Genomic DNA, 111,452 nt, shown 5'->3' with positions numbered 1-111,452 from the left:
GGGGGGGCCAGCGGGTATAGCTCCTGCGAGCCCCCCCCCCCCCCCCCCCCCCCCCCCCCCCCCCCCCCAAGTTCACGCGGACGAGGTGTCAGACCTCCACCACGACCGGCAGGATCATCGGCCTGCGGCGATACGTGTCGGAGACCCACTTGCCGAGGGTGCGCCGAATGAGTTGCTGCAGCTGGTGGGGCTCCACCACGCCGTCCTGGGCCGAGCGCTCCAAGGTCTCCGTGATCTTCGGGATCACGTCGGCGAAGGCCGCGTCCTCGATCCCGGAACCGCGGGCCTGGACGTACGGGCCACCGGTGATCTTGCCGGTGGACGAGTCCACGACCACGAAGACCGAGATGATGCCCTCGTCACCGAGGATCTTGCGGTCCTTCAGGGCCGGCTCGCCCACATCACCGACGGAGAGGCCGTCGACGTAGACGTAACCCGCCTGGACCTTGCCCGAGATCTTCGCCTTGCCCTCGATCAGGTCGACCGCCACGCCGTCCTCGGCGATGACGATCCGGTCGTGCGGGACTCCCGTCAGCGCGCCCAGTTCGGCGTTGGCGCGCAGATGGCGCCATTCGCCGTGGACCGGCATCAGGTTCCGCGGGCGGCAGATGTTGTAGAAGTACAGCAGCTCGCCGGCGGAGGCGTGGCCGGAAACATGCACCTTGGCGTTGCCCTTGTGGACGACGTTGGCGCCCCAGCGGGTCAGGCCGTTGATCACGCGGTAGACCGCGTTCTCGTTTCCGGGGATGAGGGACGAGGCCAGGATGACCGTGTCGCCGTCGACGATGCGGATCTGGTGGTCACGGTTGGCCATGCGGGACAGGGCCGCCATCGGCTCGCCCTGGGAGCCCGTGCAGACCAGGACCACCTCGTCGTCCGGCAGGTCGTCCAGCGTCTTGACGTCGACCACCAGGCCCGGCGGGACCTTCAGATAGCCGAGGTCACGGGCGATGCCCATGTTGCGGACCATCGAGCGGCCGACGAAGGCGACCCGGCGGCCGTACTCGTGCGCCGCGTCCAGAATCTGCTGGATGCGGTGGACGTGGCTGGCGAAGCTCGCCACGATGATCCGCTTGCGGGCGCTCGCGAAGACCTGGCGCAGGACGTTGGAGATGTCCCGCTCGTGCGGGGTGAAGCCCGGGACCTCGGCGTTCGTGGAGTCGGTGAGGAGGAGGTCGATGCCCTCCTCGCTCAGCCGCGCGAACGCGTGCAGGTCGGTGAGGCGGTTGTCCAGCGGGAGCTGGTCCATCTTGAAGTCGCCGGTGTGCACCGCCATGCCGGCGGGGGTGCGGATGGCGACCGCCAGGGCGTCCGGGATGGAGTGGTTGACCGCGATGAACTCGCAGTCGAAGGGGCCGATGCGCTCGCGGTTCCCCTCCGCCACCTCCAGGGTGTACGGGCGGATCCGGTGCTCCTGGAGCTTGGCCTCGATGAGGGCGAGGGTCAGCTTGGAGCCGATCAGCGGGATGTCCGGCTTCTCGCGGAGCAGGAACGGGACGCCACCGATGTGGTCCTCGTGGCCGTGCGTGAGGACGATGCCCTCGATGTCGTCGAGACGGTCCCGGATGGACGAGAAGTCCGGCAGGATCAGGTCGATTCCGGGCTGCTCCTCCTCCGGGAAGAGCACTCCGCAGTCGACGATCAGCAGGCGGCCGCCGTACTCGAAGACCGTCATGTTCCGGCCGATCTCGCCGAGACCGCCGAGCGGGGTGACCCGCAGGCCGCCCTCGGGGAGCGGCGGGGGCGGGCCGAGTTCAGGATGCGGATGACTCAAAAGACTCTCCTCACCACGCGCGCCACGTACCGGTCGGGCACGTGGCGCGCATGACGTTCGTGCAGAAGCAGTTGTCGTTGTGTGGTGCGGGCACCGGTGGCCCGCGTATGCGGTTGTCGATTCAGTTGTGAAGCTCGGGTGGTGCCAAGTCTGTTGTCAGAGCTGTACCCCGCCGGCGGCAAGATCGATCTTGAGCTGGGCGATCTCCTCGGGCGAGCACTCGACCATGGGGGCGCGCAGGGGGCCTGCGGGCAGGCCCTGGAGGGCGAGCGCGGCCTTGGTGGTCATGACGCCCTGGGTGCGGAACATGCCGGTGTAGACCGGGAGCAGCTTCTGGTGGATCTCGGTGGCCTTGACGACGTCGCCCGAGGTGTACGCCTCGACGAGGGCGCGCAGGTCGGGGGTGACGACGTGACCGACGACCGAGACGAAGCCGACCGCGCCCACGGAGAGCAGGGGCAGGTTCAGCATGTCGTCGCCGGAGTACCAGGCGAGGCCGGACCGGGCGATGGCCCAGCTGGCGCGGCCGAGGTCGCCCTTGGCGTCCTTGTTGGCGACGATCCGGGGGTGCTCGGCGAGGCGGACGAGCGTCTCGGTGCTGATCGGGACGCCGCTGCGGCCGGGGATGTCGTAGAGCATGACCGGCAGGCCGGTGGTGTCCGCGACGGCCGTGAAGTGCCGGTAGAGGCCCTCCTGCGGGGGCTTGTTGTAGTACGGCGTGACGACCAGCAGGCCGTGTGCGCCGATGCGCTCGGCTTCGCGGGCCAGCTCGATGCTGTGGTGGGTGTCGTTGGTGCCGACGCCGGCCACGATGTGGGCACGGTCGCCGACCGCCTCCAGTACGGCTCGTACGAGGTCCGATTTCTCCGCGTCGGTGGTGGTGGGGGACTCGCCGGTGGTGCCGTTGATGATCAGGCCGTCGTTGCCTGCGTCCACCAGGTGGGTGGCGAGCCGCTGCGCGCCGTCGAGGTCGAGTGCGCCGTCCGCCGTGAAGGGCGTGACCATGGCGGTAAGGACCCGCCCGAAGGGGGTCTGCGGAGTCGAGGTCGGAGCCATGGGTAACACGCTACTCGGTGCTCCAAGCGTGGTCTGCCCTTGGGGTGCCGGGAAAGTCAGGACAAATGTGGAGCCCGGCACTGCCTGCTCGGGGGTTCAAGCAGTGCCGGGTCCGTTTGATCAGGCTAGATGAACTTCTCCAAATGCCGCAATACGGACACTTCGCCCGGCTGATGCGTACATCCGTTCCGCGCGGGGAACAGGGCTTCGTTACGGGGCCACACGGCCGTTCGCATTGAAGGCGGCATAGGTCAGCGGCATGAGCCGGGCCCACTCCGCCTCCATCTTCTCGCCGACCATCTCGATCTCCCGCTGCGGGAAGGACGGCACCTTGGCCAGCTCGTGCTGGGTGCGCAGGCCGAGGAAGTGCATCAGGGAGCGGGCGTTGCAGGTGGCGTACATGGAGGAGAAGAGACCGACCGGGAGGACCGAGCGGGCGACCTCGCGGGCGACGCCCTCGGCGAGCAGCTTCTGGTAGGCCGCGTACGCCTGCTCGTAGGACTCCTCCAGGGTGCTACGCACCGTCTCGTGCTGGGCCGGGGTGCCCTCGACGAAGACGTACTTGCCCGGGCGGCCCTCCTGCACGAGCTTGCGGGACGCGTCGGGGACGTAGAAGACCGGCTCGAGCTCCCGGTAGCGACCCGACTCCTCGTTGTACGACCAGCCGACCCGGTGCCGCATGAACTCGCGGAACACGAAGATCGGGGCGCTGATGAAGAAGGTCATCGAGTTGTGCTCGAACGGGCTGCCGTGCCGGTCGCGCATCAGGTAGTTGATCAGGCCCTTGGAGCGCTCGGGGTCCTTCTTCAGCTCGTCCAGGGACTGCTCGCCGAGCGTGGAGACGCGGGCGGCGAAGAGGACGTCGGCATCCGAAGCGCTGGACTTCACGAGCTCGACGGTGACGTCACTGCGCAGGGTGAGCGACTCGGGGGTGGTCACGGGGGTCCTTCCCATCACTTCTTCAGGTTCGCGCCCACTGTACGGGGGACCACTGACAGACCCCGAACCGTGACCTTGCCGTGGATTTTTTCGGACATGGGCACCTTTTGTGTCACTCGAGCGTCTGTACCGGTGAGACCCACACGTTCGGCCCCGAGAGGAGACGTACCCCCATGTTCCGTCGGCGTGAGCCCGTGCCCTTCGCCTTCCTGGCCGAGGCCGACAGGTTCCGCAGCAATGTCACTCCCCCGCCCCGGCAGCGCTCGTCCGCCGGTCAGATAGCGGGGCGCTGGCTGCTCGGCCTCACCGTGGTCGCCGGGCTGGTCGGCTCGGTGATCCTCGGCACGCCCGCCCTGTCCACGCCGTCCAGCACGCCGGCCCAGCAGTCCCAGGCCTCACAGGGGCGCTGACCCTTCCGGCCGCCCAAGGGTGGTGGGCGGGAACACGGCCGGATAGCCTCACCGGGCACAGCCCATGCAAGGAATGAGTGAGGACCAGCCGTGCCCCTGCCCTTCCTGACGGCCGACCGCACTTTCGAGGCGGCATCCGAGAGCCCGCTGCCGTACGACGACCGGGACCGCTGGCGGCGCCCCTACCGGCCCGGGCCCGGGCGTGTGGGCGGGGCGGCGCTGGGGCTGCTGCTCTCCTCGTTCGTGCTGTTCGCGGCCGTCCTCATCGCTCTGACCGGCACGATGTCCTCGGCCGGCGTCGTCTTCGGCGTGGCGCTGGTGGTCATCGCGGGCGCGCTGCGGATGCTGCGCATGGGCGTGTGGGTGAGCACGCACGGGCTGCGCCAGGTGGGCCTCCTGCTCACGCGCACGACGCCGTGGACGCGGGTGCTCTCGGTGCGCACGGCACAGCAGCCGGTGCGCTGGCTGGGCCTGCCGCGCACGGTGCAGGGGCAGGCCCTGGTGCTCGTACGCGGGGACCGGGCCCCCGGGGACACTCCGCCGCTGCTGACCACGCACGGCCTGGACTTCCTGAACCGCCCCGCGGCCTTCGACCGGGCGGCGGACACGGTGGAGGCGTGGGCCGCGGAGTACGGGCGCGGCTGACCGCCGTAGGCATGGCGAAGGGGCCGGTCCGCGGCGATGCGGACCGGCCCCTTCGTCTTTTCGCGAGTGCGGTGGCATCCGAGCCGCGCCGCGGACCCGCCGCATGACCGTCAGTCGTTGACAAACTTCACGAGCTTGCGCACGAGCTTGACGACGACCCAGACGACGAGGCATCCCACGACGAGCAGGACCAGGATCGCCTGCCACAGGGGCATCTTCTTCTTTCCGGTGGACGAGCTGCCGTCGTTGCCGGTGCGGGAGTAACCGCCGCCACTCGACTTGCTGTAGCTGCCGCCCTTGCTGACGCCACCACGGCTCTTGCTGATGCCACCACCGCCGCTGCTGCCACCGCCTCGCTGCGCCGACAGCGCGACGTACGAGACGGCGTCATGCGCCGGCGCCGCCTGGGCCGTGGCGGGTGCCACCCCGAAGAGGGCGCCGATCAGGAGGAGTGCGGTTGCCGGGCGCCTGAGAGATCCCCGTGAAGGTGAGTCGGAACGATGATCGCGCCAGGGCGCAGCGTTGCACCCTAGGGCATGGATCGGTGCTGTCGAAACTCGTCGTACCGACTGCCTGCGGCTCTCAGGCCTGGACCGGCTTGCCGTCGTGCAGGGTGATGGCGCGCTGCATCGCCTTGCGGGCGCGCGGGGTGTCCCGGGCGTCGTGGTAGGCGACGGCGAGCCGGAACCAGCTGCGCCAGTCGTCCGGGGCCGCCTCCGTCTCGGCCTTGCGCTTGGCGAACACCTCGTCGGCCGAGTCGCGGTCGATACGGCCGCCGGGGGTGCGCTTCAGCTCGTCGACGGGCAGGCCGCCCTCGGCGTCGAGTTCGGCGGCGAGCTGGTTGGCCTTGCGGACGAACTGGGTGTTCTTCCACAGGAACCACAGCCCGATGACCGGCAGGATCAGCACGGCGACCCCGAAGGTGACGGTGAGGACCGTGCCGGACTGGATGAGCATGACGCCGCGGCTGCCGACCAGGACGAAGTAGAAGACCAGGACGGCGGCCGTGACGAGGTAGGAGATCTTCGCGCGCATGACGTCTTCGGGCTCAGCTCAGATCCAGGAAGTGCTCCAGGCCGAAGGTCAGGCCCGGAGTCGAGACCACGCGGCGGGCGCCGAGCAGGATGCCCGGCATGAAGCTGCTGTGGTGCAGGGAGTCGTGGCGGATGGTGAGGGTCTCGCCCTCGCCGCCGAGCAGCACCTCCTGGTGGGCCAGGAGGCCGCGCAGGCGCACGGCGTGGACCGGGACGCCGTCCACGTCCGCCCCGCGGGCGCCGTCCAGGGCGGTGACCGTGGCGTCCGGCGCCGGGGCCGTACCGGCCTGGCGGCGGGCCTCGGCGATGAGCTGGGCGGTGCGCGTGGCGGTCCCCGAGGGGGCGTCCACCTTGTTCGGGTGGTGCAGCTCGACGACCTCCACCGACTCGAAGTACGGCGCGGCGATCTGCGCGAACTTCATGGTCAGCACCGCACCGATGGAGAAGTTCGGGGCGATGAGCACACCCGTCTCCGGGGACTGGGCGAGCCAGCCCTTGAGCTGTGCGAGGCGCTCGTCGGTCCAGCCCGTCGTACCGACGACCGCGTGGATGCCGTGGCGCACGCAGAAGTCCAGGTTGCCCATCACGGAGGCCGGGGTGGTCAGTTCGACGGCGACCTGGGCACCGGTCTCCGCCAGCGTCTCCAGCTTGTCGCCCCGGCCGAGGGCGGCGACCAGTTCCATGTCCTCGGCGGCCTCGACCGCCCGTGCCGCCTCGGACCCGATCCGGCCCTTGGCACCGAGGACCGCCACGCGCAGCTTGCTCATGTTCCTGCTTCCTAACCGGTGGTGTTTCAGGCGACGGCGTCGTGCAGCCGGGCGGCCTGCTTGTCCTTGAGCGGGCCGATGACCGACAGCGACGGGCGCTGTCCCAGGATCTCGCGGGCGACCGACCGGACCTCGTCCGGGGTGACCGCCGCTATCCGGGCCAGCATGTCGTCGACGGACATCTGCTCGCCCCAGCACAGCTCGCTCTTGCCGATACGGTTCATCAGCGCGCCCGTGTCCTCCAGACCCAGGACGGTGGAGCCCTGGAGCTGGCCGATGGCGCGGCCGATCTCGTCGTCGGAGAGCCCGTTGGCCGCGACGTGGTCGAGTTCGTCCCGGCAGATCTTCAGCACGTCGTGCACCTGGCTCGGGCGGCAGCCGGCGTAGACGCCGAACAGGCCGCAGTCCGCGAAGCCGGAGGTGTACGAGTACACGCTGTAGGCGAGGCCGCGCTTCTCCCGGACCTCCTGGAAGAGGCGGGAGGACATGCCGCCGCCGAGGGCGGTGTTGAGCACGCCCATGGCCCAGCGGCGGTCGTCGGTGCGGGCGAGCCCCGGCATGCCCAGGACCACATGCGCCTGCTCGGTCTTGCGGCCGAGCAGCTCGACCTTGCCGGCCGTGCGGATCGTACGGCGTCCGTCGCGCGGGGCGATGGGCTGGGCGTCGAGGTTCTTGAAGGCGCCCGCCTTCTCGAAGGCCGCGCGGACCTGTCGTACGACCTTGTTGTGGTCGATGTTGCCGGCGCAGGCGACCACGAGGTGGGTCGGGTCGTAGTGCTTCTTGTAGAAGCGGCGAATGCGGTCGGCGGTGAGGGCGTTGACCGTGTCGACCGTGCCGAGAACGGGGCGGCCGAGGGCGTTGTCGCCGAACATCGTGTGCGCGAACAGGTCGTGCACGCAGTCGCCCGGGTCGTCCTCGGTCATCGCGATCTCTTCGAGGATCGCGCCGCGCTCGACGTTGACGTCCTCTTCGAGGATGAGCGAGCCGGTCAGCATGTCGCAGACGACGTCGATGGCGAGCGGCAGGTCGGTGTCGAGCACGCGCGCGTAGTAGCACGTGTACTCCTTGGCCGTGAACGCGTTCATCTCGCCGCCGACCGCGTCGACGGCCGAGGAGATGTCCAGCGCGGACCTGCGGTCGGTGCCCTTGAAGAGCAGGTGCTCCAGGTAGTGCGTGGCGCCGTTCAGGGCCCGTGTCTCGTCGCGCGAGCCGACGTGCGCCCAGATGCCGAAGGTCGCCGAGCGCACGGAGGGCAGGGTCTCGGTGACGATGCGCAGGCCGCCCGGGAGGGTGGTCTTGCGGACCGTACCGATGCCGTTCGTGCCCTGGATGAGGGTTTGGGTACGGGCGACGGCCCGCGCCTCCGAAGAGGTGCGGGCCGTCGCCTTGGAGCTACGGGACGTCACTGCTCGGCGTCGTCCTTGTCCTGCTCGTTGCCTTCCTCGCCCTCGATCACGGGGATGAGGGAGAGCTTGCCGCGGGAGTCGATCTCGGCGATCTCGACCTGGACCTTCTGGCCCACGCCGACGACGTCCTCGACGTTCTCCACGCGCTTGCCGCCGGCGAGCTTGCGGATCTGCGAGATGTGCAGCAGACCGTCCTTGCCGGGCAGCAGGGAGACGAACGCACCGAAGGTGGTCGTCTTCACGACCGTACCGAGGTATCGCTCGCCGACCTCGGGCATCGTCGGGTTGGCGATGCCGTTGATCGTGGCGCGGGCGGCCTCGGCGGACGGGCCGTCGGCGGCACCGATGTAGATCGTGCCGTCGTCCTCGATGGTGATCTCGGCGCCCGTGTCCTCCTGGATCTGGTTGATCATCTTGCCCTTGGGGCCGATGACCTCACCGATCTTGTCGACCGGGATCTTGACGGTGATGATCCGCGGGGCGTGCGGGGACATCTCGTCGGGCCGGTCGATGGCCTCCATCATCACGTCGAGGATGTGGAGACGGGCGTCGCGGGCCTGCTTGAGGGCCGCGGCCAGGACGGAGGCCGGGATGCCGTCCAGCTTGGTGTCGAGCTGGAGGGCGGTCACGAACTCCTTGGTGCCGGCGACCTTGAAGTCCATGTCGCCGAAGGCGTCCTCCGCACCGAGGATGTCGGTGAGGGTGACGTAGTGCGTCTCGCCGTCGATCTCCTGGGAGATCAGACCCATGGCGATACCGGCGACCGGGGCCTTCAGCGGCACACCGGCGTTCAGCAGCGACATGGTGGAGGCGCAGACCGAGCCCATGGACGTCGAACCGTTGGAGCCGAGGGCCTCGGACACCTGACGGATCGCGTACGGGAACTCCTCGCGCGTGGGCAGCACCGGCACGAGCGCACGCTCGGCGAGGGCGCCGTGACCGATCTCGCGGCGCTTCGGGGAGCCGACGCGGCCGGTCTCACCGGTGGAGTACGGCGGGAAGTTGTAGTTGTGCATGTAGCGCTTGCGGGTCACCGGCGAGAGGGTGTCCAGCTGCTGCTCCATGCGGAGCATGTTGAGGGTGGTGACGCCCAGGATCTGGGTCTCGCCACGCTCGAACAGGGCCGAACCGTGGACCCGCGGGATGGCCTCGACCTCGGCGGCCAGCGTACGGATGTCCGTCACGCCACGGCCGTCGATGCGCTTCTTCTCCTTGATGACGCGCTCGCGGACCAGGGTCTTGGTCAGCGAGCGGTACGCGGCGGAGATCTCCTTCTCGCGGCCCTCGAACTCCGGCAGGAGCTTCTCGGCGGCCAGGCCCTTGACGCGGTCCAGCTCGGCCTCGCGCTCCTGCTTGCCGGCGATGGTGAGCGCCTGCGCCAGCTCGGGGCGGACGGCGGCCGTCAGCGCCTCGAGGACGTCGTCCTGGTAGTCCAGGAAGATCGGGAACTCGGCGGTCGGCTTGGCGGCCTTCGACGCGAGGTCGGCCTGGGCCTTGCACAGGACCTTGATGAAGGGCTTCGCGGCGTCCAGACCGGCGGCGACGACCTCCTCGGTCGGCGCCTCGGCGCCGCCCTCGATCAGCTTGATGGTCCCGTCGGTGGCCTCGGCCTCGACCATCATGATCGCGACGTCGCCGTCCTCCAGGGCGCGGCCGGCGACCACCATGTCGAAGACGGCGTCCTCGAGCTCGGTGTGCGTCGGGAACGCAACCCACTGGCCGCGGATCAGCGCGACGCGGACGCCGCCGATCGGGCCGGAGAAGGGCAGACCGGCCAGCTGCGTGGACGCGGACGCGGCGTTGATCGCGACGACGTCGTACAGGTGGTCGGGGTTGAGCGCCATGACCGTGGCGACAACCTGGATTTCATTGCGCAGGCCCTTCTTGAAGGACGGGCGCAGCGGGCGGTCGATGAGGCGGCAGGTGAGGATCGCGTCCTCGGAGGGACGGCCCTCACGGCGGAAGAAGCTGCCGGGGATCTTGCCGGCGGCGTACATCCGCTCCTCGACGTCCACCGTCAGCGGGAAGAAGTCGAGCTGGTCCTTGGGCTGCTTGGAGGCGGTGGTGGCCGACAGCACCATGGTGTCGTCGTCCAGGTACGCCACGGCGGAACCGGCGGCCTGCTTGGCCAGGCGGCCCGTCTCGAAGCGGATGGTACGGGTGCCGAAGGCGCCGTTGTCGATGACGGCCTCGGCGTAGTGGGTCTCGTTCTCCACTAGCGTTTTCTCCTCGTCTTCGTCCCTCGGCTGCCCGTGTGACAGGGGGACGGTTACGGAGAAGCGCGCCGTGCGGTGCGGGCCGGTCTTCGATCGAAGCACCCGGGGCTCGCTTCCCCCGGGGGCCACTACCGAGGACCGGCGGCGGCGAGGTGCGCTTCTCCTCATTTCTTGTCGTGCTGTGTCGTCCGTAATGCGTTGTGCTACCACACTACAAAGCGTGAGTGACACTCCGCACGTTTCCGCCCTGACGACGAGGGCTTCCTGCATACGGCAAAGGGAGCGGCCCCGGAGTCCTTCCGGGAACCGCTCCCCTCACGGCGTCTTACTTGGCGCCCGCCGCACCGCGGCGGATGCCCAGGCGGTCGACCAGCGTACGGAAGCGCTGGATGTCCTTCTTCGCCAGGTACTGCAGCAGGCGACGGCGCTGACCGACCAGGATCAGCAGACCACGGCGGGAGTGGTGGTCGTGCTTGTGGGTCTTGAGGTGCTCCGTCAGGTCGGAGATCCGACGGGAGAGCAGAGCGACCTGGACCTCGGGGGAGCCGGTGTCACCCTCCTTGGTACCGAACTCGGCGATGATCTGCTTCTTCGTAGCGGCGTCGAGCGACACGCGTTCTCCTCATAGTCTTCTGATGGCCACCGAGTGCCCCCGGTCTACGTCTCGGGGGAGCTTCCACAACTCGGGAGGCGGGGATCCGCTGGGCGCGGCCTCCAGAGCCCTGTCAGGGGGTTCCGGGGGTGCGTACACGAACGGTCGTCACTCAGGGTACCAGTGCCTGCGGGCAGCTCCCGCTCCGCACTAGCCGACCATTGAACGTACGTCCTCCAGGACGCCCAGCACCGCGAGGCAGAGCGGTACCAGAGCGAGCAGGACGGCGCCCTCGGCCAGGTCGAGGAAACGGCCCCAGAAGGGGGACAGGCCCTTGCGCGGGACGATCAGGCCGATCGCGGTGATCAGTACGGCCCCTGCGGCGACGGCTGCCGTGAGCCAGGCGGTGCGCAGGTCGAGAGCGCCGCGGTCGTGATGCAGGACGAAGTCGGCGAGGGCGTCGGAGGGCGGGTTCAGAGCGAGGCCGAGCAGCAGCAGTGCGACAGCCGCGAGACCGGCGAGCAGGACGCAGGACACCTGGGAGGTGTAGCGGAAGAGGCGCGCGCGGATCAGCATGGCCAAGCCCGTGGCGAGGGCGAGCAGCTGCCCCCAGACGTTGTCGGAGAAGCCGAGGACGGCGACAGAGGCGACCACCAGTGCCGCCGTGCCGCCGACCAGGCCCAGCAGCATCTCGTGGCCCCGCCGAGCCTGTGCGGCGATGCGCTCGGCGTCGAGCGGATCGGTGCCCGCAGCCTGCGTCGGGTCGGGGTCGAAGTCGTCGTCGTTGGCGGAGCGCGGGGAGGCGTAGCCGATGGGCAGCCGGGCGAAGCGGGCGGAGAGGCCGGGCAGGAACGCGACCAGGCCGATCGCCACCGGGGCACACACCGACGCGGCGCCCGTGGCGGAGGCGTTGGTGAGGATGGCCACGAAGGTGGCCAGGGTGCCGGCCGTCGCCAAGAAGGAAGCGGCCACGAAAGGCGCGTCCCCGCCGGGCGTGAGCGCCACGAGGACGACCGAGGCGACCAGGACGGCTACACAGCCCAGCATGAACTGGAGCTTCCCCGGTCCCTGGCCGACCGAGGGGCCGATGATCCCGGAGCCCGCGATCATCAACAGCGGCAGCGCGCCGAGCCCCACGGCGACGGCGGCGGCCCGGTCGCCGTACACCCGCGCGCGTACGCCGGCGAATGCGGTCAGGAGCACACCGAGGCCACCGGCGATGATCCCGGGCAGCCCGTGCATGTCATGACGGACGGGGTCGGCGTACCAGACGACGAAACCGCACAGCAGCAACAGCAGCGCGCCGCCGATGAGGCCCGCGACACGCAGCAGATCGTCACTCCACAGGTGCCGGTCGCGTACGACGGCGGAGGCGACGGCGTCCGAGACATCGTCGTAGACCGCGGGCGGGAGGGACTCGGCGAAGGGTCGCAGGCTGAGAACCTCGCCATCGAGAACCCGTTCGTCGCCAAGGGTCCGGGCGCTGTCGAGGACCCGGCCGTCACGACGCACGAGGTGGTACCCGGTCGGGGTGCCAACGGCCTGGGCCTGTCCCGTCAGGCGCAGGATCTCCGGATAGATGTCGGCCACGGCGATGTCCACCGGGAGCGCCACGTCGATACGGCTGTCGGGCGCCACGACAGTGACTCTGCAGAATCCCGTCGTCGCTGTCGTACTCACCTTCACAGACCCCCTGTTCGCGGATGCGCACGCTGCGGGCGTCACCCTACCGGGAGCCGGTGTCGGTGGTGACCAGTAGGATCCCGGACAAGCGGAGGACAGCCGTCGCCACGGGGGTGCCGGTGATCAACCGATCGTCCGTACAAGAGGATTGATGCTCCGGTGAGCCAGATCGTCATCAAGCGCCCGCCACGCGCACTGCCGCCCGAAGTGTCCTCGGATGAGGTGCAATTGGAGGCTCCTCCCGAGCTGCCACGCGGGCAGCAGGAGGGCATGCTGATGCAGGTCCTGCCGACCCTCGGCATGGGCTCCTCCGTGGTGTTCTACTTCGCTTCGCCGAACGCCCATCCCTTCATGCGGATCATGGGTGTCGTGATGCTCGTGTCGACAGCCGCGATGGTGGTCTCGCAGATCATCCGCCACCGACGCGGTACGCAAGGGCAAATGGCCGACGTCCGCAGGGACTACCTCCGCTACCTGGCCCAGACGCGGCGCACGGTCCGCAAGACAGCACTGCGCCAGCGCGATGCACAGCTGTATCTGCACCCGGCCCCGGACCAGCTGTGGTCGCTGGCCGCCGAGGGAAGCCGGGTGTGGGAGAGGCGCATCGGCGACGAGGACTTCGGCCAGGTGCGCATCGGTCTGGGCCCGCAGCAGTTGGCCACTCCCCTGGTGGCACCGCAGACCGCGCCCGTGGACGAGCTGGAACCGCTGTGCGCCGGAGCCATGCAGCAATTCTTGGCGGTGCACGGCCAGCTGGACGGACTGCCGGTGGCGCTGTCGCTGCGCGCCTTCTACCACCTGACGGTCTCCGGCGACCCGGAAGGCGCCCAGTCGGCGGCCCGGGCGCTGGTCGCGCAGGCGACCACCCTGCACTCCCCTGACGATCTGATCGTGGTCGTGGTGGCCGCGAGGGGCGCCGTGGCCCGCTGGGACTGGACCAAGTGGCTGCCGCACTGCCAGCTGGCGGGTCAGTTCGACGGCGCGGGCACACGGCGGCTGTTCAGCGACGACCTGGGTGAACTCGAGCAGTTGCTCGCCGGCCGCCTCGATGGCCGCCCTCGGTTCAGCCGCGGCGGTCAGCAGCTGCTGGACCAGCCGCACATCCTCGTGGTCCTGGACGGCGGTGTGGTTCCGCCCACATCCGCGTTCGCGGCGACGGAGGGGCTCCAGGGAGTGACGATCGTGGAGGTCGTCCCCGGTGAGCTCGACCAGCCACGAGGCGACCTGTCGATCGTCGTACGGCCGGAGAGGCTGCGCCTGGACTCCGGCGGGGGCGTCGCCTTCGAGGGTGTGCCCGACAGCCTGTCCCTGCCGGCCGCCGAGGCACTGGCTCGGCAGCTCGCCCCCCTGCGCATGGGCGGCGGGGACGACGACGAACCACTGCTGGCGAACCTGGACTTCACCGACCTGCTGAGCCTCGGCGACGCCGCCTCCGTGGACGTCCAGCGCACCTGGCGGCCGCGTTCCATGCCCGAGCGGCTGCGCGTGCCGATCGGCGTCGGGGAGGACGGCCAGCCCGTGATGCTCGACCTCAAGGAGGCCGCGCAGGACGGCATGGGTCCGCACGGCCTGTGCGTGGGCGCGACCGGCTCCGGAAAGTCGGAGCTGCTGCGCACCCTGGTGCTGGGTCTCGCGGTGACGCACTCCTCGGAGACGCTGAATTTCGTCCTCGCCGACTTCAAGGGCGGCGCCACCTTCGCCGGCATGTCGCAGATGCCGCACGTCGCCGCCGTGATCACCAACCTCTCCGACGACCTCACCCTGGTCGACCGCATGGGGGACGCGATCCGGGGCGAGCTGCAGCGGCGCCAGGAGCTGCTGCGCTCGGCAGGCAACTACGCCAACATCCACGACTACGAGAAGGCGCGCGCCGCGGGCGCTCCTCTGGAGCCGCTCGCGTCGCTCGTCCTGGTGATCGACGAGTTCAGCGAACTCCTCACAGCCAAGCCGGACTTCATCGACATGTTCATCCAGATCGGTCGCATCGGCCGCTCGCTGGGTGTGCATCTGCTGCTCGCTTCGCAGCGCCTGGAGGAGGGCCGCCTGCGCGGTCTCGACACCTACCTGTCGTACCGCATCGGTCTGCGGACATTCTCGGCTGCCGAGTCCCGGGCAGCCCTGGGCGTTCCGGACGCCTATCACCTTCCCTCCGTCCCCGGTTCCGGGTACCTGAAGTTCGGCACGGACGAGATGGTGCGTTTCAAGGCGGCCTACGTCTCGGGGACGTACCGCGCGGGCGGTCCCGAAGTCACGCAGGGCAGCCTGCCCATCGACCGCCGGCCCGCGCACTTCACGGCACTTCCCGTGCCGATGGCCTACGTGGCGCCAGACCCGGCGCAGATGCAGGCCCAGGCCGTCCGTCCGGAGGACGACGCGCTGGCCGACACCGTGCTGGACGTGATCGTGCAGCGCCTGGAGGGCCAGGGTGTTCCCGCGCACCAGGTATGGCTGCCTCCGCTCGACGAGGCGCCCACACTGGACCAGCTGCTACCGGCACTCTCCGTCTCGCCGGACCGCGGCCTGCAGGCACCCGAATACACGCGCCTGGGCGCACTGACGGTCCCCATCGGCCTGATCGACAAGCCCTTCGAGCAGAAGCGCGAGGTGTTGTACCGGGACTTTTCCGGCGCAGCCGGCCACATGATGGTCGTGGGTGGCCCGCAATCCGGAAAGTCGACGCTCCTGCGCACACTGATCGGATCGTTCGCCCTCACGCACACCCCGCACGAGGTGCAGTTCTACTGCCTCGACTTCGGTGGCGGAGGTCTCGCGGCCCTCTCGGACCTGCCTCACATGGGCGGTGTGGCGTCCAGGCTCGACCCTGAGAAGGTCCGCCGCACGGTCGCCGAGGTGGCGGGCATCCTCAACCGCCGCGAGCAGTTCTTCCGCTCCAACGGAATCGACTCCGTCGCGACATACCGCAGGCGTCGCGCGGCCGGCGAGCTGCCGGGCGAGGCCTGGGGGGACGTCTTCCTGGTCATCGACGGCTGGGGCAACTTCAAGACCGACTACGAGGGCCTTGAAGGCGTCGTCAACGACATCGCCGGCCGAGGCCTTGGCTACGGCGTCCACGTCGTCGTCTCGGCGTCGCGCTACATGGAGGTCCGGGCGGCTCTGAAGGACCAGATCCTGGGCCGACTGGAGCTGCGCCTCGGTGACCCGATGGACTCCGAGTTCGACCGCAAGGTCGCCGTGAACGTCCCGGCAGGCGTGCCCGGTCGCGGGCAAGTGGCAGAGAAGCTGCACTTCATGACGGCGCTGCCGCGCATCGACTCCTCACCGTCGCCGGACAACCTCGCCGAGGCGACGACCCAGTTCGTCCAGGCGGTCGGGGCCAACTGGCAGGGCCCCGCAGCACCCGGGGTGCGACTGCTGCCCCGCAAGCTGCCCGCCGACCAGTTGCCCAAGGGGTTCGAGTTCCCGCAGCACGGCATTGCGATCGGCATCGACGAGGCGAATCTGGAGCCTGTCTTCGTCGATCTCGACACGGATCCGTTCTTCCTCGTCTTCGGCGAGAGCGAATCCGGCAAGACCAACCTTCTGCGGCTGATCGCCAAGCAGATCGCGGAGCGGTACACGCCCGCCGAGGCCCGCATCGTGGTCGGTGACTACCGGCGCACGATGTTGGAGGCAATCTCCGAGGAGCACCTGCTCGAGTACGCACCCATGTCGTCGGCGATGCAGGTCCACATGGACGCGATCCGCCAGTTCATGGAGATGCGGACGCCGAAGCCGGACATCACACCCCAGCAGCTTCGCGACCGCAGCTGGTGGACCGGCCCACAGTTGTTCGTCATCATCGACGACTACGAGTTGGTGGCCACCAACTCGGGCAATCCGCTGGCCCAGTTGGTGGATCACCTTCCCTACGCCCGTGATGTCGGCGTCAAGTTCATCATCGCCCGCAGCGCAGCCGGCGCCTCGCGCGCCATGTACGAGTCGTTCATGCAGCGGGTGAAGGAGCTGGGCGCGCAGGGTGTGGTCCTGTCGGGTGATCCGAGCGAGGGTGACATCCTGGGCACCGTCCGGGCACGTCCGATGCCCCCGGGCCGTGGCGTGTTCGTGTCCCGCAAGCGCGGAACGGCGCTGATTCAGCTGGGATTGCTTCCGCAACGCCACTAGAGTGATTGATCGAGTATTTCTTCCGTTCGAGCGAACGGAGTGAACGGGGAGAACGGGGAGGCGGCAGAGGTGAGTTCGTACGGGGGCGACGGCGGTGCGGGCAGCGCGAGCGGCGCGCCCGACACCGGCAAGTCCTTCGACACCTTGTCGGGGGTAAATCCGCAGATGGCGTTGGACATCCAGCACAACGCCATGAAGAACTTCAAGAAGCGCGTCGACGAACTGCTCATCGAGCTGGAGAAGTCGGAGGCGGCTCCGGGCAAGGTGGGCGACGACCGTCTGCCGCGCACCCAGCTGGGCTCCTCCGACTTCAAGGAAGCACAGTTTCTCTACGACTCGTACACCATCGTCCACGACGAGTTGGAGAACCTCTCGAAGGCGCTGAGCGCCCAGATCGAGGGGATGGGGCTGGCTGTGCACGCCTCGCGGGTCGGCTACCAGAGCCTGGATGAGGACATCAAGGCGCGGATGAGGGCGGTCAACGCGGAGGCGGAGAGGTACTACGACGCTGACCGGGATCCGTACGCGGACCAGCGCACCACGTCGGCGAAGTCGTCCGCCCCTGCGGCCGGTAGCGAGGAGGGCCTGTAATGGGTGATCAGCCCAAGCGGCGGGAACCGAAGCTCGCCCGTACCGATTTTGAGTCCATGACTCACGAGCAGCTAGCAGCCATGCTCGGTGAGGCGAGCTCTGCCGGCGCATCTCACCTGGCGGGCAAGCTCTCCAAGGCAGCGTCCACCATTTCCAAGATCGGCGACGACTTGATGAAGCACGTCAAGGATCTGGAGTGGCAGGGTCAGGCCGGTGACGCCTTCCGGGACTGGGGCGGACAGACGGCGAGCGCGACGCTTCGACTGGGGCAGTATGCCGAGGTGGCATCGCGCTGGATGGGCACAGTCTCCCAATCCATCGCCGAGGCCAAGGCAGCCATGCCAGCTACCTCCGAGACAACCCAGGCAAAGGCCAACCTGGCCGATGCCCGCGAGGCGATCGCCGCGGCAAGACAGCCAGGTGCCCACAACGACCCGGACGCTCGGCAGCTAGCCCAGACCGCGCAGACCGACGCGACGGCTGCCCAGAAGCAGATCGATGCGGCTCGCTTCGAAGCGGTCCAGCAGATGCGGAAGCTGGCACAGTCGTACGAGTACTCGGCGCAGCAGGTGAACAGTGTTACGCCGCCTACGTTTTCGCCGCCGGCGGGGCGGACGGGGACGGAAGATTGGTGGCATGACGATTCTGAACACATCTCCGTAGGCTCGGGGGGGTCCTCGACAGCCAGCCAGGTGGGCGCAGGCTCAGCCATGGGTGGCGGCGGTTCTGTGCACCACAGCGCTCAGCCGATTCACACAGGCCCGCAGACCGTCATCGGCCATGCTGCACCCGAACACACAAGCCGAGAAAACCGGCCTACTCAGCCTGTTGACATGGGAATCGACAGCGCGGACACACTGCCCCGTACGTCGCCGCCTCCGGTCTCCCCGACGCCGACGAGCATCCCTCACCGCGAGGTACCGCTGCCTCATCAGCCGACCCCGCTGCCTCCGACCTTCAACGGTGGAGGGCGTGAAATCGGCTCGCCTCCCCCCGCACGTGTTCCGGCCTCTGGTCGTCTTCCGCAGGTTCCTGGGCCGTTGAAGCCGACCGGAAGCATGCCGCGCATGCCTCGCGAGACGGGAATCGTCGGCGGTCGCCCTGTCACGAACACGGGACGCCCGGCGAACGGCATTCCACGGGGAACGGTCATCGGCAAGGAGAACGTCCAGGGCCGGTCCCCCATGGGGCGAGGTATGTCTCCAGGCATGCCGGCCGGCGGCGCCGCTCGTTCCGCCGGCGGGTTGAGCGGAGGGCGTCGCCTTGCGTCGGAAACGGGCGGAGTCGTCGGCAACCGCACTGGAGTGCCCGGCCGTAGCAGCGGACGTCCGTTCACCGCTGGCGGTTCGGGACTCGTCCGACCGTCGTCCAATGCCAACGAATCAACGCATGGCTCGGCGGTCGGCCGCACAGGAGTTTCGGGCCAGACACCAGGTTCACGCAGTGGTCAGCAGCGGGATGGAGAACGGCCCGACTACCTGGTCGAGGACGAAGAGACCTGGACGCGGGACAGTCGCCGAACTCTTCCTCCAGTAGTCGATTGAGTCCGAGCCCATATCTCCCAGGAAGACATATGCGTACCAGAGGCAAGTGGACGCCGCGCCCCCTGTCGACCGCATCAGCCGTTCTCGGCCTGTTGCTCGTCGGCGTCGCTGCAACCCCCGCCCACGCGGACTCTATCCGTTCACAGCAATGGCATCTCGATGCCATGCATGCCCAAGAGATGTGGAAGACCAGCACGGGCCGTGGCGTCACGGTGGCGGTCATCGACTCCGGTGTCGACGATTCTCTTGCCGATCTCAAAGGCCAGGTTTTGAACGGCAAGGACTACTCCAGCCAACGCGGTGATGAGCACACCGATCTCGCCGGCCATGGAACTGGTATTGCCGCGCTCATAGCAGCCACAGGGGCGCGAGGGCCGCTGAACGGATCATACGGTCTCGCGCCGGGAGCGAAGATCCTCCCCATCCGCATGCGTTACGCCACGGAGGACTACGGGCAGGTCGACAACAAGGCGGAATTCTCCCGCATTCTGACCCAGGCAATTCGCTACGCAGCAGACAGTCCAGCACAGATCATCAACATGTCGCTGGGCAGTTCCAACGCACCAGGCACGGACAACGTCGGGACCCCTGAACTGGCGTCAGCCGTCAGGTACGCCCTCTCCAAGGGCAAGCTTCTGTTCGCCAGCGTGGGGAACAGTGGAGACACGTCCAACTTGTTGGCATATCCGGGGGCGACTCCCGGCGTTGTAGGCGTCGGCGCGATCACAGAGAGCGTCAAACGAGCCCCGTTTTCCGAGCATGGAGCGCAAGTCGATATCACGGCACCTGGTACCAATATGGTTCACGCATGCCCTGGCAGCACAGAGGTATGCAAATCCAAAGGCACCAGTGACGCCACGGCCATCGCCTCCGCCTCTGCCGCCCTCATCTGGTCCAAGCACCCAGACTGGACAAACAATCAAGTCCTGCGCGTGCTCATCAACACGATGAAGGGCAACGAGAAGAAATGGACGCGTAACGACGACTTCGGATACGGCATCGTCCGCCCGCGTGTCGCCCTCCAGACCCCCGGTGATCCGGGCCCCGCCGACGAATACCCGCTTCCCGACTTGGCCGCAGCGGCGTCCAAGTCTCCGTCTCCCAAGGCGTCGGAGTCTGCTGGCTCAGCAAGTGCTGGCAAGACCAATGACAAGCCTGAAGCTGCGGCCTCGCAGACAAACGACAGCGGGAACACCCCGCTGTGGATCGGCCTGGGCATCGCAGCCGCCGCGCTCCTCGGAGCCGCCATCACGGTCCAGGTCCTCCGCGCCCGTCGCCACTCGCCATCCACGCCGGCGTCAAACGTCCCGCCAATGCCACCGGGATACTCGCCCTACGCACCTCAGGCCCCGCACCAGCCATCTGCACCGCAGCCCCCATACCAACCGCCTCACACCCCCGGACAGTCCGGTTGATCGCGCAATCAACCGTTATACACCGTTCCGGAACGACCATTAGGAAAATGAGGTCTCCTGTGTCCTTTGAAGAGCAATGGGCGTCTGCGCGCGAGCAGGCCGCGACTGGGGCACAGGGCTCCGATAGCTCCGCGATGACGCTGGCGTCCGCCGACGCAGGCACGAGCGGGGGCGGTCGGCTGGTGTATCTCAAGTACCCGTGGACCAATGGAGCCAGAATTCTCGGTGAGCTGAGAACCACTACGAACACCTCTGTGACACAGCTTGCCGACGCGAAGAGCGGGACAGCGACAGGCACCGATGGCCTCACGTCCGTCCTGGCCCTCGATGCGGTCCGCGACAGCTGGCACCGTCGGCTCAAGGCCGTTCGCGACGAATGCGAGAACCTGGAGCAGCCCATGCGACAGGCTGCCAAGGATCATGGCGAGAACGAAGCCAGGATCAAAGCTGCTGTAGCTGCGGAACGCATGGCCGGCAAGCGCTTCGAGAGGGGCCAGTAGCCGTGGTCACCCTCGCTCAGCTCCGCAATCTCAAGCTGTCCGAGCTCACGGACGAGGCCCACGACTGGTCCGCCATCAGCAACCGTTCCTTCTCGTCCCGTGACCGGGTCACCAACGAGATCGCAGCCGACCTGGACGTGACTCAGGTTGGTGAGGCGTCCACTTGGGCGATCGCAGGACTCAACCGTCTTAGCAAGAACTACCAGTACATTTACACCGAGTGTGGACTGATCAGCGCCGCACTCACCGGTCTGGCCGAGGAACTGGCACCGTTGCAACGCCAGTTGCTCAACGCGTTGGAAGACGCCAAGCATTCGGGCTTCGAAGTGTACGACGACGGCTCCGTGCGCTATCCGGAGGGGAGTTCCGGTGACACCCAAATACCCGGTGACACCGTCGCCGGCAACAGCGGGTTCTTCGGCAAGGCAATGGGCAGCGCCGCCGCGATGGCCAATCAGAATCCCCATGCGATCGCGGCTCAAGGCATCGCGGACACGATCGCAAGTGCTCTGGCACAGGCAACCGAGATCGATGAGCAGTACACAAAGGCTCTACGTCGCTTGAAGGCAGCGGAAGGGCTTGATGTCACCGATTCGACCTGGGCAGACGTCAGCGGTGACGCGGCGGCCGTGCACAGTGCAGCGGACGACGTTCTCAAGGACGACATCCCGACCGATCAGTCCCCGGCCGAACGCAAGAAGTGGTGGGACGGTCTCAGCAAAGAGCAACAGACGGAGTATCTGGCCGTCTACCCAGACACCATCGGAAACCTGGACGGTATCCCCGCCGTTGCTCGCGACGAGGCGAACCGCCTGTACCTTCCACAGCTCATGGGGAAGTTGGCAGCTCAGGGAGATGAGACTTCCCTGGCCAAGCTGGACGCTTTGCGAAGCATCGATGAGCAGCTCAATGCCGGAGGCCAGCCCCCGATGTTCCTGCTGGGTGTCGGAGATGAAGGGAACGGGCGCGCAATCGTATCCTTCGGCAATCCGGACCTCTCGAAGAATGTTTCAGCCTACGTCCCTGGACTGGGTACAAAGCTCGACGGAGGCTTCGCGGACGGCACTGTGAAGCGAGCCAGGGACACGGCTATCGGCGCCCGGGAAATCGACCCGTCCAGCGCCTCGATCGTCTGGCTTGGCTATGACGCACCACAAGGTGCGGACGTCGGCACCCCAGCGGATGCACAAAGGGGCGCACCCGCCTACCAGAGGTTCATGAGCGGCCTTGCTACCACCCACGAGAACCCCGACCTGCACCTCACCGCCATCGGGCATTCCTACGGTTCCCTGACGGTCGGAACGGCGAGCAAACAGCCAGGCGGCATGCCGGATGTGGACGACTACATCCTTCTGGGCAGCCCCGGCGTGGGCGTGGACCACGCCGAAGATCTGGGCGTCGGCAAGCAGCATGTCTTTGTCGGAGCTGCAGAGAACGACCTTGTCACCAAGGCACCCTCGGCAGGGGAAGTCGTCCACGGAGCCGTCCGAGGCGCGCAAGGCTACGTCGTGGGAGGGCCGATCGGTGGCCTTCTGGGCGCCGCATGGGGCGCGCATGAGGCCGATCCTGGTAGCAACCAGAACTGGTTCGGGACCGATCCCGCCAGTGAAGAATTCGGCGCGACGCGCTTCCGGACGGAAACGGGGCCGAACGCGTTCACACACTTCACGTTCGAAGCCCACTCCAATTACTTCAACCCTGAGAAGGATCAGATGTCTGCCGACAGCATTGCCAACATCGTCGCGGGCAATCCGGGCGGCATTACCCCGGAGGTGCGCCGATGAAAATTCGACTCATCGTGGCCTCAGCACTCATAGCGTTGGCGACGGGTTGCGGTCTGATCGGTAGCGAAGAAGGCAAGACGCCAGACATGAACATGCAGGAAGCAGCGGATCGAGCCGACACCCTCCTTGCGGACACCATGGACTCGATCAACCCCGAGGTGAAGTGGGCACACGGGGTCTCCACGGACCTCAGCTGCTCGGTCTCCAGGCGGGTATCCGTGACAACTGTTATTTCCGCCGAACGAAGGGGGAGCTTCCTTGGTGTTGTGGAGCACTACTGGGAGAAAAAGGGGTTCACTCACCGCGGCTCAAATAAGAGCGAAAAGACTCCGGCCACCTACTTCCTGACGCCGGACAACTTCCAGATCCGATTGGCATTTGGGTATCAGGGACAGGCTCATTTTGAGGTGACAACTCCCTGTGTCGAAAAATCGGCTGTCGCTCCGCCGAAGTCAAGGCCCGGAGCGCCTGAATACGATGGTTCTGAGCCGCCATTGCCGAGCGAGCATTCTGACTTCTGGTCCGTGAAGGCTCCTGCGCCGGCAACTCCTTCACCCGAGTGAACCCGTAACGGCCTGCCCACTGCCATATCGGGTCCCTCGCCGGACTGGAAGATTCTTCGGTACCTGCCCTTCGATCCACCCCAAAGTCACGTCACTGGCACCTGATCACCCGAGGGAGTGCCGACCCGCCCGGGACACGACCAGTGGTCGGTGACAGCCGAGAGGACCACCATGTCGTTCGATGAGATGTGGGGACAGGCGCGCAGCACTGCCGCAGCCCGCCAGCACAGCAGCATGCAGTTGAATCAGCTTCCTGCAGATCCCGGGGGATCTGCTCCGGGGAAGACGCTCGTCGCGGATTCCGGATTTCTTAGGCATCGGGCTAAGAACGCGGAGACCGTACGCGACGACTTCTCCAAAGTAGATAATGATGCTGTCAAGGAAACCGATCAGGTTGGCGGCAGCTTGAAGGGTTTCAAATCCGGACCGGCCTTCTCCACCTTCCTGACACGGTGGCGCGGACAGATGAAATACGTGGAGGGGCTGCTCCAGAGCGACATCGCCGTCGCCTTGCGTTCCAGCGCGAACGATTACGCGGCACGTGAGCAGAAGGAAAAGGCTCGCCACGGCAGCGAGAAGCTCAAGTGACAAGAATGGACGGGAAGACATGCTGGACTACCAGACACTCCTCCACGCTAATTTCACTGAACTGTCCGAGGCCGTGACCAAGTGGCAGAAGGTTCCCGAGGGATTCAAGAAGGTTCACACACAGTATTCGAACACCGTTGAAAAGGACCTTGAGGGATCGGACTGGAAGGGTGAGGCCGCCACTGCTGCTCTCGACAAGGTCAAGATTGTCGGCACACAAATCACAGCGGCAGCAGAAGAGGCGGAGGATGTACACAAGCTGCTTGACAATGCCCATGAAATTTTCACCAGTTCACAGGCGAAGCTGAAAAGACTCAAGCACGACATCGAGTCGGATAAGTATCTTTCTATCAAGCCCGACGGGGAAGTCTATTTTGACCCTCCTGAGGACACACCCACCGAAAACATTGCGTCGCTGAACAAGGGCTACCAGGAAACTCTGCAGTATTATCGAAGCGGCATTCGGTCGGCCCTTGATACGGCACAGGAAGCCGACGACACACTGTTCTGGGCCTTGAGTCAGGACCAAAACGGCCGCAGCAAGGGATTCAACCCGAAATCGTACAGCAGTATCGCAGACGCCAAGAAGGGGCGCGAAGAGGCGGACAAGGACCTCAGGGAACTTGAGAAGCTCACCGGAAAGCAGAGTAAACTCGGCTTGGCAGCAGCGGACGAATCTCTGGATCCCGCAACGCTTCGCCGCATCAACACTCTTCTGTCTCGGCACGAAGGCGACCCGTACTTCGCAGAGAAGTTCGCGACTCACCTGGGCGGCAAGGGGACTCTGGAACTGTGGACCCGGATCGCCGACCGGGTGCAGACCGGCGGGGACCAGACGAAGGCCTCGGCTGCGATCCAGAAATCGCTGAGTTTCACCCTCGCCACAGCATCACACTCCCATAGCAAGGCCATGGAGAGCTGGAAGCACGAGGTCATCGCCCAGGGCGGAAAGCAGATCGACTACCTGGACATGGCACGAGGCACCGTACAAAAGGGACCGTACGGATTCCAGGTCATGAGCAGTCTGATGCGTTACGGAAATTATGACAGAGATTTCCTTGACGACTACGGCCAGAAGCTCATCGGGTTTGAGAAGTCCCACAAGGACGAAAAGCCCAATGACCTTTGGCGGGCCGACGGAGATCCCTCACCTTTCCTGAACTTTGGATCCGGAAACGACCAGGGCATGGATCCCATGGCTGGCTATATGGAGGCGTTGGGTCATAACCCCGATGCGGCCAAGGACTTGTTCTACTCCAAGGACTGGGACGACGACAACAAGCTCGACTCCGATCTGAAGTACCTACTGAAGGATCGTGAATGGCCAAACGCCAACCCCTTCGCAAAGGAGCACCGAGGATTCGGTTATGACGAGCTGGGGCATGCTCTTGAAGCCGCAACGTTGGGGAAGCCGTTCGACGCCACCGATGAGCCACTGCACCGTGACGACAGAACAGCGAATATCATGGAGCAGGTAGCCGTCACTGTCTCCCAGGACAGCGGTTTCGTCGACCATAAGCCTGGCGTTGGCGACAGCCTGGCCCGAATGGGGGCCGGTTATATGGACGATCTCAATTGGTCCACTATTGATGAAGGTGGGCGCGGTTCCATTGAGGGCCGTGACGCCTTGTACAACCACGACGGCAAGGGACACATCAACCTCAAGCAGTCGACGGCGAGTCATTTTCTGTACAACGTCGCCCAAGGTGACAGCGGCTACAAGATCCTCTCGTCTGCACAGCAAGCCTTCACCCTCGGCGCCCTGGAAGCGCACGGCGATACTCCGGAAGCCGCGCACAAAATCCTCAATAACGGCGGCTACGTGCACGGCATCCTGGATGAGGCTCGCATTTCCTATGTGGACAAGCAGTATGGAGACGAAACCGACAAAATCAACGAGAAGCTCGCGCAGTCGGCTGAATGGAAGAAGTTCGGCATCGGCCAGGGGATGGGTGTGGCAACCGGTCTTGTGCTACTGCCGGTAGGCGGACCCGCCGTATCCGCCGCTGCCGCGTTCATCGTTCCCACTCTCGTCGAGGGAGCCGCGGATGCGGCAGAGACGCAGTGGGGTTTCGACATCGACAAGGAGACGAAGGAGAAGGAAGCCGATCTCTCCGACAAGAATCGCATGACCGTTACTCGTTTCAGTGATCTCGGTCAGCTTCGGGCAACGACGCCGGCTCTTCTCTACATCAAGGAACACGGCGGTCAGGACTACACTGACGATGTCTTGAATGCATACGACCGTGGCGCGAATACTTCGGACCGAACGGACGGAGGACGCCGGTGACTCGATATCGACTTGCCCCGGTTGGGATAGCACTACTTGTCTTCGCCTCTACTGCATGCGGCGACCAAAAGCCGCCGCACGGTGCCGACGCACTCAAGGAGGCATGCGACGGCATCCTGGACTCTGCGGTCGTCAAGGAAGCACGAGCCAGCGAGAATTTCAGTCGCCTGTACGACAACTCCAAGTCGCAGTCACATGCTGCTGCGGCGAAAACTCTCCTTGATGACGAGCGTGCCGCCTACGTGTGCAGGGTTGGCGTTGAAGGAGCCCCCGCCTCCGAAGCTGATGGCCTGTCGATCAAGTTTACCCCTGATCTGGAAAGCCTGTTTCCGGAAGGGGAGAATAGAAGCTTCAGCTCCTACAAGGCTTACAAGCTTGGAGCCGGCATGCAAGCAACCACCGAGGCAGGAAGCGCCGACGTCTATTTCCCGTGCAAGCTGCAGGGTGAGGAAGCTCCGGTGTCCGTGACCGGGAGCCTGTACAACGACCTGGATCTTTCCGTGGAAGCACGACTCAAGGTCCTGTTCCGATCCTCACTGAAGATGGCGAAACTCCTCAAATGCAAGAACACGATCAGCTTTCCGTCACCGGAGGCGGTGAAACCACTGCCCCTGGACAAGGACTGACGGCGTAATCATCCGCGGTCGTATTTCCGGAGATCAAAATGGCCGTCTTCTTCTTCCTGTTCGCCGCAGTCGTAACGGCCCTAGGCCTAGCCAACCAACGCAAACTCTACTGGAGTTTCGCCGCCTGGCGTTTTCGGAATCCTGAGGCCAATGAGCCGTCGGATGCGGCCTTCGCCTGGCAGCGTGGGCTGTTGTTCGTCGGAGCCGGGGTGTTGGTGTTCCAGGGGTGCAGCGCGATGAGCGATGCCGACAAGGACTCCTGGGATGCGGCGGAGTTGCGGCAGGCGGTGACCCACGCAGCCTCCGCTCTCGAGGGTGAGCCGCAGGTCAGCGCTCCGTCCGAGGACTACTCCCAACTGATCGAGGACGAGGTCGCCGGCGCGGGGGAGGGCATGGGGCCCCGTTACGCCGTGGATGTCGAAGCCTCCGACGTCGGCTCCGATTCGAAGGCAGGCGACTACGTCGTGACAGCGGACGGTACCGACGCCGTCTTCTGCATGACCATCACTCGGTCGCTTTCCGACGACGGTGGATTCAGCGTGCCCGGGGTCGGTGACCAGTCGGATAGCTATGTCCCTGCGTACGACCTGAAGGCAAGTGTGGGCGAGGGACGGTGCTGAGCCTCAGGCGGGATCGCCAGCTTCGGGGTCTTCACGTCCTGGTGCTCGGGGCCGTACTAGCCCTGCTGGGAGGTGGCTATGCCTGGTATCAGCACTTCACTCCGGCCGCGAGGCTGAGCAAGGCGTGCGGTGGCATGCTGCCCGTGGACGACATGCTCGCCGCGACCGGAGCTACTGCTCGTTTCGGAGGACAGGATCTCCACCTGAGCAGCAGGCGTTTGGAGGGGTCCGCTTCGGTGAGCGAGCCCGATGGGCTGCCTGTGGCCTGTCAGGCGAATGGGATCGGCATCACCATAGAGACCTCCGCCGGCAGCGAAGATCCGCTCGGCGGCAGCGTGGGCTCCGCCGAGGAGGACAGCGCCATACCCGTCCCGCTCGGCCAGGGCTGGTCGGGCTACCTGGTGGGTGATGACGAGAGACTCGGCGTCTTCGTTCTGCTGGACTGTGCGAACTGGAAGCCCAGCCAGGGCAGCGGCATTCTGGTGAGCCTGGACGCGTCCACTGAGGGCATCGGCGATGCCGAGCGGGCGCGGCTCGCGCGTATCACCGCCGGCACTGCCGAGAACGCGGCCGAGAAGGCTGGGTGCCACGCGACACCTGGCACGGCGATCAGGCAGGTCGACAAGCCTTCTGCTATCGCCCGAGTCGGCGCCGGGCAGGCCCGCGGTACCTGTGCCGGCACGCGGTCGCAGCCCTCCGTCACGGAGACACCGGCCCGGACCTCCCCCGTGGAGTACTGCCTCCTCGGGGACAGCCTGCGGCTCACCGCCGCCTACGGTCCCTTCGTCAATCCCGAGGATGTCAATGGCAACGGGCCGTACGCCGGTTTCGACAAGCCCGCGGGTGCCAAGGGCCTTGTCACCTGGGCGACGGCCACCTGTTCCGGGGCTCAGGCCACCGCCTTGTACACCGCTGTTCCGGCACAGAAGTCCGACCGCAATTCCGTTTCCCAGCCGCTCAACTCTCAAGAGCTCAGCGACCTGAAGCAGTTCGCCGCACAGTCGGCGGCGCGACATCACTGCAGTACACCGGTCGTCCCCTGAAGCACCGCCACCCTCACTCCCCGTCCTGCGCCCGGTACTTCACAAGAATGACGATCAGGATGATCACGGCCGCGACCAGGATCATCCATCCCCACCACGCCAAGCCGAGGGCCCCCGAACCGCCGCCGTAATGGTGGTGATATCGCCCTGCCGTGGTGGTGAGAAGAGTGGGAGCGGAAGGAAAAGTCGCCATTGCTTCAACCTGGAGTCGTGGAAGGGGCAGGAAAGGGAAGGGAGGCAGCGCCGTGGGCGCTGCCTCCCTCAAGTCTCACCGGTGCTCAGCGGGCCGTTCAGCCCATCAGCATCCGGAAGCGAGCCGCGTTGCCCTTGTCGGTGTCCTGGTAGCCGATGACGGAGTCGTCGAGGAGCTTGGCGATGCGGGCGAGCTTCTGGGACATCTGGTCCATCTGCTCGCCGCTGTCCCGCTGGATCTGGATGTAGGCCGTCTTCGCCTCGCCCTCCCAGGTCTCGGCCACGGCCTTGACTCGGCGCATGAGGCTCTCGAGCTGCTCCGACAGGCTCTTGGCCGTGTTGCGGACGTCGCTGGCGGCCTGGGTGACGGTGTCGTAGTTTACGGCGGTGCGATCGGCGTTGAAGCTCATGATGCGTGTCTCCCTCGTGGATGCGGCGTGAGGATCAGGCGAGGTTGGTGATGCTGCTGGTGACCTGGTAGGAGTTGTCCACCTTCCGAATGTCGGAGATGCGCTCCTGCTCCTGGTCGGTGAAGCCGCCGATGCTCGCCCGCATTGCTTCCTCGAGGTCGACGAGGTCGTCCTGGAGCTTCTTGAGGTTCTGGTTGACGCCCTGCTGAACGGTGTCGAACTCCTTGCCCGCTGCGCCCTTCCAGCCGGCCTGGATCATGTCCACGACCCGGTTGAGCGAGGTCACACGCTCGCTCACCTGGTGGTGGAAGTCTCGGATGTCGTTTGCCAGACCGGTGAGCGCGTGTGCGCTGAGGTCAACGCCCGAAGCCATACGTTCCTGCCCCTCCTCTTGCAGCGACGGTGACCTTCACCACCGCGACGGGTCCGCCTGGACTCGTGTCCCGGCTCTCCTGGCGGGCAAGACCTGCTGCGCTTTCCACGCGACGCGTGGCCGCAGCGTCGCACCGCCCCCGTGACGTACCACAGACGTGGTACGCGGAGCCACTCTAGTCACTCGACGTTGTCCTTCCAACTGCAAAGACAGGATAGGGGAGTTCCGTCGGCCAGTACGGTGGTCAGTACTGTGACCGGCACAACGTTCGTACAGCGGAAAGGGGTCGCTACGGCATGACGGAGACGGCTGAGGAGATCAAAGCGCGTAAGGAGCGCGAACGGGATGAGCTGTACGCCCTCGACATCTCCGGTGTCGAATGGCACTGCGCCCCTGGCACCGAAGAGCACGAAGAGCGGGTCGAGATCGCCTACCTTCCCCAGGGTGCCGTGGCCATGCGGTCGTCCCTCGATCCCGACACCGTGCTGCGGTACACCGAGGCGGAGTGGCGGGCCTTTGTACTCGGTGCACGGGACGGCGAGTTCGATCTGAAGCCCATGGCGCACAACGGCGGCCTCACGGCTGCCGCGACGGGCGAGGACGAGGCAACCGGTCAGTGAGATCGGAGAGAGGGGCGGTACGTGTGAGTGCCGCCCCGCTGCCGTGTCAGTGCTTCAGTCCCGCGCTTCCCACTCCGATCACCGACAGGACCGGGGACTTGGGATGGGTGTCGTCGCGTTCCAACTGGCGGCGAGCGAAGAACGCATGGCCCTGTTCGTAGAGGATTTCCGACTGCTCCGGGTCGCTGAGTTCGTACTCGTCGTCCTCCGGAAGGTGGAAGAAGAGGTACGGGGTCTCCTTGTCGGTGATGGGGTTCCAGCCGACCACTGCCGCGGGCTGGACCTCGTCCATGCTGCTGCGGTAAATGAGCAAGTCGTCGCCGCTCATGCGGAGGGGGACGACCGACTGCAAGGGGCGTCCATCGAACTTGCCGGCGGTGTGACCGGTCTTGATGTCGAAGGCGACGATCCAGTCAGGGGACTGTTTCGGGTCGAAGTTCTCCTTGCTCATGGCGAACAGCCGGCTGCGGCCGACGACTATGCCGTCGCACTTGTCGACGACGCCGAAGAAACCGCCGGCGTAGACGCTCCTGCCGCACTTGGGCTCGTAGCCGCTCATCGAGATGGTGGCCAGCCGATCGCCGTTCTTCGCGTCGAGGGTGATCAGGTCGGTCACTTCGGAGTCTCCGGCCTCCACGGCCAGCACGGGCGGGTCGGAGGACGGCAGGTAGACGCCCTGGACGCCGGACGCGACCCGGTAGGTCCACAGGACCTTGCCGGTACGCGCGTTCAGCTTCTCCACTCGGTAGGTGGTGTCGGACGACCCTCCGCAGGTAACAAGGGTCAGCAGAGCGCGGCCGCCGGCGTAGCCCGTGTCATGGCAGTCGGACGTGGTGGTGGTGTTCCACAGCCGCTTGCCGCTGTCCAGGTCGTACGCCACCGAGCCGTGCCCCCAGGCGACGGCCACGACGCCCTTGGCCAGGGCGAGGTTGGTGTTGGTGACATAGGCGAAGTCGGCCGCCGGCATCTTCTTCTGCCAGAGTTTCCTGCCGGTGTTCAGGTCGACGACCAGCACCTCGTCGCAGACGCCCTTCTTGGCGGAGCCCTTGGCGTGCGCAGGCTGGACGACTACTGCGGTGCGGCCGTCGGCGGTGACCTCATCACCGGTGGCGCAGACATGGCCGTCCAGCTTGAGGGTCCAGGCGGTCTCGTCGTAACCGGGCTCGATCTTGTAGCCCTCGATTCGGTTCGCGACTGCGCGCGCGAGGATCTTGGGTGTGGCCCAGGTGCCGGGCGCGTATCGCGGCGCGGCGGAGAGGTTCTTCTCATCGTGCTGGACCACGATCTGGCCCTCCGGCGAACGGGGGAGCTTCTCGACGGTCTCGCGTACCTCGCCCGGAGCCTGCTTGACCACCGTGTCCGGTGTGGCCTTCCCCTTGTCGCCCGACTGGTACCAGATCGCTCCCGCGCCCACACACAGGACGGCGGCGGCTACGGCGGCGGCGATGCCCAGGACGCGTCTGTGGCGTCTGGTCCGCCGCTTGTCTCCCGCGCGCACGGACTCGGTGTACATCGACGGCGGTGGGCCGAAGCTCACGATGACATGCCCTTCTGGTGGCGGCGACGCAGGTCGCGGGTGACGACAGCCGTGCCGGCGATGACCGCCACCAGGACGACGGCGATGCCGAGCGCGTAGACGGCGTACCGCTGGTTGCGCTCCCGCGGGGTCTCCGCGAGGGAGAACGGCGCAACGGCCGGGGCGGGCGCCTTGGACAGGCCTGGGTCAGGAGTCGGCGACGAAGGCGGGTCACCCAGGTCCGATTCCTGGACAGCGCGGACGGGGTCGACGACACCCCAGCCGACGAACAGGTCGTGGCCGTTGATGGACCGTTCGGCAGTCTGCTCGATCTGGGTGACGATCTGGGCCGTGGTCCAGTCGGGGTGCTTCTCCTTGAGCAGAGCCGCGACGCCGGCGACGAACGGGGCGGAGAAGCTGGTGCCGTCGTCCGTGCACTGGCCCCCGCCGGGGACGGTGGACACGATGTCCACGCCGGGCGCGGCCACCCCGACGAAGGAACCCGCTTGGGAGAACGACGCACGTTCGTTGTTGCGGTCGGAGGAAGCCACGGCCAGGACGCCTTTGAAGGCGGCGGGGTAGGTGTTCTTGACCTTGCCGTCCAGGCCGTCGTTGCCCGCGGAGGCGACCACGACGACCTTCCGGTCGATCGCCTTGCGCACGGCTTGGGCTAGGTTGGAGGTGCCCGACAGCGGCTTGGTGGTGTCCTGGGAGATGTTGATGACGCCGGCGCCCTTGTCGACGGCGTAGGTGATCGCCTGCGCCATCGAATCCGAGTCTCCGCTGTTGTCGGCATCGTTCTGCCGGATGGGGATGATGGTGGCATTCGGAGCGAGGCCCACGAAGCCCGTTCCCTTGCGGGGACGGGCAGCGATGATGCCTGCGACCTTGGTGCCGTGCCCCACCTGGTCGTTCGTCGGATCGCCGCCCTTGCCCTTGGTCAGGTAGTCACGGCCGGCGGCCTTGTCGACGACCGGGGCGAGCTGCGGGTTCTTGTCGTCGACTCCCGTGTCGATGACCGCGACCCGCACACCCTTGCCCTTGTTGGTCCCCTGCCACAGCTGGTCGAGCAGGACGCGCTGCAACGACCAGGGCGTCCCCTTGACCTGTTTGGCGGGGAAGGTGCATTCGCCGCTGCCGTCCAGGTCGAGAGCGGGTGCGGGCGGGGCGGTGCCAAGGGTGGTCAGCAGTACGGCGGCGGTCAGCAGGGTCGCCTTCGTCGGCAGCACTCGCGCGACGCTCCTCTTCGTCGTGTCCATGGAAACAGGCCTGTTACGAGCCCTGCGGCTGCCGGGCGCTGTTGGTGTCGAGCCGAGGTCCCTTGGCGAGGAACTCGGACCAGACGGCAGGGACCTTGGCGGACCGTACGTTCTGGTAGCCGAGCTTGACCTGGGCCTCGCTGGGCTCGGGGGTGCCGTCGGAGGTCTTCTTGCCGTCCGCGCCGATGTCCGACTTGCGGCTGTCGCTGTCTCCGTTGGCCTGGACGGCGTACCGCAGGCCTGTGTCGGTGACGAGGAAGAGCCCTCCGGCCCCGGTCGCCGTGCCCTGGATCTGTGTGTAGAGGAGGCCTGTTCCGGGAGTCACGTAGGTACCGGTGCCGTCGGCAGTGATCTCGGCCGGATAGTCGGTGCCCGCCCAGGTGCTCAGCGTCGTGGCGCTGTCGGCGTCCGTGCTCACATCGCGCAGCACACTGCACACCGTGTCGCGAGCGGATCCGGAGGCGATCGAGTTGACCTGGCGGGCCCGCTGCTGGGGCCACTTGGCCGCCTGACCGGCGAAAGACTCGGGATCGGCGGTGAAGTCCTGCAGTCCGACCGTGCGCGCCTCGCCGTTCATGTTCAGCGAGGCCGTCTGGGGTGAGGAGATGAGCAGCCAGGCGGTGAACTCGCTGATCGGCTGCACCTTGCCCGGTAGGACGACGTAGTACTTGGTGCCGTCACCGGTCTCGGTCCTGAGGACCATGCCGACCTTGTTCTCCGCCTCCGACAACTGGCCCGGCACCTGCGCCGGCGAGCCGACTCCCGAGGGCAACCGGGGGAACTTGATCGGGTCGCCCTGGTGAAGGGTGGCGAGCCACTCCTTCGTGACGAGCTGAGGCTTGCGGGTGCCGACGAGGGCCGTGGTCAGCGCGTCGGACTCGGTTCCGATGACGGCGTACGACGTTCCGCGCGCATCGACGAGGTAGCGCTCACCGGTGCGGGTCTTGACGTACAGCACATCGCCGCCGCTGAGGCGGCCGGAGCCGTCCGTCTTTGCCGCGTCCCGCTGGGCCAGGACGAAGGTGGCCTGCTGAACGGTCTCGCCCTTGCCGCCGGGCTGTTCGCACACGGCCCACCGCTTGGCCTTCCCGGCCTCATCGGCCGAGGGCAGCCGATCGGGGGCGTAGGGAATGCCGAGGATGGGGCCGCGCGGCAGCTTTCCGGAGTCCAGGATCTTGTCGCTCACCTGGATGACCTGGTAGTCGGCACCGTTCATCAGCAGGCGCGCGGAAGCGAGGTTGAGGACCGGATGCAGCCGGGTGGTCTTGTCCGTCTTCAGGACGACGTACCGGGTGGTCGACTGCTTGCCGACGATGACACGGGTACCGGGGTTGTCCCAGCCGGAGGGAGCGGTGGGCTGGAACATGCCCCAGGCGCCGAACACGGCCAGAGTCAGCGCCCCCGCGACCAAGCTGGGAACGACCGCCCGCAGCGGTTTGGGGGCACCCTCCTCCGTTCCGGAAGCCGTTGGTTGGAGAAAGGCCGCAAGGGTGCGCCTCTTCGCGAACGTGTAGGCGTTGAGTTCGTCCCGCTGTGATGCCATTAGTGCCTGCTTCTCCCCGTCCTCGCATCGGCGGACACCCGTCCCGCGCTGCGATGTCAGACCGGCCCCCTACTATGCATGGTGTCCGTGGGTGCTGGTGGAGCGGGTAGGGTACCCGGACCTTGGAGAGGCCCAAGTGCGATGCCTGGACCAGTGAGTTGTGAGCAAAACGGGGGGATTCAGTGATGGCTTCCGGTACACGGTCGCGATCGCGCGGCCGGACGAGGGTGGAGACCCCTCGGACGCCCGGTCCCGAATCGGGCCCGCGACCGGAGGGGACCACACCCCGAGCGCCGGGTACCGAGGCGCCCCATTTCAGAATGTGGCCGGGACAGGGTGGTTCGTTCCGGCTGCAACGCCTCGTGCTCCTGGAGCTGGCGGCCGCGGCGCTGGTCGTCGGATGGGCGATCGACCCGATGGCGCTGGCGGTCACGGCTCCCATCGCGGTGGCCCTTGTCCTGCTCGCGGTGGTACGTCGCAGGGGACGATCTCTACCCGAATGGATCACCACGGCACGCCAGTTGAAGGCACGTCAACGGCGTGCCGCCGGCACTCCCATACCGCCCGGCACGGAACCGGCCCTGGTGCCCGCCCTGGAGTGCGAGCCCGCACTGCGGACCTATTCCTACGGGGCTCGTGACCGGCGGCCGGTCGGGATCGTCGGGGACGGGACCTTCGTCACCGCCGTGCTGCAGGTGGAGGCCGACGCGACCGCGCTGCGGGCCGAGCGGAGCCGGCAGCCGCTGCCGCTGGGGCTGGTGCGGGACGCGCTCGAGGTGGACGGGATCCGGCTGGAGTCGGCGCAGATCGTGCTGCACACGCAGCCGGCGCCCGCGCTGCATCTGCCCCAGCAGTCCGTGGCCGTCGCCAACTACCTGCCGCTGCAGGAGCAGACGGGCGCCCCGGCGGTGCGCATCACTTGGATCGCGCTGAAGCTCGACCCCGAGCTGTGCACGGAGGCGGTGACCGCGCGCGGGGGTGAGCTTCTCGGGGCGCAGAAGTGCGTCGTGCGAGCCGCGGACCATCTCGCGAGCCGGCTGACCGGGGCCGGCTTCCGGGCCCGACTGCTCGACGAGGAGGAGCTGATCGCCGCGCTCGCCACCTCGGCCTGCGCCAATCCGCTGGTCACCGCCGAGGCGGGGCGCAGCGAGACCCGGGAGCGGCGCACGGAGGAGTCCGGGCGCAGCTGGCGGTGCGACAACCGGCGGCATACGACGTACTGGGTCCGGCGGTGGCCCCAACTGGGCGGTGGCCGGGGCGAGTCACTGCCCCAGTTCGTCGCCCGGGTGACGGCCATACCGGCGCTGGCCACCACCTTCAGCCTCACGCTCACGCGCGGCGAGCGGCAGGAGGTGTCGCTGTGCGGGCATCTGCGGGTGACCGGACGCAGTGACGACGAACTCGTGGCGGCGCGGCGCGCCTTGGAGGGCGCCGCACGGCAGGCCGGGGCCGGGCTCGCCCGGCTCGACCGTGAGCAGCTGCCCGGCATGCTGGCCACGCTGCCCCTGGGAGGTGCACGGTGACGACGATTCCGACGATGACGGCGAGTTCCGCGGCCCCGGATGCGGCCTCGGCCTCCGGGCTTCGACGCACGGGTGAGCGGCTGCGGCACGGGCTCGGGCTGATCGGGCCCAGGCACGGCCGGCACGCGCTGCCCGTCCAGCAACTGGACGCGCTCGCTCTGCCCATCGGGGACGACGGCGTGGTGGCCGGAGTTGACGCCGAAGGGCAGCCGGCCGTGTTGGGTATCAACCGGCCCACGCCGTACGACGTCGTGCTGATCGGCGGGCTGTGGACCGCGCAGGTGCTGGCGCTGCGTACGGCGGCCACGGGGGCGCGGGTTGCCGTGGAGACCGGTCGGCCGCAGGCCTGGATGCAGATGGTGCACGCCATGGGCGGCGGGCAGAACGGGCTCGCCGTGTACGACGTGGGGCGGGTCCCGCCGCAGGGCGCCTCGGCCGGTACGCCCGTGCTCGTGGTACGGGACTGCGGTATGCGGCCGCCGCGCGGGCGTACGGTGTCGGGGCCCTGGCAGTCGGTGCTGACCCTGCTGCCGTATCTCAGCCCGGTCGCTCCGCGGCTGCTGCGGCAGGCCCGGCTCGCCGGCATCCAGCGGGTCTCACCGGACGAGGCCGCCGAACTGGGCCGCACCATGGGGCTGACCCGGACCGAGGTGGAGTCGTTGCCCGCGCTGCCCGACGGTGTGACGCTGTGGTGCACCGACCGTGACCGGCAGTACGTGATGACCCAACCCACCGATGCCGAGATCGGATTGTTGGGTACGCCGCGACGGATGGACTGAACTGACCTGTCTCGTCCTCTTTGTTCGACGCTTTCGCGTTACTCCTGCGTGGTTTGTTCGGTGTTTGTTCACGCCTGGCGCCGTTCGGCGTGAGCCGAGTGGTGGGCGGGCCTGCCGAGGTGTGCCTCGTGGTGATTAGGCTGGGAGCGGGCGCGATGCCAGACCCGTGGACCAGGCGTCGTCGTCCCAGGGGGAGAGCCGGTGGATCGGACTGCCTCGAACGACTACGGACGACGTGAACGACACGACATGGTCGCCCCGGTACGGCAACAGGGTGCTCGACCACACCAGGAGGAACTGTGAGCAGCGATCGGGACGGTATGCGCGGGGGCTGGGCCACACCCGACGATGACCAGCCCGACGCGGAGTCGGCCTTCGAGACCACCGGCGAGTTCACCATCGACTACGCCCCGCCCGCCTGGTACACGCAGAACGCGTCCGGGACGTCCGGGGGTTCCGGCACCGCGGGCGGTGCGGCTCCGGCCGCCTCCGGCCCCGGTGGTGCGAGCGGCCCCGGTGGTGCGAGCGGCGCCGGTGACACAAGCGGTTCCGGCATGCCGAGTGGTCCGGGGGGTGCCGGTGCCGCGCCGCTTCCGCCGTTCCCTCAGGGCGCGCCCGTTCCGGGGGCTCCTGTTCCGGGGGCTCCTGTTCCGGGGCCCACCCCGCCGCCGCACGGGACTCCGGCGAGCGGTACGGCCGTGCCCGGGGGTCCGTACGCCCCGCCGGTTCCGCCTGCTCCGGCTGCTCCGGCCTCGGGGGCGCCGTTTGCCCCGCCGCCTCCCGGTCCGGGGGCGCCGTTCTCTCAGCCTGCTCCCGCTGCCGGGGCACCCTACGCCCCGCCCCCGCCCCCGCCCCCGCCCGCTCCGGCTGCCGGTCCCGGGACGCCGTACGCTGCGCCCAACCCGCCGACCGGGAGCCCGGTTCCGATGCCGAGGCTGCCCGATGGGTTCGAGCCGCAGCAGGCGCAGCCGGCGCAGGTCTCCGAGCCGTCCCAGCCGGAGGCCCCGGCTCCGGTCGCTCCGGTAGCTTCCTCCCCCGCGGCCGTCCCGCAGCCCGAGTCGGGCAGCGGTGACCTGGAGAGCGGGGCGACCATGAAGTTCTCCGCCGTTGCCCTGAAGCGTGAGATGGCCGAGATCGCCGAGATGGCGGAGCGCGCGGCTGCCGAGGAGAAGCCGGCCGAGGCCGGGAGCGGGGCTTCCGCAGAGGGCTCCGCCGACGGTGCCGGATCCGCCGGCGGCGACGACAGGAGTGCTGCCGCCGATGCCGAGGGCACCCAGGCCGATGCGGAGTCGGCCTCGCCGGACAACTCCGGTACGAACGGCTCCGGTACGGACGGCTCCGAGCAGAGCGCCGAGGCCGCCACGGCTTCCGATGCCGAGGAGACCGACGTCGATACGGCGGTGACCTCCGAGTCTCCCGACAACGAGGCCGTGGCCCAAGCCGAGACCGCCGCAGACCTCGACGCCGAGAGCAAGGCCGAGGGCGACAACGCCCCCGAGGCCGCGACCGCAGGCACCGCCCAGGACAGCGCGGCCGCCGACGCCGAGTCCGACGCAGCCAAGTCCACGGAAGCGCACGCCGTACCGCAGGACGGCGCGCCCGAGAGCGGTGCTGCCCAGGGCACCGGCCCGCAGAGCGCGGCGCCGGCAGCCCCCGCGGGCCCCCAGGATGCGCCGCCTGCCTGGGGTCCCCCGCCGGCGCCGCAGAACGGGGTGCCCCCGCTGCCGCCGTCGTACCAGCCCGCCGCGCCCGCCCCGGCGGCCCAGTGGCCTGCGCAGGGCGCGGCGCAGCAGCCGGGCCCGATGCCCGGTCAGCCGCAGCCGACCGCCGCGCAAGGACCCGTCGACGCTCCCGGACAGCAGCCGCCGTTCCAGCCGCAGGCGCCGCAGCCCGCGCCCGCCGCCTGGAACCAGCCCGGTGCTCCCGCCCCCACGGCCGAACAGAACGCGGCTCCCGCCCCGGCCCCGGGACAGCAGCCGACCCACACCGGCCCCACGCCGCCCGGCGGTTACGGCTTCCCGCAGCCTCCGGCGCCCCAGCCGAACCCCGCCGGTCCCACCCCGCAACCGGGCGGATACGGCTTCCCGCAGCCGGGACAGCAAGCCGCCCCGACCGGCCCCACGCCGCCGAGCGGGTATGGCTTCCCCCAACCCGGCACCCCCAACCCCCAGGCCCAGCCCGGCGGTTACGGATTCCCTCAGCAGGGACAGCAGCCAACCCCCACCGGCCCCACCCCCACCGGCCCCACCCCACCGAGCGGCTACGGCTTCCCCCAACCCGGCACCCCCAACCCCCAGGCCCAGCCCGGCGGTTACGGGTTCCCGCAGCCCGGACAGCAGCCGCCGCCCCCGCAGAACCCCGAGTCCGCGCACGCTGCCCAGGCCGGGCAGCCCGGGCAGCCCACCGGCGACCCCCGTGCCGGTGCCGCCTGGCCGCAGCCGATGCAGCACGACCAGCGGCAGCCGACCAACCCGGGTGCCGCGCCTCTGGGTTACACCGCGGCGGTGGAGTTGTCGTCCGACCGGCTGCTCAACAACAAGCGGCAGAAGGCGAAGAGCGGACGGCCCGCGGCTGCCTCGTCCCGCTTCAAGCTGGGCGGCAAGAAGGAGGAGGCGGAGCGGCAGCGGAAGCTGGATTTGATCCGCACGCCGGTGTTGTCCTGCTACCGGATCGCGGTCATCAGCCTCAAGGGCGGCGTGGGCAAGACCACCACGACCACCGCGCTCGGCTCCACGCTCGCCACCGAGCGGCAGGACAAGATCCTCGCGATCGACGCGAACCCGGACGCCGGTACGCTCGGCCGACGGGTGCGCCGGGAGACCGGGGCCACCATCCGTGACCTCGTCCAGGCGATCCCGTACCTCAACTCGTACATGGACATCCGGCGGTTCACCTCCCAGGCGCCCTCCGGTCTGGAGATCATCGCCAACGACGTGGACCCGGCCGTCTCGACCACGTTCAACGACGAGGACTACCGGCGCGCCATCGACGTGCTCGGCAAGCAGTACCCGGTCATCCTCACCGACTCGGGTACGGGCCTGCTGTACAGCGCGATGCGCGGGGTGCTCGACCTCGCCGACCAGCTGATCATCATCTCGACGCCGTCGGTGGACGGGGCGAGCAGCGCGAGTACGACCCTGGACTGGCTGTCCGCGCACGGGTACGCCGACCTCGTCTCGCGGTCGATCACCGTCATCTCCGGGGTCCGCGAGACCGGCAAGATGATCAAGGTCGAGGACATCGTGGCGCACTTCGAGACCCGCTGCCGCGGCGTCATCGTGGTGCCCTTCGACGAGCATCTTGCCGCCGGTGCCGAGGTCGACCTGGACATGATGCGGCCCAAGGTGCGGGAGGCGTACTTCAACCTCGCCGCCATGGTCGCCGAGGACCTCGTACGGCACCAGCAGTCGCACGGGCTGTGGACCAGCGACGGCAACCCGCCGCCGGTGGCCGCCCCGCCGATGCCTGGTCAGCCCATGCCGGGCCAGCCCTACCAGCAGGGCCAGCCCTACCAGCAGGGCCAGCCCTACCCGCCCCAGCAGGGCCAGCCGTATCCGCCGCAGGCCCCCGGCCCGGAGCTGTACACCGGGCCGCCGCAGCCCTATCCGCCGCAGCAGGCACAGCCGCAGCACCCGTACCCGCAGGCCCCGGGTCAGCCCTACCCGCCGCAGGACCCCGGGCAGCCGTACCAGCCCCAGCAGGGCCACCCGCAGCCTCCGCAGGGACAGCAGCAGCCGCAGCCGCCGCAGGCTCCGCCCCAGCAGTAGGACGGCATGAAGAAGGGCGGCCGGTGCGTCTTCCGCACCGGCCGCCCTTTCGCTGCGCGAACAGGATTCACGCAGAAGACTCGTGAAGAAGGCTCGCGAAGAAGACCTACTCCTCCGCCGCCACGATCTCCCGGCACCGCTTCACGTCCTCGCCCATCTGCTCCAGCAGGGCCTCCAGCGAGTCGAACTTCGCCTGGCCGCGCACATAGGCGAGGAAGTCGACGGCGACGTGCAGGCCGTACAGGTCGAGGCCGACGCGGTCGATGGCGTACGCCTCCACCGTGCGCTCGGTGCCGTCGAACTGCGGGTTCGTGCCGACGGAGATCGCGGCCGGCATGACCTCGCCCTGCGCGTGCAGATAGCCGGCGTACACACCGTCTGCGGGGATCGCGGTGTGCGGGAGCGTCTCCACGTTGGCCGTGGGGAAGCCCAGCTCGCGGCCGCGCTGGGCGCCGCGGACGACCACGCCCTCCACCCGGTGCGGGCGGCCCAGGATCTCGCGGGCACCGGCCACGTCGCCCTCGGCGACCAGGCGCCGGGTCAGGGTCGAGGAGAACGGCTGACCGCCGCCTGCCGAGCCCGTGACGTACAGGTCCACGACCTCCACCTCGAAGTCGTAGATCTTGCCCTGCTCGGCGAGGAACTCCACGTTGCCGGCCGCCCTGTGGCCGAAGCGGAAGTTCGGGCCCTCGACGACCGCCTTGGCGTGCAGCTTGTCGACCAGCACCTTGACGACGAACTCGGCGGGCGACAGCTTCGAGAACTCGGTGGTGAAGGGGAGGATGAGGCACGCGTCGACACCGAGCTCCGCCATCAGCTCGGCGCGCCGGTGGTGCGGGGCGAGCAGGGGCGGGTGGCTGCCGGGGCGGACGACCTCGCTGGGGTGCGGGTCGAAGGTGACGACGACGGCCGGTACGCCCAGCTCGCGGGCGCGGTCCACGGCATGCCTGATGATCAGCTGGTGGCCGCGGTGGACGCCGTCGTAGGAACCGATGGTGACGACGCTGCGCCCCCAGTCCTGGGGGATGTCCTCCAAGCCACGCCAGCGCTGCACTGTGACCGCTCCTCGAACCCGTGTCCGTGTCTACCGTTTGACCTCTGGTGCAGGTCTAAGGGTGCCATGCCTGGTGCCCCGGGCCCGCATCGGCATCGAGGCTGTGACCGGGCGCACGTTCGGGGGGCGGCTCAGGCCGGGACGCGCACCCCCGCCAGGTTCTCGATCATGCGGCGGGCGCTGGGGCCCACCACAGCCGCCCAGTCCTGCGGGGTCTCGCCGAGCCAGCGGGCCAGCCGGGCGGCGAAGCCGGGCACGTGCCGGGACAGGACGACCAGGCTCCAGTCGAAGCGGGTGGCGCCGTCGGGGGTGCGGACGAGGAGCAGGCCCGTGCGGTGGACCAGTGCGCGCAGCTCCGCGTCCCGGTCCGCGCCGTGCGGGGCCGCCGCGTGCAGGACGGCGTCCAGGACGTCCGGGTCGTGCTCGCGGGCGAGCAGGAAGTCCAGCAGCTCGCGGCGCAGGGAGTGGGAGGCCGGGGCGCCGGGGGCGGCGAGGACGGTGGCGAGGGCCGCCCGGACCCTTTCGGGGCCGCCCTCGAGCAGGCCGGTGACCAGGGGCAGCAGGACGAAGCGGGCGCCGGGGCCCTGGTCGAGGCGGCGGTCGACGTACCCGGCCACGTGCCCGGCCGTCTCCGGGCGCACGCCCACCGCCTCCCGGACCAGGGCCGCGACCCGGAGGGCCAGGGCCGGGGTCGTGACGTCGGCGAGCGCGTGGAGCGTCTCCCCCGGGTCCGGGCCGCCGTGCAGTCGGGTGCGGAAGGCATCCAGGACGGGTTCGGTGTGGGTGGTCAGGGCCGGGACCAGGGCGCCGGGCGGGACCTGCGGGTCGCCGTCGGCGAAGTGGGCCAGCGCCTCGGCGAGGTACCGGTCGCGGGTGTCCGGGTCGCGGACCAGGACGGCGAGGGCTCCGCCGTGCAGGCCGCAGTCGGCGGGGCGGGCGAGCAGGGCGAGGGCGGCGTAGCGCAGCAGTTCGCGGTCCGCCGCCGAACGGACGTGGGGAGCCGCGCGCAGCCCGTACGCCACCGCCGCCACCCGGCGGGCGGGGCGCTCGTCGTGCGCCCAGCGGTCCACGGCCCGGCACACGGCCGAGGGCTCGTCCTCGGCGAGGACGGCGAGCAGTTCGTGGGCCCTGGGGTGCGCGCTCTCCACGAGCACCTCGGTGAGGTCGTCCAGGGCCCCGTGCCGGTGCGTGTGCAGCAGCGCCTGCGCGGCGGTCGCCACGGTGGCGTGCGGGGTCGCGGGCAGCGGCCGCTCGTCGTCGAACCAGGAGGTGAGGTGCGGCTGTACGGCACCGGGCTCGGCCGCGAGCAGGCGGGCCACGGCGTCCAGGTAGCGCTCACCCGCGGCGACGCAGCCCGGCTCCGAGGGCGCCCCGTCCGCCAGGACCAGCCGCTGGAGCAGGGCGAGGCGCTCGGAGCCCGGGACGGGCAGGGTGGTCCAGAAGGCGGGGCCGAACTCGGGCGGGACGGGGCGCCCGCCGAGGCGCCAGCCGACGATGCGGTCGGCGAGGAGGCGGAGCACCTCGGTGTACGGCGTCGCGTCCGGGACCTGGAGAAGCGTGCGGGTGATCAGCCGGGCGGCCCACCAGGAGGTGGGGTCCAGATCCAGGGCGTCCATCAACTCCCTCAACCGAAGGGAGAGTTGGCGGTGGCCTCGCTGGCGGGCGAGGAGGAGCAGGGCCTGGACGACCGGGCCGACGCGGTGGTGCGGGACGGGGACCGGGTGGGCTCCCTCGGGGGTGCGCGGGCGGTGGACCAGGGCGTGCAGGGCCTCGTCCAGGTCGAGGTGCATGCCCTGGATCCAGTCGGCCAGCTCCTCGTGGGCGAAGCGGTACCCGCCGCCGGCCGGGACCAGGAGGCCTTCGGTGAGGACGGCGGAGGCCCAGCCGGAGCCGCCGCCGAGCCGGGCCGGGGCGGGTCCCCAGGGGAACACGGCCTCGAAGGCGGCGCGGTCCAGCTCGCCCTGGCCGGGGCCGAGGCTGCGCCGGGCGGCCTCGTGCACCTGCCCGGCCACCCGCGCCGCGAGCCGCCGTACGGCCGTACCGCGCAGCCCGTTCTCGGCGGCCAGGCGGACGGCGATGCGCAGGCACATCAGGTCGAGGTGGGCGGCGAAGACCTCATGCCGGTCGGCGGGCCCGGCGGGCGGGGCGTCCGGGAGGGCGGCGCGGACCTCGGAGAGCAGGCGCAGGGTGAGCGGGTGCCGGGCGTCGTGGTCGGCGAGGGCGCCCTCGGGGATGCCGTAGCGGTCGCGGGCGCGTCGGGCCTCCTCCTCGGTGAGGTCGGCGAGCCGCACGCACGGCGGGAGGTCGCCTGTGCCGCCCGCCGGCACGTGGCGCAGGTCCGCCGGGAACCCGGCCCCGGCACGCTCCCAGTACTCCTCCCGGCAGGCCACCACCAGCCGCGCCCCGGTCTCCCGCAGCCACTCGGCCGTCCCCCCGGTCCACTCGGGCAGCCGGTGGGCGAGGACGGGCGGCATCTCCTCTGGGCCGTCGAGCAGGAGCAGCAGCGGGCGGCCGGCCCCTGCCGCGAGGCGGGCCACGCGCTGCGGTGTCACGTCGCCGAGGTCGACGGGTTGCAGCGAGCGGGAGGCGGCGACGATCCGGGCGGCCCGCTGCAGGGCGCGGCGGGCCGCGTCGGCCACGGAGTCGTCGGCGTCCCTCAGGTCGGCGCCGCGCAGCCACAGCGTGGGCGCCGGCCGCCCGGCCCGGCCCCGGCGGGCGGCGAGGGCCGCGAGTTCCGTCGTACGACCGCTGCCCGGGGCGCCGACGACGCCGAGCACGGCGCGGTTGCCGTCCACGAAGGCGGCCAACTCCCCCACCACGTCGGCGCGTTCGACCGGCTGCACCGGACGGGGACCGGCGGCACCGAGGGCGCCCTCCGGGCCGTCCTGGCCGACCGAGGTGGCGGTCAGCTCCAGGATGCCGGCCAGGTTGAGGTCGGCGCCGTAGGCGGGCACGGTGGCCGCGTTGCGGGCGAGCAGCGCGGCCAGCGGGCCGTCGGCCGGCCTGAGCGGCACCGCGAAGCCGGCGTCGCGCTGGGCGGAGTGCAGGGCGGTGCCGAGGACGCCGAGGACCGCGCCGGTGTGCGCATCCAGCACCGGTCCTCCGGTGGCGCCGCCGCCGAGCCGGAGGGCGTCGCGGCCCGCCGTGCCGATGGCCAGCTCCAGGACGTCCTCGAGGAGGTGGAAGCGGTCGGTGGCCGTGTACGTCGCCTGGGTGGTGGCGAGCACCCGCGCCTCGCGCCAGCAGCCCGCGGCGACCCGGACGTACGTCCCCGCCTCGACGCGTTCCCGGACCATCAGCGGGAGGGGATCCACGGCCAGGCCCTCGGTGCGGACCAGGGCCAGGTCGAGCTCGGGCAGCGGGGTGACCTCGTCGGTGCCGACCACGCAGGTGCGGCCCTCGGCGGTCTGCAGGACCAGCCGGGCGAGCCCGTCGACGGCCTCGTGGCTGGTGAGGAGGGTGCCGTCGTGGTCGGCCAGGAAGCCGACTCCGCGGGGGCGGCCGGCCAGGTCGCGGATGCGGACGAGGACGTCCGTGCGCGTCGGGCCGTCGGTACCGTCCGTACCGTTCGTGTGGTCCGTGCCGGCCGTGCGGTGCTCGTGCCGGGCGCGGCCGAAGACGCCGGTACGGATTCCATCGCTGCCGCGTCCCGCCATGGCCGTACCTCCCCGCCCGTACACACGTGCCCTCGATCTCGACGGTAGGGGCGTGGTGATCAGCAGGACAGCTCGCGGGGCGAAAGCGCCCCCTTCCGCTCCCCCGCTTCACTCCGAGCGCCTGCCCGGTCGGGTGAATAGGCGGGGGCGGCTGGATACACCCTAGGGGTGGGGGAACCGAGGGGGGGACCGTGGAGCGGCGGCAGTGGCACTACCCCGTGGCCGCCGCTCCACGGGCAGGAACCCGTGGGGCAGTTGGCTGATCCCGGTCAGCCGAAGACGGCCAGGCTCTTCGCCTTGCCCTTGTGCTCCTCGACCAGGGCGAGCAAGCGGCCCTCGGGATCGAACACGGCGACGGGACCGGCGCCCGCGTACTCCTCGGGCATCTCCAGCCGGACCCCGTTCAGGAGCAGCCGGGCGCGCTTGGCGTCCACGTCCCAGCGAGCGAACGCGGCCGAGGCGGCCTCGGCGATCGGCATCACGGTCAGCTCCTCCTGGAGCTGGTCCAGCGTCCTCGCGGAGTCGATCTTGTACGGCCCGACGCGGGTGCGGCGCAGCGCGGTGAGATGGCCGCCGACGCCCAGGTCGGCGCCCAGGTCGCGGGCGAGGGCCCGGATGTAGGTGCCGGAGGAGCAGACCACCGAGACCACCAGGTCGAGCACGGCGGTGCCGTCCTCGGCGACCGCGTCCCGGACGTCGTACACCGCGAAGGAGGAGACCTTCACCGGCCGGGCGGGGATCTCGAAGTCCTCGCCCTCACGGGCCCGCTTGTACGACCGTACGCCGTCGATCTTGATGGCGCTGACCTTGGACGGGACCTGCATGATGTCGCCGGTCAGCCGGGCGATGCCGGCGTCGATGGCGTCGCGGGTCACCTGGGACGCGTCGGTGGAGGTGGTGATCTCCCCCTCGGCGTCGTCGGTGACGGTGTTCTGGCCGAGCCGGATGGTGCCCAGGTACTCCTTCTCGGTCAGGGCGAGGTGCCCGAGGAGCTTGGTGGCGCGCTCCACACCGAGGACGAGGACGCCGGTGGCCATCGGGTCGAGGGTGCCGGCGTGGCCGACGCGGCGCGTGCGCGCGATGCCGCGCATCTTGGCGACCACGTCGTGCGAAGTGAAGCCCGACGGCTTGTCGACGATGACGAGGCCGTCGGGCGTGGTGTGCTTCTGGGTCATTCGGCGGTGTCGTCCTCGTCACCAGGCTTCTTGTACGGGTCGGCTTCACCGGCGTACCTGGCGCCCGCGGAGGCCTCGCGCACCTTCTGGTCGGACTGCCGTGCCTTGTCGAGGAGGTCCTCGATGGTCCGGGCGGTGTCCGGAAGGGCGTCCGCGACGAAGGTGAGGGTCGGCGTGAACTTCACGCCGGCCGCGCGGCCGACCTCGGAGCGCAGGATGCCCTTGGCGCTCTCCAGGCCGGCGGCAGCGGCCTTCCGCTCCTCCTCGTCCCCGTAGACCGTGTAGAAGACGGTCGCCTCCCGCAGGTCACCCGTGACCCGGGTGTCCGTGATGGTGACGTGCGAGCCGAGCCGCGGGTCCTTGATCCCGCGCTGCAGCTTCTGGGCCACCACCTCCCGGATGAGGTCCGCCAGCCTTTTCGCCCGCGCGTTGTCGGCCACTGGTCCGTCTCCCGTTCTTTCTTCTTCTCGTTCTGTGGTCAGTCGTCGTCACCGTGGAAGCGCCGTCGCACGGACAGCAGCTCCACTTCGGGGCGGCCGGCGACCAGCCGTTCGCACCGGTCCAGTACGTCGGTGAGGTGGCTCGCGTCTCCGGAGACCACGGCGAGGCCGATGATCGCCCGCCGGTGGAGGTCCATGTGGTCCACCTCGGCCGCGCTCACGGAGTACTTCCGCTGGAGTTCGGCGACGATGGGGCGGACGACGGAGCGCTTCTCCTTCAGCGAGTGGACGTCGCCGAGGAGGAGGTCGAAGGACAGAGTCCCCACGTACATGTGTGTAGCCGGTTCACCCGCCGGTACGGGATCGATGGCCCCGGGTCCGTGTGGGCCGGGGACATCAAGAAGGTTACGCGAACCCGCGTGGTGGCTCGACGGGGTTTTACCGCACCCTGGGATGCAGCGGGAGCCTGGGGGCTGAGCCCCCGGGAACGGCGTGCTGGCCGACAGGACCGAAGTCCCGTCGGCCAGCACGAACCGTAGGCGTTACGCCCGCGGCTTCTCCCGCATCTCGTACGTCGCGATGACGTCGTCGACCTTGATGTCGTTGAAGTTGCCGAGGTTGATACCGCCCTCGTAGCCTTCGCGGATCTCGGTGACGTCGTCCTTGAAGCGACGCAGGCCCTCGATGGTGAGGTTCTCCGCGACCACCTTGCCGTCGCGGATGAGGCGCGCCTTGGTGTTGCGCTTGACCTCGCCCGAGCGGATGAGGACACCGGCGATGTTGCCCAGCTTGGACGACTTGAAGACCTCGCGGATCTCCGCCGTACCGAGCTCGACCTCTTCGTACTCCGGCTTGAGCATGCCCTTGAGGGCCGCCTCGATCTCCTCGATCGCCTGGTAGATGACCGAGTAGTACCGGACGTCCACACCCTCGCGCTCGGCCATCTGCGCCGCGCGGCCGGCCGCGCGGACGTTGAAGCCGATCACGATGGCGTCGGAGCCCATCGCCAGGTCGATGTCGGACTCCGTGACCGCACCGACGCCGCGGTGCAGGACGCGGATGTCGACCTCTTCGCCGACGTCCAGCTGGAGCAGGGAGGACTCCAGAGCCTCGACCGATCCGGACGCGTCGCCCTTGATGATCAGGTTCAGCTGCTGGACCTCGCCGGCCTTCAGCACCTTGTCCAGGTCCTCCAGCGACACGCGGCGCGTGCGCTTGGCGAACGCGGCGTTGCGCTCACGGGCGGCGCGCTTCTCGGCGATCTGACGGGCCGTACGGTCCTCGTCCACCACCAGGAAGTTGTCGCCCGCACCCGGGACGTTGGTCAGGCCCAGGACCTGGACCGGCGTCGACGGGCCGGCCTCGGCGACGTTGTTGCCGTTGTCGTCGAGCATGGCGCGGACTCGGCCGTAGGCGTCGCCCACGACCATCGTGTCGCCGACCCGCAGCGTGCCTCGCTGGACGAGGACCGTCGCCACGGCACCACGGCCGCGGTCGAGGCGGGACTCGATCGAGATGCCCTGCGCGTCCTGGCTCGGGTTGGCCCGCAGGTCGAGCGAGGCATCGGCGGTGAGGACGACGGCCTCGAGGAGGCTGTCGATGTGCAGACCCTGCTTGGCGGAGATGTCGACGAACATCGTGTCGCCGCCGTACTCCTCGGCCACCAGGCCGTACTCGGTCAGCTGACCGCGCACCTTGGTCGGGTCCGCACCCTCGACGTCGATCTTGTTGACCGCGACCACGATCGGCACGTCGGCCGCCTTGGCGTGGTTCAGCGCCTCGACCGTCTGCGGCATGACGCCGTCGTTGGCCGCGACGACCAGGATCGCGATGTCGGTCGACTTCGCACCACGGGCACGCATGGCGGTGAACGCCTCGTGACCCGGGGTGTCGATGAAGGTGATCTTGCGCTCTTCGTCGTTGACCTCGGTCGCGACCTGGTAGGCACCGATGTGCTGGGTGATGCCGCCGGCCTCGCCCGCGATGACGTTCGTCTTGCGGATGGCGTCGAGCAGTCGGGTCTTACCGTGGTCGACGTGACCCATGACGGTGACGACCGGCGGACGGACGACCAGGTCCTCCTCGGCGCCCTCGTCCTCGCCGAACTCGATGTCGAAGGACTCGAGCAGCTCGCGGTCCTCCTCCTCGGGGCTGACGATCTGAACCGTGTAGTTCATCTCGTCGGCGAGGAGCTGCAGCGTCTCGTCGGAGACGGACTGCGTGGCCGTGACCATCTCGCCGAGGTTCATCATGACCGCGACGAGGGACGCCGGGTTGGCGTTGATCTTCTCCGCGAAGTCGGTGAGCGACGCGCCGCGGGAGAGACGGATGGTCTCGCCGTTGCCGCGCGGCAGCATCACGCCGCCGACGCTCGGGGCCTGCATGGCCTCGTACTCCTGGCGACGCTGCCGCTTCGACTTGCGACCGCGACGCGCGGGACCGCCGGGACGGCCGAAGGCGCCCTGCGTGCCACCGCGGCCACCGGGACCGCCGGGACGGCCACCGAAGCCGGGACGGCCACCGCCGCCACCACCGGGACCGCCGCCGAAGCCGCCGCCACCACCGGGACCGGCGGGACGGCCGGCGAAGCCGCCGCCACCGCCCGGACGAGCGCCGCCGCCGGGACGACTGGCGAAGCCGCCGCCGGGACGACCGGCACCGCCGGGACGACCCGCACCACCGGGACCGCGACCGCCGCCACCGGGGCCGGGACGCGGGCCGGCAGCGGGACGCTGCGGCATCATGCCGGGGTTCGGACGCGGACCGGCCGGGCCGGGACGCGGGCCGCCCTGCGGGCGGGGCATGCCGGACGGCGACGGACGCTGACCGCCCGGAGCCTGCGGACGAGGACCGCCGCCCTGGGCACCGGGCCCCTGCGGACGGGGACCGCCGCCGGGGGCACCGGGGCCGCCCGGACGCGGGCCGCCCTGCGGACGGGGCGCCTGCGGGCGCGCCATGCCGGTGGAGCCACCGGACGTGAAGGGGTTGTTGCCCGGGCGCGGACCGGCCGGACGGGCACCCGGACGCGGGGCCTGGCCACCGGGGCGCGGAGCACCCTGACCCGGACGGGCCTGACCCTGGCCGGAAGCCGGACGGCCACCGGGCTTCGGGGCACCCGGACGGGCACCGGGACGCGGGCCCGAGGTGGCCGGAGCCTGCGAGGCCTGCGCGGCCGGAGCGGCCGGCGGAGCGGTGAACTCCGGGGCGGCCGGAGCCGGACGCGGCGCGGGCTTGGGGCCCGGAACCGGACGCGGGCCGGGGGCCGGCGAGGGGGTCAGCGGGGCCGACGGCGTCGTGGCCGCCGCCGGAGCGGCGGGCTGCGGAGCCGTCGGAGGCTTGGGGGCCGCCGGCTTCGGGGCAGCCGGACGGGCCGCCTGCGCCGGAGAGGGCGCGGCGGGCTTGGGGGCGGCCTTACGGGGGGCGGGCTTGCCACTGCCACCCTGGAAGGCGTCGGTCAGCTTGCGTACTACGGGCGCTTCGATGGTCGAAGACGCCGAACGGACGAATTCACCGAGCTCCTGGAGCTTGGCCATGACGACCTTGCTCTCCACACCGAACTCCTTGGCGAGTTCGTAGACCCGGACCTTAGCCACTTCGCTCCTTTGAGGTCCGGGGAAGCCGGACCGTCGCTAGTTCATGGGCGTACTCATCGCGTACTCATCGAGTGCTCATCGCAATCTCGACCTGCTTTCGACTCGCGAGGTACCAGGCCGTACGGCGGGTTCCGTACGGCGCGCTTTCTTACTGTGTCGCCTGTTCGCAACTGTCTGTCTGCTCGACGTACTGACGCAACGCCTTTATGTCGAGCGGACCCGGGACGCGCAGCGCCCGTGGGAACGCCCGGCGGCGTACCGCCTGGTCGAGACAGACCGGGTCGGGGTGTACATAGGCACCCCGGCCGGGCAGCGTACCGCGAGGATCGGGAACGCACTGTTCCTGGTCCGCCACGGCCCGCAGCAGATCGTCTTTGGCCGCTCGCTGCCTGCACCCCACACAGGTGCGCTCAGGGCATGCGCGGGCATGCGTCCGGCCAGACACCCTTTAGTCTACCTCCCCGTACCGACCTCACCCCTTTGGGGCAAAAGTCGAACAGCTGCTCACTACAGGCTGACGTGATCTCAGCGACTCCCGGCCGAGATCTATTCCCCGGCGCGCTCCCCGGCCTGCTCGGTGTCCGGACGGATGTCGATCCGCCAGCCGGTGAGCCGGGCCGCGAGCCGGGCGTTCTGTCCTTCCTTGCCGATCGCCAGCGACAGCTGGTAGTCCGGCACGGTCACCCGGGCGGAGCGGGAGGCCATGTCCACGACCTCCACCTTGCTCACCCGAGCGGGTGACAGCGCGTTCGCCACCATCTCGGCCGGGTCGTCCGACCAGTCGACGATGTCGATCTTCTCGCCGTTCAGTTCGCCCATCACGTTGCGCACCCGGCCGCCCATGGGGCCGATGCAGGCACCCTTGGCGTTCAGGCCCGCACGGGTGGACCGTACGGCGATCTTGGTGCGGTGGCCGGCCTCGCGGGCGATGGCCGCGATCTCCACCGACCCGTCGGCGATCTCCGGCACCTCCAGGGCGAAGAGCTTCTTCACCAGGTTGGGGTGCGTACGGGAGAGGGTCACCGAGGGGCCGCGCACGCCCTTGGCCACCCGGACGACGTACGACCGCAGCCGCATGCCGTGCGGGTACGACTCGCCGGGGACCTGCTCCTGCACCGGCAGGATGGCCTCCAGCTTGCCGATGTCCACGAGCACGTTCTTCGGGTCGCGGCCCTGCTGGACCACGCCGGTGACGATGTCGCCCTCGCGGCCGGCGTACTCGCCGAGCGTGGCGTCGTCCTCGGCGTCGCGCAGCCGCTGCAGGATCACCTGCTTGGCGGTGGTCGCGGCGATGCGGCCGAAGCCGGAGGGGGTGTCGTCGAACTCGCGGGGCTCCTGGCCCTCCTCGAGGTCCTCGGGGTCCTCCTTCGCCCACACGGTCACATGGCCGGTCTCCCGGTTGAGCTCCACGCGCGCGTGCCGGCGGCTTCCCTCGGTGCGGTGGTACGCGATGAGGAGGGCCGACTCGATCGCCTCGACCAGCAGGTCGAAGGAGATCTCCTTCTCCCGAACCAAGCCCCGCAGGGCGCTCATGTCGATGTCCACGGCTACGCCTCCTCCTCTTCCTTCATGTCCTTCTTGTCCGTCTTGTCTTTGCGGCTGAACTCGACCTGCACGCGCGCCTTGGCGATCTCCGCGAAGCCGAGCCGTCGGGTGGTGGCCTTACGGCCCTTCACACCGGGCACCTCGACGTCGATGCCTTCGTCGTCGACGGTCAGGATGCGTGCGACCAGCTCGCCGTCCTCGGTCAGCTGGAACTTCACCAGGCGGTCGACGGCGCGCACGAAGTGGCGGTACTCGCTGAGGAGTCGCTCCGCGCCGGGGGTCCCGACCTCCAGGTCGTAGGCGGCGTCACCCATCGCGTTGGTCTCGTCGAGCTTCGCCGAGAGCGCGCGGCTCACATCGGCGATCCGGTCCAGGTCCGCTCCGGTGTCGGAGTCGACGGTCACACGCAGCACCCGCTTGCGGCCGACGGAGTCCACGGCGATCTCTTCGAGATCCAGCCCCTGGGAGGTGACGAGCGGTTCCAGCAGCTCTCGCAGCCTCTCGCTCTGGGTGGTGCTCATCCGGGTGACTCCTCGGCCGCGTGTGCTGTTGTGGGATGGGTCGCGTGTCTGGTCAAAGGGTATCCGGTCGCGGGGAGTGTTGCCGTCCACCTGTGTCCGGGCGGTGCCGGTGAGTGGTGTGCGCGGGGCGCGCGGGTACGGTGATCACGGGCGTGCCGCCCGCCCCCGCTGTGCTTCCTGTGTTGTTCCTTTCGTACGAGTGCCCCGAGGACGTCTGCAGTGCCGTACCCGCCGTCGCCGCGTACCCCCTCGGGGCCGCGCAGAAGAACCCTGCTCGCCTCGGCCGCCGGGGCCGCCCTGCTGGTGGGCTGCTCGGCCGATCCGGACTCCGGCGGCAGCGCCGCCACCCCCTCGGTGACCGCCCGGGCACGCGCGCGTGCGGCGCGGGACAGCGCGGGGCTCCTGGAGCGTTACGACGCCGTGCTCGCCGTCCATCCGGCGCTCGCGGAGCGACTGCGGCCGCTGCGGGCGCAGGTGGCGGCGCACGTGGAGGCGTTCGGCGGCGACAAGGCCACCAAGTCCCCCTCCCCGACGGCCTCCACGACGGCCACGGCGTCTCCGCCGGCCGTGCCGGCGGCCGAGACGGACGCCCTCGCCGATCTCGCCTCCGCCGAGCGCGGCGTCGCCGACCGGCGGGCCAGGGACCTGATGGACGTACCCGGAGAGCTGGCCCGGCTGCTGGCGTCGGTGGCGGCGGCCGGGGTGGCGCACGCATACCTGCTGACCGAGGGGGCCAAGTGAGCGACGAGGCGAAGCAGGCCGAGCTGACGGCGCTTCAGGCAGCGCTGGCGGCGGAGCACGCGGCGGTGTACGGGTACGGCGTCGTCGGCGGGCGGATCGACGCGCGGCGGCGGACCGAGGCGCGGGCGGCGTACGACGCGCACCGGGCCCGGCGGGACGCGCTGGTGCGCGAGGTGCGCGACCTGGGCGGTGTGCCGATGGCCGCGAGCGCCGCGTACGCGCTGCCGTTCCCGGTGGCCGACGCGGCCTCCGCGGTGCGGCTGGCCGCGCGGTTGGAGGAGCGGGTGGCCGGGGTCTACTCGGACCTGGTGCGGGCGGTGACCGGTGAGCGGCGCGGCTCGGCGGCCGGGGCGCTGCGCGAGGCGGCGGTCCGGGCCGTGCGCTGGAGCGGGGAGAGCGTAGCCTTCCCTGGGCTCGCCGAGCGGGCCGGTGACGAAGCAGGTGCGGCCGGACCGCGTACGTCGGCGTCCCCGACGGCGTGACCGCGTAGCCACCCCCACGGCAGGCCCAGGAGGAAGGGAACAACTCGCGCATGGCTTTCGAACCGCCCCAGCGGCTGGTGCGGGCGCTCGGTGAGACGGCACCGGCCGGGGACGACTGGCTGGCGCGGTTGCCCCGGGCGGCCGAGCGGGCGGTCGCCCGGCGCGAGTTGACCGTGGAGCGGGTCCAGGTGCCGGGCGGGCGCAGCAGCCTGGTGGTGCTGGTCCGGCGCGTGGACGGCACCCCGGCGGTCCTGAAGCTGGCCCCGGCGCGGGCTCGCCCCGAGAGCGAGCGGGCGGCGCTGGCGCACTGGGCCGGCCTGGGCGCCGTACTGCTGCTTCAGGCGGATGCCGAGGACGCCGCCGAGGGGGTGCTGCTGCTGGAGCGGCTGCACCCGGACGTGTCGGTGCGGTCGCTGCCGGAGGCGAAGGCGCTGCTGGAGGCCGCGGGGACGCTGCGGCGGCTGTGGGTCGAGCCGCCCGCTGACCATGTGTTCGAGACGGTGGCCGAGCGGACCGGGCGGCAGGCGGAGGCGATGCGGGCGAGCGCTCTGGCCGAGCCCGACGCGGCGCCGTTGGTGGATGCGGCGCTCGCGGCGCGCGAGGAGTTGTTGGCTGCGCCGCCCGAGCATCGGCTGCTGCACGGCACCTTCCGGCAGAGCAAGGTGCTGGCCGGGGAACGGATGCCGTGGCTTGCGGTGGGGCCGGACCCGGTGGTCGGTGAGTGTGCGTTCGATCTGGCACGGCTGGTGCGGGACCGGGTGGAGGATCTGATCGCCGCACCGTCGGGAGCGGCGACGACGCGGCGGCGGATCAAGCGGCTCGCGGAGTCCTTGGACGTGGATCTGGAGCGGCTGCGGGGGTGGACGCTGTTCCGGGCCGTGGAGTCGGGGGTACGGGCGCTGCGCGTGGGGCGGCCGAAGGACGGGGAGTTGTTGCTGGAGTTCGCCGGGTGGCTGTGAGGGCACGGGGAGAAGCCCCCTGAGCCTCAGCAGGTCTCAGGGGGCTTCTCTCTTGGCCGAGGGCTGCCGGGGGCTTCCCTTACTGCGCCGTCAGGCGGGCGATCGCGTCCTCGACGGACAGCTCCTCGCGCTCACCGGTCTTGCGGTCCTTCAGCTCCAGCACGCCCTCGCCGGAGCGGCGGCCGGCCACCAGGATCTGCGGGACGCCGATCAGCTCGGCGTCGGTGAACTTCACGCCCGGGGAGACCCCGGCCCGGTCGTCCACCAGGACGCGGACGCCGGCGGCGGCCAGCTTCTCGGCGACGTCGAGCGCCAGCTCGGTCTGCAGGGCCTTGCCGGCGGCGACGACGTGCACGTCGGCCGGGGCGACCTCCTTGGGCCAGCACAGGCCCTGCTCGTCGGCGGTCTGCTCGGCGAGCGCGGCGACGGCGCGGGAGACGCCGATGCCGTAGGAGCCCATGGTGACGCGGACGGGCTTGCCGTTCTGGCCGAGGACGTCGAGCTTGAGGGCGTCGGCGTACTTGCGGCCCAGCTGGAAGATGTGGCCGATCTCGATGGCGCGGTCCAGCTTCAGGCCGGTGCCGCACTTGGGGCAGGGGTCGCCCTCCTGCACCACGACGACGTCCACGTACTCGTCGACCTCGAAGTCACGGCCGGCGACGACGTTCTTGGCGTGCGTGTGCTCCTTGTTGGCACCGGTGATCCAGGCGGTCCCGGGGGCCACGCGCGGGTCTGCGAGGTACTTCACCTTCTCGCCCAGGCCCTGCGGGCCGACGTAGCCGCGCACCAGGTCGGGCCGGCCCGCGAAGTCCCCCTCGGTGACCATCTCGACGACCGCCGGGGCGAAGTGCGCCTCGACCTTGCCCAGGTCGACCTCGCGGTCGCCGGGCACGCCCACGGCGACGATCTCGCCGTCCACCTTGACCAGCAGGTTCTTCAGCGTGGCGGAGGCCGGGACGCCGAGGGAGGCGGCCAGGGTCTCGATGGTCGGGGTGTCGGGGGTGGGGATCTCCTCGAGCGCGGGGACGGCCGAGCCGTCCACCGGCTTGAGCTCGTAGGAGACCGCTTCGGTGTTCGCGGCGAAGTCGCAGTTCGGGCAGTCCGCGAAGGTGTCCTCGCCGGCCTCGGCCGGGGCGAGGAACTCCTCGGACTTGGAGCCGCCCATCGCGCCGGCGGTGGCGGCGACGATGCGGTAGTCGAGGCCGAGGCGCTCGAACGTGCGCCGGTAGGCCTCGCGGTGCAGGGCGTAGGAGGTGCCGAGGCCCTCGTCGTCCAGGTCGAAGGAGTACGAGTCCTTCATCAGGAACTCACGGCCGCGCAGGATCCCGGCGCGCGGGCGGGCCTCGTCCCGGAACTTGGTCTGGATCTGGTAGAGGATCACCGGCAGGTCCTTGTAGGACGTGCACTGGTCCTTGACCAGGAGGGTGAAGATCTCCTCGTGGGTGGGGCCGAGGAGGTAGTCGCCGCCCTTGCGGTCCTTCAGCCGGAACAGCTCCTGGCCGTACTCGTCCCAGCGGCCGGTGGCCTCGTAGGGCTCACGCGGCAGCAGGGCGGGGAGCGAGACCTCCTGGGCGCCGATGGCGTCCATCTCCTCGCGGACGATCCGCTCCACGTTGGCGAGGACCTTCTTGCCGAGGGGCAGCCAGCTCCAGATGCCGGCGGCGGTGCGGCGGACGTAGCCGGCGCGGACGAGGAGCTTGTGGCTGAGGACCTCGGCGTCCGCCGGGTCGTCGCGCAGCGTCTTCGCCATCAACTGGGACATGCGCTGGACCGGTGCGTTCGCCATGGTTCTCGTACTCCTGCCGGGAAAACGGTGATGGCAAGGAGGTTAGCCGGGCTTGCTGTGCCGGTGGAAATCGGTTATCTCCGGGCGGTTATTTCCGACGCAGCGGCAGGGGGGCGCCCATCACGGCGTACGGCTTGGGGGCGCTCGGGAAGTGGACCTGGCGGGCGAGGTCGACGTAGCCGAGGGAGTGGTAGAGGCCTCGGGCCGGGCTGTCGGTGTCGATCGCGGAGAGGATCGAGCGGGGTTCGGCGGCGCCGTCGGTGATCGTGGTGATCAGCCGGCGGCCGATGCCACGGTTCTGGTGGCGGGGGTGGACGTGCAGCTCGGTGATGACGAAGGAGTCGTCCAGCCAGTAGTCGTTGTGCTGGGCGCGGAGGTAGGGCTCCACGACCGTGGACCACCAGTGGGTGCGGGAGTTGGGCATGCCGTAGACGAAGCCGACGAGGTGTCCGCCGACGGTTGCGCCGAGGGCCCTTGCACCCGGGTACTGCATGTGGCGCTGGACGATGTGACGGCGTACGGCGACTTCGTCCGGGCCGAGTCCGAAGGCGACGGCTTGGACTGCGAGGGCCTCGTCGACGTGGGCTGCGAGGTCCAGGGGGCCGATCACGAGGTCCATGCGGGGAGCGTACAGGGGCCTCAGAAGAGAACGCTCATGAAGGCTCCCACCTCGTGGAAGCCCACCCTGCGGTACGTCCTTCTCGCCGCCGTGTTGAAGTCGTTGACGTAGAGGCTGACGACCGGGGCCACGTCGGCCAGCGCATAGCGCAGAACCGCGGCCATTCCGGGCGCAGCCAGTCCCCTGCCCCGGTACTCCGGCGCGACCCACACGCCCTGGATCTGGCAGGCCTGGGGCGTCGCCGCGCCGATCTCCGCCTTGAACACGACCTTGCCGTGCTCGTCGAGGCGGGCGAAGGAGCGGCCGGAGCCGACCAGTTCGGCGACGCGGGCCTGGTAGAGCAGGCCGCCGTCGCCGGCCATGGGCGATACGCCGACCTCCTCGGTGAACATGGCCACGCACGCCGGCATGATCGTCTCCATCTCGTCCTTGCGGATGCGGCGGACGTAGGGATCCGGGGCGATGTCGGCGGGCATGCGGTCGGTGACCATGAGGGGCTGGTGGGCGCGGACCTCGCGGGCCGGGCCCCACTGGGGTTCCAGCAGGCGCCACAGCTGGGCGGTGGGCCCGGCGGGCCCGACGATGGAGGAGCAGCGGCGGCCGGCCCTGCGGGCGCGGTCCGCGAAGGCGCGGACGGCGCGCGGGGAGGCACAGATGGGGACCAGGTTGGCGCCCGCATAGCACAGGGACGTGAGCATGCCGTCCTCGTACCAGCCCCACATCTCGCCGCCGAGCCGCCACGGGTCGAGGCCCGCGATCTGCACCCGGGAGGTCACGAAGGCGTTCACGACCGGCTCGCGGTCGAGGACGGCGAGCGCGGCATCCAGGTCGCTCGGATCGAGCACCCGTGAGGTGGTCTGGGTCAACACGTGCGGGGCCCTCACGCTGGGGTTCTGCTGGTCCCCGCACTATAGCTGCGCTGCTTTGGCGGCGCCTGTGAGCTCGGGGGCTCTGGTCTCCGGGCGGCTGCGGACCGTCTGTGGCCGGTCGCGCCCACGCGGCGGAGCCGCATATCGATACAGCCCCGCGCCCCTTTCGGGGCGCGCCCCCACCGGCACTGAAATCAGCCCGCCACCGAGATCGACGGCTCGCCCGACGCGATGCCGTCCGCCTCCATCTGCTCGGCCAGCTTCATGGCCTCCTCGATGAGGGTTTCCACGATCTTGGACTCGGGGACGGTCTTGATGACCTCGCCCTTGACGAAGATCTGGCCCTTGCCGTTGCCGGAGGCGACGCCGAGGTCGGCCTCGCGGGCCTCGCCGGGGCCGTTGACGACGCAGCCCATGACGGCGACGCGCAGCGGGACCTCCATGCCGGTCAGGCCGGCGGTGACCTCTTCGGCCAGCTTGTAGACATCGACCTGGGCGCGGCCGCAGGACGGGCAGGAGACGATCTCCAGGCCGCGCTGGCGCAGGTTCAGGGACTCCAGGATCTGGGTGCCGACCTTGACCTCCTCGACCGGCGGGGCCGACAGGGAGACGCGGATGGTGTCGCCGATGCCCTGGGAGAGCAGGGAGCCGAAGGCGACCGCCGACTTGATCGTGCCCTGGAAGGCCGGGCCGGCCTCGGTGACGCCGAGGTGGAGGGGGTAGTCGCACTGGGCGGCGAGCTGGCGGTAGGCCTCGATCATCACGACCGGGTCGTTGTGCTTGACCGAGATCTTGATGTCGCGGAAGTCGTGCTCCTCGAAGAGGGAGGCCTCCCACAGGGCGCTCTCGACGAGGGCCTCGGGGGTCGCCTTGCCGTACTTCTGGAGCAGGCGGCGGTCCAGGGAGCCGGCGTTGACACCGATGCGGATCGGGGTGCCGTGGTCCTTGGCGGCCTTGGCGATCTCCTTGACCTTGTCGTCGAACTGCTTGATGTTGCCCGGGTTGACGCGCACGGCGGCGCAGCCGGCCTCGATGGCCGCGAAGACGTACTTGGGCTGGAAGTGGATGTCCGCGATGACCGGGATCTGCGACTTGCGGGCGATGGTCGCAAGCGCGTCGGCGTCGTCCTGGGTGGGGCAGGCGACACGGACGATCTGGCAGCCGGACGCGGTCAGCTCGGCGATCTGCTGGAGGGTGGCGCCGATGTCGGACGTACGGGTCGTCGTCATCGACTGGACCGAGACGGGTGCGTCTCCGCCGACCGCCACGGATCCGACCTGGATCTGCCGGCTCTTCCGGCGCTCGGCGAGCTTGGTCGGAACGGACGGCATGCCGAGAGAAATCGCAGTCATCTGCTGTGCAACCCCAAGTCGTGGATCAGGATCCGGTCCCGTGAACGGCGGGCTCCAGGCTTCGAGATTACGGCACCGGCCCTGGCGGGGGCACATCCCACCCCGTCAAACCCACCCGATGGAAGACGGCCCGGAACACATGGTCCCGGGCCGCCTCGAACGTCGGATGGCTACGAGATTTTCACCGGGTTAACCACGTCCGCGATCAGCACCAGGACGGTGAAGCAGACGAAGATCCCGGCCACCACGTAGGCCACCGGCATCAGCTTGGCCACGTCGAACGGGCCGGGGTCGGGCCGGCGCAGCACGCGTGCCACGTTCCGCCGCAGCGACTCCCACAGGGCGCCCGCGATGTGCCCGCCGTCGAGCGGGAGCAGCGGGAGCATGTTGAACAGGAACAGGGAGAGGTTGAAGCCGGCCACCACGAAGACGGCCATGGCCAGCTGCTGCGAGGCCGGGATGTCCAGCGTGGCGATCTCCCCGGTGACCCGGGCCGCGCCGACGATGCCCATCGGGGAGTCCGGCTCGCGCGGGGCGTCGCCGAACGTGGCGTCCCACAGGGCCGGAATCTTGCCGGGCAGGGCGATGAGGGAGTCGACGGCGTCGCCGACCCGGTCGGTCATCCAGGTCACGGAGTCGCCGAAGCCCAGGTGGACGACGCCCCTGGCGGGGCTGAAGCCGAGGAAGCCGGCCTGGACGTACTTGCCCTGGACGTAGGCGCCGTGGGAGTCCTTCTTGGCGACCGTGTTGGTGGCGATCTTCGCGTGCAGGGTCAGTTCCCGGCCGCCCCGGTCGACGACGATGGCCACGTCCTTGCCCGCGCTGTCGCGGATGAGGTCGGACAGCGTGTTCCAGTCCTTGGTCGGCTTGCCGCCGAACGAGACGATCTTGTCGCGTTTCTTCACACCGGCGGCCTGGGCCGGGGAGGCCTCGTCGGACTTCTTGCAGCTGTCACGGTGCTCGCTCTGCGCGATGACGCACGGAGAGACCGAGGCGACGGTGGTGGTCTCCTGCTGGATGCCGAAGCCCATCAGCACGGTGAGGAACAGGCCGATCGCGAGGATCAGGTTCATGAACGGGCCCGCGAACATGACGATGACGCGCTTCCACGGCTTGCGCGTGTAGAACATCCGCGTCTCGTCGCCCGGCTTCAGCTCCTCGAAGGCCGCCGAACGGGCGTCCTCGATCATGCCCCGCCACGGCGACGTGGAGCGGGCGGAGACCCGGCCGGCCTCGTCCGGCGGGAACATGCCGATCATGCGGATGTAGCCGCCGAGCGGGATGGCCTTGATGCCGTACTCGGTCTCGCCCTTGTGCCGCGACCAGATGGTCGGGCCGAAGCCGACCATGTACTGCGGGACGCGGATGCCGAAGAGCTTGGCCGTGGACAGGTGCCCCAGCTCGTGCCAGGCGATCGAGACGAGCAGGCCGACCACGAAGACCACTATGCCGAGGATGAACATCAAGGTCGTCATGCACGCGCCTCCGCGGTCCGGTCTGTCAGTTCGCGCGCCCGGGCCCTCGCCCAGGTCTCCGCTTCGAGGACGTCCGACACGGTGAGTGAAGTTCCCGCGACCGGGGTGCCGTGCTCCTCGACCACCCGGGTGACGGTCTCCATGATGCCGTTGAAGGGCAGGGCGCCGGTGCGGAAGGCCTCGACGCACTCCTCGTTGGCCGCATTGAACACCGCCGGGGCCGTGCCCGCGAGCCGCCCCACGTGCCGGGCGAGGTTCACCGAGGGGAAGGCCTCGTTGTCCAGCGGGAAGAACTCCCACGTGGAAGCCCTGCTCCAGTCGAAGGCGGGTGCCGCGTCCGGGACGCGCTCGGGCCAGCCCAGACCGATGGCGATGGGCCCGCGCATGTCGGGGGGCGTCGCCTGGGCGATCGTGGATCCGTCGGTGAACTCGACCATCGAGTGAACATACGACTGGGGATGCACGACGACCTCAATGCGGTCGAAGGGAATGTCGTAGAGGAGATGTGCCTCGATGACTTCCAGGCCCTTGTTGACGAGGGTCGCCGAGTTGATCGTGATCACCGGGCCCATCGCCCAGGTGGGGTGCGCGAGGGCGTCCTCGACGGTGACGTCCGCCAGCTGTGCCCTGGTCCGGCCGCGGAAGGGGCCGCCGGAGGCGGTGACGACCAGTTTGCGCACGTCGGCGCGGGTGCCGCAGGCGAGCGCCTGGAAGAGCGCGGCGTGCTCGGAGTCGACCGGGATGATCTGCCCGGGCTTGGCGAGCGCCTTGACCAGCGGGCCGCCGACGATCAGCGACTCCTTGTTGGCGAGCGCGAGGGTGCGGCCCGCCTCCAGGGCGGCCAGGGTGGGCGCGAGGCCGATGGACCCGGTGATGCCGTTGAGGACGGTGTGGCAGTCGGAGGCGGCGACCTGGGTGGCCGCGTCCGGTCCGGCGAGGATCTCGGGGAGCGGCTCCCCGGAGCCGTACTGCTCGGTCAGTGCCTCGCGCAGGGCCGGTACGGCGTCCTCGCGGGCGACCGCCACGGTCCGCACCCGCAGGCGGTGCGCCTGCTCGGCGAGCAGCGCCGTGCGGGCGCCGTTCGCGGAGAGGGCGGTGACCCGGAAGCGGTCGGGGTTGCGGAGCACGAGGTCGATGGCCTGGGTTCCGATGGACCCGGTGGAGCCGAGGATCACCACGTCCTTGGGGCCGTCGCCCGCGAGGGGGTCGTAGACGAGGTGCGGGTCGGCGAGGGGTGCCGGACTGGCGGGACTGTCGGTCATCCCTCCATTGTGGCCGCAAGCCGATGCCGCCTGGACAGGGCATCCCTCGGGCGGGTGCGTTAACAGCTTTCGTCGCCGGATGGAGTGGTTTTCCCGTTGTGAAGCCATGGTGAAGATCATGTGATAACACTTCAGTCCCGGGCCGGTGGAGGACCGGCCCGGGCTGACTTCGCGGACGACATCCTTGGGGGGATCTCTCCATGCGTACTGTGCGCATACGCGCCGCCCTGCCCGCCCTCGCGGGCGCGGCCCTGCTCACCGGCACCCTGCTCAGCACCCCGGCCCAGGCGGCCGGCGGGGTGCACATCCACCACGTCTGGTTCGACAGCCCGGGCAAGGACGACCGCTCCAACAAGAGCCTCAACGGCGAGTGGGTGCAGATCAAGAACTCCGGCAGCTCGGCCGTCTCGCTCAGGGGCTGGGTCCTGAAGGACGCCTCGAACCACAGGTACGTCTTCCCGAACGTCAAGATCGGCGCCGGGAAGTACCTGAAGATCCACACCGGCAGCGGCTCGGACACCGCGTCGGACAAGTACCAGGACCGCCGCGCCTACGTCTGGAACAACGACAGGGACACGGCCACGCTGACCAAGGCGAGCGGCACCAAGGTCGATTCCTGCTCCTGGACCACGCGGGATCCGAGCGACAAGTACTGCTGAGCACCCAGGCGTGTGACCACCCCGGTCGGCCGCGGCACGCGGAAGCGGCAGCCCAACGTTCCCGTAAATAGCGTGCTTTCGGTCGCCCGGGGTGGCATATCCTTCCGATTCGGCCCGTCAAGCAGGGCCCCACGGGGAGGAACCACCATGATGAACCGCACACGTACGACCGCCGCCGTCCTGGCCACGGCAGGGCTCGTCACCGCCGCCCAACTCGGTTTCGCCGGAGCCTCGTCGGCCGCGACGCCGGCGGCGACGAGCAGCAGCTGCCCGATCGACCTGGTCTACCCGAGCCGCTTCTACATCGACTCGCACGGCTGGGTGACCAACGGCGGCCTCTACTTCGGGATCAAGAACAAGAGCACCACCAAGAGCTTCTCGAAGGTCACGTTCACCGTCACGAACGTCAAGAACCTCCGCTTCGGCAAGGCGAAGCCCACGGGCGGCAAGGTCACCAAGAACACGACGAAGACGGTGTCCGTGTACACCACGACGCTCAAGAAGAAGGCGAGCCTCGGGATGAGGATCCCCACGCACCTGCTCAACACCCGCTCCTACAAGGTGAAGTTCACCCTGAAGGGCTCGGGCTGGAACTGCGCCTCGGATCAGGGCACCTGGGGCGTCTGAGCCCCAGCTGCCCTGCCCGTCGAGCGATGAGGACTACGCGCCGTAGGGGCGCCGCTGGTTCTCCCGTGCGGACGGTCCGGGGGTCGCGTCGGCGATCCACGGGCCGTCCTCGGACGGGTCGACGATCCCCTGCTCCAGCCATTCGTAGGCCCCGCCGAGGACGCCCTTGACCACCTTGCGGTCGAGGTCGTCGGTGTTGCTCCACAGCCGGTTGAAGAGTTCCTCGACGCGGATGCGGGACTGGCGGCAGAAGGCGTCGGCGAGCTGGTAGGCCTCGCGGCCGTGCTCGCCCTCGCCGCGCAGCCGCTCGGCGCGCACACAGGCCGCGCTCATCGCGAACAGCTCCGCGCCGATGTCCACGATCCGGCCGAGGAAGCCCTGCTTGGTCTCCATCCGGCCCTGCCAGCGGGACATGGCGTAGAAGGTGGAGCGGGCCAGCTTGCGGGCGTGCCGCTCCACATAGCGCAGATGACCGGAGAGGTCCGTCTCGCGCTTGAACTCGTGGTACGAGGACGGAAGTTGGCCGGGGCCTGCGACCAGCTTCGGCAGCCACTTGGCGTAGAAGACACCCGCGTTCGCGCCCGCCTTCGCCTTGTCCGACAGGGACTTGTCGGGGTCGATGAGGTCGCCGGCGACCGAGAGGTGGGCGTCGACGGCCTCGCGGGCGATCAGCAGGTGCATGATCTCCGTCGAGCCCTCGAAGATACGGTTGATGCGCAGGTCGCGCAGGATCTGCTCGGCCGGGACGGACCGCTCGCCGCGCGCCTTCAGGGACTCGGCCGTCTCGTAGCCGCGGCCGCCGCGGATCTGGACCAGTTCGTCGGCCATCAGCCAGGCCATCTCGGAGCCGTAGAGCTTGGCGAGGGCGGCCTCGATGCGGATGTCGTTACGGTCCTCGTCGGCCATCTGCGAGGACAGGTCGAGGACGGCCTCCAGCGCGAAGGTGGTGGCCGCGATGAAGCTGATCTTGGAGCCGACGGCCTCGTGCAGCGCGACCGGCTTGCCCCACTGTTCCCGCTCCGCCGCCCACTCCCGGGCGATCTTCAGACACCACTTGCCGGCGCCGGCGCACATCGCGGGCAGCGAGAGCCGGCCGGTGTTGAGGGTGGTGAGCGCGATCTTCAGGCCCGCACCCTCGGGGCCGATGCGGTTCGCGGCCGGGACCCGGACCTGGTGGAAGCGGGTGACGCCGTTCTCGATGCCGCGCAGGCCCATGAAGGCGTTGCGGTTCTCGACGGTGATGCCCTCGGAGCCGGCCTCCACCACGAACGCGGTGATGCCGCCCTTGTGCCCCTCGGACTTCGGCACGCGTGCCATGACGACGAGCAGGTCGGCGACCACCCCGTTGGTGGTCCACAGCTTCACCCCGTCAAGCACATAGTGGTCGCCGTCCGGGACTGCGGTCGTCGCGAGGCGGGCCGGGTCGGAGCCGACGTCCGGCTCGGTGAGGAGGAAGGCGGAGATGTCGGTGCGGGCGCAGCGGGGCAGGAAGGCGTCCTTCTGCTCCTGGGTGCCGAAGAGCTTGAGTGGCTGCGGTACGCCGATCGACTGGTGGGCGGAGAGCAGGGCACCGACCGCGGGGCTCACCGAGCCGACCAGGGCGAGGGCCTTGTTGTAGTACAGCTGGGTGAGGCCGAGGCCGCCGTACTTGGGGTCGATCTTCATGCCGAGGGCGCCGAGTTCCTTCAGGCCGGCGACGACCTCGTCGGGGATGCGGGCCTCGCGCTCGATGCGGGCCGAGTCGATCGTCGTCTCGCAGAAGACGCGCAGCTTGGCCAGGAACTCCTCGCCGCGCCGCACGCTCTCGGCGTCCGGGAGCGGGTGGGGGTGGATGAGGTCGAGCCGGAAGCGCCCGAGGAACAGTTCCTTGGCGAAGCTGGGCTTGCGCCAGTCCTGTTCCCGGGCGGCCTCCGCCACCTGACGGGCCTCGCGCTCGGTGACGTTGGTGCGTTGGGTGGTGGGGGCGGACATTGAGGCTCACCTCGCCGCGAAGAGGATGATGGGGGCTGTTCGTTACCGAACAGTGCTACTGGATCGTTGGTACCCGAAACGGGGCGACCCCACCACCCCTCGCGCGTCCGTTCAGCGGATCCTCAGCCGATCGAGACCGAGTAGGACTCGGTGTCGAGGCGGCCGGAGCCCTTGAAGACCTCGGTTCCGGACTCGATCCCGGAGACGTACCTGTGGTTGCTCAGCAGCTTGCGCCTGACGAGTGCCTGGGTGCCGGTGCCCAGCCGTCCGTGCTGATCGGCCTGCCCGCTGACACCACCGACCTGACCTGCGTCGACCTGGACTGGACGGCGACCGGCGCGCTGTGCGTGGAGCACCTTGCGGGGCTCGGGCACCGCGACATCGCTGTCATCGGCGAGGCCCCGGCCGTCTACGAGCGGCACACCGGCTTCGCCGAGCGCACCCTCGACGGGCTCCGCTCCCGCGCCAGCGAGGCGGGCGTGCGGGTGCTGCACCGCCCGTGCGGGGGCGGGTACGACGCGATGGCCGTGACCCTGGCCCGGATCCTCGACGAGCGCCCGGGCACCACCGCCTTCGTCGAGCAGAACGAATCCGCGGTGGAGCCGCTGCTCGCGCTGCTGCGCCAGCAGGGCCGGGCCGTGCCCGAGGACGTGTCCGTGGTCGCGATCTGCCCGGACCAGGTCGCCGTCCAGGCCTCCGTGCGGCTCACCTCGGTCGCCGTCCCCGCGCAGGAGATGGGCCGGCACGCCGTGGAGCACCTGGTGGCCAAGCTGGAGGGGCGGGGCAGCGACGAGGTCGTGCTGCTCCCGCCCGAACTGACGGTACGGGCGAGTACGGGACCGGCGCCCACGACGCCCTGACGCGCGCCTTGCCCGATTCCCGGGCACCCTGCGCGCTCCCGACGGCCGCTACCTCTCCGTGGCCGAAGACGGCTACGTCCGCGCCTCCGCGGACCAGCCGGGCAGCTGGGTCGTCCAGGAGACCTTCCGCCTGGAACCCCACCACAGCGGTCACCTCCTGAAGCACCTCGGCACGGGTCGCCACGTCCGAGTCGCCGCCGACGGCGTGAAGGTTGCCGACACCGGCGACGTCTTCGAGGTGATCACGGTCGAACGCGGCGAGGAGGCCGTGGCCCGCGCGGCCGAGGAGGCGGACGTCGTCCTGGTGGTGGCGGGCAACGACCCGCACATCAACGGCCGCGAGACCGAGGACCGTACGACCCTGGCCCTCCCCGCCCACCAGCAGCGCCTCCTGCGCGCCGCCCGCGCGGCCAACCCGCACACGGCACTGGTCCTGGTGTCGGCGTACCCCTACGCGGTGGACGTGTCCCGGCTGCCGGCCGTCCTCTGGACCGCACACGGCGGCCAGGCGGCGGGCACGGCCCTGGCCCGGGTGCTGTCCGGCGACGTCTCCCCCGCGGGCCGCCTCCCGCAGACCTGGTACGAGTCCGACGCCGACCTGCCGGACCTGCTTGATTACGACGTCATAGGCAGCGCCGCGTGACGCTCAGCCCCGGCGAGCGCACCGGGCTGGCCTTCGAAGTCCCGCTGAGCGCCTTCGAGTTCTGGGACGTGGCACGCGGCGGGTGGCGCCTGGAGCAGGGCGCGTACGGCTTCCTGCTCGGCGCGTCCAGCGAGGACATCCGCCTCCGTACGACCCTCACCCTGGACGGCGAACCCCCAGCCCCCCCGGGCGGCGGCGCGACGAGGCCTCGACGCGGCGGACTTCGACGAGCAGTCGGGCATCGCGATCGTCGACCTCACGAAAACGGCGGGCGACGCGGTGACTCCGGCGGAGGGTGTCTCGGCCGAACTGGTCTACCGCTCCTGCGACTTCCGCGACGGCGTGAGCGAGGTGGCCGCTCAGCCGGCGGGCGAGGGCGTACTGGAGGTGTCCCTGGACGGCGGCCCTTCGCTCGCGGCCCTGTCGCTCGCCACACCCACCAGGGACCCGTACACCTACACCACCCTGGGCGCCGGAATCATCGCCGCGGGCGTGCACGACGTCCGTCTCAGGCTGCGCGGGCCCCTGCGGCTCGCGCACGTCGGCTTCTCCGGTTGAGGGTCCGGAGAAGCCCGACACCAGGAAGGGGCCCGGCACCGGAAGGCAGCGGTGACGGGCCCCTTCGGGGCAGGGGTGGCCGTCAGGGAGGAAACCCCTGCGGCGCCGGTGCCGTATCAGCCGTGGCGGCTCGCCCTGACGAGGGCGGGCACGAAGTGGAGGGCGTCCACGGTGCCCACGCCGGTGGCCATGTCGTAGCCCTTGACGGCCTTGTAGCCGGTGACACCTTCGTAGCTGTTGTCGGTGCCGTCGTTGACGTCGACGATGCCGGTGTTCCGCTGCTTCGAGAGCTTGTACAGCGCCTCGTTGATGTTGCCCAGCCGGTGGCCGGCCGCCTGGTCGGCGAGGGCGACGATGCCGGAGAAGAGCGGGCTGGCCTCGCTGGTGCCGCCGGTGACGTCCCAGCCGGTGGCGGTCGGGTCGTAGCTGGAGTAGATCCAGGCGCCGCCGTTGACCGCGGCGGCCATCGACACGTCCGGGGTGCCTCGGCGGGCGCCGACGATGTTCTTCACGCCGTTCTGGAAGGCCGGCCGGGAGAACACGTGGGACTGGCCGCCGCCACCCGCGCCGTAGTCGTTGTAGACGCTGTCCGGCTTGACGCGCCTGCCCTGGTCGTTCAGGTGGAGCTGGGTGCCGCCGATGGAGGTGACCAGCGGGTCCGAGGAGGGCCAGGAGTTGACGCGCTTGTCGTAGTAGTGCTTGCCGTCCGCCTTGAGGTCGGTGGCGCCGCCGTCGCCGGAGGATGCGAGGACGGTGACGTGCTTGCGGTTCGCGGCCTGGAAGGCGTAGCGCAGGTTCTTGATGCTGGAGAAGTCGCCCCTGCCGAAGCCGGGGAAGGTGTCCTCGGTGGCACCGAAGCTCTGGGTGATGACGTCGCCGACCCCGTGGTCGATCAGGTACTTCTCGGCGGACATCATCTCCGGGAGACCGGTGGTGCCCTCGGTCTCCGAGACCGCCGTCTCCACCAGGACGATCTTGGCGTCGGGTGCCACGGCGTGGGCCATCTCGACGTCCAGGGTGGTCTCGCCCGCCCAGCCGGTCATGTCGGAGTTCTTGGGGTCGAAGGCGGGGACGTGCCCCCACTTGACCACCTTGACCTTGGTGCTGGGCAGGCCGAACTGCCTGCTGTAGACGTCGAGGTCGTGCTGCACCGTCGGGGAGCCGAACGAGTCGACGATGACGATGGTGCGTCCCTTGCCCGTGATGCCCTGCCGGTACAGCGCGTTGAGGTTGTACGCGGTGCGGTACTGGAGCGGGTTGTAGCAGGCGATGTGCCACTTGGCCTGGCACTGCTCGCTGGAGAGCGGGCTGGCCACACCGTGGACCAGGGTGTGACCGACGACGGCCGGAACCGCCTTGGTGTGCGGTACGGCGGCGGACGCGGCGCTGGTGACGCCGGCCTGCGAGGTGGTCGCCAGTGCAGCGGCGACGAGGGCGGCGGTGGCGGCGGCGGAAGCCGCGACGCCACGCCCGGTGCGGGCTATGTGCATGAAGTCCCCTGAGTTGCCCCGAGACGTCCGAGTCGGACGCAGTGGTCGACTCGCATCCCATCGGGTGGGTCATGCACAGAACAAGCCAATTGAAGCGACGATGCCGAATCCTTTACCCGGCAATAGGAACGGCCGCACCAGAAAGGGGCCCGGCACCGGAAGGCAACGGTGCCGGGCCCCTTCGGGGCGGCGGGGGTGCGCCACCATCAGGCTACATGAAAATGGTTCCCATTAGCCAGTGGCGGCAGACAGGTACGGCCGCTAGCGGACCACGATGATCACGACGACTCCGTTGAAGAACCGGTGATCGAAGCGGTGGTCGAAGCGGTGGTCGAAGCGGAACCCATGGTGGTCGAAGCAGCGCCAGCCGTGGTCGCCCCAGCACCAGTCCGTGGTCACCCGGGTGTGTTCGGCAGGGGCTGCAGCTGCGGCTGTGCCTGCTGCGCCGATCGTGGCGCCGCCGGCCATCAGCAGGCCGGCCGCGGACGCCGCGACGAAGCGCCTCGCGCTTGGTGCTCGCATGATGGCACTCCTCCTTGCTCGTCCTTCCTCGTCTCGCGCGACTCCCAGCGGCACGAGAGGGAGGGCCGCAGCCGCACTGCGGCCTTACTCACAGTACGTCCGCTGCGCCCGTTTGGATTGGCCCGAAGGAGCTCGGATCGGCCCGGTGGAGCGCAAAGGGAAACGGCCGCAGCCCCCGCACAGTGGGCTGCGGCCGTTTCCGGCTGACCTGTCCGTGGCAGGTCAGAGCGCGAGGCCGGTCAGGACCAGCACGCGCTCGTATGTGTAGTCGTCCATCGCGAACTTGACGCCCTCACGGCCCACACCGGACTGCTTGGCACCGCCGTACGGCATCTGGTCGGCGCGGTAGGAGGGGACGTCCCCGATGACGACGCCGCCGACCTCGAGGGCGCGGTGGGCGCGGAAGGCGACCTGGAGGTCGCGGGTGAACACGCCCGCCTGGAGGCCGTACTTGGAGGAGTTGACGGCGGCGAAGGCCTCCGCCTCCCCGTCCACCTTCTGCACGGTGAGGACCGGTCCGAAGACCTCCTCGCAGGCGAGCGTCGTGTCGGCCGGTACGTCCGTGAGGACGGTCGGCGCGTAGGAGGCGCCGTCGCGGTCGCCACCCGTCAGGAGCGTGGCGCCGGCCTCGACGGCCTCCTTCACCCACGACTCGACGCGCTTGGCGGCGTCCTCGCTGACCAGCGGGCCGACGTCCGTCTTGGCGTCGGACGGGTCACCGGTGACCTGGGCCTCGACGGCGGCGACGATGCGCGGCAGCAGGCGGTCGTAGACGGAGGCGTCCACGATCACGCGCTGCACGGAGATGCAGGACTGGCCGCCCTGGTAGTTGGAGAAGGTCGCGATGCGGGTCGCGGCCCAGTCGAGGTCGGCGTCGGAGGCGTAGTCACCGAGCACGACCGCGGCACCGTTGCCGCCCAGCTCCAGGGTGCAGTGCTTGCGCGGCACCGAGTCCATGATCGCGTAGCCGACCTTCTCGGAACCGGTGAAGGAGATGACCGGCAGGCGCTCGTCCTGGACCAGGGCGGGCATCTTGTCGTTGGCGACCGGGAGGATCGACCAGGAGCCGGCCGGCAGGTCGGTCTCGGCGAGCAGGTCGCCGATGATCAGGCCGGAGAGCGGGGTGGCGGGCGCCGGCTTCAGGATGATCGGGGCGCCGGCCGCGATCGCCGGGGCGACCTTGTGGGCGCACAGGTTCAGCGGGAAGTTGAACGGCGCGATACCGAGGACGACACCCTTCGGGAAGCGGCGGGTGAGGGCGAGACGGCCCTGGCCGCCGAGGTCGGTGTCGAGGCGCTGGGCCTCGCCGCCGTTGAAGCGGCGGGCTTCCTCGGCCGCGAACCGGAACACGGACACGGCACGGCCGACCTCGCCGCGGGCCCACTTGATCGGCTTGCCGTTCTCGGCGGAGATCAGCTGGGCGATCTCCTCGGTGCGCTCGACCAGGCGCTTGCTGACGTGGTCGAGGGCGGCGGCGCGTACGTGCGCCGGGGTGGCGGCGAACTCGTCCCGCACGGCGTACGCGGCGGCCACGGCCTCCTCGACCTGGGCATCCGTCGGCACGCTGGCCTTGCCGACGAGACGGCCGTCCCACGGCGAGGTGACGTCGAAGGTGTCCTCGCCGGTGACCTGGCGGCCGGCGAGCCAGAAGGCGTGGGTGGAAGTCATGTGCGAGTCCCGGCCTTTCCGCGTTTGGGAGTGTGCGTGTTCTTTCGTGGTCCACGGTAGGGCGGAGGCGAGCGGGGGTCGCTTGTCCGAGTCGTAGTGGTGGGGGTGGGCGTTGCTCCGGTTTGGCGTGGTGGGTGTCCTCCAAGGGCCACCTCAGCCCGCCGAGCTACTCCGGTGACGTCGCCTTCAAAGCGAGCCACAGCTCCATCCGGACGTCAGGGTCATCGAGGCTGCGCCCCAGAATCTCCTCCACCCTCCGCATCCGGTACCGCAACGTATGCCGATGCACCCCGAGATCCGCCGCGGCCGCGTCCCACTGCCCGTGCCGGGAGAGCCACGCCCGCAGCGAGGCGACCAGGTCACCCCGCCCCGTCGCATCGTGCTCGTGCAGCGCCCGCAGCAACCCGTCGGCAAACGCCTTCACCGCATCGTCGGCCAGCAACGGCAGCACGGACCCCGCCGCCAGCTGCTCGTGCTCCACCAGCACCCGCCCCCGCCGCCGCGCCACCGACAACGCCTGCTCGGCCTGCTTGTAGGCCGCGGCCGCGGCGATCGGGCCGACCGGGGCCGACAGCCCGACGACCAGTTCGTCCTCGTCCCCGGCCGTCTGCTCGGGCACGGCACGCCCCGCCTCCCGCTCCGCCGCGTACTGGACGCACGCGGCCACCGCCGCACCCCCGTCCGCGGCCAGCACCACCAGCCGCTCCCCCTCGGGCACGACCAGTACGGCCTCCCCGGCACGGGCGGCCGCCGACTCCACGGCCTCCGCGACCCCGCCCAGCGCGTCGCCGTCCGCCCCCGTGACCGCCCGCGCGGCCGAGCCGGACGCCGACTCGGCGACGATCACCCGGAAGGGCGCGTCGAGCAGCCCGCCGTACAGGCCCCCGGCGACGGCCCGGGCGTGGTCCGGCTCCGCGGCCAGCAGCATGCGCAGCACGGCCGCGCCGACCCGCTGCTCCGCCGCGTGCAGCGAACGGGAGCGTTCGGTGGTGAGGGTGAGCAGGGCGATCGCGGAGTGGACGGCGTACCGCTCGGCGGTGCCGAGGGCGGCGGCCGTACCGACGGCGAGGGCGGCGCGCGGGCGGCGGCCCGTGCCCAGGGAGTGCAGCTCCACCCGGTCCTCGTTGTCCGGTCCGCCGACGACCGAGGAGGCGGGTGCGGGTCGCTCCCGCAGCCGTTCGACCTCCGCGGTGAGCCGGGCGGCCCGGCGGCCGGCCCACTCGGGTGCGGTGGCGACGACGGCGCCCGAGGCGTCGTACAGCGCCGTCCACCCGTCGACCTGTGCGGCGAGCGCGGCGAGCAGCCCCTCGGGGCCGGCGCTCAGGGCCTGCTTGGTCAGCTCGCGCTGAGCGGCGAAGCCCGCCGTCACGGCCCGGTACTGGTCGGCGGCGATCGCCGCGGAGACGGCCTTGCTGATGGCGATGAACGGGGTGCGGCGGGGCACCTCCAGCAGCGGCAGCCCCTCCTCCTCGGCGGCGTCGACGAGGGCCTTCGGGATCTCCTCGTAGTTGACCCCGACGGCGAAGCCGAGCCCGACGACACCCGCCCCGACCAGCCGCTTCACATACCGCCGCATGGCCTCCGGATCCTCCGCGTCCAGCTTGAGCGCTGTGATCAGCAGCAGCTCGCCGCCCTCCATGTAGGGCACGGGGTCGGCCAGCTCGCTCACGTGCGCCCAGCGGACGGGCACATCGAGACGGTCCTCGCCCGCGCGCACGGTCAGCTTGAGCGCGGAATGGTGGACGAGCGAGGCGAGTGTCGGGGGCATGAGGCCTTCAGATCGAAGAGAACCAGGTGATCCATTGGCCGCTACGTATGAACAGCCTATGCCGATTCTGCCTCACCGTACGGTCCCGGGGTCCCTCTGCTCAGCCCCGCAGATCCACCAGCAACGGCGGAGCGTGCTCCCCCTGCACGGTGGTCAGCGACAGCACCGCATGCCCCGGCGGCACCCCGTGCGCCAGCTCGGAGGCCGACCAGCGCTCGCGCTCGACCTGGCGGACGGTGACGGCCCGGGCGGTGGGCGCCTGGCCGGTGATGACCCGGCGCAGCATGTGCACGGCCTTGCCCGCCGGGGTCTCTGCGATGATCTGCCGGTCGGTGACGTCCCGGGTCTCCGTCCACTCCTTGCCCCACACCTCGGCGAAGTCCTGCCCGTCCCAGGGGGTGAGCCCGGACAGTGCCATCCGGCAGCCGGTGGCGCCGAGCAGCGGTCCGCGCAGCGGCCGGGGTACGTCGTCCAGGGTGCGCAGCGTCAGCACGGTGCCCGCGTGGGCGGACCGCAGCCGCTGGATGCCGCGCACGGCCTCCGGGGTGATCACTCCGGAGGCGTCGTCCAGCAGCAGGCAGGCGAACAGGGACCGGTCCTCCCGTACGGTCACGCCGGCCGTGAACTGGGCGAGGACCAGCCGGGCGAGGATCCGGGAGGCGTCGGCGTGCCCGCGCTGGGGCAGGTCGATGCGGACGCGGACCGGGTGGTCGAGGGCCCTGAGCGAGAACGGCCGGGACTGCCCGGAGGTGTCGAAGAAGGCGGCGAAGGCGGGCCGGTCGAGCAGCGCGATCCGGTCGGCGAGCACCGCGCCGACATCGCCCGGATGCGCCATCTGCCGTTCCCGCGCGTCCAGTTCCCTGAGCAGCGACTCCTGACCGGTGTCGGTGAGCGCCTTGCGGAGCGCGGCCAGCGGGCCGGGCGCGCCGTCGAGCAGCTGCCGCAGCTCGGGCACGGAGGGGAAGCGGCCGTGGACGGCACGGAAGGGGCCGAGCAGCTGGGCGAGGACGGTGGTGGAGCGGCGGCTGTCCCCGCCGGGGTGCGGGTCGGCGAGGTCGCCGACGAGGGCCTCGGCGAGTATGGCGGCGCCCTCGTCCGGGTCGGTGGTACCGCCGTACAGGTCGAGGTCGTAGGCGGATTCGGGGTGCCCGATCCGTACGACGACGTCGTACGACTCGGCCGGGCCGAGCCCCGTGCCCGCCGCGCCGACGACCACGACGGTGGCGCGTCCGGCGAGGGCGTGCAGGCCGAGCGACTCGGCGAGCGGCCGGATGACCGCTCCGGTCTTGCCGGAGCCGGCCGGGCCGACGGCGAGCAGCGAGGTGCCGAGCAGGTCGGGGCCGAGGGCGAGTCCGGCGTCGCGGTAGTGGTACGGGTTGCGCGGGTCGTCGGCCGTGGTGCCGAGCCGGACCTGCCCGGTGAGCAGGTCGTGCCGGGCGTGCCGGGCGGGCAGGTCGCGCTCGCCGGAGGGGTGCAGGCAGGCGGCCGAGCCGTCCTTCAGTACGGCGCCGGTGAAGGAGGCGAGGCTGTGCGTGCCGGACCGTACGCCCTGCCAGGCCTGGCTGATCCGGGCGTGGTCGACGTCCCGCATGAGCCCGGCCTTGGCCTCGGCGGCCAGCCGCTCGGCGGCCTCATGGGCGCCGGCCCGCCGCAGCTGGGGCCACTCGGCGGGATCCTGCTCGGGAGCGGGCGCCGGCTGGACGGCGGGCGCGGCGGGGCGCCAGGCGGGGGGGCCGTAGCGGCGCCAGACCTCGCCCCAGCGGCCGAGACGGCCGACGACGAGCATGATGACGAGGGCGATGAGCGTGTAGTACGAGTACCAGAGGACGGCGTTGCCGACGCGGTCGTTGCTCTGGCGCCAGGAGTCCGGGGTGAACAGCTCCAGGGGCAGCACCCACCAGCCACCGAGGTAGCCGTTCCACAGCAGGGACCACACCAGCCAGCCCACGAGGAACGCGATCAGCGCGCCGCTCAGCAGCTGGCGGGCCGGGATCCGCTCGGGCTCCTGCTCGGGCCGGGGCCGGTGCCCGAACCGCCACACGCCGGGGGCCGCCTCCGGCCGCGGCGCCCGCAGCCAGGCCAGGAACGCCGAGCCGTCCGGCCGCGGCGGAGCCCCGGGCGGCACCGGGGGCATGGGCGGCACGGCGGACCCCTCCCGTGGCTCCGCCGGGCGTGGCACAGGATTCGCATGCGTGCCGCGCGCGTCCCGCGTCCCGTCGCTGTCCATCGCCCTTGCCCCCTGACCAGCCGTTCCGTCCACCTTCAGCGAGCCAATCTAACGCCCCGACAAAGGGAGTTCACCGTTTACGCGGCCGTGGGAACGCCCCGAGCGGGCGCACCCCTCCCCTACTGCTATGTCCACCACGGACAACGAATCTTCCCGACAACGCCCACATGGAGCATGCCCACCCCCCATTTCCGGCCCTAGCCTGCGAAGAAAGAGACAAGCGTCAGAAAAACGCACCGTCCGGTACCGCCCGGGAACACCCGGTACGCAAGATCATCAGGGAGCCCTCATGACCGCACTTCCGCAGGAGCGCCGCGTCGTCACCGCCATCCCCGGCCCGAAGTCGCAGGAACTGCAGGCCCGCCGCGTCGCCGCGGTCGCGCAGGGCGTGGGCTCGGTGCTGCCCGTGTTCACGACGCGCGTGGACGGCGGCATCATCGAGGACGTCGACGGCAACCGCCTGATCGACTTCGGTTCCGGCATCGCCGTGACGTCGGTCGGCGGCTCCGCCGAGGCCGTCGTACGCCGCGCGAGCGCCCAGCTGGCCGATTTCACCCACACCTGTTTCATGGTCACCCCGTACGAGGGCTACGTGGCCGTCGCCGAGGCGCTGGCCGAGCTCACGCCGGGTGACCACGCCAAGAAGTCCGCGCTGTTCAACTCGGGCGCCGAGGCCGTCGAGAACGCCGTCAAGATCGCCCGCGCGTACACCAAGCGCCAGGCCGTCGTCGTCTTCGACCACGGCTACCACGGCCGCACCAACCTGACGATGGCGCTGACGGCGAAGAACATGCCGTACAAGCACGGCTTCGGCCCGTTCGCGCCCGAGGTCTACCGCGTCCCCGTCGCGTACGGCTACCGCTGGCTGACCGGCCCGGAGAACTGCGGCCCGGAGGCCGCGAAGCAGGCCATCGACCAGATCACCAAGCAGATCGGCGCCGAGAACGTGGCCGCGATCATCATCGAGCCGGTGCTCGGTGAGGGCGGCTTCATCGAGCCGGCCAAGGGCTTCCTGCCCGCGATCAGCCAGTTCGCCAAGGACAACGGCATCGTCTTCGTCGCGGACGAGATCCAGTCCGGCTTCTGCCGCACCGGTCAGTGGTTCGCCTGCGAGGACGAGGGCATCGTCCCGGACCTGATCACCACCGCCAAGGGCATCGCGGGCGGTCTGCCGCTCGCCGCCGTGACCGGCCGCGCCGAGATCATGGACGCCGCGCACGCGGGCGGCCTGGGCGGCACCTACGGCGGCAACCCGGTCGCCTGCGCCGGTGCGCTCGGCGCCATCGAGACGATGAAGGAGCTGGACCTCAACGCCAAGGCGAAGAACATCGAGGCGATCATGAAGGCGCGCCTCACCGCCATGGCCGAGAAGTTCGACATCATCGGTGAGGTCCGCGGCCGTGGCGCCATGATCGCCATCGAGCTGGTCAAGGACCGCGCCACCAAGGAGCCGAACCCGGAGGCGGCCGGTGCGCTCGCCAAGGCCTGCCACCAGGAGGGCCTGCTGGTCCTGACCTGTGGCACCTACGGCAACGTGCTGCGCTTCCTGCCCCCGCTGGTGATCGGCGAGGACCTCCTGAACGAGGGCCTCGACATCATCGAGCAGTCCTTCGCGCGCATCTGAGCGGCTGGTTCGCACCTCTGACGGGGTCCCTACGGCAGGCCGTGTGAAGAAGGTGTGCGAGGTGGATGGCGGGACGGGATTCCGTCTGCCCAAGCGCCTCGGGCTGCCGTAGGTTCTACCCAGATGAGAGATACACCCCGCCCACAGGGGACTGTGGGCGATCTCAGGCCGGGGCCTCCCCAGCTTCGACCTGGTCGTGCCCTCGCGCACACAACCGGGGCCTGACGGCTCCGGGATCTCCTCACCGATCGGACGGTCGCCGCCCCAAACCCCCCGGGGCGCGCGACGTTCCGATCCGGACGGCCGCCTCGGAACCACCCCCCCTGTTCCGGGGCGGCCGACCTCCTTCCCTTCCTCCCCCAGCCGGGTCTGAGAAGCTGGGCCGCGTGTCGACGTCACCGCATCCGCGCCCGCACCACGCGCTCCTGGCCCTCCCCGCGACGCTCCTCCTCACCGTGATCACCTGGCAGGTCGTCACCCACGGGCCGCTTCTCGGGCTGGACGCACGGCTGAGCCGGACGCTCGTCGACCCGGACCGGTTCTCCGAACTCCTCTCCGACCTCGGCAACGTCCAGATCGCCGTGCCGGTGCTCGCGCTCGCCCTGCTGTACTCCGCCTGGCGCGGCCGGACCTGCGGCCACGACCGGTGGTGGCTTCCGCCCGCCGCGGCGGCCGTGCTGATGGCGCTGGTCCCGGCGTTCGTCGTCCCCCTGAAGGACTGGACCGCCCGGCCGGGGACCCCCGTGATGCCCCCCGGGACCGGCTACTTCCCTTCCGGCCATACGGCCACGGCGGCGATCGCATACGGTTCCGCGACCCTGCTCCTCCTCCCCTGGCTCCGCTCCCCCACCGCCCGCCGCGCCCTCGCCGGCGCCTGCACAGCGCTCGTGCTCGCCGTCTCCTACGGCCTGGTCCGCCGGGGCTGGCACTGGCCGCTGGACGTGGTGGCCAGCTGGTGCCTGTGCACGGTGCTGCTGACCACCCTGTCCCTGACGTTCAGCCGAAGTACGCGTCGAAGTTCTTCTGGAACTCCCAGTTCGAGTAGCGGTCCCAGTTCACCGACCACGTCATCAGGCCCCGCAGGGCAGGCCACGTGCCATGGGTCGGATACGAGCCGCAGTTCGTCTTCTTCGTCAGACAGTCCAGGGTCTTGGTGACCTCGGACGGGGCCACGTACCCGTTGCCCGCGTTCGTCGACGCCGGCATGCCGATGGCGACCTGGTCGGGGCGCAGCGGCGGGAAGACGTTGTTCGCGTCACCCGCGACCGGGAAGCCGGTGAGCAGCATGTCGGTCATGGCGATGTGGAAGTCGGCGCCGCCCATGGAGTGGTACTGGTTGTCCAGGCCCATGATCGGGCCCGAGTTGTAGTCCTGGACGTGGAGCAGGGTCAGGTCGTCGCGCAGGGCGTAGATGACCGGGAGATACGCTCCGCAGCGCGGGTCCTGGCCGCCCCACTTGCCGGTGCCGTAGTACTGGTGGCCCATCTGGACGAAGAAGGTCTCCGGCGCCGTGCTCAGCACGAACTTCGAGCCGTACGTGGCCTTCAGGGTCTTCAGGGCCGAGATGAGATTGACGATCACGGGCGTGGTGGGGTTCTTGAAGTCCGTGTCGTTCGCGTTCAGGGACAGCGAGTGGCCCTCGAAGTCGATGTCCACGCCGTCGAGGCCGTAGGTGTCGATGATGGCCGAGACCGAGGAGACGAAGGTGTCGCGGGCCGCCGTGGTGGTCAGCTGGACCTGGCCGTTCTGGCCGCCGATCGAGATCAGCACCTTCTTCCCGGCCGCCTGCTTGGCCTTGATCGCCGCCTTGAAGTCGGCGTCGCTCTCGACGTTCGGGCACTCCGTGACCGGGCAGCGGTTGAACCGGATGTCACCGGAGGTGGCCGAGGTGGGCTCGCCGAAGGCGAGGTCGACGACGTCCCAGCTGTCGGGTACATCGGCCAGGCGGGTGTAGCCCGAGCCGTTGGCGAAGGTGGTGTGCAGGTAGCCGACCAGGGCGTGGACGGGCAGTCCTGGCGTGCCACCGCCGGTGCCCGCCGTGGTCGTCGCGGTCACCGCGGCCGACTTGGCGGACTCGCCGGCGTCGTTGCTCGCGGTGACCTGGAAGCTGTACGCCGTCGACGGCGCAAGTCCGGTGACGGTGGCCGAAGTACCGCTCGCCGTCTGGACCTTGACCCCGTCGCGGTAGACCGCGTAACTCGTGGCGCCGGTCACCGCCGACCAGGACAGGGTGACGGAGGAGGAGGTGATCGTGCCGGTCCTGAGTCCGGTGGGCGTCGCGGGCGGCCGGCCGGTGCTCGCGCCCGGGCCGACCAGGGAGATGTCGTCGGCGTAGTAGGCGCCGGTGCCGTACCAGCCGTGCGTGTAGATGGTGACCTTCGTCGTCGCTGCGCCGGTGGTGAAGGTGGTGGTCAGCTTCTGCCAGTCGGGGGCGGACTGGGTCCAGGTGGAGACGTCGGTGGTGCCGGCGCCGTTCGCTCCGAGGTAGACGTAGGAACCGCGGACGTAACCGGACAGCGTGTACTGGGAGTTCGGCTGGACGGTCACCGTCTGGGCGCACTGGGCGTCGTCGCTGCCGGCCGGGGTGGCCTGCAGCGCGGAACTCCCGCTGTACACAGGCGAGTTGACCGCCGTACCGGCCGTGCAGGTCCAGCCGTCGAGGCCGGATTCGAAGCCGCCGTTCCGGGCGAGGTCCGCGTCGGCCGCACGGGCGGCCGACGAGAGCGCGGTGATGCCGGGTACGGCCAGCAGCGCGGCCGTGAGCAGGGCGAGGACGGATCTGGGGCGTCTGGCGCGTCGGACGCGGTCCACAAGAGCCTCCGGTGACAGGGGAGTTGGAGGGGTGGAGCGCACTCAACTTGGTCCAGACCAATCGTGTTGTCAAGGTGTCCGGGCGCTAAATCGAGCACCAGAAGGCCTCCCTCTCTCTCGTGGACGCGGTCGCGTCACGAGGGAGAGGGAGGCCTTGCGGACCGCATTACGCGGGTCCCGGATCCTCTATGGAGCGAGCTGGGTCATACCCACCAGGAAGGATCACCCATCGCCCGGGGCAGTGTCACCGGCACCGGTGTCCTGCTGCGGCTGATCGCCTTGCTGGGGCTGATCCTGCGGCTGCTCCTGCTGCGCCGGGTCCTGCGGCGGTTCCTGCTGCTGCGGGTCGGGCTGGGCCGGGTCCTGCTGAGTGGTGTCGGTCTTGTCCGTGTCCGTCTTGTCCGGGTCGGTCTTGTCGGTGTCGCTCTTGTCGGTGTCGCCCTTCCCCGGGTCGGTCTTGTCCGTGTCCGCCTTACCGGGGTCCGTCTTCCCGCTGTCGCTCTTCCCCGGATCCGTCTTGTCGGCGTCCGTCTTGTCGCCGTCCGTCTTGTCGCCGTCCGTCTTCCCGGGATCGGCCTTCTCGGAGTCCTTCTTCTCGGAGTCCTTCTTCTCGGAGTCCTTCTTCTCCCAGTCCGACTTGCTGGGCTCCTTCTTCCAGTGGTCCTTGTCGTGCACGTCCCAGTGGTGGTCGTGGTGGTGGTGCCAGAAGTAGTGGAAGTTGTCGTAGGAGTCCCAGAAGTAGTACCGGACGTAATTCACCACCACGTAGTAGCAGTGGTTGTAGTCGTCCCAGTAGTACTTGTGGTTCTCGATCCAGCAGGAGAACTTCTTGTGCTTCTTCCAGTGGGACTTGTGGTGCTTGTCCCAGCAGTAGATCTTGTGCTTGCCGTGCTCCTGGACGCCCGTGCTCACCGTCGGCGCCTGCGGCATCGGCGCTGCCGTGGCGGTCGCGGCCGGCAGGACGGCGCCTCCGGCGACGGCCGCGGCCGAGGTGATCGCCGCCGCGAGGCCGACGCGGCGCTTGGAACGGAATTCGTCGTTCGTGCGGATGGTGCGAGCCATGATCCTCTCCTGCTCCTAATGAAAGGGATCCACCTGAAGGGGACCCACGCTTTCTCGGGGCGCACTTCCAGTAGGCAGGAATCGCCCGGCAGGGTCATGCTCCGAAGATTCGGGACTTGACTGCGGAGAAAATCAGGCGTAAAAGGCGCGGCAGCACAAAGGCCCAGGTCTGTGACCTGGGCCTTCGCTGAGAAAGGGCTCGTGAGACTGGGGTCAGCTGTCGAAGCCCAGCCCCAGTCGGTCCATCGCCCGCAGCCACAGATTGCGCCGGCCGCCGTGCGCGTCCGCACGGGCCAGGGACCACTTCGTCAGGGCGATGCCGGTCCAGGCGAAGGGCTCCGGCGGGAACGGCAGCGGCTTCTTGCGCACCATCTCCAGCTCGGTCCGCTCGGTGCGCTCCCCGTCCAGCAGGTCCAGCATGACGTCGGCGCCGAACCGCGTGGCGCCCACGCCGAGCCCGGTGTAGCCGGCCGCGTACGCCACCTTCCCCTGGTGGGCCGTGCCGAAGAACGCGGAGAAGCGCGAGCAGGTGTCGATCGCGCCGCCCCAGGCGTGGGTGAAGCGGACGCCCTCCAGCTGCGGGAAGCAGGTGAAGAAGTGCCCGGCGAGCTTGGCGTACGTCTCCGGGCGGTCGTCGTACTCCGCGCGCACCCGGCCGCCGTAGTGGTGGATCGCGTCGTAGCCGCCCCACAGGATCCGGTTGTCGGCGGACAGCCGGAAGTAGTGGAACTGGTTCGCCGAGTCCCCGAGGCCCTGGCGGTTCTTCCAGCCGATGGACTCCATCTGGGCAGCGCTCAGCGGCTCGGTCATCAGCGCGTAGTCGTAGACCGGGACGGTGTAGGAGCGCACGCGCCGCAGCAAGCTCGGGAAGATGTTCGTCCCGAGCGCGACCGTGCGGGCGCGGACCGAGCCGTACGGGGTGCGTACGGCCATGCCGGCGCCGTACTGCTTCAGGGTCAGGGCGGGCGTGTGCTCGTACACGCGCACCCCGAGCCTGATGCACGCCTGCTTCAGGCCCCAGGCCAGCTTGGCCGGGTGCAGCATGGCCACGCCCCGGCGGTCCCAGAGCCCGGCCTCGAAGGTGGGCGAGGCGACCTGCTCGCGCACGGCGTCGGCGTCGAGGAACTCGATGCCGTCCGCGAGGCCCTTCTCCTCCAGCTCCCGGTGCCAGTCGCGCAGTTCCCAGGCCTGGTAGGTCTCGGTGGCGACGTCGATCTCGCCGGTGCGTTCGAAGTCGCAGTCGATCCCGTGCCGGGCGATCGCGGCCTCGATCTCGTCGAGGTTGCGCCGGCCCAGCTCCTCCAGCTTGTTGATCTCGTCCGGCCAGCGGGTGAGACCGTTGGGCAGGCCGTGGGTGAGGGAGGCGGCGCAGAAGCCGCCGTTGCGGCCGGAGGCGGCCCAGCCCACCTCGCGGCCTTCCAGCAGGACCACATCGCGCTGCGGGTCGCGCTCCTTGGCGCACAGCGCGGTCCACAGTCCGCTGTAGCCGCCTCCGATGACCAGCAGGTCGCAGGTGTCGGTGCCGGTGAGAGCGGGCTCGGCGTGGGGCTTGCCGGGGTCTTCCAGCCAGTACGGGACCGGCTGGGCTTCGGAAAGAGAGGCGATCCAGTTGTCTTTGCCACGACTCATGGCGCTTGGGGCCATGATTTCAACTCCCTACAGAGCTTTACGCCTTTTGACTGGTACGGCGGTTGGTGATCAGCATCGAGACCAGGACGAACAGTACGGCGACGAGGAACATGGCCGTACCGATGACATTGATCTGAACGGGCGTTCCGCGCTGCGCCGAACCCCACACGAACATGGGGAAGGTGACGGTCGAGCCCGCGTTGAAATTGGTGATGATGAAATCGTCGAAGGAGAGCGCGAAGGACAGCAGCGCGCCCGCCGCGATTCCGGGTGCCGCGATCGGCAGGGTGACCCGCAGGAAGGTCTGCACCGGGCCGGCGTACAGGTCCCGGGCGGCCTCCTCCAGACGCGGGTCCATCGACATCACGCGCGCCTTGACCGCGGTGACGACGAAGCTGAGGCAGAACATGATGTGCGCGATCAGGATCGTCATGAAGCCGAGCTGGGCACCCATGTTGAGGAACAGGGTGAGCAGCGAGGCCGCCATGACGACCTCGGGCATCGCCATCGGCAGGAAGATCAGCGAGTTGACGGCGCCGCGGGCGCGGAAGCGATAGCGGACCAGCGCGAAGGAGATCATCGTGCCGAGGATGGTGGCACCGACCGTGGCCCACACGGCGATCTGGAGGCTGATCGACAGCGAGCCGCACATGTCGGCGACGCCGCACGGGTCCTTCCAGGCGTCCGTGGAGAACTGCTGCCACTCGTAGTTGAAGCGTCCCTTCGGCTTGTTGAAGGAGAACACCGTCACGATGATGTTCGGCAGCAGCAGATAGGCGAGCGTCAAGAGACCCGCGATGACGACGAGATGGCGCTTGAGCCAGGTGACGAAGGGCATTTAGACCAGATCCTCCGTCCCGGAGCGGCGGATGTAGACCGTGACCATGAGCAGGATCGCGGCCATGAGGATGAAGGAAAGGGCGGCCGCCGTCGGATAGTCCAGAATCCGCAGGAACTGCGTCTGGATGACATTGCCGATCATGCGGGTGTCGGTCGAGCCGAGGAGTTCGGCGTTGACGTAGTCACCGGCCGCCGGGATGAACGTCAGCAGCGTGCCGGAGACCACGCCCGGCATCGACAGCGGGAAGGTCACCTTGCGGAAGGTGGTCCACGGCTTGGCGTACAGGTCGCCGGCCGCCTCGTGCAGCCGAGGGTCGATCCGCTCCAGCGAGGTGTAGAGCGGAAGGATCATGAACGGCAGGAAGTTGTACGTCAGGCCGCACACCACCGCGAGCGGGGTGGCGAGGACGCGGTCGCCGGCCGTCCAGCCGAGGAGGTTGGTGAGGTCCAGGATGTGCAGCGAGTTCAGGGCGTGCACGACCGGGCCGTTGTCCGCGAGGATCGTCTTCCAGGCCAGGGTCCGGATCAGGAAGCTGGTGAAGAACGGGGCGATCACCAGGATCATGATCAGGTTGCGCCAGCGGCCCGCGCGGAAGGCGATCAGATACGCCAGCGGGTAGCCGAGCAGCAGGCACAGGACGGTCGCCGCGGCCGCGTAGAACACGGACCGCAGGAACTGCGGCCAGTACTCGGCCAGCGCGTCCCAGTAGGTCACGAAGTGCCAGGTGACCTTGTAGCCCTCCTCCAGGGAGCCCGTCTGCACGGACGTGGAGGCCTGGTAGATCATCGGCAGCGCGAAGAAGATGATCAGCCACAGCATGCCGGGCAGCAGCAGCCAGTACGGCGTGAACCGGCCCCGCTTGCGCGCGGGCTTCTTCTCCGGTGCGGTGGGGGCGAGAGGCGGCGGCGCCTCGGTGAGCGTCGACATGTCTAAGCGGCCTCTTCCTCGACGGTCTCCACGCCGGCGTCGATGTCCTGGGCCGCGTCGAGGCCGAAGGTGTGGGCCCGGCTCCAGTGCAGGACGACGTCGGCACCGGGGACGAGCCGTCCGTCGCGCTCGACGTTCTGGACGTAGACCGCGAACTCGTCGCAGACCGGGGTGTCGATCACGTACTGCGTGGAGACGCCGATGAAGCTGGCGTCGGCGATCTTGCCGGTGATGCGGTTGCGGCCCTCGGGGATCTCGCCCGCGTCGTCCGCGTGGGTGAGGGAGATCTTCTCCGGGCGGATGCCGACCAGCACCTTGCCGCCGGTCGCCGTCCGGGCGGAACAGCGCGACTCGGGCAGCACCAGCTTGCCGCCGCCCGCCTTCAGCACGATGTCGTCACCGCTCTTGGAGTCGACCTCGGCCTCGATGAGGTTGGACGTGCCGAGGAAGTTCGCGACGAAGGTGGTCTGCGGGTTCTCGTACAGGTCGGCGGGCGAACCGAGCTGCTCGACGCGGCCCGCGTTCATCACGGCGACCGTGTCGGCCATGGTCATGGCCTCCTCCTGGTCGTGCGTGACGTGGATGAAGGTGATGCCGACCTCGGTCTGGATGCGCTTGAGCTCCAGCTGCATCTGGCGGCGCAGCTTGAGGTCGAGGGCGCCGAGCGGCTCGTCCAGCAGGAGCACCTTGGGGTGGTTGATCAGCGCACGGGCCACGGCGACACGCTGCTGCTGGCCGCCGGAGAGCTGGTGCGGCTTCTTGCGCGCCTGCTCGCCGAGCTGGACAAGCTCCAGCATCTCCTCGACCTGCTTCTTCACGCTCTTGATGCCGCGCCGGCGCAGGCCGAAGGCGACGTTCTCGAAGATGTCGAGGTGCGGGAAGAGGGCGTAGGACTGGAAGACCGTGTTGACCGGTCGTTTGTACGGCGGCAGGTGGGTGACCTCCTGGTCACCGAGGTACACGGTGCCACTCGTCGGCTCCTCCAGGCCCGCGATCATGCGCAGGGTGGTCGTCTTGCCGCAGCCGGAGGCGCCGAGCAGGGCGAAGAAGGAACCCTGCGGCACGGTCAGGTCCAGCGGGTGTACGGCGGTGAAGGAGCCGTAGGTCTTGCCGATACCGGTGAGGCGGACGTCGCCGCTGCTGTCTGTCGTCGTCATCTTCGTCACGCCCCTGTGAGCTTCGCGAACTTCTCTTCGTAGGCCGTCTCTTCCTTCTGGCTCAGGGAGCGGAAGGCGTGGGACTTCGCCTGCATGGTCTTGTCGGGAACGATCAGCGGGTTGTCCGCCGCTTCCTTGTCGATCTTCGCAAGGTAGGGCTTCACACCGTCGACCGGAGTCACGTAGTTGATGTAGGCGGCGAGCGCGGCGGCCTGTTCCGGCTCGTAGTAGAAGTCGATCAGCCGCTCGGCGTTCGTCTTGTGGCGCGCCCTGTTGGGGATGCACATGTTGTCGGTCGACGTCATGTAGCCGCTGTCGGGGATGATGAAGTCCACGTCCGGGCTGTCCGCCTTGAGCTGGACCACGTCTCCGGCCCAGGCGATGCAGGCCGCGAAGTCGCCCTTGGTGAGGTCGGACGTGTAGTCGTTGCCGGTGAAGCGGCGGATCTGGCCCTTGTCGACGGCCTTCTGGAGCCGGGCGATCACCGCGTCGAAGTCGTCGTCGGTGAAGTTCGCCGGGTCCTTGCCCATGTCGAGCAGGGTCATGCCGATGCTGTCGCGCATCTCCGACAGGAAGCCGACGCGCCCCTTCAGCTTGGGGTTGTCGAGCAGGTCGGAGACCGACTTCACCTCGATGCCGTCGAGCGCCTTCTTGTTGTAGGCGATGACGGTCGAGATGCCCTGCCAGGGGTACGAGTACGCGCGCCCCGGGTCCCAGTCCGGGTTGCGGAACTGGGGCGACAGGTTGCTGTAGGCGTGCGGCAGGTTGGACGGGTCCAGTTTCTGGACCCACCCGAGGCGGATCAGCCGGGCGGCCAGCCAGTCGGTGAGGACGATGATGTCGCGGCCGGTGTCCTGGCCCGCGGCGAGCTGCGGCTTGATCTTGCCGAAGAACTCGTTGTTGTCGTTGATGTCCTCGGTGTACTTGACCGCGATGCCGGTCCGCTTCTGGAAGGCGTCGAGCGTCGGGTGGTGCTTCTTGCTGTCGTCGACGTCGATGTACTCCGTCCAGTTGGAGAAGTTCACGACCTTCTCCGCGGCCGAGTGGTCCTGGGCGGACGTGCCGCCATGCGTCTTGCCCGCCGCGGGGATCCCGCAGGCGCTCAGCGCCCCGAGTCCGCCGACCGCGAGCGCCCCGCTCGCGGAGGCGCGCAGCAATGACCGGCGGGTCAGCGCCGCACGGCCGTTGCGCAGGCTGCGCCGCATGGCGGCCGCTTGGGCCGGGGTCAGGCGGTCGGGCTCGTACTGCTCCATGCGCGTGGTGCCCTTTCGGGAGGGGTCGGCCTGGTCACTGGCCTGGTCGGTCTCTAGCGGTCCCCGAAGATGGTGCGGTGCCAGTCCTTCCTGGCCACCGCGGTGTTGTCGAACATTACGTGCTTGACCTGCGTGTACTCCTCGAACGAGTACGCCGACATGTCCTTGCCGAAGCCGGAGGCCTTGTACCCGCCGTGCGGCATCTCGCTGATGATCGGGATGTGGTCGTTGATCCAGACGCAGCCCGCCTTGATCTCGCGAGTGGCGCGGCCCGCCCGGTAGACATTGCTGCTCCAGGCGGAGGCGGCGAGGCCGTACGGGGTGTCGTTGGCCAGCCGAATGCCCTCATCATCACCATCGAACGGCAGTACGACCAGCACCGGACCGAAGATCTCGGACTGGACGATCTCGCTGTCCTGCGCCGCGTCGGCGATCAGCGTCGGCCGATAGTAGGCGCCGTCCGCGAGGTCGCCCTGGGGAGCCTCGCCGCCGGTCACCACGCGCGCGTAGGCACGCGCCCGGTCCACGAAGCCGGCGACCCGGTCGCGCTGGACGTGCGAGATGAGCGGGCCGAGGTCGGTGCCCGCGGCGAACGGATCCCCGAGCCGCACGGTCTCCATCAGCGCGGCCGTCCGCTCCACGAAGGCCTCGTACAGCGGTCGCTGCACGCACGCGCGCGTGGCGGCCGTGCAGTCCTGCCCGGTGTTGATGAGCGCACCGGCGACCGCGCCGTTGACGGCCGCGTCCAGGTCGGCGTCGTCGAAGACGACGAAGGGCGCCTTGCCGCCCAGCTCCAGGTGGAGCCGCTTGACGGTGGCGGTGGCGATCTCGGCGACCCGCTTGCCGACGGCGGTGGACCCGGTGAAGGAGGTCATGGCCACGTCCGGGTGCCCGACCAGGTGCTCGCCTGCCTCCTTCCCCGCCCCCGTGACGATGTTGATGACACCGTCCGGGATGCCCGCGTCCGTGGCGGCCTGGGCGAACATCAGGGAGGTCAGTGGGGTCAGCTCGGCGGGCTTGAGCACGATGGTGTTGCCCGCGGCGATCGCCGGGAGGATCTTCCAGGCGGCCATCTGGAGGGGGTAGTTCCAGGGGGCGATGGACCCGACGACACCGATGGGCTCCCGCCGGACGTACGACGTGTGGTCGCCCGAGTACTCACCGGCGGACTGCCCCTGCAGATGCCGGGCCGCGCCCGCGAAGAAGGCCGTGTTGTCGATCGTCCCAGGTACGTCGAACTCGCGGGTCAGCTTGAGCGGCTTGCCGCACTGCAGGGACTCGGCGTGCGCGAAGTCCTCGGCGCGGTCGGCGAGCACGGCGGCGAAGCGGTGCAGGGCGTCGGAGCGCTCACCCGGGGTGGTGGCGGACCAGCCCGGGAAGGCCGCGCGCGCGGCGGCTACGGCCGCGTCGACGTCGTCGGTGCCGGCCAGCTCATAGGTGTACACCTCCTCGCCGGTGGCCGGGTCGACCACGGCGTGCGTACGGCCCGAGGTGCCCTTCGTCAGGCGGCCCGCGATGAATTGCGCGCCGTCCGCGAAGTGCTCCTGTGCGGGAAATCGTTCCGGGGTGGCGGTGCCCGGGTTGTGCATGTCGCTCTCCTCCGCCGTTCGCCCCGTCCCGGGGTGGGTGGCGTAGCTCCAGCTCGATTTGAGTGCCGATCCTGACAGAGCACTAGGACTCCAACAAGTGATTCCGTTGTTGCCTTTTGGTTACGCGACGGAATCTGTCGACCAGGTGTCGAGTCGGCGCGGAAAAGGGCGGACGGAATGTCAGTGGTGCGTGCCAGACTCGCGTGCATGGGGAAGATCGACGGGCTGGAAGCCCTGATCAGGGAAGTTCGGGCTGGGTCCCGCATCAAGTATCTGCATTTCTGGGGGCACCGGCCGCGGGCAGACGGCCGGATCGGCGCGAGCTGTCTGAGCCAGTGGTGGCCGTCACCTTTCGTGGTCGACGGTGTGGCATACGCGACGGCCGAGCACTGGATGATGGCCGGCAAGGCCCGGCTGTTCGGGGACGCGCAGGCGGAGCGCCGGGTGCTGGCGGCGGAGCATCCCGCCGAGGCGAAGAAGGCGGGGCGGCTGGTCCGCGACTTCGACGAGGCGGCCTGGGAGCGTGAGCGCTTCCGGATCGTGGTCGAGGGCAGCGTGCACAAGTTCGCGGCCGACGACGCCCTCCGGGAGTTCCTGCTGGGCACCGGTGACCGGATCCTGGTGGAAGCGAGCCCCGTGGACCGCGTCTGGGGCATAGGCCTCGCCGCGAGCGACGAGGCCGCCTCGGACCCCGAGCGCTGGAGAGGACCCAACCTGCTGGGCTTCGCGCTGATGGAGGCGCGGGAGAGGTTGGCGGCTGCGGGGGTCTCGCGGGGTGCGGGTCAGCCCTTGTAGAACGCGATGGCGAAGGCGAACAGTCCGAGCACCAGCACGACGCCCGCGGCGCCGCAGATGATCCCCGCCAGGGCCACGCCCGGGTTGGTGGCCTCGCCTCGGCGGGCCTTGCCCCGGCCCAGGGCACCGAGGATCACGGCCAGGATGCCCATCACCAGAGCCAGCGGCCAGGCGCAGAAGCCGACCGTCGCGAGGATGCCCAGCACCAGCGAGGCCGTGCCCATGCCGTTGTTCGGCTGCGGCTGCAGACCACCCGGCCAGCCGTAACCGCCGGTCGCGGGATAGGCGGGGATGCCGGGCCCGCCGTAGCCCGGCTGCGGCTGCTGGGCCGGGTAGGCGTACGCGGCCGACGCGGCCGGGTAGCCGTACGGCGCCTGTCCGGGGCCGTCGGGGGATATGGGCGGCGGGGGGACCGGGACCGTTTCCTGGGGGTGGGCCGGGGGTGCCATGGGCGGGGCGTAGGGGCTGACGGGGGCGGTGGAGGCCGGGGCAGCGTACGCAGACGCGGGAGCTCCGGCCGGGGACCCGGCGGCGGGCGGGGCGAACGGGTTCGCCGGGGGCACGGGGGCCGGGGGCGCGAACGGGTTCGCGGGGGCGCCGGCCGACGGTGTGGAAGCCGGAGGCACGGAGGTCGGGGGCGCGAACGGGTTGACCGGAGCGCCGGTCGACAGCTCGGAGTTCGGGGGTATGGAGGCCTGAGGCGCGGAGGTCGGTGGCGCGAACGGGTTGACCGGAGCGCCGGTCGACGGTGCAGCGGCGTGGGGCGACGAGGTCGGAGGCGCGAACGGGTTCGCCGGGGTGTCCCCCGCGGGGCCGGAGGTCGGTGGGGCGAAGGGTTCGGCGGGCTTGGCCCACGCCGGGGGCACCGCGTCGGCAGGCTTGGCCCACGCCGGGGGCACCGCATCGGCGGGCTCGTCCGTGGTGGGGAGGGACGTGACCGTCTGCTGGTCGTGGACGGAAGGGTGCGGTGCCGGGGCTGCGGACGCGCCGGAGAAGACCGTGTCACCGGGGCCCTGTCGGCTCGCGGGTGATGCCCACGGGTCGGCGCTCTCGGGCTGCGCGGTTCCCTGCCCCGGCTCGTCCTGCGGCGCCTGCTCCACCGGTCGGTGCTCGACAGCCCCGTCGTCCGACGGCTCGGACGCGGCCCGCTCCCCTGTCCCCTTGTTCTCCCCGCTCCCCTTGTCCAGGGAGAGCCGAGGTGACGCGGGCCGGTCCCCGGTGTCGTGCTCCGGCGGCAGCGGCTGTGGCACCTCGTCGGACATGGCTCGGGACCCCCCTGTGATCGATGTCCTGTCATGCTACGGCGAGGCGCGGGCCGTCTGAGGCGGGGGCCTACGATGAGCCCGAGTCACCGATCAGCCGATCACCCGCGCCCGGACCACGGACCTCGTCCTCCGGGCGCCGTTCCCGGGGAGGAACCCTTGACCGACCGCAGCTCCATAACCGCCGAAGGCGCGCCCGAGCGCGATCTGCACGCCTTCATCGCCGGACTGCCCAAGGCCGAACTGCACGTCCACCACGTCGGCTCCGCCTCCCCGCGCATCGTCTCGGAACTGGCCGCCCGCCACCCCGACTCCAAGGTCCCCACCGACCCCGAGGCGCTGGTCGACTACTTCACGTTCACGGACTTCGCGCACTTCATCGACGTGTACCTGTCCGTCGTGGACCTGATCCGCACCCCGGAGGACGTCCGGCTGCTGACCTACGAGGTGGCCCGCGACCTGGCCCGGCAGCAGGTGCGGTACGCCGAGCTGACGATCACGCCCTTCTCGTCCACCCGTCGCGGTATCGACGAGCGCGCCTTCATGGACGCGATCGAGGACGCCCGCAAGGCGGCCGAGGCCGAGTTCGGGACCGTACTGCGCTGGTGCTTCGACATCCCCGGCGAGGCCGGACTCCAGGCCGCCGAGGAGACCACCCGCCTCGCCACCGACGACCGGGTCCGCCCGGAGGGCCTGGTGTCGTTCGGGCTCGGCGGGCCCGAGATCGGCGTGCCCCGGCCGCAGTTCAAGCCGTACTTCGACCAGGCCATCGCCGCGGGCCTGCGCTCCGTCCCGCACGCCGGGGAGACGACCGGCCCGGAGACGGTGTGGGACGCGCTGAACGAGCTGCGCGCCGAGCGGATCGGGCACGGCACCAGCTCCGCGCAGGACCCCAGGCTGCTCGCCCATCTCGCCGAGCACCGCATCGCGCTGGAGGTCTGCCCGACCTCCAACATCGCCACCCGCGCGGTCCGCACCCTGGACGAGCACCCGATCAAGGAGTTCACCAAGGCCGGCGTGCTGGTGACGATCAACTCCGACGACCCGCCGATGTTCGGCACCGACCTCAACACCGAGTACGCGGTGGCCGCCCGCCTCCTCGACCTGGACGAGCGGGGCCTGGCCGCCCTGGCCAAGAACGCCGTCGAGGCGTCCTTCCTGGACACGGCGGGCAAGGCGCGGATCGCGGCGGAGATCGACACCTACACCGCGACCTGGCTCGCCCCCTGATCCCTGGGCCGTGGTCACAATGGGGGCCATGCAGACCGTGACCGCCGTGGCCCACCGCGGCGCCCCCTACCGCTTCCGCGAGAACACCCTCGACTCCCTGCGTTCCGCGCTCGACCTGGGCGCGGACGCGGTCGAGGTCGACGTACGCCTCACCCGCGACGGTGTCCCCGTGCTGCTGCACGACGCGACGCTGGAGCGGCTGTGGGAGCACGACCGGCCGCTGCACTCCCTGTCGGCGGACGAGGTGCGCGGGCTCACGGCGGGCGGGGTGCCGACGCTGGCGGAGGCGCTGGCCGCGACCGACGACAGCCGGGTGATGCTGGACCTGTGCGGCCGGGTCGGCCTGAGGACCGTGCAGCAGGTCATGGACGTGGTGCGGCAGTACGGGGCCCGGGACCGTGTGTACTACTGCGCGCACGCCGAGGCCATGCTCGCCGTACGCGCCGCCGATCCGTCCGCCGAGATCGCCCTGACCTGGACGACCCTGGCGCCGCCCCGGCCGGCGCTGCTGTCCGCGGTGCGCCCCCGCTGGCTCAACTACCGCTTCTCCCTGGTCGACCACGAGCTGGCGGTCCGCGTCCACCACGACGGGTACCTGCTGTCCGTCTGGACCCCGGACACCCGCCGCTCCATGCGCCGCCTCCTCGACCTGGGCGTCGACTCGATCACCACGAACCGGGTCGACGCCCTCCACGCCCTGCGCAACGGCGGCTAGGTCCTTTCTTTTCTATGCGCCCGCGAACTCCAACGGCGGAGCGATCGCCTGGGCGTCCGCTCCCTCTCCCACCCACAGCCGGATCAGCAGTGCGGCCGTGGCCTCCAGGAGGCCGGCGCGGTCCAGTCCGCCGGCGTGCTGCGGTTCGCAGCCGAGGTCGTGCACGAGCCGTCGTACGACCGTGAGCGCGTCCTCGTCGTCCCCGCACAGCGGGACGGCGAGGGGGCGGCCGGCGAAGACCGGCGGGGTCAGCCGCCAGACGCTCTCGTGGCAGAGGTTGAAGGCCTTGACCACATGGGCGCCGGGGGCCGCGGCGGCGATCCGCTCGGCGGCCGCGGGGCCACCGGCCGTGCGGAGGCCGAAGTCGGGGCCCACCGGATTGGTGCAGTCGATCAGCACCCGCCCGTGCAGCACGCCCGCGAGCCCGGCGACCACCTCCACGACCGCCGGGTACGGCAGGGCCAGCAGCACCGCGTCGGTCCCGTGCTCCGCCGCAGCCCGCACATCTCCCTGTGACCGGCTGCCGGCGAGCACGTCATGTCCGGCCCGCTCCCATCGAGTCCCGAGCGCGTTCCCCATGCCACCCGTGCCGAGTATTCCGATACGCACAACTGCCACCCCGTTCAGGCCGGTTGGATTCGCCTACGGCCACGACAGTAGGAAGCGGCTCGGGCACCATTCGGTATGTGACCGACGACCAGGCCTTCCTCGCCGACTGCCGCGCCCGGCTAGCCTTCGACCTGCTCGCCAACACCTGGAACTCCGTGGTGCTGTGGGCCCTCAAGGACGGCCCCCGGCGCCCGGGCGCGCTGCGCGAGAGCATCGGCGGGATCCGTCAGAAGGTGCTGACCGAGACGCTGCGGCGGCTGGAGTTCAACGGGTTGGTTCAGCGGCGGGCGTACGGCGGTGCGCCGCCCCGGGTGGAGTACGAGTTGACGGACCTGGGACGGACGCTGCTCGCCCCCATCGACGCCTTCGGTGCGTGGGCCTTCGCACACGGGGACGAGGTCATGGCCGCACAGGAGCGCTACACGCGCGAGCGCTGAGCCACCGTGGCCGGGTCGGCGGGGGTGGTGTGGGTGACGTACTGCGGGACGGGGGCCGAGTCCCTGCCGTCGTCGCGGACCAGGCCGTGGCGGAGGGCGCCCTGCGCGGGGCCGGTGGTGACGTCCTCGTGCACCGCCTGCCAGGTGGACGGGAAGAGGGGGGAAGGGGATGGGGAGAGCGGGGCGGTCGTGCGGGCCGCCTGGGCGTCGGTGCCGTGCATGCGGGCGGTGCGTCGGGGGTGCGTCCGACGACGTAGGCGCCGCCGGCGACGAGCGTCGCGCCCGCCGTCACGGCCACGGCGGGCTTGGTCGGAACGCCCAGCACCTTCGCGGACCAGCCGGCGGTGGTGGCCGCTGCGGCCGTCTTGCCGCCGAACGCCGGCGACAGGGTGAACCCGGCGGGCACGGGCACGAGGGCGATTCCGGCGATGAGCCGCTCGGCCGGTACGACGGGCTCGCGGGCGTCACCGCAGGAGCGGCAGCCGCCCCGGATGTGCCGGGCCAGCCGTTTGCGCCACACCGAGTGCCGGCCGTGCCAGCGGGCGGTCAGGGCGCGCAGTTCGGGGCAGGACCCGGCGAGGGCCCGCACGATGCCTCGGGAGGTCTCCAGGCGTCCCTTCATCCGCTGGGCGCGGACGGCGGCGTGCTGCCTGCTGATGCCGACGGCCACGGCCAGTTCCCGCCGGGTCAGTTCGCCGGCCACCTCCAGCCACCACAGCGACAGCAGCTGCCGGTCGTCGGGGTTCAACCAGCGCACGGCCTGGGCGACCTCGCGCCGCTGCCCTCCAACTGGAGCCGCGGGACTGAGAGTTCGGAGAAGTCACCGGTCTCTTGCGGCGAACCTCGGCCGGCCGCCGGTCCTTCCCGCGGCGCGCCCGGTCGGGTATCTGGCGCATGACGATGGCCATCAGCCAGGACCGGAAGCTGTCCGGGGCGCGGAGCGTGCCGAGGTTGTCGACGGCGCGGAGCGTGGTCTCCTGGACGACGTCGTCGACATCGGCGTGGCCGTTCAGGGCGCGGCCGACGACGTTGTAGAGCATCGGCAGCCAGCCCTGGAGCAGTTCCTCCAGCGCCCGCCGGTCGCCGGCCTGCGCGGCGGCGACGGTGGCGGACCACTCCCTGCCGCCCACGTCCGTCCTCATGCCCGCACCTGCTCAGCGCGGGCCGCCCTGCGTGCAATGCCCTGGATCACAGTGAGGAGACGCGCCCGGCGGTGGCCGGATAACGGTTTTTTGACCGCTCTCCCGTCGCCTCCCTACCGGGCGACCGCGGTCACGGCCACCGGCAGCGATCGATGCGTGGTGTTCTTCCCGTCGGTGACGGCGATCGTGTAGCGGTGGCGGGAGCCAGGGGTGACTGAATCCGTGTACGTCATCCCCGGCAGGTCCCAGTCGGTGGACCGCTTCTTCGGCGAGGCCACGCGGACGCCGTCGCGGTAGATCTGGTACGTCAGCTGCGCGTTGTCCCGGTCCCAGGTGGCCTGCCAGGTGAGCGTGATCTTGCCGGCGCTCGGGCTCTGGGCCGTCAGCCGGGGCGTCCCCATGGGGGCGCTGTCCTTCGGGCCGGCCGCGAAGCGCGTCAAGCTCTGCTGGGGTTTGTCGTTGACCGTGGTGAATTCGCCGCCCGCCCAGAGGATCCCCTTGGCCATCACCAGCGCGCGGGGGCCGATTCCCTCACCGATCCCGTCGTCCGTGTCGGGGAACCAGTGCAGAATGCGCCGGTCGTTGACCGATTGGGCCAGGAAATGCCGACGGCGTCCATCGGGGAATCCGCCCGGCGTAACGCCGCAGAAGTGGGCGTGGGATGCGCTGTAGAGAACACCCTTGTGCACGACGACGGCCTGAGTGGCGCCCTGGCACATGTCTTTCCATACCATCTTGCCGTCGGACAGACTACCGGCGATGCGACCGTCGAAGATACCCGTTCCCCTGCCCTCCGCGGCCAGATAGAAGTTGGTGTCGTCCCTTGCCAGCGACTTCACCGACGATCTTTCCGGAAGCCAGTCCGGATACGAGGTCACGGTCGAACCGGTCGAGGGATCCAAGGCCACCAGGGCCTGCTGCTTCTCGCCGTTGACCCGGTGGAATTCACCCCCGACGATGACCTTGCCGCGTTTCGGAACTGCCATGATGGCGTGGACCGGCTCATCGATGTCCGCTGTGAACGGCAGCAGTGAGCCGCTGGGGGTGAACGCGGCGATGCGCTTCCTTTCCTTGCTGTCGACGAGTGTGAAGTCGCCGCCCAGGTACACCGTGGTGTCGGTCGTGTCGATGGCGCGGACCGTCGCCGACACCGCAGGGTGGAAGTCCCTGCGCAGCGAGCAGTCGGCCGTGTTGAGCGCGACCGCGCTGGCCACGCCGGTCTTGTCGACCTTGCCGAACGATCCGCCGACGTACAGGACCTTTCCGTCACGCGACGCCTTCAGGGCCCGTACGGTCCCTTCGGCCTCCGAGAAGGAGTGGGCGCAGGGCAGCAGTTTGCCGGTCACGGCGTCGAACGCGGCGAAATTCTTCCGCGCGACTTCCTTCTGACCGGTTTTCGCGCCCGGCGGGCGGACGCGGTCGAAGGTGCCGCCGACGTACACGACACCGCGTGCGTACGCGACCGACCAGACGATGCCATTGGTCTGCCAGGTCGTCAGAGGGGCAGCGGTCAGGGTCTTTTCGCCGCGCGACGGCGAGCCGTGTGCGGCCGCGAGCGGAACGGCAGCGAGAAAGACCACGGTGGAGGCCGTGGCGACAAGCCTTGTCGTGTTTGTCCTCAGACGCATGGAACATCCCGGGGTGGAAGTGCGACAGGGGCGGTCAGTGAGCGAGCGGTTGACGAAAGCGCCGCAAACGATACTGAATACACACATTCCCAAGATAGTTCCCCGGCCGGGACCGACCACCGTGTCACCCGCCGGCAGCATGCCGGGAAGCACCCGGGGGAACCTCAGTCATTTTATCGGACCGGCTTGACCTTTCCGGTCGTTTTATAGGCCTCGAATGGTCTAGGAAATGGAGTCGTAAAGCGCGCCGCCGCCGCACCGTGGAAATGTTGAGGGCACCCAAACACGGACAGACGTCCAGCACTCGAACTCTCGACGGAATAGGCACGAGAGTCCGCGAGGGCGAGATCAGGCGCCCGAGGTCTGGGACCCAAGCAACCAGGAGGAATGCTCGTCATGCGAGTGACTACCCGATCGAAGACACAGTCGCGAAGGCCGAGATGGGGAGCGCGGCTCGCCTGTGCCGGCGTGGCCACGGCCGTGGCCCTCGGCATCGCCGCCAGCCCCGCATCGGCCGCGGCGGTGCCGCCCCTCCCCGTGGACGACAATCCGGCCAAGATCTGCCCGGACAACACGCCGGCACTCAGTGTGGATCCCGCGGACGGCAACGTTCAGGCGTTCGACATCAGCATCCCTGGCGACGGAAGTGGCCACATCACCATCACCTTCAGCAACCAGGCCACTGCGGTCGCGTTCAACATCACCCAACCGAACACCATCGCCGTCAGCCAGGTCACGGTCAAGGGCGGCCCCAACGCCAACCGCTACATCTACAACGCCGCCAACGGCTTCCCCAACGGCATCGACCTGGACTCAGACCTCGTCTCCCCGCTCGTCCCTGGCGGCCTCCCCACGGTCAGCCACGCCGACTTCTGTTTCATCCCCTCCAAGTACTGACAGCGGCGCGGGCCGATCGCGCAGGACCGGCCCGACGGGGGAAAGCCGTGACGACGTTCGCGCATGCACGACCGCCATGGGGCCCGGAGATCCGGGCCCCATGGCGGTCGCAGGCGGGTTTCACGAAACGGGACCACCCAGCGCCTCCAGCCGCTTGATCCTCTTGCGTACGACATACAGCGGGACGATGCCGAACACACCGAACGACATGTCGACAAGGCTCCACCCGAAGGGGATGCCCCGGACCGGTCCGCAGGCGAGCGCGAGCGGGATGATCCCGGCGCAGGCGATCATCCCGAACTCGACCACCCAGATGTTGCGGACCGGGTCCCGGTAGGGCCCGTAGAAGGCGACCGCGATGACGAGATGCGCGAAGGCCAGCCAGTCGGTGCCGTACAGCACGAAGGGGTACTTGGCGTCGACGGTGTCGAGTCCTTCCCGCACCCGCGTGATCCACGCCATGAGTCCGGGCAGGTGCTCGGGCACGGACAGCGCCCGCAACGCACCCTCGGTCCAGCGGAGTTCGTGGACCAGCGGGAAGGCGGTGGTACCGCTCAGCACGAGGCACACGACGAAGAAGACCAGCCAGGCGCGAATGCCCTTGAGCAGGGCGGCTCTGTCGCTCATGACAGGAGCGTACGCCAACATTTGAACGCGTTCAAAACGAGTTCGGACGCCGCGTCGGCCAGAGCGGCAGGTCCTGCGGGGCTGAGTACCGGCCGTGAAGTGACCGATTTCTCGCCTAACTTCAGGTCGGACTTGCGAAATGGGTGTGACTATATGATCAAATCTACCGATGCGTACCCCCCACATACAGACGCATCACCCTGCCCAGTCGGACGGGCCTTCCACCGCAGGGGTTCCGCCCCGCCGTAATCCGTACGACGAACTGGCCTCGCTGGCAGACCATCCGCTGGACGAATTCCTCACCGAGGACAGCACGCCGGCCCCGCGGGACGATGACACCGACGAGCCCTGGGCCCCGCCCAACCACAGGCGGGGCAGCCGCCGTCGTAACCGCGCCACCGGCCTGCCCACCGTGGTCAAAGTCCTCGCCTGGGCACTCACGCTGGCCTGCCTCGTCACCCTCGCCGACCGCTGGGCGCTGCTCTACGCCGAACACAAGGCCTCCGAACGGCTCAAGGACGAGCTGCATCTCGCCGCCGCTCCCGAGGTACGGATCGGCGGCTTTCCCTTCCTCACGCAGCTGGCCACGCGGCGCCTGGACTCGGTCCGGGTCACCGTCCCCGACATCCCGGCCCACCGGGTCACCTTGACCCAGGTCACCGCCACCGCGGACGACATACGCATCGACGGCGACGGGCCCACCACGGTGCGCGGAGCGCTCGTTCAGCAGGTGCACGGTCGGGTCCTGCTGTCCTTCGCCGACATGAACCGCGAACTCGGCGCCTCGCAAGTGGCTTTCACCGCCCATGGCCCCGGCCGCGTCCGGGCCCACGGCGCGCTGCACCTCGCGGGTCACGACCTGCGGGTACGGGCCGACGCCCGCATCCGGCGCGACGGGGAGCGCGGCATCGCCACCTCCGTGGACGGCATGCGGCTCGACATCGGCGACCTCGCCACGTACCGGCCCGGCACCGGGCCTGCCGAGGGCCTCCATCTGACCCGCGCCTCAGCGCGCCGGTTCACCCGGGAGGCGGAGAAGATCAAGGCCATGCTGGCCGTGCCGGAGATCGTGCACCGTCTGGGCGTCCCCGACAGCGCGGTGCGGGCCGCGCTCCACGACGAGGACAGACTCCATCAACTCACCGGCGCGCCGCGCTTCCTGCACGACCTGACCCGCATCAACCTCGTGGACGCAGCCCTCGCCCACCCGAGGCTCCTCGAGCGACTCGGCCTCGACCTGTCCCTGCTCACCGCACTGACCAAGCTCACCCGCCCCCAGATCGCCGACCGCTTCTCCTTCGCCTTCCAGCTCCCGAAACCACCTGCGGGCGCCCTGCGCCTGCAGCGCGTGACGGTGGACAAGGACGGCATCCGCGCCGACGTGTCGGGGACAGGACTGCTGCTGGGCCGATGAATGCGGTGGGGTGAGCTTGACCGCCCTCAGAGGTCTTCCGGCGTTCCTCGCGCAAAATTCCCGGACATCCAAGTAAATTTCCGCCCACCGCTTGGAGATGTCACCGGCAGACGGGGGCGCAGGATGAGCACGGACGACGGCGTCGCCGTGACGACCGGGACGACACCTACCGGTGCAGCGGCGAGCGCCTCGACGAACTGCTGCTCGACAGCGGCGTCGACGCCCTTGGTGTACGACCTGCAGGACATCGGGGCGCGGTTCTACACCTACGTGTGGACGATGTTCGACCTGATGGTCTCGGCGGCCCGTACGGACGTACGGTTCGTGGTCGCCGACCGGCCGAATCCCCTCGGTGGACTCGTCAGCGAGGGCCCGCTGCTCGACCCGGAGCGGGCCAGTTTCGTCGGGCGCGTCCCGATACCCGTCCGGTACGGCCTCACGTGCGGCGAACTGGCCCGGCGGCTCAACGCCGCGCGCGTGCCCCAAGTAGCGGGCGTTGCCGCCGACTTGACGGTGATCGACGCCGACGGCCGGCGGCGCGCCATGGACGCGGAGGCCAATCGGCCTGCCAGGGCCGGCGACGACGTGCTGCTCTAACCCTGAGACGAAGGACAACCCCGTCGATGACCGATCAGACCGATCGCACGACGACATCCCGGGCCGGGATCCGTGGCTTTCGCGCGGGCGACGGACCGCAGGTGGTGCAGGCGTGGCGCCGGAGTGCGCCGGCCGACCCCATCACCCCGGACCGCTTCCGCTCCCTGGTGCTGCTCGACGCCAACTTCGATCCGGAGGGGCTTCGGGTCGCCGTCGACGGCAACCGTGTCGTCGGCGCCGCCTACGCGGTGCGCCGTCTGACCCCGATGTACGGCACCGACCTGGAGCCGGAGCAGGGCTGGATCCCGTTCTTCTTCGTCGACCCGGCCGCCCGCGGGCGCGGCCTCGGCCGTCGGCTGCTGACCGAGGCCCTCGACTGGCTGCACGGCCACGGCCGCACCCGGGTGGACTTCTCCGCATACACCCCGAACTACGTCCTGCCCGGCCTGGACGCCGAGGCGTACCCGGAAGCGGCAGGACTCCTCGAGTCCCTGGGCTTTCGCACGCTGTACGAGGCAGCGGCGATGGACCGCGCTCTGGTCGGCTATCGCTTCCCGGAGGATGCCGCGTACCGCTTGGACGAGTTGACGGCACAGGGCTACCGGTTCGCCACCCCGTCCGACGACGACCTGGTGGACCTGGTCGCGCTCGCCGGGAACTGCTTCAACCCGGACTGGGCGCGCGCGATCCGGGAGTGTCTGGCCGCGGGCACGCCGCTCGACCGGATCGTCGTCGCCCGAGACCCTTCGGGCCGGCTGGTCGGCTGGGCGATGCACGGCGCGTACGAGTCGGTGGACGAGCGGTTCGGCCCGTTCGGTGTGCTGGAGGAGATGCGCGGCACCGGACTCGGCAAGGTCCTGCTCCACCTGGTACTGGAGCGGATGCGGGCCCGCGGTGCGCACTCCGCGTGGTTCCTGTGGACCGGCGAGCAGTCCCCGGCGGGCCACCTGTACCGCAAGGCCGGTTTCACCACGACCCGGCTGTTCGGCGTGATGCGCCGGGAGGCCGCTGCCGGATGACGCCGTCACGACGCACCGGCGGCGGCCTGAGCCGCCGTCACTTCGCCCTCGCGCTCCCCTCGGCGCTGCTCGCCTCCGGATGCGCCGGGCCGCACCAGGGCACCGGGCGGCCCGGGGATCCGATCGTCCTCACCCTGCTCTCCCACTACGCGAGCGGGGAGCTCAAGGAGGCCCTGCAGGGCCCGGTCGACGCGTGGAACGCCACGCACGACCGGGTCAAGGTGCAAACGAAGGCTGTCGAGTTCACGGACCTGCTGACCACGTTCATGGTCCGGCAGGCCGCGGGCCAAGGCGCCGACATCCTCCACCCGTACTGCCTGTGGAACGGCCAGCTCGTCCGGGCCGGCGTCCTGCGGCCCGCTCCGCCGGAGCACGCCGAGGAGATCAGGCGCGGCTACGGCGAGGCCGCGGTCGGCGCCGCGTCGGTGGGCGGCACGGTCTACGGCTACCCCACCGAGGTGCAGACGTACGCCCTCTACTACAACAAACGGCTGCTGCACGAGGCCGGCATCGACGGCCCTCCGCGCACCTGGCGGGAGCTGGAGGAGACGGCCTACCGCACCGCCAAGCGGGACCCGTACGGCAACACACTGGTCCAGGGCTTCGGGCTGTCGGCCTACGACGACTCCACCACCGTCGGCCAGACCCTCGCCCTGCTCAACGCCGCCGGCGGACGGTTCGTCTCCGCGGACGGCAGGAGCACCGCCATCGACTCGCCGGCCGGCCGGGCCGTGTTCGATCTGGAGCACCGTCTCGTCGCCAGAGGCGCGAGCGCCCCCGGCGTCAACGTCTACAAGGCGTTCCCGTCCGGGCAGGTGGCCATGGTGGTCAGCGCCGGCTGGTGGACCGGGAGCCTGAAACCCCTGATGGGCAAGGACTACCGCGATGTCGGCGTCGCACCCGTGCCCGTCCCCGAGGCGGACGACAGGCGCGCCACGCTCTCCACGGGCTTCATGCTGGGGGTCAACACCGCGAGCAGGCACCCGCGCGAGGCCTGGGAGTTCCTGCGCTGGCTGAACACCGAGAAGGTGAGCGTGAAGGGCGCGACAGCGACCCGGATGAGCTCCCTGCAGGTGTCGGTCGGCTCCCTGACCGGCCGCGCCGACGACATGCGGACGCTTGTGGGCAAGGGCGGCGATCCCAACCTGCGCCCGTTCCTGGATGCCCTGGCGTACGCCGTACCGGAGCCGAACGTGCCGGGCGCCCAGCAGGCCAAGTCGCTGCTGCGCAAGAACATCGAGGCGCTGTGGACCGGTCAGCAGTCGGTCGACGAGGCACTGCGCACCATCCGCCGTCAGGTCGATCAGGAGGTGGCGCGCTCATGGTGAACACGCTGACTCCGGAGCCGACCGATCGGGCGGCGCACAGCCCGCTCCCCGCCAGGCCTGCCGTCGACGGCCGCGACCGGACCCGGCGTCGCCAGACCGTCGTCGCCTACCTCTTCCTGGCACCGACGCTGCTGTTCTACTCGGTCTTCCTGTTCCTGCCGCTCGGCTTCGCGCTGCTGCTGTCGATGTCCCGCTGGGCCGGGTTCAGGCTCGGCGACATCGATCCGGTCGGCCTGGACAACTTCACCGGCCTCTTCGCGGACGGATCGACGTTCCTGGCGCCGATCCTCACCAACACGCTGCTGTTCGCCCTGGGCACCGTGGCCCTCGCGCTCGCCGGCTCCGTGCTCGTCGCCACCTGCATCGACAAGCTGCGGTTCCAGGGGCTGTGGCGCACCCTGTACTTCCTGCCGATCGTCACGACCGTCGTCGCCGTCGGCAACGTATGGAAGTACATGTACGAGCCGGGCGGCCTCGTCAACGGCGTCCTCAACGCCCTCGGTCTCGGCTCGGTGGCATTCCTCCAGGACCCGGACACCGCGCTGCCCGCGGTCGTGGTCGTCCAGGCCTGGGCGTCGGTCGGCTCGGCGATCCTCGTCCTGACCGCGGGCCTGAAGTCCATTCCCCACTCCTACTACGAGGCCGCCGCGCTCGACGGCGCCGGGCCCGTCACCGTCTTCCGGAGGATCACGCTGCCGCTGCTGCGGCCGTCCCTGCTGTTCGTGTGCATCACCCAGTTCCTCACCGGCCTGCAGTCGTTCGCGCTGATCATCGTGATGACCAAGGGCGGGCCGGGTGACGCGACCAATGTGGCCGCGCTGGAGATGTACCGGCAGGCCTTCAGTTACGGCGACTGGGGCACGGCGAGCGCCGCCGCCTTCGTACTGTTCGTGGTGGTCCTCGTGGTCACCCTGGTGCAGTTGTGGACCTTCCGGCGCAAAGGGGAGGACGCATGACCCGCCGCCGATTCCCGTGGCTGTCGTATCTGCTGGTCGTCACCGGCGCCGTGCTGACGGTGGTGCCGTTCCTCGACATGGTGATGACGTCCTTCAAGGGGCCCGGCGAGGCCGGCACGCTGCCGTACCGGTTCCTGCCCGAGGCGTTCGACCTGTCCAACTACCGGGCGGCGATCGACCAGCTGGATCTGCCGCTGCTCTTCCGCAACAGCGTCATCGCCACCGGCGTGATCACCGGATCGGTGCTGCTCACGTCGTCACTGGCCGGCTACGCGCTCGCCAAACTCCGCTTCCCCGGCCGGGACTTCGTCTTCCGCCTGGTGCTGTCGACGATGATGTTCCCTCCGTTCCTCTTCTTCGTCCCGCGCTTCCTGATCCTGGTGCACTGGCCGCTGGCGGGCGGCAACGACCTGTTCGGGCGCGGCGGCGCGGGCCTGACCGTCAGCATCGTGGCGCTCGCGATGCCGTTCCTAGTCAACGGCTTCGGGATCTTCCTGATGCGCCAGTTCATGGTCTCGATCCCGGACGAGGTCCTCGAGGCGGCGCGCATCGACGGGGCCGGCGAGTTCACCGTGTGGTGGCGGATCGTCGTGCCGCAGACCAAGCCGGTCATGGTCACGCTCAGCCTGCTGACCTTCGTCGACGCCTGGAACGAGTACATCTGGGCGCTGCTCGTCTCGACCGCCGACCCGGACGTGATGACCCTGCCCGTCGGCATCCAGCTCCTGCAGGACTACGTCGACCCGACCCGCACGATGCCCATCGTCATGGCCGGCCTCGTCCTGAGCATCCTGCCGGTCCTGCTCCTCTTCCTGCTGCTGCAGAAGTACTACATCCGCGGCGTCATGCTCAGCGGCCTCAAGTAGGCCTCTACAGCCCCACGATCCTGTTCCACCGCTTCGCGAACTCCACCCGCTCCGTGGACGTGATGTCCCGGGCGATCCTCAGCCGTTCGCGCATCGTGTCGTCGGGGAAGATCAGGGGATTGCCGGCCAGGGCGGCCGTCTCCTCGTCCTTGGACGCGGCCAGGACCTCCTTGGCCGCCGGGACCGGGCAGACGTAGTTGACCCAGGTGGCGAGCTTCGCCGCGACCTCGGGGTCGTAGTAGTAGTCGATCAGGCGCTCGGCGTTGGCCTTGTGGCGGGCCCGGTTGGGGATCATCAGGGAGTCCGACCACAGCTCGGCGCCCTCCTCGGGGACGACGAAGCGGATGTCGGGGTTGTCCGCCTGCAGCTGGATGACGTCGCCGGAGTACGCCTGGCAGGCGAGAACATCGCCGCTGACCAGGTCCTTGGTGTAGTCGTTGCCGGTGAAGCGGCGGATCTGGCCCCGGTGGACCTCGCGCTCGACCTGGTCGCAGACCTGGTGGAAGTCGTCCGCGGTCCACTTCGTGATGTCGACGCCGTTGCCCTGCATCAGCAGGGCGAACGCCTCGTCCAGGCCGGAGAGCAGGGTCACGCGGCCCTTGAGGTCCTTCGCCCACAGGTCGGACACCCGGCCTATCTCGCGGCCGAGCTTCTTGCGGTTGTACGCGATCCCGGTGATGCCCGACTGGTACGGCACCGTGTAGCGGCGGCCCGGGTCGAAGGCCGGGGAGCGCAGGAGAGGGTCCAGGTACTGCGCCACGTTCGGCTGCTCAGCGCGGTCCATCTTCTGGACCCAGCCGAGCCGCACGAACCGCGCGCACATCCAGTCGCTGATGACGATCAGGTCGCGGCCGGTCGACTGGTGGTTCATCAGCGCGGGGCTGATCTTGCCGAAGAACTCGTCGTTGTCGTTGATCTCCTCGACGTAGTCGACGGAGATGCCCGTGCGCTTCTCGAAGGCCTCGAGGGTGGGCCGCTTGTTCGGGTTGTCGTCATCGGTGTCGATGTACAGCGGCCAGTTCGCCCAGGTCAGCTTCTTGTCGGCGGCGGACTCGTCGGTCACGGCACGGTCGCCGGGCTCGACGTAGGCGGCGGGCACCCCGCAGCCGGCCAGTCCGCCGAGCGCGGCGGTGCCACCGAGGGCGCGCAGCAGGGAACGGCGGGAGACGGGACGCGGAAGCGAGGATGTCTGGGGCACCACGGCAGGATGCCGTGCCGCCCCGCGCACGGACAATCGACGCTGCGTCGAGCCCACCGGACGGTACCCGACACCTTGTCGATCAGCGCCGTATACACAGCCGTACGACAAAGCCGTACGACACAACACGCGGCCCCGGACGGGGAGGTGAACCCGTCCGGGGCCGCGCAGACAAGCCCTGAGGCTCTTGGACTCCTACGAGTCCAGCGACGTCATCACGTGCTTGATCCGCGTGTAGTCCTCGAACCCGTACGCCGACAGGTCCTTGCCGTAGCCGGACTTCTTGAAGCCGCCGTGGGGCATCTCGGCGACCAGCGGGATGTGGGTGTTGATCCACACACAGCCGAAGTCGAGCTTCTTGGACATGCGCATCGCGCGGCCGTGGTCCTTGGTCCACACCGAGGAGGCGAGGGCGTACTCGACGCCGTTGGCCCACGCGACGGCCTCGTCCTCGTCACGGAAGGACTGGACGGTGATGACCGGGCCGAAGACCTCCTTCTGGATGATCTCGTCGTCCTGCTTGACGCCGGAGACCACGGTCGGCGCGAAGAAGTAGCCCTTGTCGCCGACGCGCTTGCCGCCGGCCTCCACGCGCGCGTGCGCGGGCAGCCGCTCGATGAAGCCCTCGACCTGCTTGAGCTGGTTGGGGTTGTTCAGCGGGCCGAAGAGGACGTCCTCGTCGTCCGGCTGGCCGGTCTTGGTGTCCTGGGCCGCCTTCGCCAGCGCGGCCACGAACTCGTCGTGGATCGACTCGTGGACCAGGACACGACAGGCGGCCGTACAGTCCTGACCGGCGTTGAAGAAGCCCGCCACGGAGATGTCCTCGACGGCCTTGGCGATGTCGGTGTCCTCGAAGACGACGACCGGCGCCTTGCCGCCCAGCTCAAGGTGGACCCGCTTGACGTCCTTGGCGGCGGACTCGGCGACGGACATACCCGCGCGGACCGAGCCGGTGATCGACGCCATCGCCGGCACCGAGTGCTCGACCATCAGCCGACCCGTCTCACGGTCGCCGCAGATGACGTTGAAGACGCCCTTGGGCAGGACCGAGCCGATGATGTCGGCGATCAGGACCGTGGAGGCGGGGGTCGTGTCCGACGGCTTCAGGACGACCGTGTTGCCCGCCGCGATCGCCGGGGCGAACTTCCACACGGCCATCATCATCGGGTAGTTCCAGGGCGCCACCTGGGCGCAGACGCCGACCGGCTCACGGCGGATGATCGAGGTCATCCCGTCCATGTACTCGCCGGCGCTGCGCCCCTCCAGCAGGCGGGCCGCGCCCGCGAAGAAGCGGATCTGGTCGATCATCGGCGGGATCTCCTCGGAGCGGGTCAGCCCGGTGGGCTTGCCCGTGTTCTCCACCTCGGCCGCGATCAGCTCCTCGGCGCGCTCCTCGAACGCGTCCGCGATCTTCAGGAGGTACTTCTGCCGCTCGGACGGGGTCGTGTCGCGCCAGGCCGGGAAGGCCGCGGCGGCGGCCGCCATCGCGGCGTCGACGTCCGCCTGTCCGGACAGCGGAGCGGTGGCGTACGCCTCGCCCGTCGCGGGGTTGACCACCTCGGTGGTCCGTCCGTCGGCGGCGTCCCGGAACTCACCGTCGATGTAGTTGCGCAGACGACGCAGCTCGGTGCTCACTGCCGGCCTCCTGATCTGGTTCGAGGGTTCGAGCTGTACAGCGTGGCCGGCCTCTCCGGCTGTCCAATCGCTGAGACACCCCAACCCTAGTCGTCGCGTCCACGTTTTCAACACCCCCACTGGCACCAGTTCTGCGAAATCCGCAAGTCTCGGTCTTGAAAACAACGAATTTCATCGCTGGGGCCTTGCGAAACTGTCGAGACGTCGTGCACAGTGAGGTCGTGGCCAGTCGAAGCGCAGACCAGAGGGACTCGTCCCGCGAGTCCAGGAACGGCGGAAGTCCCCAGTTGGACGCCGTCTCCCTCGCCATCATTCAGCAGCTCCAGGAGGACGGCCGCAGGCCGTACGCCGCGATCGGCAAGGCCGTCGGCCTCTCCGAAGCGGCCGTGCGCCAGCGCGTCCAGAAGCTGCTGGACCAGGGCGTGATGCAGATCGTCGCCGTCACGGACCCGCTCACCGTGGGCTTCCGCCGGCAGGCGATGGTCGGGGTCAACGTCGAGGGCGATGTCGAGTCCATCGCGGAGGCGCTGACGGCCATGTCGGAAGTCGAGTACGTGGTGATGACCGCGGGCTCGTTCGACATCCTCGCCGAGATCGTCTGCGAGGACGACGACCACCTGCTGGACGTCATCAACAAACGCATCCGGGCCCTGCCCGGGGTGCGCTCCACCGAGAGCTTCGTCTACCTGAAGCTGAAGAAGCAGACCTATATGTGGGGAACCCGATAACCGTGACCCAGAAGGACCTCAGCCGCACCGCGTACGACCACCTGTGGATGCACTTCACCCGCATGTCCTCGTACGAGAACTCCCCCGTCCCGACCATCGTCCGGGGCGAGGGCACCTACATCTACGACGACAAGGGCAGGCGCTACCTCGACGGTCTCGCCGGCCTGTTCGTGGTCCAGGCCGGTCACGGCCGCACGGAACTCGCCGAGACCGCCCTCAAGCAGGCCCAGGAGCTCGCCTTCTTCCCGGTGTGGTCGTACGCCCACCCGAAGGCCGTCGAGCTGGCCGAGCGCCTCGCCAACGAGGCCCCGGGCGACCTGAACAAGGTCTTCTTCACCACCGGTGGCGGCGAGGCGGTCGAGACCGCCTGGAAGCTGGCCAAGCAGTACTTCAAGCTGGTCGGCAAGCCCACCAAGCACAAGGTCATCTCCCGCGCGGTCGCCTACCACGGCACCCCGCAGGGCGCCCTGTCCATCACCGGTGTGTCGGCCCTGAAGGCCCCCTTCGAGCCGCTGGTGCCGGGCGCGCACAAGGTGCCGAACACCAACATCTACCGCGCCCCGATCTTCGGCGACGACCCCGAGGCCTTCGGCCGCTGGGCCGCCGACCAGATCGAGCAGCAGATCCTCTTCGAGGGCCCCGACACCGTCGCCGCGGTCTTCCTGGAGCCGGTGCAGAACGCCGGTGGCTGCTTCCCGCCGCCGCCCGGCTACTTCCAGCGCGTGCGCGAGATCTGCGACCAGTACGACGTGCTGCTCGTCTCCGACGAGGTCATCTGCGCCTTCGGCCGCCTCGGCACGACGTTCGCCTGCGACAAGTTCGGCTACGTCCCGGACATGATCACCTGCGCCAAGGGCATGACCTCGGGCTACTCCCCGATCGGCGCCTGCATCGTCTCCGACCGCCTCGCCGAGCCGTTCTACAAGGGCGACAACACCTTCCTGCACGGCTACACCTTCGGTGGTCACCCGGTGTCGGCCGCGGTGGGTCTCGCCAACCTCGACCTGTTCGAGCGCGAGAACCTCAACCAGCACGTGCTGGACAACGAGGGCGCCTTCCTGCAGACCCTGCAGAAGCTGCACGACCTGCCGATCGTCGGCGACGTCCGCGGCAACGGCTTCTTCTACGGCATCGAGCTGGTGAAGGACAAGAACACCAAGGCGTCCTTCAACGAGGAGGAGACCGAGCGCGTCCTGTACGGCTTCCTCTCCAAGGCGCTGTTCGAGAACGGCCTGTACTGCCGTGCCGACGACCGCGGCGACCCGGTCATCCAGCTCGCCCCGCCGCTGATCTCCAACCAGGAGACGTTCGACGAGATCGAGCAGATCCTGCGGGCCACCCTCACGGAGGCGTGGACGAAGCTCTGATCCGTCAGCAGCGACTCGATCATCCGACCGGCTGATCAACCCGGCCCCGGTGCCGTCCGTTCGAGTGGGAACGGCGGCCCGGGGCCGTGTGCTGTCCGGCCTCCCGGTGACGGCTGCCTAGCGTTCGTGTGACCGATCGGCCCAGCCTTCGTTCCCCCGGACGAGGGAACAGGCACGGGAAAACGGATCAGAACGAGGTGTACGCCCATGGAGGCCCCGCCGGACAACGACCTGCTGTGGGCACGCTCCCTGCACTTCAGGCACCACGACGGCTCGCCCGGCCTGGCCGGGGTCTCGCTCGAAGTGCGGGTGGGCGAGATCCTCTCCGTCAACGGCCCGCGCGGCAGCGGCAAGACCACGCTGCTGCGGTGCCTGTCCGGTCTGGTCCTGCCCACGCGCGGCGAGGTCTGGTTCAACAGTGTGCCCCTGCACACGCTGGGGCCGCCGGCCCGAGAGCAGCTGCGCCGCGACCGGTTCGGCTGGATCGACCCGGCCCCCATGCTCGTACCGGAGCTGAACAGCTGGGAGAACGCCGCGCTCCCCCTGATGCTGCGCGGCACCGGCCGCCGCCGGGCCAAGGTGGCCGCACTGGAGTGGCTGGAGCGGCTGGACGTCGGCGACCAGGCCCGCAAGCGCCCGCACCAGCTGCAGCAGGCCGAACGCCAGCGCGTCTGCATCGCCCGCACGCTCGCCACCGCGCCCACCGTCGTCTTCGCGGACGAGCCGACGGCCCCGCTGCACCGCCCCGACCGCACCCAGGTGCTGCGCACCCTCACCTCCGCGGCCCGCTCGCACGGCATCACCGTCGTGCTGGCCACGTACGACCCCCAGACCGCGGCCCTCGCCGACCGCACGGTCTCCCTGCTGGACGGGCGGCGCGTGCGGACCGTGCACCTGCCGGAGATCCCGGAGACGGAAGGCCGGGCCGCGTGCTCGCTCTCCGCCTGACCCGCACGGCCCGGCCCGCCGTCCAGCTGCGCCGCCTGCTGGTGGCCGCCGCCTCGGGCGGCACCGGCTTCCTCCTGCTCGGCGCCCTGGGCTACGCGCTGGGCCACCCCGAGAAACCGGGTGCGGCCGCGCTGCGCCTGGCCTGGTGCGTGGTCCCGCTCGCCGCCACGGTGTACTTCGCGCTCGCGGTGGCCCGCACGGATCCCGGCACCCGACCCCGCCCGGGCCTGTCGGCCGTCGGCCTGGGCCCGGCCCGCCTGATGGCGATCTGCGCCGTGACGACGGCCCTGTCCTGCGCCCTGGGTTCGCTGCTGGCACTGCTGGTCTTCCTGCACCTGCGCGGCGACCTGACGGGCATGCCCTTCTACGGCGCGGCGGCCCAGTTCCTGGCCGCGGACCAGCCCCTCCCGGTGCCGGCGGCCCTGACCCTGCTGGCCCTGGTCCCGGGGTCCGCCTCCGCGACGGTGGCCGTGGCGCTGCGCCCCCGGGACCGGCGCCCGCGGGCCCGGGCCGGCCGCGCGTACGGCCGCTTCGGGGCGTACGGCCTCGCGGCGGCCGGGGAGACCTTCGGGGCGTACGGCAGGTTCGGTGCGCGGTGGCGTGCCGTGAGCCGCGATCCGCACCCGGCGGGCGCCGCGGCCGAAGACGGCGTGCAACCGTCCCGTCAGCCCGCAGGAAGTCGTGCCGCTGGAGCGGCACAAGTGGGCGCGAACGGCAATCCGTCGGCGCCAGGGAGCGCAGCCGACCCCGAGCCCGCCGCCCCGGACGCGGACCGGGCCGACTCCCCCACCACCCTGCCGCCTCCTCGCGAAGCGCCTGCCGGCCTCCCCTGGGGCATCGCCGTCGTCGCCGCGGGCCTCGCCGTACAGGCGTACGCGGGCGGCTCCGCCCCCGGCCGTTCCCTCACCGCCCTGCCCGTCGAGGCCCTCACCGTGCTGATCGGCTGGATCCTCACCGCCGTCGGGCTCGTCCTCGCCTCCCCCGGCCTCACCCACCTGTGCGGGCTCCTCCTGCAGGCCGTCCGTCCGGGCGCCCTCAGGCTGCTGGCCGGCCGGGTGCTCATGGCGGAGTCCACCCGGATCGGCCGCCCCCTCGGCGTGGTCTGCGCGGTGGCGTCCGCCGCCTACGCCCTGACCACCCTGTACGGCGGTCCCGCCCCCACCTTCGGCCCCCTGACCACCCTCGGCGTGCTCGTCGTCGCCTGCTGCACGGTGGCGACCCTGCTGACGGCGGCCGTCGAGGCCCGTCAGTGCCGGTCCGAGACCACCGCCGCCCTGCTGCGCCTCGGCGCTCCCGCCACGGTGCTGCGCCGTGCCGCCGCCGTCCGCTCGGCCGCCCTGCTCGCCGTGTACGCCCCGCTCGCCCTGGTGATCGCCCACCTGGCCGCGCTGCCGCCCGCCCGCTGAGGGCCGTACGAAGAAATCTCCTGGGAAAATTCTCCGGGCCACCTTCACGAATTCGCGGGGCGGTCAACGGAGTCCTGTATCACCCTCGTTGACCGGATCGAGCAGGCTCCCGAGGCATTGAAACGTCTCGGTGGTTAATAAGCAGGCAAAGCCAACGGCGTTGGCAGGCCCACGCATTGACACTCTTATGGAGCGCTTATAAACCTGTGAGCCTCCTGGGGGTGCTGGGGCGTCACCTCATCCTCGTCCCGTCTCCCCCTCAACCCCCCGCAGCACTGCACTCTGTAAAGGACAAACGTTGTCCATAACCCGCCGTAGCGCACGCCGTTCCGTGCGCATCCTGGGTGTTGCCTCCGCCTCCGCCGCGCTGGCCCTCGGTGTCGCCGGCCACGCACTCGCCTGCGACATCAGTGAGTTCTCCGCCGAAGCCCAGTGCGACGGCAACAAGGGCACCATCGTCGTCACCGACAAGGACGGCTCCGGCACCCCGGCCACCATCACCGTGTTCTCGAAGAACCCCGCCGGCATCGAAAAGCAGGTGGGCAAGCCGCAGGAGATCAAGGGCTCCGCCGAGGGCACGACGGTGACCTTCCAGGAGAACTGGAAGCCGACCGTCACCTACCGCATCCACGTCAAGGCCGGCGACCAGGTCGACAAGGACATCAAGCCCGACCTGGTGACCCCGTCCACGGCCTGCAAGAAGGAGGAGTCCCAGACTCCGACGCCGCCGGCCACGCCGTCCCCGTCCAAGTCCACGCCGGCCGAGTCCGCGACCCCGACCCCGTCGGACTCCGAGAGCAGCTCCGCCCCGGCGAGCACCCCGAGCAACGCGCCCTCCCCGGCGGCCGGTGACTCGAACCTCGCCGAGACCGGTGCGAACTCCAACACCGGTCTGATCGCCGGTGTCGCGGGCGCCCTGGTCGTCGTCGGCGGTGGCGCGGTCTACCTCGGCATGCGCCGCCGTGGGACGAACAGCGGCAGCTGACGCCTCTCACTCCGTACACCGCCGCGGCCCGTCCCCGTATCCCCGGGGGACGGGCCGT

General features: G+C 69.8%; 90 protein-coding genes and 5 pseudogenes. 43 read left to right on the top strand and 52 right to left on the bottom strand.

From position 1 onward, the window contains the following. Nucleotides 1-88: 88 nt before the first annotated feature. The 3 genes from ACZ5DS_RS15780 to thyX form a co-directional block, all read right to left on the bottom strand. Nucleotides 89-1,774, bottom strand: a complete 1,686-nt coding sequence (locus tag ACZ5DS_RS15780) for a ribonuclease J (RefSeq protein WP_468238158.1) — start codon at nt 1,772-1,774, stop codon at nt 89-91. Between the two features lie 156 nt (nt 1,775-1,930). Beyond that, on the bottom strand, nt 1,931-2,830 hold the full coding sequence (dapA, locus tag ACZ5DS_RS15775; protein WP_468238155.1) for a 4-hydroxy-tetrahydrodipicolinate synthase: 900 nt from the start codon (nt 2,828-2,830) through the stop codon (nt 1,931-1,933). A 210-nt stretch (nt 2,831-3,040) separates the two neighbouring features. After that, a complete protein-coding gene (thyX, locus tag ACZ5DS_RS15770; protein ID WP_468238153.1) occupies nt 3,041-3,784 on the bottom strand; it encodes an FAD-dependent thymidylate synthase in 744 nt (247 codons plus the stop codon). A 158-nt stretch (nt 3,785-3,942) separates the two neighbouring features. Here thyX and ACZ5DS_RS15765 point away from each other — a divergent pair, with 158 nt between their 5' ends. Both ACZ5DS_RS15765 and ACZ5DS_RS15760 read left to right on the top strand, forming a co-directional pair. Further along, nucleotides 3,943-4,179: a hypothetical protein gene (locus ACZ5DS_RS15765; RefSeq protein WP_468238150.1), complete on the top strand. Its 237-nt coding sequence runs from the start codon at nt 3,943-3,945 to the stop codon at nt 4,177-4,179. Between the two features lie 90 nt (nt 4,180-4,269). Continuing rightward, nucleotides 4,270-4,824, top strand: coding sequence for a hypothetical protein (locus ACZ5DS_RS15760; protein WP_468238147.1), 555 nt, complete (start codon nt 4,270-4,272; stop codon nt 4,822-4,824). 110 nt (nt 4,825-4,934) lie between these two features. Here the strand turns inward: ACZ5DS_RS15760 and ACZ5DS_RS15755 are convergent, their stop codons facing one another. From ACZ5DS_RS15755 to eccD, 7 genes are all read right to left on the bottom strand, one after another. Further along, a complete protein-coding gene (locus ACZ5DS_RS15755) occupies nt 4,935-5,249 on the bottom strand; it encodes a hypothetical protein (protein WP_468238144.1) in 315 nt (104 codons plus the stop codon). A 157-nt stretch (nt 5,250-5,406) separates the two neighbouring features. Next, on the bottom strand, nt 5,407-5,859 hold the full coding sequence (locus tag ACZ5DS_RS15750) for a hypothetical protein (protein WP_468238142.1): 453 nt from the start codon (nt 5,857-5,859) through the stop codon (nt 5,407-5,409). A gap of 13 nt (nt 5,860-5,872) precedes the next feature. Next, the gene (gene dapB / locus ACZ5DS_RS15745) at nt 5,873-6,625 is read right to left on the bottom strand and encodes a 4-hydroxy-tetrahydrodipicolinate reductase (protein ID WP_468238138.1); all 753 of its coding nucleotides are present in this window, start codon (nt 6,623-6,625) and stop codon (nt 5,873-5,875) included. Nucleotides 6,626-6,651: 26 nt separating this feature from the next. Next, nucleotides 6,652-8,031, bottom strand: coding sequence for a M16 family metallopeptidase (locus ACZ5DS_RS15740; protein WP_468238135.1), 1,380 nt, complete (start codon nt 8,029-8,031; stop codon nt 6,652-6,654). Beyond that, nucleotides 8,028-10,247 carry a polyribonucleotide nucleotidyltransferase gene (locus ACZ5DS_RS15735; protein ID WP_468238132.1) on the bottom strand — a complete coding sequence of 740 codons (2,220 nt, stop codon included), beginning with the start codon at nt 10,245-10,247 and terminating at the stop codon, nt 8,028-8,030. Before ACZ5DS_RS15735 ends, ACZ5DS_RS15740 begins: the two co-directional genes overlap by 4 nt. 325 nt (nt 10,248-10,572) lie before the next feature. Continuing rightward, on the bottom strand, nt 10,573-10,860 hold the full coding sequence (rpsO, locus tag ACZ5DS_RS15730; protein WP_030619140.1) for a 30S ribosomal protein S15: 288 nt from the start codon (nt 10,858-10,860) through the stop codon (nt 10,573-10,575). A gap of 189 nt (nt 10,861-11,049) precedes the next feature. Then, nucleotides 11,050-12,519: a type VII secretion integral membrane protein EccD gene (gene eccD, locus ACZ5DS_RS15725; protein WP_468238130.1), complete on the bottom strand. Its 1,470-nt coding sequence runs from the start codon at nt 12,517-12,519 to the stop codon at nt 11,050-11,052. A gap of 162 nt (nt 12,520-12,681) precedes the next feature. Between eccD and eccCa the strand changes: the two genes are divergently transcribed. The 12 genes from eccCa (at nt 12,682) to ACZ5DS_RS15665 (ending at nt 28,208) form a co-directional block, all read left to right on the top strand. Then, on the top strand, nt 12,682-16,644 hold the full coding sequence (gene eccCa / locus ACZ5DS_RS15720) for a type VII secretion protein EccCa (protein ID WP_468238127.1): 3,963 nt from the start codon (nt 12,682-12,684) through the stop codon (nt 16,642-16,644). Between the two features lie 69 nt (nt 16,645-16,713). Continuing rightward, nucleotides 16,714-17,235 (top strand): hypothetical protein, encoded by a 522-nt coding sequence (locus ACZ5DS_RS15715; RefSeq protein ID WP_468238124.1) that lies wholly within the window; start codon nt 16,714-16,716, stop codon nt 17,233-17,235. Beyond that, on the top strand, nt 17,235-18,779 hold the full coding sequence (locus ACZ5DS_RS15710; protein WP_468238121.1) for a WXG100 family type VII secretion target: 1,545 nt from the start codon (nt 17,235-17,237) through the stop codon (nt 18,777-18,779). The genes ACZ5DS_RS15715 and ACZ5DS_RS15710 overlap by 1 nt, the downstream gene beginning before the upstream one ends. A gap of 29 nt (nt 18,780-18,808) precedes the next feature. Beyond that, nucleotides 18,809-20,194, top strand: a complete 1,386-nt coding sequence (mycP, locus tag ACZ5DS_RS15705) for a type VII secretion-associated serine protease mycosin (RefSeq protein WP_468238118.1) — start codon at nt 18,809-18,811, stop codon at nt 20,192-20,194. 59 nt (nt 20,195-20,253) lie between these two features. Next, the gene (locus ACZ5DS_RS15700) at nt 20,254-20,694 is read left to right on the top strand and encodes a hypothetical protein (protein ID WP_468238115.1); all 441 of its coding nucleotides are present in this window, start codon (nt 20,254-20,256) and stop codon (nt 20,692-20,694) included. 2 nt (nt 20,695-20,696) lie between these two features. Then, entirely contained in the window at nt 20,697-22,478 is a 1,782-nt protein-coding gene (locus ACZ5DS_RS15695) for an alpha/beta hydrolase (protein WP_468238113.1), read from the top strand. Beyond that, on the top strand, nt 22,475-23,041 hold the full coding sequence (locus tag ACZ5DS_RS15690; RefSeq protein ID WP_468238110.1) for a hypothetical protein: 567 nt from the start codon (nt 22,475-22,477) through the stop codon (nt 23,039-23,041). The genes ACZ5DS_RS15695 and ACZ5DS_RS15690 overlap by 4 nt, the downstream gene beginning before the upstream one ends. A 171-nt stretch (nt 23,042-23,212) precedes the next feature. Beyond that, nucleotides 23,213-23,629, top strand: coding sequence for a hypothetical protein (locus ACZ5DS_RS15685; protein ID WP_450689578.1), 417 nt, complete (start codon nt 23,213-23,215; stop codon nt 23,627-23,629). Nucleotides 23,630-23,648: 19 nt separating this feature from the next. Next, nucleotides 23,649-25,919: a DUF6571 family protein gene (locus tag ACZ5DS_RS15680; RefSeq protein WP_468238107.1), complete on the top strand. Its 2,271-nt coding sequence runs from the start codon at nt 23,649-23,651 to the stop codon at nt 25,917-25,919. Next, on the top strand, nt 25,916-26,545 hold the full coding sequence (locus ACZ5DS_RS15675) for a hypothetical protein (protein ID WP_468238105.1): 630 nt from the start codon (nt 25,916-25,918) through the stop codon (nt 26,543-26,545). The genes ACZ5DS_RS15680 and ACZ5DS_RS15675 overlap by 4 nt, the downstream gene beginning before the upstream one ends. Before the next feature lie 38 nt (nt 26,546-26,583). Continuing rightward, nucleotides 26,584-27,165, top strand: coding sequence for a DUF6199 family natural product biosynthesis protein (locus ACZ5DS_RS15670; protein ID WP_468238102.1), 582 nt, complete (start codon nt 26,584-26,586; stop codon nt 27,163-27,165). Nucleotides 27,166-27,308: 143 nt separating this feature from the next. Beyond that, complete coding sequence (locus ACZ5DS_RS15665) at nt 27,309-28,208, top strand: hypothetical protein (RefSeq protein ID WP_468238099.1); 900 nt, start codon at nt 27,309-27,311, stop codon at nt 28,206-28,208. A gap of 13 nt (nt 28,209-28,221) precedes the next feature. Here ACZ5DS_RS15665 and ACZ5DS_RS15660 read toward each other — a convergent pair whose 3' ends face one another. The 3 genes from ACZ5DS_RS15660 to ACZ5DS_RS15650 all read right to left on the bottom strand — a co-directional run bounded on the left by ACZ5DS_RS15660 (nt 28,222) and on the right by ACZ5DS_RS15650 (nt 29,183). Next, nucleotides 28,222-28,401: a hypothetical protein gene (locus ACZ5DS_RS15660; RefSeq protein WP_468238096.1), complete on the bottom strand. Its 180-nt coding sequence runs from the start codon at nt 28,399-28,401 to the stop codon at nt 28,222-28,224. A gap of 97 nt (nt 28,402-28,498) precedes the next feature. Then, on the bottom strand, nt 28,499-28,810 hold the full coding sequence (locus tag ACZ5DS_RS15655; RefSeq protein ID WP_468238093.1) for a WXG100 family type VII secretion target: 312 nt from the start codon (nt 28,808-28,810) through the stop codon (nt 28,499-28,501). Between the two features lie 34 nt (nt 28,811-28,844). Then, the gene (locus ACZ5DS_RS15650; protein WP_468238090.1) at nt 28,845-29,183 is read right to left on the bottom strand and encodes a WXG100 family type VII secretion target; all 339 of its coding nucleotides are present in this window, start codon (nt 29,181-29,183) and stop codon (nt 28,845-28,847) included. Nucleotides 29,184-29,479: 296 nt separating this feature from the next. Here ACZ5DS_RS15650 and ACZ5DS_RS15645 point away from each other — a divergent pair, with 296 nt between their 5' ends. After that, on the top strand, nt 29,480-29,803 hold the full coding sequence (locus ACZ5DS_RS15645; protein WP_468238087.1) for a DUF397 domain-containing protein: 324 nt from the start codon (nt 29,480-29,482) through the stop codon (nt 29,801-29,803). Nucleotides 29,804-29,849: 46 nt separating this feature from the next. Here the strand turns inward: ACZ5DS_RS15645 and ACZ5DS_RS15640 are convergent, their stop codons facing one another. Genes ACZ5DS_RS15640 through eccB form a run of 3 tightly spaced genes read right to left on the bottom strand, consistent with a single transcriptional unit; the run spans nt 29,850 to nt 34,121 of the window. Beyond that, nucleotides 29,850-31,340: an outer membrane protein assembly factor BamB family protein gene (locus tag ACZ5DS_RS15640; protein WP_468238084.1), complete on the bottom strand. Its 1,491-nt coding sequence runs from the start codon at nt 31,338-31,340 to the stop codon at nt 29,850-29,852. After that, nucleotides 31,337-32,578, bottom strand: a complete 1,242-nt coding sequence (gene mycP / locus ACZ5DS_RS15635) for a type VII secretion-associated serine protease mycosin (RefSeq protein ID WP_468238082.1) — start codon at nt 32,576-32,578, stop codon at nt 31,337-31,339. The genes ACZ5DS_RS15640 and mycP (ACZ5DS_RS15635) overlap by 4 nt, the downstream gene beginning before the upstream one ends. A 13-nt stretch (nt 32,579-32,591) precedes the next feature. Then, entirely contained in the window at nt 32,592-34,121 is a 1,530-nt protein-coding gene (gene eccB / locus ACZ5DS_RS15630; RefSeq protein ID WP_468238079.1) for a type VII secretion protein EccB, read from the bottom strand. A gap of 320 nt (nt 34,122-34,441) precedes the next feature. On the opposite strand from eccB, the gene eccE reads away from it, so the two are divergent. From eccE to ACZ5DS_RS15615, 3 genes are all read left to right on the top strand, one after another. After that, entirely contained in the window at nt 34,442-35,644 is a 1,203-nt protein-coding gene (eccE, locus tag ACZ5DS_RS15625; protein ID WP_468238076.1) for a type VII secretion protein EccE, read from the top strand. 14 nt (nt 35,645-35,658) lie between these two features. Next, nucleotides 35,659-36,423, top strand: a complete 765-nt coding sequence (locus ACZ5DS_RS15620) for a hypothetical protein (RefSeq protein ID WP_468238073.1) — start codon at nt 35,659-35,661, stop codon at nt 36,421-36,423. A gap of 299 nt (nt 36,424-36,722) precedes the next feature. Further along, complete coding sequence (locus ACZ5DS_RS15615; RefSeq protein WP_468238070.1) at nt 36,723-40,190, top strand: SCO5717 family growth-regulating ATPase; 3,468 nt, start codon at nt 36,723-36,725, stop codon at nt 40,188-40,190. Nucleotides 40,191-40,296: 106 nt separating this feature from the next. Here ACZ5DS_RS15615 and ACZ5DS_RS15610 read toward each other — a convergent pair whose 3' ends face one another. From ACZ5DS_RS15610 to rimP, 9 genes are all read right to left on the bottom strand, one after another. Beyond that, nucleotides 40,297-41,244, bottom strand: a complete 948-nt coding sequence (locus tag ACZ5DS_RS15610) for a bifunctional riboflavin kinase/FAD synthetase (RefSeq protein ID WP_468238067.1) — start codon at nt 41,242-41,244, stop codon at nt 40,297-40,299. Between the two features lie 131 nt (nt 41,245-41,375). After that, nucleotides 41,376-44,900, bottom strand: a complete 3,525-nt coding sequence (locus ACZ5DS_RS15605) for a trypsin-like peptidase domain-containing protein (protein WP_468238065.1) — start codon at nt 44,898-44,900, stop codon at nt 41,376-41,378. A gap of 269 nt (nt 44,901-45,169) precedes the next feature. Beyond that, nucleotides 45,170-46,075 carry a tRNA pseudouridine(55) synthase TruB gene (truB, locus tag ACZ5DS_RS15600; RefSeq protein WP_468238063.1) on the bottom strand — a complete coding sequence of 302 codons (906 nt, stop codon included), beginning with the start codon at nt 46,073-46,075 and terminating at the stop codon, nt 45,170-45,172. After that, a complete protein-coding gene (gene rbfA / locus ACZ5DS_RS15595; protein WP_468238060.1) occupies nt 46,072-46,515 on the bottom strand; it encodes a 30S ribosome-binding factor RbfA in 444 nt (147 codons plus the stop codon). The genes truB and rbfA overlap by 4 nt, the downstream gene beginning before the upstream one ends. Before the next feature lie 38 nt (nt 46,516-46,553). Further along, nucleotides 46,554-46,847, bottom strand: coding sequence for a DUF503 domain-containing protein (locus ACZ5DS_RS15590; protein ID WP_468238057.1), 294 nt, complete (start codon nt 46,845-46,847; stop codon nt 46,554-46,556). A 210-nt stretch (nt 46,848-47,057) separates the two neighbouring features. Further along, on the bottom strand, nt 47,058-50,108 hold the full coding sequence (gene infB, locus ACZ5DS_RS15585; RefSeq protein ID WP_468238055.1) for a translation initiation factor IF-2: 3,051 nt from the start codon (nt 50,106-50,108) through the stop codon (nt 47,058-47,060). Between the two features lie 148 nt (nt 50,109-50,256). Further along, a complete protein-coding gene (locus ACZ5DS_RS15580; protein WP_468238052.1) occupies nt 50,257-50,553 on the bottom strand; it encodes a YlxR family protein in 297 nt (98 codons plus the stop codon). 101 nt (nt 50,554-50,654) lie between these two features. Next, nucleotides 50,655-51,653, bottom strand: coding sequence for a transcription termination factor NusA (nusA, locus tag ACZ5DS_RS15575; RefSeq protein ID WP_393483565.1), 999 nt, complete (start codon nt 51,651-51,653; stop codon nt 50,655-50,657). A 2-nt stretch (nt 51,654-51,655) separates the two neighbouring features. Beyond that, on the bottom strand, nt 51,656-52,174 hold the full coding sequence (gene rimP, locus ACZ5DS_RS15570) for a ribosome maturation factor RimP (RefSeq protein ID WP_468238050.1): 519 nt from the start codon (nt 52,172-52,174) through the stop codon (nt 51,656-51,658). 219 nt (nt 52,175-52,393) lie between these two features. On the opposite strand from rimP, the gene ACZ5DS_RS15565 reads away from it, so the two are divergent. From ACZ5DS_RS15565 to ACZ5DS_RS15555, 3 genes are read left to right on the top strand one after another with little or no spacing between them, the layout of a single operon-like run. Continuing rightward, on the top strand, nt 52,394-52,915 hold the full coding sequence (locus ACZ5DS_RS15565) for a hypothetical protein (RefSeq protein WP_468238048.1): 522 nt from the start codon (nt 52,394-52,396) through the stop codon (nt 52,913-52,915). Then, nucleotides 52,912-53,397, top strand: coding sequence for a ferritin-like domain-containing protein (locus ACZ5DS_RS15560; protein ID WP_468238045.1), 486 nt, complete (start codon nt 52,912-52,914; stop codon nt 53,395-53,397). The genes ACZ5DS_RS15565 and ACZ5DS_RS15560 overlap by 4 nt, the downstream gene beginning before the upstream one ends. Before the next feature lie 50 nt (nt 53,398-53,447). Further along, the gene (locus ACZ5DS_RS15555; protein WP_468238043.1) at nt 53,448-54,356 is read left to right on the top strand and encodes an aminoglycoside phosphotransferase family protein; all 909 of its coding nucleotides are present in this window, start codon (nt 53,448-53,450) and stop codon (nt 54,354-54,356) included. 79 nt (nt 54,357-54,435) lie between these two features. Here the strand turns inward: ACZ5DS_RS15555 and ACZ5DS_RS15550 are convergent, their stop codons facing one another. The 6 genes from ACZ5DS_RS15550 to dxr form a co-directional block, all read right to left on the bottom strand. Beyond that, nucleotides 54,436-56,142 carry a proline--tRNA ligase gene (locus ACZ5DS_RS15550; protein ID WP_468238040.1) on the bottom strand — a complete coding sequence of 569 codons (1,707 nt, stop codon included), beginning with the start codon at nt 56,140-56,142 and terminating at the stop codon, nt 54,436-54,438. A gap of 88 nt (nt 56,143-56,230) precedes the next feature. Beyond that, the gene (locus ACZ5DS_RS15545; RefSeq protein ID WP_468238037.1) at nt 56,231-56,761 is read right to left on the bottom strand and encodes a GNAT family N-acetyltransferase; all 531 of its coding nucleotides are present in this window, start codon (nt 56,759-56,761) and stop codon (nt 56,231-56,233) included. Nucleotides 56,762-56,781: 20 nt separating this feature from the next. Next, nucleotides 56,782-57,630 (bottom strand): GNAT family N-acetyltransferase, encoded by an 849-nt coding sequence (locus tag ACZ5DS_RS15540; RefSeq protein ID WP_468238035.1) that lies wholly within the window; start codon nt 57,628-57,630, stop codon nt 56,782-56,784. A gap of 194 nt (nt 57,631-57,824) precedes the next feature. After that, the gene (gene ispG, locus ACZ5DS_RS15535) at nt 57,825-58,982 is read right to left on the bottom strand and encodes a flavodoxin-dependent (E)-4-hydroxy-3-methylbut-2-enyl-diphosphate synthase (protein ID WP_468238032.1); all 1,158 of its coding nucleotides are present in this window, start codon (nt 58,980-58,982) and stop codon (nt 57,825-57,827) included. Nucleotides 58,983-59,152: 170 nt separating this feature from the next. Then, a complete protein-coding gene (locus ACZ5DS_RS15530) occupies nt 59,153-60,457 on the bottom strand; it encodes a M50 family metallopeptidase (RefSeq protein ID WP_468238030.1) in 1,305 nt (434 codons plus the stop codon). Further along, the gene (gene dxr / locus ACZ5DS_RS15525; protein ID WP_468238027.1) at nt 60,454-61,719 is read right to left on the bottom strand and encodes a 1-deoxy-D-xylulose-5-phosphate reductoisomerase; all 1,266 of its coding nucleotides are present in this window, start codon (nt 61,717-61,719) and stop codon (nt 60,454-60,456) included. Before dxr ends, ACZ5DS_RS15530 begins: the two co-directional genes overlap by 4 nt. A 200-nt stretch (nt 61,720-61,919) precedes the next feature. On the opposite strand from dxr, the gene ACZ5DS_RS15520 reads away from it, so the two are divergent. Next, on the top strand, nt 61,920-62,378 hold the full coding sequence (locus ACZ5DS_RS15520) for a lamin tail domain-containing protein (RefSeq protein WP_468238025.1): 459 nt from the start codon (nt 61,920-61,922) through the stop codon (nt 62,376-62,378). A 147-nt stretch (nt 62,379-62,525) separates the two neighbouring features. After that, nucleotides 62,526-63,005 carry a hypothetical protein gene (locus ACZ5DS_RS15515; protein WP_468238022.1) on the top strand — a complete coding sequence of 160 codons (480 nt, stop codon included), beginning with the start codon at nt 62,526-62,528 and terminating at the stop codon, nt 63,003-63,005. A gap of 33 nt (nt 63,006-63,038) precedes the next feature. Here the strand turns inward: ACZ5DS_RS15515 and ACZ5DS_RS15510 are convergent, their stop codons facing one another. Then, the gene (locus tag ACZ5DS_RS15510) at nt 63,039-64,976 is read right to left on the bottom strand and encodes an acyl-CoA dehydrogenase family protein (RefSeq protein WP_468238020.1); all 1,938 of its coding nucleotides are present in this window, start codon (nt 64,974-64,976) and stop codon (nt 63,039-63,041) included. Nucleotides 64,977-65,158: 182 nt separating this feature from the next. On the opposite strand from ACZ5DS_RS15510, the pseudogene ACZ5DS_RS15505 reads away from it, so the two are divergent. Then, nucleotides 65,159-65,836 (top strand): annotated as a pseudogene (locus ACZ5DS_RS15505) (LacI family DNA-binding transcriptional regulator); the annotation flags it as partial. 25 nt (nt 65,837-65,861) lie between these two features. Beyond that, a pseudogene (locus ACZ5DS_RS15500) lies at nt 65,862-67,037 on the top strand (glycoside hydrolase family 3 C-terminal domain-containing protein); the annotation flags it as partial. Nucleotides 67,038-67,153: 116 nt separating this feature from the next. Here the strand turns inward: ACZ5DS_RS15500 and ACZ5DS_RS15495 are convergent. From ACZ5DS_RS15495 to ACZ5DS_RS15475, 5 genes are all read right to left on the bottom strand, one after another. Next, nucleotides 67,154-68,527, bottom strand: a complete 1,374-nt coding sequence (locus ACZ5DS_RS15495) for a S53 family peptidase (protein ID WP_468238017.1) — start codon at nt 68,525-68,527, stop codon at nt 67,154-67,156. Between the two features lie 261 nt (nt 68,528-68,788). After that, on the bottom strand, nt 68,789-69,049 hold the full coding sequence (locus ACZ5DS_RS15490) for a hypothetical protein (RefSeq protein WP_468238015.1): 261 nt from the start codon (nt 69,047-69,049) through the stop codon (nt 68,789-68,791). Nucleotides 69,050-69,271: 222 nt separating this feature from the next. After that, nucleotides 69,272-70,717: an aldehyde dehydrogenase family protein gene (locus ACZ5DS_RS15485; RefSeq protein ID WP_468238013.1), complete on the bottom strand. Its 1,446-nt coding sequence runs from the start codon at nt 70,715-70,717 to the stop codon at nt 69,272-69,274. A gap of 166 nt (nt 70,718-70,883) precedes the next feature. After that, entirely contained in the window at nt 70,884-72,485 is a 1,602-nt protein-coding gene (locus tag ACZ5DS_RS15480; protein ID WP_468238010.1) for a PucR family transcriptional regulator, read from the bottom strand. Between the two features lie 100 nt (nt 72,486-72,585). Beyond that, the gene (locus ACZ5DS_RS15475; protein ID WP_468238007.1) at nt 72,586-74,712 is read right to left on the bottom strand and encodes an ATP-binding protein; all 2,127 of its coding nucleotides are present in this window, start codon (nt 74,710-74,712) and stop codon (nt 72,586-72,588) included. A gap of 289 nt (nt 74,713-75,001) precedes the next feature. Here ACZ5DS_RS15475 and gabT point away from each other — a divergent pair, with 289 nt between their 5' ends. After that, the gene (gene gabT / locus ACZ5DS_RS15470; RefSeq protein WP_468238004.1) at nt 75,002-76,336 is read left to right on the top strand and encodes a 4-aminobutyrate--2-oxoglutarate transaminase; all 1,335 of its coding nucleotides are present in this window, start codon (nt 75,002-75,004) and stop codon (nt 76,334-76,336) included. 386 nt (nt 76,337-76,722) lie between these two features. Then, a pseudogene (locus tag ACZ5DS_RS15465) lies at nt 76,723-77,391 on the top strand (phosphatase PAP2 family protein); the annotation flags it as partial. Here the strand turns inward: ACZ5DS_RS15465 and ACZ5DS_RS15460 are convergent. From ACZ5DS_RS15460 to ACZ5DS_RS15425, 8 genes are all read right to left on the bottom strand, one after another. Beyond that, a complete protein-coding gene (locus ACZ5DS_RS15460) occupies nt 77,333-79,147 on the bottom strand; it encodes a chitinase (protein ID WP_468238002.1) in 1,815 nt (604 codons plus the stop codon). The pseudogene ACZ5DS_RS15465 and the gene ACZ5DS_RS15460 overlap by 59 nt on opposite strands. A gap of 222 nt (nt 79,148-79,369) precedes the next feature. Then, the gene (locus ACZ5DS_RS15455; protein ID WP_468237999.1) at nt 79,370-80,209 is read right to left on the bottom strand and encodes a hypothetical protein; all 840 of its coding nucleotides are present in this window, start codon (nt 80,207-80,209) and stop codon (nt 79,370-79,372) included. Nucleotides 80,210-80,422: 213 nt separating this feature from the next. Continuing rightward, a complete protein-coding gene (locus tag ACZ5DS_RS15450) occupies nt 80,423-81,853 on the bottom strand; it encodes an NAD(P)/FAD-dependent oxidoreductase (RefSeq protein WP_468237997.1) in 1,431 nt (476 codons plus the stop codon). Between the two features lie 22 nt (nt 81,854-81,875). Beyond that, nucleotides 81,876-82,676, bottom strand: a complete 801-nt coding sequence (locus tag ACZ5DS_RS15445; protein ID WP_468237994.1) for an ABC transporter permease — start codon at nt 82,674-82,676, stop codon at nt 81,876-81,878. Next, nucleotides 82,677-83,606 carry an ABC transporter permease gene (locus ACZ5DS_RS15440; RefSeq protein WP_468237992.1) on the bottom strand — a complete coding sequence of 310 codons (930 nt, stop codon included), beginning with the start codon at nt 83,604-83,606 and terminating at the stop codon, nt 82,677-82,679. Between the two features lie 2 nt (nt 83,607-83,608). Further along, the gene (locus ACZ5DS_RS15435) at nt 83,609-84,763 is read right to left on the bottom strand and encodes an ABC transporter ATP-binding protein (RefSeq protein ID WP_468237989.1); all 1,155 of its coding nucleotides are present in this window, start codon (nt 84,761-84,763) and stop codon (nt 83,609-83,611) included. 5 nt (nt 84,764-84,768) lie between these two features. Next, complete coding sequence (locus tag ACZ5DS_RS15430; RefSeq protein ID WP_468237987.1) at nt 84,769-86,016, bottom strand: polyamine ABC transporter substrate-binding protein; 1,248 nt, start codon at nt 86,014-86,016, stop codon at nt 84,769-84,771. Between the two features lie 53 nt (nt 86,017-86,069). Next, nucleotides 86,070-87,605 carry a gamma-aminobutyraldehyde dehydrogenase gene (locus ACZ5DS_RS15425; RefSeq protein ID WP_468237984.1) on the bottom strand — a complete coding sequence of 512 codons (1,536 nt, stop codon included), beginning with the start codon at nt 87,603-87,605 and terminating at the stop codon, nt 86,070-86,072. A 177-nt stretch (nt 87,606-87,782) separates the two neighbouring features. Here ACZ5DS_RS15425 and ACZ5DS_RS15420 point away from each other — a divergent pair, with 177 nt between their 5' ends. Then, nucleotides 87,783-88,400 (top strand): NADAR family protein, encoded by a 618-nt coding sequence (locus ACZ5DS_RS15420; protein WP_468237981.1) that lies wholly within the window; start codon nt 87,783-87,785, stop codon nt 88,398-88,400. On the opposite strand, the gene ACZ5DS_RS15415 is transcribed toward ACZ5DS_RS15420, so the two are convergent. Next, complete coding sequence (locus ACZ5DS_RS15415) at nt 88,388-89,662, bottom strand: DUF4190 domain-containing protein (protein ID WP_468237979.1); 1,275 nt, start codon at nt 89,660-89,662, stop codon at nt 88,388-88,390. The genes ACZ5DS_RS15420 and ACZ5DS_RS15415 overlap by 13 nt on opposite strands. 100 nt (nt 89,663-89,762) lie before the next feature. Between ACZ5DS_RS15415 and ACZ5DS_RS15410 the strand changes: the two are divergent. Beyond that, nucleotides 89,763-90,892 (top strand): annotated as a pseudogene (locus ACZ5DS_RS15410) (adenosine deaminase). Nucleotides 90,893-90,920: 28 nt separating this feature from the next. Then, nucleotides 90,921-91,607 carry a glycerophosphodiester phosphodiesterase gene (locus tag ACZ5DS_RS15405; RefSeq protein WP_468237977.1) on the top strand — a complete coding sequence of 229 codons (687 nt, stop codon included), beginning with the start codon at nt 90,921-90,923 and terminating at the stop codon, nt 91,605-91,607. Nucleotides 91,608-91,619: 12 nt separating this feature from the next. On the opposite strand, the gene ACZ5DS_RS15400 is transcribed toward ACZ5DS_RS15405, so the two are convergent. Further along, a complete protein-coding gene (locus tag ACZ5DS_RS15400; RefSeq protein WP_468237975.1) occupies nt 91,620-92,216 on the bottom strand; it encodes an NADPH-dependent F420 reductase in 597 nt (198 codons plus the stop codon). Between the two features lie 77 nt (nt 92,217-92,293). On the opposite strand from ACZ5DS_RS15400, the gene ACZ5DS_RS15395 reads away from it, so the two are divergent. Next, nucleotides 92,294-92,653, top strand: a complete 360-nt coding sequence (locus ACZ5DS_RS15395) for a winged helix-turn-helix transcriptional regulator (protein WP_468237972.1) — start codon at nt 92,294-92,296, stop codon at nt 92,651-92,653. A gap of 145 nt (nt 92,654-92,798) precedes the next feature. Here the strand turns inward: ACZ5DS_RS15395 and ACZ5DS_RS15390 are convergent. After that, nucleotides 92,799-93,795, bottom strand: a pseudogene (locus ACZ5DS_RS15390) (RNA polymerase sigma factor); the annotation flags it as partial. 113 nt (nt 93,796-93,908) lie between these two features. After that, nucleotides 93,909-95,576: a PQQ-binding-like beta-propeller repeat protein gene (locus tag ACZ5DS_RS15385; RefSeq protein WP_468237970.1), complete on the bottom strand. Its 1,668-nt coding sequence runs from the start codon at nt 95,574-95,576 to the stop codon at nt 93,909-93,911. A 315-nt stretch (nt 95,577-95,891) separates the two neighbouring features. Here ACZ5DS_RS15385 and ACZ5DS_RS15380 point away from each other — a divergent pair, with 315 nt between their 5' ends. Then, the gene (locus ACZ5DS_RS15380; protein WP_468237967.1) at nt 95,892-96,320 is read left to right on the top strand and encodes a hypothetical protein; all 429 of its coding nucleotides are present in this window, start codon (nt 95,892-95,894) and stop codon (nt 96,318-96,320) included. Between the two features lie 120 nt (nt 96,321-96,440). On the opposite strand, the gene ACZ5DS_RS15375 is transcribed toward ACZ5DS_RS15380, so the two are convergent. Further along, nucleotides 96,441-96,947: a hypothetical protein gene (locus ACZ5DS_RS15375; protein WP_468237964.1), complete on the bottom strand. Its 507-nt coding sequence runs from the start codon at nt 96,945-96,947 to the stop codon at nt 96,441-96,443. 169 nt (nt 96,948-97,116) lie between these two features. Here ACZ5DS_RS15375 and ACZ5DS_RS15370 point away from each other — a divergent pair, with 169 nt between their 5' ends. From ACZ5DS_RS15370 to ACZ5DS_RS15345, 6 genes are all read left to right on the top strand, one after another. Further along, on the top strand, nt 97,117-98,361 hold the full coding sequence (locus ACZ5DS_RS15370; RefSeq protein ID WP_468237961.1) for an LmeA family phospholipid-binding protein: 1,245 nt from the start codon (nt 97,117-97,119) through the stop codon (nt 98,359-98,361). Between the two features lie 123 nt (nt 98,362-98,484). Then, entirely contained in the window at nt 98,485-98,958 is a 474-nt protein-coding gene (locus ACZ5DS_RS15365; protein WP_468237958.1) for an exo-beta-N-acetylmuramidase NamZ domain-containing protein, read from the top strand. Between the two features lie 26 nt (nt 98,959-98,984). Then, nucleotides 98,985-99,977 carry a GNAT family N-acetyltransferase gene (locus ACZ5DS_RS15360; RefSeq protein WP_468237956.1) on the top strand — a complete coding sequence of 331 codons (993 nt, stop codon included), beginning with the start codon at nt 98,985-98,987 and terminating at the stop codon, nt 99,975-99,977. After that, complete coding sequence (locus ACZ5DS_RS15355) at nt 99,974-101,305, top strand: ABC transporter substrate-binding protein (RefSeq protein ID WP_468237954.1); 1,332 nt, start codon at nt 99,974-99,976, stop codon at nt 101,303-101,305. The genes ACZ5DS_RS15360 and ACZ5DS_RS15355 overlap by 4 nt, the downstream gene beginning before the upstream one ends. Beyond that, nucleotides 101,299-102,261, top strand: coding sequence for a carbohydrate ABC transporter permease (locus ACZ5DS_RS15350; RefSeq protein WP_468237952.1), 963 nt, complete (start codon nt 101,299-101,301; stop codon nt 102,259-102,261). The genes ACZ5DS_RS15355 and ACZ5DS_RS15350 overlap by 7 nt, the downstream gene beginning before the upstream one ends. Next, a complete protein-coding gene (locus ACZ5DS_RS15345; protein WP_468237949.1) occupies nt 102,258-103,127 on the top strand; it encodes a carbohydrate ABC transporter permease in 870 nt (289 codons plus the stop codon). The genes ACZ5DS_RS15350 and ACZ5DS_RS15345 overlap by 4 nt, the downstream gene beginning before the upstream one ends. Before the next feature lie 4 nt (nt 103,128-103,131). On the opposite strand, the gene ACZ5DS_RS15340 is transcribed toward ACZ5DS_RS15345, so the two are convergent. Together ACZ5DS_RS15340 and ACZ5DS_RS15335 are read right to left on the bottom strand one after the other, a co-directional pair. After that, the gene (locus tag ACZ5DS_RS15340) at nt 103,132-104,325 is read right to left on the bottom strand and encodes an extracellular solute-binding protein (RefSeq protein WP_468237946.1); all 1,194 of its coding nucleotides are present in this window, start codon (nt 104,323-104,325) and stop codon (nt 103,132-103,134) included. A gap of 195 nt (nt 104,326-104,520) precedes the next feature. Then, entirely contained in the window at nt 104,521-105,960 is a 1,440-nt protein-coding gene (locus ACZ5DS_RS15335; RefSeq protein WP_468237943.1) for a gamma-aminobutyraldehyde dehydrogenase, read from the bottom strand. Nucleotides 105,961-106,166: 206 nt separating this feature from the next. Here ACZ5DS_RS15335 and ACZ5DS_RS15330 point away from each other — a divergent pair, with 206 nt between their 5' ends. From ACZ5DS_RS15330 to ACZ5DS_RS15310, 5 genes are all read left to right on the top strand, one after another. Further along, nucleotides 106,167-106,688: an Lrp/AsnC family transcriptional regulator gene (locus ACZ5DS_RS15330; protein WP_468237940.1), complete on the top strand. Its 522-nt coding sequence runs from the start codon at nt 106,167-106,169 to the stop codon at nt 106,686-106,688. A 2-nt stretch (nt 106,689-106,690) separates the two neighbouring features. After that, the gene (locus ACZ5DS_RS15325; protein ID WP_468237938.1) at nt 106,691-108,055 is read left to right on the top strand and encodes an aspartate aminotransferase family protein; all 1,365 of its coding nucleotides are present in this window, start codon (nt 106,691-106,693) and stop codon (nt 108,053-108,055) included. A 207-nt stretch (nt 108,056-108,262) separates the two neighbouring features. Continuing rightward, nucleotides 108,263-109,003, top strand: a complete 741-nt coding sequence (locus ACZ5DS_RS15320) for an ABC transporter ATP-binding protein (protein ID WP_468237935.1) — start codon at nt 108,263-108,265, stop codon at nt 109,001-109,003. Then, complete coding sequence (locus tag ACZ5DS_RS15315) at nt 108,985-110,409, top strand: hypothetical protein (RefSeq protein WP_468237931.1); 1,425 nt, start codon at nt 108,985-108,987, stop codon at nt 110,407-110,409. The genes ACZ5DS_RS15320 and ACZ5DS_RS15315 overlap by 19 nt, the downstream gene beginning before the upstream one ends. A gap of 298 nt (nt 110,410-110,707) precedes the next feature. Then, nucleotides 110,708-111,394, top strand: coding sequence for an LAETG motif-containing sortase-dependent surface protein (locus tag ACZ5DS_RS15310; protein ID WP_468237929.1), 687 nt, complete (start codon nt 110,708-110,710; stop codon nt 111,392-111,394). Nucleotides 111,395-111,452 lie beyond the last annotated feature (58 nt).

Source organism: Streptomyces sp. NPDC031100, from assembly GCF_055570785.1.
This window is presented reverse-complemented; position numbering and strand designations above follow the sequence as displayed.

Coding starts and splice junctions, on each gene's coding strand:
- ACZ5DS_RS15670 (WP_468238102.1), top strand. CDS start 26,584: ATGGCCGTCTTCTTCTTCCTGTTCGCCGCAGTCGTAACGGCCCTAGGC.
- ACZ5DS_RS15520 (WP_468238025.1), top strand. CDS start 61,920: ATGCGTACTGTGCGCATACGCGCCGCCCTGCCCGCCCTCGCGGGCGCG.
- ACZ5DS_RS15365 (WP_468237958.1), top strand. CDS start 98,485: ATGAGCACGGACGACGGCGTCGCCGTGACGACCGGGACGACACCTACC.
- ACZ5DS_RS15545 (WP_468238037.1), bottom strand. CDS start 56,761: ATGGACCTCGTGATCGGCCCCCTGGACCTCGCAGCCCACGTCGACGAG.
- ACZ5DS_RS15765 (WP_468238150.1), top strand. CDS start 3,943: ATGTTCCGTCGGCGTGAGCCCGTGCCCTTCGCCTTCCTGGCCGAGGCC.
- eccB (WP_468238079.1), bottom strand. CDS start 34,121: ATGGCATCACAGCGGGACGAACTCAACGCCTACACGTTCGCGAAGAGG.
- ACZ5DS_RS15445 (WP_468237994.1), bottom strand. CDS start 82,676: ATGCCCTTCGTCACCTGGCTCAAGCGCCATCTCGTCGTCATCGCGGGT.
- mycP (WP_468238082.1), bottom strand. CDS start 32,578: ATGGACACGACGAAGAGGAGCGTCGCGCGAGTGCTGCCGACGAAGGCG.
- rimP (WP_468238050.1), bottom strand. CDS start 52,174: ATGAGCACCACCCAGAGCGAGAGGCTGCGAGAGCTGCTGGAACCGCTC.
- ACZ5DS_RS15355 (WP_468237954.1), top strand. CDS start 99,974: ATGACGCCGTCACGACGCACCGGCGGCGGCCTGAGCCGCCGTCACTTC.
- ACZ5DS_RS15530 (WP_468238030.1), bottom strand. CDS start 60,457: ATGACGACCTTGATGTTCATCCTCGGCATAGTGGTCTTCGTGGTCGGC.
- ACZ5DS_RS15690 (WP_468238110.1), top strand. CDS start 22,475: ATGAAAATTCGACTCATCGTGGCCTCAGCACTCATAGCGTTGGCGACG.
- ACZ5DS_RS15605 (WP_468238065.1), bottom strand. CDS start 44,900: ATGGCGGGACGCGGCAGCGATGGAATCCGTACCGGCGTCTTCGGCCGC.
- ispG (WP_468238032.1), bottom strand. CDS start 58,982: ATGACTGCGATTTCTCTCGGCATGCCGTCCGTTCCGACCAAGCTCGCC.
- ACZ5DS_RS15510 (WP_468238020.1), bottom strand. CDS start 64,976: ATGTCCGCCCCCACCACCCAACGCACCAACGTCACCGAGCGCGAGGCC.
- ACZ5DS_RS15405 (WP_468237977.1), top strand. CDS start 90,921: ATGCAGACCGTGACCGCCGTGGCCCACCGCGGCGCCCCCTACCGCTTC.
- ACZ5DS_RS15480 (WP_468238010.1), bottom strand. CDS start 72,485: ATGCCCCCGACACTCGCCTCGCTCGTCCACCATTCCGCGCTCAAGCTG.
- ACZ5DS_RS15415 (WP_468237979.1), bottom strand. CDS start 89,662: ATGTCCGACGAGGTGCCACAGCCGCTGCCGCCGGAGCACGACACCGGG.
- ACZ5DS_RS15455 (WP_468237999.1), bottom strand. CDS start 80,209: ATGGCTCGCACCATCCGCACGAACGACGAATTCCGTTCCAAGCGCCGC.
- ACZ5DS_RS15495 (WP_468238017.1), bottom strand. CDS start 68,527: ATGCACATAGCCCGCACCGGGCGTGGCGTCGCGGCTTCCGCCGCCGCC.
- ACZ5DS_RS15350 (WP_468237952.1), top strand. CDS start 101,299: ATGGTGAACACGCTGACTCCGGAGCCGACCGATCGGGCGGCGCACAGC.
- ACZ5DS_RS15590 (WP_468238057.1), bottom strand. CDS start 46,847: ATGTACGTGGGGACTCTGTCCTTCGACCTCCTCCTCGGCGACGTCCAC.
- ACZ5DS_RS15515 (WP_468238022.1), top strand. CDS start 62,526: ATGATGAACCGCACACGTACGACCGCCGCCGTCCTGGCCACGGCAGGG.
- ACZ5DS_RS15680 (WP_468238107.1), top strand. CDS start 23,649: ATGCTGGACTACCAGACACTCCTCCACGCTAATTTCACTGAACTGTCC.
- ACZ5DS_RS15645 (WP_468238087.1), top strand. CDS start 29,480: ATGACGGAGACGGCTGAGGAGATCAAAGCGCGTAAGGAGCGCGAACGG.
- mycP (WP_468238118.1), top strand. CDS start 18,809: ATGCGTACCAGAGGCAAGTGGACGCCGCGCCCCCTGTCGACCGCATCA.
- truB (WP_468238063.1), bottom strand. CDS start 46,075: ATGACCCAGAAGCACACCACGCCCGACGGCCTCGTCATCGTCGACAAG.
- dxr (WP_468238027.1), bottom strand. CDS start 61,719: ATGACCGACAGTCCCGCCAGTCCGGCACCCCTCGCCGACCCGCACCTC.
- ACZ5DS_RS15655 (WP_468238093.1), bottom strand. CDS start 28,810: ATGAGCTTCAACGCCGATCGCACCGCCGTAAACTACGACACCGTCACC.
- ACZ5DS_RS15420 (WP_468237981.1), top strand. CDS start 87,783: ATGTCAGTGGTGCGTGCCAGACTCGCGTGCATGGGGAAGATCGACGGG.
- ACZ5DS_RS15375 (WP_468237964.1), bottom strand. CDS start 96,947: ATGAGCGACAGAGCCGCCCTGCTCAAGGGCATTCGCGCCTGGCTGGTC.
- eccE (WP_468238076.1), top strand. CDS start 34,442: ATGTGGCCGGGACAGGGTGGTTCGTTCCGGCTGCAACGCCTCGTGCTC.
- ACZ5DS_RS15710 (WP_468238121.1), top strand. CDS start 17,235: ATGGGTGATCAGCCCAAGCGGCGGGAACCGAAGCTCGCCCGTACCGAT.
- ACZ5DS_RS15360 (WP_468237956.1), top strand. CDS start 98,985: ATGACCGATCAGACCGATCGCACGACGACATCCCGGGCCGGGATCCGT.
- ACZ5DS_RS15425 (WP_468237984.1), bottom strand. CDS start 87,605: ATGCACAACCCGGGCACCGCCACCCCGGAACGATTTCCCGCACAGGAG.
- ACZ5DS_RS15550 (WP_468238040.1), bottom strand. CDS start 56,142: ATGGCGAACGCACCGGTCCAGCGCATGTCCCAGTTGATGGCGAAGACG.
- ACZ5DS_RS15660 (WP_468238096.1), bottom strand. CDS start 28,401: ATGGCGACTTTTCCTTCCGCTCCCACTCTTCTCACCACCACGGCAGGG.
- ACZ5DS_RS15345 (WP_468237949.1), top strand. CDS start 102,258: ATGACCCGCCGCCGATTCCCGTGGCTGTCGTATCTGCTGGTCGTCACC.
- ACZ5DS_RS15490 (WP_468238015.1), bottom strand. CDS start 69,049: ATGCGAGCACCAAGCGCGAGGCGCTTCGTCGCGGCGTCCGCGGCCGGC.
- ACZ5DS_RS15320 (WP_468237935.1), top strand. CDS start 108,263: ATGGAGGCCCCGCCGGACAACGACCTGCTGTGGGCACGCTCCCTGCAC.
- ACZ5DS_RS15430 (WP_468237987.1), bottom strand. CDS start 86,016: ATGGAGCAGTACGAGCCCGACCGCCTGACCCCGGCCCAAGCGGCCGCC.
- ACZ5DS_RS15440 (WP_468237992.1), bottom strand. CDS start 83,606: ATGTCGACGCTCACCGAGGCGCCGCCGCCTCTCGCCCCCACCGCACCG.
- ACZ5DS_RS15370 (WP_468237961.1), top strand. CDS start 97,117: ATGCGTACCCCCCACATACAGACGCATCACCCTGCCCAGTCGGACGGG.
- dapB (WP_468238138.1), bottom strand. CDS start 6,625: ATGAGCAAGCTGCGCGTGGCGGTCCTCGGTGCCAAGGGCCGGATCGGG.
- ACZ5DS_RS15475 (WP_468238007.1), bottom strand. CDS start 74,712: ATGGACAGCGACGGGACGCGGGACGCGCGCGGCACGCATGCGAATCCT.
- ACZ5DS_RS15555 (WP_468238043.1), top strand. CDS start 53,448: ATGGCTTTCGAACCGCCCCAGCGGCTGGTGCGGGCGCTCGGTGAGACG.
- ACZ5DS_RS15450 (WP_468237997.1), bottom strand. CDS start 81,853: ATGGCCCCAAGCGCCATGAGTCGTGGCAAAGACAACTGGATCGCCTCT.
- ACZ5DS_RS15435 (WP_468237989.1), bottom strand. CDS start 84,763: ATGACGACGACAGACAGCAGCGGCGACGTCCGCCTCACCGGTATCGGC.
- ACZ5DS_RS15485 (WP_468238013.1), bottom strand. CDS start 70,717: ATGACTTCCACCCACGCCTTCTGGCTCGCCGGCCGCCAGGTCACCGGC.
- ACZ5DS_RS15650 (WP_468238090.1), bottom strand. CDS start 29,183: ATGGCTTCGGGCGTTGACCTCAGCGCACACGCGCTCACCGGTCTGGCA.
- dapA (WP_468238155.1), bottom strand. CDS start 2,830: ATGGCTCCGACCTCGACTCCGCAGACCCCCTTCGGGCGGGTCCTTACC.
- gabT (WP_468238004.1), top strand. CDS start 75,002: ATGACCGCACTTCCGCAGGAGCGCCGCGTCGTCACCGCCATCCCCGGC.
- ACZ5DS_RS15620 (WP_468238073.1), top strand. CDS start 35,659: ATGACGGCGAGTTCCGCGGCCCCGGATGCGGCCTCGGCCTCCGGGCTT.
- thyX (WP_468238153.1), bottom strand. CDS start 3,784: ATGGGAAGGACCCCCGTGACCACCCCCGAGTCGCTCACCCTGCGCAGT.
- ACZ5DS_RS15750 (WP_468238142.1), bottom strand. CDS start 5,859: ATGCGCGCGAAGATCTCCTACCTCGTCACGGCCGCCGTCCTGGTCTTC.
- ACZ5DS_RS15685 (WP_450689578.1), top strand. CDS start 23,213: ATGTCGTTCGATGAGATGTGGGGACAGGCGCGCAGCACTGCCGCAGCC.